Source organism: Embleya sp. NBC_00888 (assembly GCF_045207655.1).
In the GTDB taxonomy this organism is placed as follows: Bacteria; Actinomycetota; Actinomycetes; order Streptomycetales; family Streptomycetaceae; genus Embleya.
On record NZ_CP108784.1, the window covers coordinates 3,567,843 to 3,683,185 of the forward strand.

Genomic DNA, 115,343 nt, shown 5'->3' on the forward strand with positions numbered 1-115,343 from the left:
TCACGTCCCGCAGGTCGAAGAGCTGCTCCAGCTCCGCGTACGGCCGGATCTCCACGTCGTCCTTCGGACCCCAGCCGAGCAGGAAGAGGTAGTTCACCAGCGCCTCGGGCAGGTAGCCCTCGTCCAGGTAGGACTCCAGCGCCACCTTGTCCCGGCGCTTGGACAACTTCTGCCGCTTCTCGTTGACGATCACCGGCAGGTGCGCCCACTGCGGCGGGGTCGCGCCCAGCGCCTCCCACAACAACTGCTGCTTGGCCGCGTTGGACAGGTGCTCCTCGCCGCGGATGACGATGGTGATCCGCTGGTCGACGTCGTCGACCACGTTCGCCAGCAGGAACACCGCCGAGCCGTTGCCCCGGGCCACCACGAAGTCCTCCAGCGAGGCGTTCGGGAACTCGGTGTCGCCGCGGACCAGGTCGGCCACCACCGTGACGCCCTCGTCCGGCGTACGGAAGCGCAGCGCGCGCCCCTCGCCCGCGGGCAGCCCGCGGTCGCGGCAGAAGCCGTCGTAGCCCAGGTGCTTGGAGCCGGTCCGGGCCTCCAGGTCCTCACGCGTGCAGTCGCAGTAGTACGCGCGGCCCGCGTCGAAGAGCTCGACCGCCCTCTCGCGGTGCAGCGCGGTGTTCTGCGACTGGAAGTACGGGCCCTCGAAGGCCGGGTCGGACGCGTTGATGCCGATCGCCGCGAGCGCGCTGATGATGCCCTCGGTCCACTCGGGCCGGTTCCGCGCCTCGTCGGTGTCCTCGACGCGCAGTACGAAGGTGCCGCCGGCCTTGTGTGCGACGGCCCAGTTGTACAGCGCGGAACGAGCGCCACCGACGTGGAACATGCCGGTGGGAGAGGGAGCGAAGCGAACACGAACCGAAGAGGCAGACATGTGCTCCAGGGTATCCGCCGAGCGGGCCGGGTTCGGGCCGGTATCCGGCTCGGCACCGCGCCCCGTGAGCCGGCGTCCGACTCAGCGCATCACCTCGGGGACGGGCATGTCCACCCACACGGTCTTCCCGTCGCCCTGATGCACGACCACCCCCCAGTCCAGCGTCAGCCGCCGGATGATGTGCAGTCCGTGTCCGCCCGGTCGTGTTCCCGAATGCGGAGCACGTGCCTGCGGCGGCTCCTCGCTGCGGTCGTCCACCTCGATCCGCAACAGCTCGCTCGTCCGCACGACGCGCAGTTCCACCGGACCGCCCGCGTGCAGGCACGCGTTGGTGACCAGCTCGACCGCGACGAGCAGTACGTCGTCGGCGGTCAGCATCACCTGCTCGTCCTGGGAACCCGACCATCCGTACGCGTGGAGCGTGTTGCGGATGAACGTCCTCGACCGCGCCACCGCCCCCTTCGCGCCCTCGAACGGCAATCTCCGCACCTGACGAAGCGGTGGTGTGGAGAAGCAGGCGCCCCCGTCGCCGGGCGCCTGCGATCGCATGGCGCACATCTACTGGCTCACCTCGCTCACGCTGCTACGCGGTGATAGTTGCCCGCATCCCGCTGGAGGACACCAGAAGTCACGGGCTACTCTCCGACCGCCTCTGCCAGGGTCTCGTGGAAAGTGAACCCCTGTACCGCACCGGTGATCTCGAATACCCGCGCAACGGCGGGTTGAACGCCCACGAGGTGGACGGCTCCTCCCGCGGCCTGCGCGCGCAGCCGGGCGGCGAGAAACGCGTTCAGCCCGGTCGAATCGCAGAAATCGAGGTCCGAGCAGTCGATCACCAGACGCGTACTGCCCTGCTCGACACACTCGAACAGGCGGTCCCGCACCGCGGCGGCACTGTCCACGTCGATCTCACCGGCGACCGTAACGATCGCAGAGGTGCCATTGGTGCTCACCGACACCGTCAAGCCGCCCTGCATGCCAGCCTCCTGCTGCCCTTTGCCCATCGAGTACTCCGGCCCGGGCACACGATAGACGACCGCCCCCGAATGCGGGGGGTCGGCTTGCCCGCACAAGTTTTTCGAGTGGATGGTGTTTGCTCTCCCCCATCCGGGTTAGGCGCACGGGAGAGACCTCAAAAGCGTCACGAGGGGGAGGCATGGCAGTACAGCTCGAAGCCGAGATGCAGGTCCGGGGGTCACAGCGGCCACCGGCGACGGACACCGGGGCAGAAGAGCTGGACCTGTGCGAACTCGCGCGTGAATTCGACGACGACGAGATCGGATCGATGGGCGCCGCCGACGCGCGCGCGCTCTCGAAGACACTCTTCCGGCGACTGAACCGGCTGGAAGAGGGCACCCACGAGTACCAGTACGTGCGCAACACCCTCATCGAACTCAACCTGCCGCTGGTCCGCTTCGCGGCGGGTCGCTTCCGCACCCGCAGCGAGCCGCTGGAGGACATCGTCCAGGTCGGCACGATCGGGCTGATCAAGGCGATCGACCGCTTCGACACCGAGCGCGAGGTGGAGTTCCCGACCTTCGCGATGCCGACCATCCTCGGCGAGATCAAGCGCTTCTTCCGGGACACTTCGTGGTCCGTCCGGGTGCCGCGCCGACTCCAGGAGCTGCGGCTGCGGCTGGCGAAGGCGAGCGACGAGCTCGGCCGGCGGTTGGAACGGGCGCCCACCGTCGCCGAGTTGGCGGACTTCCTGGACGTCTCCCGCGAGGAGGTCGTCGAGGGCATGATCGCCTCGAACGGCTACAGCGCCTCGTCGCTGGACACCCCCGCGGGCGCCGGCGGCGACGACGCCGCGGTTCCGATGGACCGGCTCGGCGCGGACGACGACGCGATCGAACTGGTGGAGAACCGGGAGTCGCTCAAGCCGCTGATCGCCGCGCTCCCGCCGCGCGAGAAGCACATCCTGATGTTGCGCTTCTTCGGCGGCAAGACCCAGTCCGAGATCGGCGAGCAACTGGGTATCTCCCAGATGCACGTCTCTCGGCTGCTGTCGCGCACGCTCGGCACACTGCGCGCGGGCCTGCTCGCCGAGAGCTGAGCCGGGCCGCGGCGCGCCCTGGGAGCCGCCGCGCCGCGCCGATGCGACACGAAGGGGCGGGACCCGATCACCGATCGGGTCCCGCCCCTTCGTCGCGTCACCGCCCCGGGCGCCGGATCACCGGCCCCGGTCACCGGAGTCGGACTCAGCCCTTGGGGGCCTCGAACTTCTGCGTACGCTGCATGCCCGCCGCGCGACCCTTGGCCGAGATCACCAGGGCCATCTTGCGCGACGCCTCGTCGATCATCTCGTCGCCGAGCATCGCGGCGCCCTTCATCCCGCCCTCGGCCGAGGTGCACCAGTCGTACGCGTCGAGGATCATCTCGGCGTGGTCGTAGTCGGCCTGGGTCGGCGAGTACAGCTCGTTCGCGGCGTCGATCTGGCCGGGGTGCAGCACCCACTTGCCGTCGAAGCCCAGCGCGGCCGAGCGGCCGGCCACCCGGCGGAAGCCGTCGACCTCCTTGATCTGGAGGTAGGGGCCGTCGATCGCCTGGAGGTCGTTGGCCCGCGCGGCCATCAGGATCCGCATCAGGATGTAGTGGTACGCGTCGCCGGTGTCGTAGCCCGGGGGCTGCTCGCCGACCACGAGCGACTTCATGTTGATCGACGCCATGAAGTCGGCCGGACCGAAGATGATGGTCTCCACGCGCGGCGACGCGGCGGCGATCTCGTCGACGTTGACCAGGCCTCGGGCGTTCTCGATCTGCGCCTCGATGCCGATCCGGCCGACCTCCAGGCCGACCGTCTTCTCGATCTGGGTGAGCAGCAGGTCCAGGGCCTTGACCTGGCCGGCGTCCTGGACCTTCGGCAGCATGATGGCGTCGAGGTTGGCCCCCGCGCCCTCCACGACGGTGACCACGTCGCGGTAGGTCCAGTGGGTGGTCCAGTCGTTGACCCGCACGACGCGGATCCGGTTCCCCCAGTCGCCGTTGTTGAGCGCGTCGACGATGGTGTGCCGCGCGCCCTCCTTCGCGAGCGGGGCGCAGGCGTCCTCGAGGTCGAGGAACACCTGGTCGACCGGAAGCCCCTGCGCCTTCTCGATGAAGCGCGGGTTGCTGCCGGGCACAGCCATACAGGAACGGCGGGAACGCAAGCTACGCGATGTGGCGGCCATGTCTCTGGTCCTCCCAGTGCTGCGGATCGTGCGGTCAGGTTACCGACGGGTCACCCGCGGCGGACTATGAGGTGGCGCACGTTCGGTCTCGCGGGTCGCCGGGGCGGGACCGCGTTCCGCGCCCGCGCGTTGTGGGACGCTGTGGCGCATGACGGACACCGACGCACTCCCGGAAGCGGACGCGCTGCGCGAGGAAGGCGCGAAGAAGTCCGGCCTGCTCTGGCTCACGGTCGGCACCGCACCCGCCCGCCCGGTCTGGCACGTGTGGCTGGACGGCGCGTCGTGGCTGGTGACCGCCCGCGCGGACGGCGCGGTCGAGCAGTTCGTGCCCGGCCTGGCCGAGGCCGCCGAGGCGCTCGTGGACCTGCGCAGCAAGGACAAGGGCGGCCGGCTGCCCGGCTGGACCGCCCGGGTCACCGTGGTGGCACCAAACGACCCGGCGTGGGAGCCGGCCGTGCTGGCCCTGCACGCGGCCCGGTTGAACGCGCCCGACGGCGAGGAGCAGCCCGCCCGCTGGAAGCGCGAGTGCGACCTGATCCGGTTGACCCCGACCGGCCCGGCCCGGGATCTGCCCCGGGACGCCGGACGCACCGTTCCGGTGGGGTCGCCGGCCGTGACGCGCGGGGCGTCCCCGTTCAACCTGTCGATCGGCCGCCTGCGCCGGCGCGGCGGCTGACGGTCGGCGCCCGGGCCGGGCCCGGGTGTCGCCCGTGCGCGGGACGTCGGGCGCGGCGACGGAGCCGCCGCGGGTGAGCGGTGGGCCCGCACCGGATGCGACCGCCCCGGGTGGGCCCGCGCCCGATCAGAAGAACAACACCGGGTCGTGCTTGAGGCCGGTGGGGACCGGCGGCTTGCCGGTCCGGCCGATGTCGGGGCGACGCGTGGTGGAACTCGTGGGCGCGCCGGTCGTCGGGGGCCGTGTGCTCGAGCCGCCGGTCGAGGTGCCGTTGCTGCCGCCGGTCGGGCGGCTCTGCGTGGTCAGGTCCTTGTCCACCACGTCCTTGGGTTCCGGCGCGTGCACGTCGACCCGTTCGCCGTAGCCGAGGAAGTCGAACGCACCGGTCTGCTTCGCGTCCTGGGCCGACTCCATCCGCAGCAGGTACGGGGCGCCCTCGGTGGCCACCCAGATGGTGCCGCCCGCGCCCGGCGTCCGGTTCTCCAAGGCGATCGCCTTGTGGCCGTTGACCTGCTTGACCGCGCCCTTCTCCAGCTTGCCCGGCTTGCCCATCAGCTTGTTGGTCAGCCGCTCGACGTAGGTGTTCTCCACGATGCCGCCGTACTTCTTGTCCCCGGAGGGGACCTGTACGTACTTGTCGTGGTTGGCCGTCTCGCTGCCGTTGCCCTCGACCTTGGACCAGAACTTCGCGTCCCCCCGGAACCAGACCTGGTTCTGCACCCGGGTGATGTACGCGGTCGTGTTGTCCTCGACGATCTGGCCCTCGCTGCCGGTGCTGGTGAAGCGCATGTCCACGCTGAACGGCTTGGCCGGCCTGCCGGACGCGCCCGGGACCGCGAGTTCGCCCTTGACGTGCACGGACTTCGCGGCGGCCGTCGCGGCCTGGGCACGCTGCAGGATCGCCGCCGGGTCCAGCCCGTCCACCTGGTTGCCGAGCGGCGCACCCGCCGTCGGCTCGTCCACCGGCGCCTGCCACGAGCGGTGTGCGGGCCGTCCCGCACTGCACCCGGCGGCCAGCACCGTGACCGATACAGCCGTCGCCACCACGAAGCCGCGCCGCACGTGATCCACCGTTGGGTTCCTCGTCGTTCGATGTCTCGTTGGTTCGCTGACCTGATCGACGCACGCCCGCGTCGACGTCCTGCCGGAAACGGTATCCCGGAGCCGGAATCCCCCGCCTCAGTCGGTACCCGGCACCGGCCCGGTGGGCTTGCCCGAGGGCTGACCCGACGGCTTCCCGGACGGCTGACCCGGGGGTTTGACCGGCACCTTGTCCGACGGCGCCTTGTCCGACGGTTCCTTGCCGTCGGTCATCGACCCGTAGTCGAGCACGTCGTCGGGCTTGGGCAACACCAGCGGGAAGTCCTGGTTGTACTCGAACAGTTCGAGCGATCCGCCATTCGGCGAAGGAATGTACTTGAGCGGGAACGGGGTCCCCTTCAGCGCCACCCGCAGTTCGCCGCCGCGCCCCCGGTCGGCCACCAGCTTGAGCGACTCGGCGCCGCGTATCTTCTCCCGGCCGTCCTTCTTGAGCTTGCCGTTGAGCCGGATCAGATCGGTGATCATGTCCTGCATCCGGGTGAACCCGGACAGCCGCGCGTAGCTGGGATCGGTGGGCGGCACCTTGACGAACTTGTCCCGCAGCGTCCGGGCCGACTCCTCGACGTCGGTCCCACCGCGCCCGTCCCGGCCCTGGTACAGCCGGGCGTCGCCGCGCACGAACAGGTCCTCGCCGATCCGCAGCAGTTCGATGGTGCTGTCCGCGGTGACCACGGTGCCCACCCCTCCCTCGCGCTTGAGCCGCAGATCGATCCGGAACTCCTGGGTCTGGATCCGCCACACGCCCTGCACGTGGACCGCGACGGCCGTCGCGGCCGCCGCCTTGGACTTGCCGGCGATGGAATCCGCGGATTCCGAGCCGAGCCCGGTCTCCGCCTTCGAACACGCCGTGCCGGTGAGGACGCAGGCGGCCAGGAGGGCGATCGTGGTCTTCGTCTGAGGCAAGCGCACGGGCGGCACTGTACTGAGCCGGGCGCGAGGTGTCGTGATCATGCCCACGTCGACCGGTAGCCTGACCGTCCGGGGGCATACGAGGAACGACCGCGCGGATCGGCCGCGGATCGGCCCGCGCGGGCGTACACATCGGCGACGGAGGGACCACGGCATGGGTGCGTCATCCGGGCGGGTGTTCATCTCGCACCTGGCGGGCGTGGCCGTGTTCGACCCCAACGGCGACCACGTCGGCCGGCTGCGCGACGTGGTGGTGATGCTGCGCACCGCCCAACTCCCCCCGCGCGTGCTCGGCCTGGTCGTCGAGGTGGCCACCCGTCGGCGGATCTTCGTCCCGATGACCCGGGTGACCAGCGTGGAGACCGGCGAGGTGATCACCACCGGGCTGGTCAACATGCGCCGCTTCGAGCAACGACCGAGCGAGACGCTGGTGCTCGCCGAGATGCTCGATCGCCGGGTGAGCCTGGCCGAGACCGACGAGCCGGTGACCGTGCTGGACGTCGCGATGGCGCTCGGACGCGGTCGCGACTGGCTGATCGCCAAGCTCTTCGTACAAAAGGGCGGCACCTCCGGCCTGCGCCGGCGACGCGGCGAGACGATCACCGTGGACTGGAACGCGGTGGTCGGCTTCGAGCGCCCCGAGGACCAGCAGGGCGCGGCCAACCTGCTCGCCACCTTCGAGCAGTTGCGGCCCGCCGACCTGGCGAACGTGCTGCACAACCTCTCCGCCAAGCGCCGCGCCGAGGTGGCCGCGGCGCTCGACGACGACCGGCTCGCGGACGTGCTGGAGGAACTGCCCGAGGACGACCAGGTGGAGATCCTGGGCCAGCTCCAGGAGGAGCGCGCGGCCGACGTGCTGGAGGCGATGGACCCGGACGACGCGGCCGACCTGATCTCCGAGCTGCCCGAGGACACCGCGGAACGCCTGCTCGGCCTGATGGAGCCGGAGGAGGCCGAGGACGTGCGCCGGCTGCTGACCTACGTCGAGGACACCGCCGGCGGCATGATGACCACCGAGCCGATCGTGCTCGAACCCGGCGCCACCATCGCCGAGGCGCTCGCCCACGTGCGCAACGCCGACCTCTCGCCGGCCCTGGCCAGTCAGGTCTACGTGTGCCGGCCGCCGACCGAGACGCCCACCGGGAAGTACCTGGGCACGGTGCACTTCCAGCGCCTGTTGCGCGATCCGCCGTTCACCCTGGTCGGCGCGGTGCTGGACACCGACCTGATGCCGCTGCGCCCGGACACCCCGCTCGCCGAGGTGACCAGCTTCCTGGCCGCGTACAACATGGTCGCGGCGCCCGTGGTGGACGAGGACGACCACCTGCTCGGCGCGGTCACCGTCGACGACGTGCTCGACCATCTGCTGCCCGAGGACTGGCGCGAGGGCGCCATACACGGAGACGGGGGTACCCGCCGTGGCTCGTGAGGGCACGAGCGCCGACAAGCGCCGCCGCCCGCGACTGGACCAACCGCGCGATCCGGGGCGGCGTCCGCTGCTGCCCGCGTACGACCCGGAGGCGTTCGGCCGGTTCTCCGAGCGGATCGCCCGCTTCCTGGGCACCGGTCGGTTCCTGGTCTACATGACCGCCACGGTGATCGTGTGGATCGGCTGGAACGTCTTCGTGCCACCGGCGCTGCGCTTCGACGAGTACCCGTTCATCTTCCTGACCCTGGTGCTGTCCCTCCAGGCGTCCTACGCGGCGCCGCTGATCCTGCTCGCGCAGAACAGGCAGGACGACCGGGACCGGGTCAACCTGGAGCAGGACCGGGCCCGCAACGAGCGCAACATCGCCGACACCGAATATCTGACCCGCGAGGTCGCGGCACTGCGGATCGCCCTCGGCGAGGTCGCCACCCGGGACTTCTTGCGTTCGGAACTCCAGTCCATGCTCAAGGAGTTGGACGAGCGGCGGGAGACCGACGGGTGGCTGATGGGGCGCGACGTCACCGACGCGCACCTGACCCGGCAACAGCCCCCGCCGGACCCGGAGCACCCCTGAGCCGGCGCCGGATCCGGGTCGCCGGCGGGGTCGGATATTTTCATACGCTTGTGTGAGTCATTCGTGTAAGACATTTGTCTAACCCCGGGTTACCATCGCCCCATGGGACACCGCGAAGACCTGCTGGCCGGAGCCAAACGTTGTCTGTACGAGAAGGGCTACATGCGCACGACCGCGCGCGACATCGTCGCCGCGTCGGGCACCAACCTCGGATCGATCGGCTACCACTACGGCTCCAAGGACGCGCTGATGCAACAGGCGCTGCTGGAGTCGATGGAGGAGTGGGGCAACGAGTTGAGCGCCGCGCTGGTCGACGCGGTCGGCGCCGAGTCCGCGCCGCTGGAGCGCTTCGAGGCGATCTGGACGCGGGTGATCGACCTGATGGAGTCGCACCGGATGATGTGGGCGGCCAACTTCGAGATCCTGGCCCACCTCGACGACCTGCCGGAGATCCACAAGGTGCTCGCCGCGGCGCAGGACGAGGGCCGGTCCGGGTTGGCCTCGGTGTTCCTGGGCCTGCCCGAGAAGGGCAACGAGCATCTGATCGGCACCGTCGGGGCGCTGTGTCAGGCGCTGCTGGTGGGCGTGGTCAGCCAGTGGATGTTCGCCCCGGAGAGCGCCCCGACCGGCCGTGACCTCGCCGAGGGCATGCGCGTGCTCATGGGCGGGAACCGCGCCGCGGGCTGAACCGGCCCGAGGACAGCACCACGTGGGCCAGGACACCCGCGATCAGCCCCCAGAACGCGGATCCGATCCCGCCGATGGTGACCCCGGACGCGGTGGCCAGGAAGGTGATCAGCGCCGCCTCGCGGTGCTCGTCGTCGGCCATCGCGCCGGTGAGGCCGCTCGCCAGCGCGCCGAACAGCGCGACGCCCGCGACCGCGGCCACCAGTTCCTTGGGCAGGCCCGCGAACAGCGCGACCAGGGTCGACCCGAACATGCCCACGATCAGATAGAAGACCCCGCACGAGACCCCCGCGACGTATCGCCTGCGGGGGTCGTGGTGCGCCTCGGGGCCGGTGCAGATCGCCGCGGTGATCGCGGCCAGGTTGATCGCGTGCGACCCGAACGGCGCGAGCAGCGTGGACACCGCCCCGGTCGAGCCGATCAGCACCCGGTCGTTCGGCGTGTAGCCGGACGCGGCCAGCACCCCCATCCCGGGCGCGTTCTGGGACGCGAGGGTGGCCACCAGGAGCGGCACCGCGATGCCGATCAGGGCCGGCACCGACAGGTGCGGCGTGGTCCACTCCGGGCGGGCGATCTCGAACGCCTCGATCCGCACGTGCAGCCGCGACGTCGCCGCCGAGCAGGCCACCCCGACCACGAGCGCGACGAGCACCGCGTAGCGCGGGAGGAAGCGCTTGGCGACCAGGTAGCCGAGCAGCACGCCGCCGGCCGTCCAGGGCGCGGACTTGACCGAGGTGAACACCCCGGTGCCGAACGAGAACAGGATCCCGGCCAGCATCGCGGACACCACGGCGGCCGGCACCCGCCGCATCAGCCGGCCGAACACGCCGGTCACCCCGATCACGGTGATCAGCACACCGGTGACCACGAACGCGCCGATCGCCTCGGGGTAGGAGTACGACCCCAGGCTGGTCACCAGCAGCGCGGCGCCCGGCGTGGACCACGCGGTGACGATCGGCATCCTGGTGTACAGGCTCAGCCCCAGGCAGGTCAGCCCGCTGCCGATGGACAGTGCCCAGACCCACGAACCGGTCTGCTCCCGGGTCAGCCCGCCCGCCGAGGCCGCGGACAGCACGATCACCAGCGGCCCCGAGTAGGACACCAGCACCGCGATCAGGCCGGCGAGCACGGCCGAGAAGGACGCGTCCCGCCACAGGCTCGGCCTGCCCGCCACAGGCGCCGGCTTCGTGTCCGTCGTGGTTCGGGTAGTCACCGGGCGCCTCGCCTCGTGGTTCAGTCGTGGTCGTAGACGGTGACCGGAACACCGCACGCGCTCAACCGTTCCAGGACGAGCGGCTCCACCCTGCCCCAGTTGCCCCCGGCCAGACCACAGCCAATTCGCGGCATGTGGACCGAGGCACCCAGCTCCAGGGCCCGGCGCCCGACTTCGGTCAGCGCCCGGTCGATCGCGTCGTAGCGCACCGGCGGTCCCTTGCTGCCGGTACGGATCCCGTGTTGGCCGATCATGTTGGCCACCCACAGGTAGGTGTCGACCCGGACCAGGCGCACCGCGCCCAGCCCGAAGTCGTTCCCGGCCCGCTCGCGATGCCACCGCCGATAGTCGGCCTCCGGCTCGGACCAGCGCCGGGACAGCGCGAGCACGAAGCCCTTGCCCCAGCCGCCCTGGTCGTTGCACACGTGCGCGATCACCTTGACGCCCTTGCCCAGGGGCGTGGTGGCGTCTCCTCGGACGTACGTGACGGTCGCCATGCGCGGCAACGTAGCCGTCCGCGCCGACGCGCCGGCACTCGTTTTTCTACGACCGGCGTCCGGCTCGACCGGAGAGCTCCGCGGCGAACAGCCGGGCCGCGTTGTCGTGGCAGACCGCCCGCAGCCAGTCGTCGCCCAGGTCGAGCCCGGCCAGCGCGTCGAGCCCGTGCGCGTAGCCATACGGGATGTTCGGGAAGTCGCTGCCCCACAGGATCCGGTCCCCCGCGTCCCGCAACCGGGAACGATCGGCGGGCGGGAAGGGCGTGAACTCCTCGACGAAGTCGGTGAAGGCCATCGTGGTGTCCAGGTGCACCCCCGGGTAGCGGTCCGCGAGGTCGAGGAACGCGCCGTACTCCGGCATCCCCATGTGCGCGACGATCAGCCGCAGCCGGGGGTGGCGGGCCAGCACCCGGGCGATCGGCTCGGGCCCGGTGTGCGCGCCCGGCACCGGCCCGGACCCGCAGTGCGCGACCACCGGCACCCCGGCGTCCGCGAGCGTGCCCCACACGTCCTCCAGCAGCGGATCGGTCGGATCCCACCCGCCGACCTGGACGTGCGCCTTGAACACCACCGCACCCGCGTCGATCGCCTCGCGCACGTACTTCGCCGCGCCCGCCTCCGCGAAGAAGGTCGCGGTGCGCAGGCAGTCCGGCGTACGGTCGGCGAACTCGCGCGCCCACGCGTTCAGCCACGCGGCCATCTCGGGCTTGTGCGGATAGAGCATCGACGTGAACGTCGAGACGCCGAACCGGCGCAGCGTGGCGACCCGTTCGTCCTCGTCCAGCCGGTAGGTGATCGGCCACGGCCGGCCGATCAGCGGACCGGCCGCGTCGAAGTACGCCCACACCTTGTCCAGCACGCGCCCCGGCATGAAGTGCGTGTGCACGTCGATCAGCGACGTCAGGCCCAGTTCCCGGCGGAAGCCGGCCACCCGTGTCTCCTCGGCCACCGTCGTCACACGGCCACCTCCCCATTCGGCTCGCAGGTCGATGCTCTCAAAGAGTTTTCTCGAGGGCGTCGTAAGCTCACGGTATGGCTTCTGCAACCCTGCCCTCGGCGGACGACGTCCAGGATGCGCTGGCGACCGTCCAGGACCCCGAGATCCACCGGCCCATCACCGAACTGGGCATGGTCAAATCCGTCGAGATCCACGCCGACGGGCGGGTCGCGGTCGCGGTGTACCTGACCGTCAGCGGCTGCCCGATGCGCGAGACGATCATCAGCCGGGTCGAGACGGCGGTCGGCGCGCTGCCCGGCGTCACCTCGGTCGGGGTCGAGCTGGACGTGATGAGCGACACGCAGCGCAAGGAGCTCGCGAGCAACCTGCGCGGCGGTCAGGCCGAGCGCGAGGTGCCGTTCGCCCAACCCGGTTCGCTCACCCGCGTATACGCGGTGGCCTCCGGCAAGGGCGGCGTCGGCAAGTCGTCGGTGACCGTGAACCTGGCCGCCTCGATGGTCGCGCAGGGACTCAAGGTCGGCGTCGTGGACGCGGACATCTACGGCCACTCGGTGCCGCGCATGCTCGGCGCGGAGGGCAAGCCCACCCAGGTCGAGAACATGATCATGCCGCCGTCCGCGTCCGGCGTGAAGGTCATCTCGATCGGGATGTTCACCCCGGGCAACACGCCGGTGGTCTGGCGCGGTCCGATGTTGCACCGCGCGCTCCAGCAGTTCCTCGCCGACGTCTACTGGGGCGACCTGGACGTGCTGCTGCTCGACCTGCCGCCGGGCACCGGCGACATCGCCATCTCGGTCGCCCAGTTGGTGCCGAACGCGGAGATCCTGGTGGTGACCACACCGCAGCGGGCCGCCGCCGAGGTCGCCGAGCGCGCGGGCACCATCGCGGTGGAGACCCGCCAGACCATCGCCGGCGTAATCGAGAACATGGCCGGCCTGCCCTGCCCGCACTGCGGCGAGATGGTCGACGTGTTCGGCTCCGGCGGCGGTCAGCGGGTCGCGGACGGCCTGTCCGCGGCCACCGGCACCAAGGTCCCGCTGCTGGGTTCGATCCCGATCGACACCCGGCTGCGCGAGGGCGGCGACACCGGCAAGCCGGTCGTGATCGACGCGCCGCAGTCGCCCGCCGCCGTCGCGCTCGCCGCGATCGCGGCCAAGCTCGGCGGACGCGAGCGCGGCCTCTCCGGCCTTCAACTCGGCCTGACCCCGCTGCGCAACTTCTAGAGGGCGCGTCCCGGGGCCCGCCCCACGACGCCCGGCACGGGTTCGGCCCGGCCGGGCATCGCGCTCCACCGCGATGATCCCGGGGTCACGCGCGGCCGGTCCGACCGGTCCCGCGCGTGCCCCCGGGATCATCGCCGCGGTTCACGAATCCGGCCTCGTGTAGGTGCGCAGGTCCACCGAGCGGGACAGGCCTAGGCCGTACGCGCTCGCGCCGCGGCCGTACACCCCGATGTAGACGCCCGCGCTCTCGCCCGCGAGCACCCAGCCGTAGGCCGACTCCCGGTAGCGGAACCGCGAGGGCACCCCGTCCACCGGGATGGCCAGGTCCGTCCACCCCGGTCCGGTCAGGTTGTCGGACAGGTCCCAGGCGATGTTGGTCTGCTGATCCAGCCACTCCGCGCGGGTCGTGCGGTCCAACTGCCACGGCCAACTCTCCGCGAGCAACGCCACCCCTGCGAGTGACGCCGCGCTCGACTTCGAGGTGGCCTCCATCTGCCCCGTACCGTCCCCGGCCGGCCGCTTGGGCCGCTGCGGGACGGTCACCACGGACACGAACCGTCGGGGTGTCGGGTCACCGGGCCGCCGGCTGGGCAGATCGCCGTGGCCGAGCGTGCCGTACTCGATCGCGCCTCGGCCCCTGCACACCGACGACAACCAACGCCGCCCGTTCCAGCCCTCGTCCAGGCCGTACCAGGGGAAGTCCGCGCCCAGGTATTCCGCCAGCAGGTCGGGCTTGCCGGCCTCGTCGGCGGGCAACGCCTCGCCCGCGTGGCTGATTGTGTCCATACTCCGCCTCAGGTCCTCTCGCGCGGCGCGACGGCGCCGCCGGCTGCCTCGGTGCCATGTCCGGAGCCCACCTCTCCCGGCGACTTCCGGGTGGACCGTCCGTCCGATACATGTATCCGCCGAGTCACCGGCCACACACCGCCCGTGTACTCCGGAGGCCATACTGCCCGAATGCGCGCGTGGCCCCGCACCGTGTCGGGCCGGGAAGGGGCGGGAATCGGCGACGGCGCGCGGCGCCGTTCGAACCCGCGTCGGGGCGACGGCGACCGGGGTGTGTCCCGGGCGTCGCCGGCGATCAGGTCGCGTCGGCGTCGTACGGCGGGCGCTCGCCGGGCTCGACCCGAGGGGCGGTGGTGTTCTTCCGCAGCGAGGGCGGGCTGTACGAGCCGTCCGGCACCTCCGGGTCGTACGGGCTGCCGCTCGCCAGGCCCTTGATGTCCTCGAAGTCCTTGCCGAGCGAGTCGCGCAATTCCTTGATGCCCAGGTCGTCGCCGTCACCCATCAGGTTCTTGCGGACGAAAGTCTTGGGGTTGAGGTCCTCGAGGTGCATGTCCTGGAACTCCGGACCGAGTTCCTTCTTCAGGTCCGCTCGGGCCCCGGAGGAGAACTCGCGGAACTTGCGAATGGTGCGGGCCACGTCGCCGATCATCTTCGGCAACTTCTCGGGGCCGAAGATCACGATCGCGAGGATGACGAGCGCGACCATCTCGGGTGCACCGACGTCGAACACCTGGACTCCACGAGATTGCGCGAGGGGGCTCGGTCGGGCGACCGAACCCCCTCAGAGTAGTCGTCGGCCCCGGAAGCGGAAGGTGGCGGCCGGCATCGAACCCGGTGTTTGCGGCCTATCCCCCGAAGATGTGTTCGTCCGGACATCCGTACGTCATGTCCGGGTCATCCGGCTTCGAGGGTCATGTCGACCGTGCGCTCGGTCCCGTCCCGCTCGATGGTGAGCTTGACGACCGCACCGGGCGCCTTGGATCGGATCGCCACGATCAACTCGTTGGCGTCGTGCACCTTGCGGCCGTCGATCGCCTTGATCACGTCGCCCGGCTTGAGCCCGGCCCGCTCGGCCGGCCCGCCCGCCCGGATCGGCGGCGCGCCCTTGACGTCCTGCGGCGCGATCCGCGCGCCGTCACCCTGGTACGCGACATCCAACGTGACGCCGATCACCGGGTGCGAGGCCTTGCCGGTGTCGATCAACTGCTGCGCGACCCGACGCGCCTGGTTGATCGGGATGGCGAAGCCGAGGCCGATGCTGCCCGCCTCCTGCTGGGCCCCGAACGGATTGCCCTGCCCGCCGCCGGCCGAGCGGATCGCCGAGTTGATCCCGATCACCGCGCCCGCCGCGTCGATCAGCGGACCGCCCGAGTTGCCGGGGTTGATCGGCGCGTCGGTCTGCAACGCGCTGATGTAGGACACGTCGCTGCCCGAGGTGCCGGCGCTGACCGCGCGGTCCTTGGCGCTGATGATCCCGGAGGTGACGGTGCCCTCCAGGTTGAACGGCGCGCCGATGGCGATCACCGGGTCGCCGACCTGGACGCCGTCGGAGTTGCCCAGCGGCAGCGGGTGCAGCCCCTGGACGCCGGACACCCGGATCACCGCGAGGTCGTAGCCGGTGTCCCGGCCGACCAGGGTCGCCGAGGTCTGCTGGCCGTCGTTGAAGGTCACCGTGATCGTGCCGCCGGACGCGCCCGCCTCGACCACGTGGTTGTTGGTCAGGATGTCGCCGGCCGTGTCCAGCACGAAGCCGGTGCCGGTGGCCTCGCCGCGGCCGGTCTTGGTGTGGATGTACACCACCCCCGGCAGCGTGCTGCCCGCGAGTCCGGCGATGGTGTCCTTGCCCCGGGCCGGGCCGGTCGGGGGCGGGTCGCCGAGGCGGACCTTGGTGTCGTGGCGATCCGCGATCCAGGCGCCGATGCCGCCGCCGATCAGCCCGGCCACCAGCGCGAGGACCGCGGCCCACACGATCAGCCGGCGGCCGTAGCGCTTGCCGAGGTCCTCCGTGGGCCCGCCGGCACCGGTCATGTCGCCCGGTACCGAATAGCCGTACGGCACGGCCTGATAGGGCGTGTAGGCCGCCTGCGGGGCGTACGAGGGGTACGGCCCGTAGGGCCCGTAGCCCGGATGTGCCGCACCCGGGTGGGTGCCGTAGCCGCCGGTCTGCCCCGGCCACGGCCGGGTCGGCGCCCCGGCGGGCGGTGGCGGCTGCGGGGGCGGCGCGAAGGGGTCGTAGGCCGGGTCGTCCGCGCTCGGGATCTCGGCGGTGCCGTGTACGACCGGCACCTCGGCGGTGACCGCCTCCCGGACATCCGGGACGGGCGGCCCGAACGCGGCCGGCTCGGTGGTGGGATCGGCGACCGGCTCGGCGACCGGCTCGGCCGGATCCCCCGGCGCGGAAGGCCCGGCCGCGGCCGGGGCGCCACCGGTCGCGGGCGGCTCGGCCTTGGCCAACGACGGGCGGGTCGGGAACGCGGCGGGCTCCGCGTCGGGGCCGCGTTCGACCGAAGGCCCGGGCGGGGTCTCGGCCGGGACCTCGGGGGTCCGGTCGGCCGCGGCGGATCGATCCGGCGCGGGCTCCTCCTCCCGCCGCGAGGGCGGTGTCCCGGTCGGGAAGGCCGCCGGCTCGGCGTCGTGATCGGGTCCCGGTCCGGCCGGCGCGTCGTCACCTCGCGGCGGCTCCGCTCCCCCGCGGCCGTATGCGTCGCTCATCGTGTGCCTTCCTACCGCTCCCGGTGTGCCGAACACCTGCTGCTTCCACGGCACGGCCACAGTCTTGCGCGTGCCGGTCGGTGTCGTCCCGGCGGCAGTGGATACCCGCCCCGCCGCGTCGCACGCGCGACCCGCCGAACGTACCGGCCCCACCCGGCCCGCGTCGCCGGACCGGGCCGGCGGCGAATCGTTCCCGCTCGGCCCGGCCCGGCGCACGAACACGTGACGAACGCGTGTCCGGACAGGTTCCCGGACACGCGTGACGCCCCGCCGGGCCGACGAGCCGGCCCGGCGCGGGCGAATTCAGCGCCGGGCGTCGACCGGCTGGATCGGGACCGTCAACTGCGTCCCGGCCAGCACCGGCGCGGGACGCCGCGACGCCGAGCCCGCGGGCAGCGCGGTCGTGGTGGCGGCCTGCTCCACGAGGTAACGCTCCACGGCCGGGGCCGCGGGGCGTCCCTCGGTACCGCCGCTGGTCCCGCCCGGCACGAACGCGCTGCTGAGCGCGACGGCCATCATCGAGAACGCGCCCGCGGCGGCGAACGTCAACCGACGCCGGCTCACCGGCGGGCGCACCCGCTCGGGCATGTTGCCGGGCCGACCGGCACGTGGACCGGTCGAGCGCGAGCGCGCACGTGCCGAGACCGCCGGTCGCCCGGCGGTCGGGAAGGTGAAGCGATCCCCCGACGCGGGCGGCGGAGGCGACTGTTGGTCGGGCTCGCCCATGGCCATCAGCCGTGCCATCAGATCGTCCGACGGACCGGGCTGTCGCACCCTGCCGAGCAGTTGTTTCACCTGGCGCTGCTCCTCGGCCTCCACGCGACAGTCCGCGCATTCGGCGAGGTGCGCCAGCACCTTCTCCCGGGCCTCATGGCCCAGCTCACCGTCCACATAGGCGGCGAGTTTGTCCTCGAGGTGGCTCATGTCCCCACCTCGCATGCCCCACGTCGGGTCGCGGTGCGTCCCATCCGTGTCGCACTCACTACCCCCCTGCCCAAGCGGTCGCCGGGCTCACTGGTCACGGTCCCTCATCTCCGCACCGTGGTCCGGACCTCCGCAGCCGTCTCCTGGCCTGCCTTGTTCCGGGGAGCACGATGCCGCAGCGCCGCACGGAGCTGGGACCGGCCGCGGTGAATGCGGCTGCGCACGGTCCCGAGTTTCACTCCGAGCGTGGTGGCGATCTCCTCGTACGACAGGCCCTCGATGTCACACAGCACGACCGCGGCGCGGAACTCCGGGGCGAGGGCATCCAGCGCCTGCTGGACGTCCGCGTCCAGGTGGGCGTCGTCGTATGCCTGCGCGGGTGAGAGCTCACGACCGGCGAGGCGTTCGCCCGCGTCGTCGCCCAGACCCTCGAAGCGGATGCGCTGACGGCGCCGAACCATGTCGAGGAAAAGGTTCGTGGTGATGCGGTGCAGCCAACCCTCGAACGTGCCGGGCGTGTAGCTCGACAACGATCGGAACACTCGGACGAACACCTCTTGGGTGATGTCGTCCGCGTCGTGCGGGTTGCCGCTGAGGCGGTAGGCGAGCCGATAGACCCGAGCGGAGTGGGTTCGGACGATGTCCTCCCACGACGGCGGGACCCATTCGGCCTGGGCTGGGCTGCTGGTTGCGTTTGCGGCTTCGGCCACGTGATCCGGCATCGGCGACGCGTCGCGGGTACAGGATTGTTCCCCGCGGTGGTCGACCACTGCCACACCTCCTCTTCCGAGTAGCGCAACCACCATAAACGTCCTGCCTGTTAAGCCCGGATAAGGGCGCCGAGCCCAAATCCGACCCACCTTCGGTGCCGCGAGACCACGAGCCTCGTGTTCACCTGTCTTCCGAGGGAGCCAACGAACCGCGCCCGGGCGCGGTTCCCCGATCCCGCACCGGTCGCTCGGCGGATCTCGTCGCCGCCGCCCGCGCGCACCCGTGCGGCGCTCCCCGACCGGGCGGCCGAGCCCTCGGTAATACGCTTGCGCTCAGGTGGCCGCCTCGTCGGGACGCGTACGGGGGGCCGGGACAGAGGAGGAAGCCATTTCCGGCAATCGCCAGGCGAGCTGGGCGTTCGCGGAAGAGTACGTCGGCGAGGACGCCGTCCTCGCGGGCGCCCGCGCCCGCGCCCGGGAAGTCGGCGTGCTCCCGATAGGTCCCGGCGCCGGCGCCGCGCTGCGTTTCCTCGCGGCCGCGGTCGAGGCCAAGGCGGTCGCCGAGATCGGGACCGGGACCGGGGTCTCCGGGCTCTACCTGCTGCGCGGCATGCGCTCCGACGGCGTGCTCACCACGGTCGACGCCGACCCGGAGAACCAGCGCCTCGCCAAGGAGACCTTCACCGAGGCGGGCTTCCCCAGCGGACGCGCCCGCTTCATCCCCGGCCGCGCCCTGGAGGTGTTGCCCCGACTCGCCGACGGGGGCTACGACCTGGTGTTCTGCGACGGCGACAAGCTGGAGTACCTGGACTACCTGGCCGAGGCGCTGCGGCTGCTGCGACCCGGCGGCGTGGTGTGCTTCGACAACGCGCTCCTGCGCGACCGGGTGGCCGATCCGGCGCACCGGGACGCGGAGACCGCCGCGGTGCGCGACGTGCTGCGGGTGATCCGTGAGCACGAGGCGCTCGTGCCCGCCCTGCTCCCGGTCGGCGACGGCCTGCTGTGCGCGGCCCGTCGGAGTTGATCGACGCCGCCGGCGCATGCCGACGGCCCCGGTCCGGACATGAGTCTCCATGTCCGGACCGGGGCCGTCGCATCACGACTTTCGTCGAGGGCGTCGCCCCTGGGGGTCAGCCCACGGCGTTCTTCAGCGCCTCGCTCAGGGCACCGGCCTCATCGGCCGACAGCTCGACTACGAGCCGTCCACCGCCCTCAAGCGGAACGCGCATGACGATGCCCCGCCCTTCCTTGGTCACCTCGAGCGGGCCGTCGCCCGTCCGCGGCTTCATGGCCGCCATGCTCGTTCCCCTTCCTGCATATCGACGCACCGGTGCTCAAACCGGCCACCGGTCTTCGAGAGCATTGATCAGGGACCATTATCCCGCATCGAACGGTGGGGTGAGCAACATCGGGTCCCGTCGGCCTCTCGAACCACGTCCGTACGGCGCTGAAATGAGATGGTCCGTCCCGGCTCCGCGCCGGCTCGATCCCGCCCCGGGAGTGAGCTGACGGCCCGTCAGGGGCGGGCGTGGGCACGGCACCGCGGTCCGGCATGCTGTGCACATCCCACCTGCGGAGATGGATCCGATGCGGAGGCAGGCCATGGCCGACAAGACCGACAATGTGCTCTACGAACTCGCCGACGGGGTCGCGACCGTCACGCTGAACCGTCCGGACGCGATGAACTCGCTCGACGAGCCGACCAAGATCGCTTTGCGTGACGCGGTGCTCCGCGCGGCCGAGGACCCCGCCGTCCGGGCCGTGCTGCTGACCGGCAGCGGTCGGGCGTTTTGTGCCGGTCAGGACCTCAAGGCGCACATCCGGCAGTTGGAGACCGGGCCCGAGGCCACCTTCGCCACCGTGCGTGAGCACTACAACCCGCTGGTGACCGCGCTGGCGACGATGGCCAAGCCGGTGGTCGCGGCGGTCAACGGCGTCGCCGCGGGGGCCGGCGCGGCGATCGCGTGGGCGTGCGACTTCCGGATCATGGCGGACACGGCCGGGTTCAACACCGCGTTCGCCGGGGTCGCGCTGACCGCCGACTCCGGCGCTTCCTGGACGCTGCCGCGCCTGGTCGGTCAGGCCAGGGCGGTCGAACTGCTGATGTTGCCGCGCACCGTCAAGGCCGCCGAGGCGCTCGAACTGGGCCTGGCCAACCGAGTGGTTCCGGCCGACGAGGTCGCCGGTGTGGCCCGCGAACTGGCCCGCCGGCTGGCCGACGGCCCGACCGTGGCACTGGCCGCGCTCAAGGAGTCGGTGGCCTTCGGCGCGTCCCACTCGCTGGTGGACACCCTCGCCAAGGAGGACGAGCTGCAACTGCGCGCGGGCGGCTCCGAGGACCACCGGATCGCGGTCGCGGCCTTCGTGGCCAAGGAGAAGCCGACCTTCGTCGGCCGCTGACCCCGCTGCCGGCGGCGCGGACCGCCGCGCGGACCCTCGGGTCGCGCACGACGGTCCGCGGTGTCGACGCGCGGACCGCTCCCGACACCGCGGCCGGCGGCACTCAGCGGGACACGCAGCCCCCGAGGTGGTCGTTGACCAGCCCGCAGGCCTGCATCAGCGCGTAGGCGGTGGTCGGGCCGACGAACCGGAAACCCTTGCGCTTGAGCTCCTTGGCCAGCGCGGTGGACTCGTCGGTGACCGCCGGTACGTCCGACAGGGCCGCGGGAGCCTTCCGGCGTCCGGAAGGTGCGAACGACCATACGAGCGCGTCCAGACCGCCCTGGAGGGCCTGCGCGGCGTGTGCGTTGGCGATCGCCGCGTCGATCTTGGCCCGATTGCGGATGATCCCCTCGTCGGCGAGCAGCCGGGCCCGATCCGCGTCGTCGAACCGCGCCACCCTGGCGATCGAGAAGTCCGCGAAAGCGGCCCGAAAGCCCGCCCGCCGACGCAGGATGGTCAACCAGGACAGCCCGGACTGGAACGCCTCCAGGCACAACCGCTCGTACAGCAGGTCCTCGCCGTGCACCGGGACGCCCCACTCGGTGTCGTGGTAGGCCCGGTAGTCCTCGGGACCGGTCGCGCCCCACGGGCAGCGGGGCAGCCCGTCCGGTCCCGCGATCGGACCGCCGACGACGGTCACGGCTTCGGGTCGCCCTTCGGCTCGGCGGCCGACTCGGCGTCGCCGCCCCGGTCGGCCGGAGCGTCCGCCCCGGCGCCCGGCCCGGTCGCCGCCTCGGCACTCGCCTCCCGGGTCTTCCCCGCGTCCGGCGTCTCGTCCCGTCGCGCGTCCGGGGTCTCGTCCCGCTGCTCGTCCCGCGTGTCGTCCGCTTCGTCGACGGCCGCCGGCGCGACCCGGGTCGGCGCCGCGTCGTCGACGACCTCGTCGGCCCGGCCCGGCTTCTCCAGGGACAGCGTGGTGCCCGACGCGCGCGCCGGCGGGGCGAGCCGGCCGGGGCCGACCGCGCTCGCGCCCGCGGTGGTCGCGCCCGGGACCGAGACGGTGAGCCCGGCCGGGGTGGTGCCGGTGATCTTGTACTCGAGTTCCAGGATGCGCGCGTCGCGTGCCGCGAGCTCGCCGGTCAGGCGGTCCAGGACCACGTCGACCTCGCTCATCCGGTAGCCGCGGAAGACCACCGGGAACCGGATGTGGTCGACGTCCGCGCTCGTGAGCGGGCGGTCGCCGGGCATCCGCAGCTCGGGCTGTTCGCGGTAGGCGTCGGGGAGGGAGCCACCCGCCCCGAGCACGACCGCGGCGATCACGAGGATCACCCCGGTCACCACGACAAGCTGGATCCAGAACACGGACGGCTCCCCTTCGACGGTGGTGCAGCTGCTGGGACGGGTGTCCGCTCCGGGCCGCTTCGGGAAGCCCCCGGGTCGTCGCACGGGACGATCGTGCCACGATCAGGGGGTCAGGTGGCACGTGCAGGGTGTGGGTAGCGGAGGTCGACGGGGTGACGACGCTGAGGCTGGGACGACGGGAGTTCGGCGGTGACGAGTTGGTGATCATGGCGATCGTCAACCGGACGCCGGACTCGTTTTTCGACAAGGGCGCGACGTTCGACGATCGACCCGCCCTGGACGCGGTCGAACGCGCGGTCGCCGAGGGCGCGGGGATCGTGGACATCGGGGGTGTCAAGGCGGGTCCGGGGGCGGAGGTGGACGTCGCCGAGGAGATCCGCCGCACGGCGTCCTTCGTGGCCGAGGTTCGCCGCCGCCACTCCGACGTGGTGATCAGCGTCGACACCTGGCGACACGAGGTGGCCGAGGCGGTCTGCGACGCGGGCGCGGACCTGATGAACGACGCGTGGGGCGGGGTGGACCCCAAGCTGGCCGAGGTGGCCGCGAAGTACGACGCGGGCATCGTGTGCACGCACGCCGGGCGCGCGCAGCCGCGCACCCGGCCGCACCGGATCGGCTACGTGGACGTGATGGAGGACATCCTGGACGTCACGGTCGGCCTGGCCGAGCGCGCCGCGCGGCTCGGGGTGCGCCGGGACGCGATCCTGATCGACCCCGGGCACGACTTCGGCAAGAACACCCGGCACTCGCTGGAGGCGACCCGCCGACTCGGCGAGATGGTCGACACCGGCTGGCCGGTGCTGGTCTCGCTGTCCAACAAGGACTTCGTCGGCGAGACGCTGGACAAGCCGGTGAACGAGCGCCTGCTCGGCACGCTGGCCACCACCGCGGTGAGCGCGTGGCTGGGCGCCCGGGTGTACCGCGCGCACCAGGTGGCGGAGACCCGCCAGGTGCTGGACATGGTGTCCTCGATCCACGGCACCCGGCAGCCCGCGGTGGCCCGGCGCGGACTGGCCTGACCCCCGGGGCCGCCCACGCGGCCCCGGGAACGCGTACGGCGCCCGCGCCCACCGGGAAGGTGGGGGCGGGCGCCGACGTGGGCGCGCCGATCGCGGCGGGCGGACCGCCGGGGCGGCGTCGCCGTCGAATCAGCAGCGCTTCCAGGGACCGGTGATCGCGTACATCGTGCCCGGGGTCTGCACGTTCGCGAACAGCGTGCGGCCGTCCTCGGAGAAGGTCGGGCCGGTCAACTCGCTGCCGCCGGGGACGTCGTTGCGCGCGATCGGGTAGGTCTTGCCGTCCTCGGTCGCACCCAGCAGGTGCTGGACGCCCTCGCCGTCCTCGGCGATGATCACGCCGCCGTGCGGCGAGACGCTGATGTTGTCCGGACCGTCGTAGGGACCGTCCACGTCCGGCGTGGTGTTGACGCCGAAGCGCAGCTTCAGGGTCAGCCGGCCCCGACGCGGGTCGTAGAACCAGATCTGGCCGTCGTGCGGCGTGCCGGGGCTCTCCGTGCGGGCGAAGCTGGTGACGACGTAGGCGCCGCCGTCACCCCACCAGATGCCCTCGATCTTGCGACCGCGGGTGATGTCGGTGTTCTGGAACTGCTTGCGGATGGACACCGTGCGCGCGTCGCGCTCGGGCACGGTCACCCAGTCGACCGCGTACGTGGTGCCGATCTCGGTCGCGCGGGAGAGGTCGTCCACGTGCTTGCCGCTCGCGTCCACGCAGCGCATCGCCGCGAGGGTGCCCGCGTCGTCGGCCAGCTTGCGCAGCCGGCCGCGGCCGCCGTCCCAGTGGCGCGGGGGCTCCCAGCGGTAGAACAGTCCGTTCGGGTTGCCCGCGTCCTCGGTCAGGTACAGGTGACCGCGGCGCGGGTCGACCGCGACGGCCTCGTGCGCGAACCGGCCGAGCGCCTTGATCGGCTTCGGGTCGCGGTTGGCACGGCGGTCGTAGGGGTCGACCTCGAACACGTAGCCGTGGTCCTTGGTCGCGCTGCCCTGACCGGCGAGCTGCTCGGTCTCCTCGCAGGTCAGCCAGGTGTCCCAGGGGGTCACCCCGCCCGCGCAGTTGGTCGCGGTGCCGGCCACGCCGACGTACTCGCGTATGCGCCTGCCGTAACGGTTCACCTCGACCACGGTGCAGCCGCCGGCGAGCCCCTCGTCGTAGGTCAGGCCGGACAGGTGCGGAACCGGCAGCGGGGTGTCCTTGAGCGAACCGCCGAGTTCGTGGTTGTTGACCAGGACCGTGCCGCCGCCGCGCAGCTTGAAGGCGCCGGTGCCGTCGTGGTTGCTCGGGGTGACCTCGCCCGACTCCAGCTTGGTGACACCCGCCTCGGTGACGATCTGGTACGAGAAGCCCTTCGGAAGCGCCAGGCGCCCGGCGGGGTCGTTGATCAGCGCACCGTAGCCGGGCTGGGCCGGCGGCCGGCCGTGACCGCCGCGGGACGAGGCCGAGGCGTTGGGGGCGAGCAACATGCCGGTGCTGCCGATGAGGGCGACACCGGCACCGGTGGTGGCGGTGCGACCGAGGAAACCCCTACGGGACAGCGACATCTGGTTTCTCCAGTGACAGGCGGGAAAAATCGGGACGCCCCTACGCTTTCGCCCGTCGGTGTCCCCCAAGTGAACGCGACGGGGCGCCCGAATGCCCGTCAGGTGGCAATTGCTCCGCCACCGGCGCGGCGTTCGGCGGCGGCCTTGTCCGCGCGCGACTCGGCCTCGATCTTCGAGCACTCCAGATCCGCGTCCCGGATGATCCGCACCGCCTCGTCCACGTCGTCGGTGATCCGGATCAGGTCCAGGTCGGCCGGCGACGCCTTGCCCCGCGCGATCACCACGTCGCGCACCCAGTCGATCAGCCCGGTCCAGTAGTCGCGCCCGATCAGCACCACCGGGAAGTGCGTGACCTTGCCGGTCTGGACCAGGGTGAGCGCCTCGAACAACTCGTCCAGCGTGCCGATTCCGCCGGGCAGCACGATGAAGCCCTGCGCGTATTTGACGAACATCGTCTTGCGCGCGAAGAAGTACCGGAACGTGATGCCCCGGTCCACGTACGGGTTGAGCCCGGACTCGAACGGGAGCTTGATGCCCACGCCCACGGATTGGCCGCCGGCGTCCCGGGCGCCCTTGTTCGCGGCCTCCATCGCGCCGGGACCACCGCCGGTGATCACCGCGTAACCGGCCTCGGCCAGTGCCCGGCCGACTCGCTCGCCGATCCGGTACTCGGCCGAGCCCGGCTTGGTCCGGGCCGAGCCGAACACGCTGACCGCCCGGCCGAGATCGGCGAGCATGCCGAAGCCGTCGACGAACTCGGTCTGGATCCGCAGCACGCGCCACGCCTCGGTACCGAGGTGACCCATGCCGGGATGCTGTTCCTCCACCTCACTGGGCGAGGCGAACTCGGGTGGCTCCTCCGACGGAGCGAATCGCGCATCCATCCGGCCACCCTGTCACGCCGGAGCGGCGGTCGATCGGATTTACCCGGTATCCGCCCCGCGCCGGCCGGCGGGGCGCCGCGCGCCGACCGCTACCCGAGCCAGCGCACCAACCGGCTCTCGCTGTCGCCGATCAGCGCGATCTCCACGTGCTCGTCCCGCTTGTGCGCGAGATTGGGATCGCCGGGCCCGTAGTTGACCGCCGGGATGCCGAGCGCGGAGAAGCGCGCCACGTCGGTCCAGCCGAACTTGGCCCGCGGCGCGGTGCCGATCGCCGCCACGAACGCCGCCGCGGCCGGCCGGTCCAGTCCCGGAAGCGCTCCCGCCGCCGAGTCGGTGAGCACCACGTCGAAGCCGGCGAACACCTCGCGCACGTGCTCGAACGCCTCCTCGACGCTGCGATTGGGCGCGAATCGGAAGTTGACCGTGACCGTGCACGCGTCGGGGATGACGTTCCCCGCGACGCCGCCCTCGATCGCGACCGCGCTGAGCCCCTCGCGGTATTCGAGCCCGTCGATCACGACCCTGGCCGCCTCGTAGCCCTGCAACCGGGTCAGGATCGGCGCCGCGGCGTGGATCGCGTTGTCGCCCAGCCACGAGCGGGCCGAGTGCGCCCGGGTACCCACCGTGCCGATCCGCACCCGCAACGTGCCCTGGCAGCCGCCCTCGACCGCGCCGCCGGTCGGCTCCATCAGCACCGCGAAGTCGGCCTCCAGCCACTTCGGGTGGGTGTTCGCCAGCCGCAGCAGGCCGTTGCGGGCGGCGTCGACCTCCTCGCAGTCGTAGAACACGTAGGTGACGTCGCGATTGGGCTCGGGCAGGTGCGCGGCGAGCCGCAGTTGCACCGCGACGCCGCTCTTCATGTCCGAGGTGCCGCAGCCGTACATCAGCGGACCCTCGATCCGCGACGGCAGGTTGTCCGCGATCGGGACCGTGTCCAGGTGGCCCGCGATCAGGATCCGCTCGGCCCGACCGAGGTCGGTGCGCGCGACCACCGAGTCGCCGTCGCGGTAGACGGTCAGATGCGGACAGGCGCGCAGCGCCTCCTCCACCGCGTCGGCGAGCACACGCTCGTCGCCGCTGACGGAGGGGATGTCGACGAGTTGCGCGGTGAGCGACGCCGCGTCCTGGGACAGATCAAGCCTCACGGTCATACCGGCAGCCTATCCCTGCCCCGGGACACGACAACTGACGATGTGTCAAGTGAATCGGGGTTCGTCGCTCAACCGTTCTTGAGCCGGTCCACGCCCGCCGCCACCCGCTCGTCGGTCGCGGTGAACGCGATCCGCACGTGCCGCTCGCCCAGCGGGCCGTAGAAGTCGCCGGGGGCGACCAGGATGCCGCGCTCGGCGAACCACGCCACGGTGTCCCAGCAGTCCTCGTCGCGCGTGGCCCACAGGTACAGGCTCGCCTGCGAGTGCTCGATCCGGAAGCCGGCCGACTCCAGCGCGCCGCGCAGTGCCGTCCGCCGGGCCGCGTAGCGGGCGCGCTGCGTCGCGACGTGCTCGTCGTCGGCGAACGCGACGGTCATCGCCGCCTGCACCGGGCCCGGCACGATGAGCCCGGAGTGCTTGCGCACCGCGAGCAGCTCGCGGACGACCGCGAGGTCGCCGGTGACAAAGCCCGCGCGGTAGCCGGCCAGGTTGCTGCGCTTGGACAGCGAGTGCACGGCGAGCAGCCCCTCGTGCGAGCCGCCGCACACGTCCGGGTGCAGCACCGACACCGCCTGCGCGTCCCAGCACAGCTCGATGTAGCACTCGTCGGAGACCACCAGGATCTCGTGCGCGCGGGCCCACTCGACGATGCGGCGCAGCTCGTCGGCCGAGCGCACCGCGCCGTGCGGGTTGCCCGGCGAGTTGAGCCAGATCATCCGCACGCCCGCCGGGTCCGGCAGCGTGCCGTCCACGACCGCGAGCGGCGTGGCGCCGGCCAGGCGCGCGCCCACGTCGTAGGTGGGGTAGGCCAGCGCCGGGTGCGCGATGGTGTCGCCCGGGCCGAGCCCGAGCTGGGCCGGCAGCGCCGCGACGAGTTCCTTGGTGCCGATCACCGGCAACACCGCGTCCGGGTCGGCGCCGGTGACGCCGAGCCGGCGGCGCAGCCACGCCGCGATCGACTCGCGCAGTTCGGGCTTGCCGAACACGGTCGGATACCCGGGCGAGTCGGCGGCCGCGCGCAGCGCGTCGCGGATCAGCTCCGGGGTGGGGTCCACGGGCGTGCCCACCGAGAGGTCGACCACGCCGTCGGCGTGCGCCCGCGCCCGTCGGCCGAACGGTTCGAGGCGGTCCCAGGGGAAGACGGGGAGCAGATCGGTGACACGACGCGCCTGCCGACCCCGCGCGGCGGCGGGGTCGGCGGGTGCTTCGGCACCGTTGTGCGAAGCGGTCACGTCGGCGCTACTCGCCGGTCGCCTGCGGCGGCAGCGCGGCGATCAGCGGGTGGTCCTTGGCGATCAGACCCATCTTCGACGCGCCACCCGGGGAACCGAGGTCGTCGAAGAACTCCACGTTCGCCTTGTAGTAATCCTTCCACTGCTCCGGGGTGTCGTCCTCGTAGAAGATTGCCTCGACCGGGCAGACGGGCTCGCAGGCTCCACAGTCGACGCACTCGTCGGGGTGGATGTACAGCGCACGCTCACCCTCGTAGATGCAGTCGACGGGGCACTCCTCGATGCATGCCTTGTCCTTCAGGTCGACGCAGGGCTGCGCGATGACGTAGGTCACGTCGGGTTCCTCCTCATGCGGGCGGTACAGGGTGCGCGGGAGCGCGGCAACGTCGGTGCCCGCAACTAGTATCGCGGTGGGCCGGGGCCTACTCCTAGCAGGTGGCCCTTACCTGTGGGCCGGGAACATGTCAGCGGACGTGGGCGGACGAGGTCAGCCCGGATCGGGGAAGCCGGACAGGTGAAGAGGATCACACCACGGGATGTGGGCAGACGCGTGTCGGTGCGCCGCGAGCTGCCGCCGGAGGACTCCGGAGCGACCTACACAGACGTCGTGGGCGACCTCGTGGACTGGCGCGACGGTGTGCTGACAATCACCCGCAGGGACGGCAGTATCGCCCGGGTGGCCGAAGCGAGCATCGTGGCCGCCAAGGTGGTCCCGCCGCCGGTCCGACGCCTGACCCCGGCCCGATTGCAGGACGTGGCCAGCCGGTCCTGGCCCGCGCCGGAGATCGCCACCTACGGCGAGTGGTTGTTGCGCGCGGCCGAGGGATTCACCCGGCGGGCGAACTCGGTGCTGGTCCTGGGCGAGCCGGGCGTGCCGTTCGCGGAGGCACTCGATCGAGTGAATGCCTGGTACGCCGAGCGCAGTCTGCCGACACTGTTCCAGGTCGCGCACGACGACCCGTTCGACCGCTTCCTGGACGCGGCCGGCTGGCCCGCGGAGGGCGACGCGCTGATGCGCACGGGGCGACTGGTGCGCGCGGCGGACGTACTGCGCGACGTGGACGCGAGCGCGGTCCGGGTGGAGAGCACCCTCACCGACGCGTGGCTCTCGCTCTATCACCACGTCGCGGGCCCGGGCGGCGGCGCCGAGCGACACGTGCTGCAGGGACCGCCGGGCACCCTGTTCGCGACCGTCGTGGATCCGGCCTCCGCCGAGCCGATCGCGATCGGACGCGTGTGCGTCCTCGGTCGGTACGCGGGCTTCGCCGCCCTGGAGGTGGACCCGGCCCACCGCCGTCGGGGCCACGCCCGGGCGATCGTGCGGGCGCTGACCGACCGGGCGCTGGCGAGCGGCGCGGTCACCGGCTGGCTCCAGGTGGAATCGGACAACCGGCCCGCGCGCGAGCTCTACGACGCGCTCGGCTTCACCGACCACCACGGCTACCACTACCGCCGGTCGCCGGTCGAGCGCCCGTGAGCGCTCCCGGCAACCCCCGCGACCGGTTCGCCTCGGTGGTCCGGGCTGACGAGGTGGATCTGGCCGAGGCCGCGCTGCTGATGGGCGTCGAGGTCGACCCGACCTTCGACCCGGCGGTGGGGATCGCCGAGCTGGATCGGCTCGCGGCGGCGGTGCGGGCCGAGGCGGGATCCGAGTACGACCCGCCGCGGGCCGCCGCGGCGCTGGCCTCGGTGCTCGGCGGGCGGGCCCGCTTCTTCGGGCAGCAGTCCGACTACGCCGACCTGCGCTCGTCGCTGCTGCACGAGGTGCTGCGCCGCCGGCGCGGACTACCGATCCTGCTGTCGGTGGTGTGGATCGAGGTGGGCCGACGGGCCGGGCTGCCGGTGTACGGCGTCGCGTTGCCGGGACACTTCGTGGTCGGGATCGGGGATCCGGACGGCGGGTTCGAGCTGGCCGACCCGTTCCACGGCGGGGTGCCGCTGTCGGTGTCCCGGGCCCGGCGTCTGGCCGCGGAGGCGGGCGGCCAGACGGGCGATCCGACGCTGCTGCAACCGGCCAGGCCGACCGCGATCCTGCTCCGCGTCCTGAACAACATCCGGGCCTGGGCCGCCCAGCCCGAGCGCGGCATCGAGGGTGCCTGGACCCGGCTGTGGGCGGTCGAGTTGTCCCTGCTGCTGCCGCGTCATCCGGCGGCGCTGCGGCACGAGCGCGGCTCGCTGCTCGCGCGGACCGGCCAGTTCGCGGCCGGCGCCCGACAGTTGCAGGAGTACGCGGAACTGGTCGAACGGATCGACCCGAAGGTCGCGGAGAGCGTGCTGGCCGAGGCCAAGGCCGCCCGAGCCCGACTGAACTGAGGCCTCGAAACCGGCGGCGTGGCGCGGCTCAGCCACCACCGAAGACACGCAGGAACGCGTCGGCGTCCTGGGTGATCCCGCTGCACGTGGGGTCGGCGCCGGTCGCGTCCGCGGCGTCCGCCGGGCACGGCCGGTCGCGCGCGGCGGACCACCACGCGACCCGTCCCAGGTGCACGGACCGGGCGAACTCGGCGAAGGTACGGGCGTCCTCCAGCGTGAACACCTCGCCGGCGACGTCGTTGCGGCCGATCATCACCGTCACGGACACCCGCCGCCAGGCCTGCTCCTCGGACAGATTCGGCCACACCTCGCGGATCTGCCCCTGCACGGCGTGCGCGGCGTCGCTCGCGAACCGGCCCATCCGGCCCTCCGGCCGAGGTGCCACCGCCGCGCCGTAGTTGAGCGCCTTGGCGTTGACGTAGGAGACCTCGACCCGCTGCGCGGCGGCGTCCCGCAACAGCGCCTTGGCCTCCTCGCCCAAACCCTGGAGCGGGTCCACCGGCAGCGAGTACCCGACGTCCACGCTCTGTCCGTTCGCGCGGGCGCCCTCTTGGAGCAGGCGCAGTGCCGCGTTGCGCCGCTGCACCACGTCGGGGCGGACCAGCGAGCGGCCCTCGATGTCCAGGTCCATGCCGGTCGCCCCGGTCGCGGCCAGCACCTGCCGGTAGGCGGCGACCAGTTCCTCGGGCGTGCCGCAGGACGCGGCGAGGTCGGTGCCGCCGGCGCCGCCGAACGCGACCCGGATCGACCCGCCCGCGTCGCGCAGCGCGGCGATCCGACCGATGGTCGCCGGATCGTCGAGTCGGGTCACCCCGCCCCACATCGGCCGGCAGCCGCCGCCGTCCACGACGTAGGCCAGCGTGCGCTCGCGCACCGTGCCGGCCGCTCCCGCGTGAGTGGGGTCGAGCGGGCCCGGGAGCGTCATGTCCAGGTAGGGCGCGAGGTGTTCGACCGTGCCCGAGCGCGGGGTCGCGCCGCCGGCGGGTCCGCTCGCGGGCGGCGCTGTCGCACCGGCGGGCGAGCCCCCGGCGCGTGCGGTGCCGGTCGCGGTGGGGCCGGCCGAGGCGGTGCGCCGGTCGGTGTCGAGCGGGCCGACCGGCGGAATCGACCCGGCCGGCGTCGACCGCTCGCCCGAGGCGATCGGACCGGCCCCGGTGCACGGCTTGTCGTTGATCGTGCAGGCGATCGGCCCGTCGGGGCGGGCCGGTTCGCTCGCGGTCGGCACACCGGCGCCGTCCCGGCGGACCTCGAAGCCGACCACGATGCTCTCGCCCGGGCGCAGTGCCTTGTTCCAATTCTCGTTGCGCACCGTGTACTTGCCGGTGGCCGGCTCCAGTCGGCCGTTCCACACGTTGGCGATCCGGGTGCCCGCAGGCAGGTCGAAGCGCAGCGTCCAGCCCTTGACCGTGTCGGATCCGGAGTTGCGCAGGACGTACTGCCCGCTGTAGCCGGTGGGCCACGAGCCGGTGCGGACGTAATCGGCGCTGAGCGCGTGGTCGGGGGTCGAGGAATCCCCGGACAGGGCCACGATCAACGCGGCGGGCAGTGCGGCGAGCGCGGCGCTCGCGGCGAGCCAGCGGATCCGCTCCCGACGGGGCCGACGGGAGCCCGGCTCGGGCCCGCTTGCCCGGTGCGACCCCATGCCCATTCCTCCGACATCCTCTCCGGCGGCACTCGGGCCGCCGGGCACGAGGACTCTACCGGCCTTCGGGCCCGCGTCCCATCGATCTTGTCCGCGTGATCCACGAGAAAGATCTTTCGTCTCACTGGATGAGATATGAGTATCGAATTCTGGATACGAGTCATACATTGCAAGGCATGGATTGGGATGCCACAACGTACGACAGCAACTTCGGCTTCGTCTCGGCACATGGACGCCCCATGATCGATCTGCTCGCGCCCCGGCCGGACGAGTCGATCCTGGATCTGGGCTGCGGCACCGGCGACCTCGCCGTCGAGATCGCCGGAACGGGTGCGCGGGTGCACGGAATCGACGCCGACGCGCGGATGATCCGGACCGCACGGGCCAAGCACGCCGGGTCCGGGGTGAGCTTCGACGTCGCCGACGGCCACACCTTCACCTCGGCCGAGCCGGTCGACAAGGTCTTCTCCAACGCGGCGCTGCACTGGATGACCCGGCCCGACGAGGTGCTCGCCCGCGTCCACGCCGCGCTGCGCCCGGGCGGCGTCTTCGTCGCCGAGCAGGGCGGCGGCCGCAACGTCGCCACGCTGATCCGGGGCCTGCGCACGGCCGCCGCCGAACAGGGCCTGGGCGAACCGGTGTTGCCGTGGTACTTCCCGAGCCCGGCCGAGCACGCCGGTCGGCTGGAGCGGGCCGGCTTCGAGGTGCGCCTGGTGCAGTACTTCGACCGTCCCACGGCACTGGCCCCCGGCGACACCGCGGCCGACTGGTGGCGGATGTTCGGGCCGAGCACCCTCGCCCACTTCCCCGAAGCCGCGCACGAGGCGCTGTTGGCCCGCGTGGACGAGTTGGTGCGCGACCGGCAGTCGCGCGAGGACACGTGGTACGCGGACTACGTCCGGCTGCGCTTCGTCGCGGTCGCGACCTGACCCGCCGGCCCGACCGGCGGTTCAAGGTCGGCCGCTCACAACCAGCCGTTCTCGTGCGCGATGCGGACCGCGTCCGCCCGGTTGCGGGCGTGCGTCTTGCCGATGCACGAGGACAGGTGATTGCGCACGGTGCCCTCGGACAGGTGCAACCGCGACGCGATCTCGGACACCGTCGAGCCGTCCGCCGCCGCGCGCAACACGTCGCGTTCGCGCTCGGTCAGCGGATCGGCGCCGACCGAGAGCGCGGTGGCCGCGAGCGTGGGGTCGATCACCCGCTCGCCGCGCAGCACCCGCCGGATGGCGTCGGCCAGTTGGGCCGCGGGCGCGTCCTTGACCAGGAACGCGTCCGCGCCCAGCTCCATCGCGCGACGCAGGTAGCCGGGCCGACCGAACGTGGTCAGCATGACGATCCGGCACCCGGGCAGCGCCCGGCGCAGGTCGGCCGCGGCGGCCAGGCCGTCCTGACCGGGCATCTCGATGTCCAGCAGGGCCACGTCCGCCGCGCTCGTCCGGACCGCCTCGACCACCTCGTCACCACGCGCGACCTGGGCGACGACGCGGATGTCCCCCTCCAGGCCCAGCAGCGCGGCGAGTGCCTCGCGCACCATGGCCTGGTCCTCGGCGAGCAGAACGTTGATCACCGGCCGAACGTTAGCGGTTCGCCCCGGGATCGATCTGTCCCTCCCCGTCCTTACCGGGAAGCACCGGGACCGAAGCGGTCAATCGGAACCCCTTGCCGCCCTCGGGGACACCCACGCCGATGCTGCCGTCGGCCGCCGCGAACCGCTCGCGCAGCCCGGTCAGCCCATTGCCCTCGCGACTCGCCGCACCCCGTCCGTCGTCGGTGACGTCCAGGCTCCACACCGGGCCCGTAACCAGCGCCACCGTGCAGCGCCGTGCGCCGCTGTGCCGCATCGTGTTGGTCACCGCCTCGCGCAGCGCCCACGCGAGCACCGCCTCGGCCTCCGGGTCGGGGCACACCGGCCACTGCTCCGGGACCTGGATCAGCTCGATGCCCACCGCCCGGGCGGCGATCCGGGCGCCCGCCAGCTCGACCGCGAAGGTCGGCCGCCGATACCCGCCGACCGCCTCGCGGACGTCCACCAGTGCCTGCCGGCTGACCCGCTCGATGTCCGCGACCTGTTCGGCCGCGCGCTCGACGTGCCCGGGCAGGAACCGGCCGGCCAGCTCGCTCTTGAGCGTGATCAGGGACAACGAGTGGCCCAGCACGTCGTGCAGGTCGCGCGCCATCCGCAGGCGTTCCTCGTTGGCCGAGAGCTGGGCCACGATCTCCCGGGCCTCGCGCAACTCGGCCAGTGTCTCCAGCAGTCGGCGCACGCCGATCATCAGGCCGCCGGTGAGCACCGTGACGAACGCGAGCACGAGCATGTCGTTCCCGGCCGCGTCCAGCAGCACGCCGAGCACGAGCCCGCTCAGCACACAGCCCAGGATCGCCCACATCGACCGCGGGAACCGCAGCCCGGCGCCGACCGACACCGACACGTAGACCATCAGGCCCAGCCACGCGTCGTCGAAGGTCAGGATCAGCGCGACCGCGGTCGCCCACAACACCAGGCAGGTCACCTGCTGGGCGCGATCGCTGTCCAGCGCCTTGCGCAGCGCGCCCTCCACCCGCCCGAACAGCCCGAACCAGCCGACCCCGCCGAACACCAGCGACACGTAACAGACCACCACCACCAGCAGGCCGAACGCGCCCACCGCGAGCCGTACCGGCCCGTAGTCCCCGGTCGCCAGGTCGTGCACGACCGGGGTGAGGAAGAACAACCACAGCAGCGACCACGACATCCGGATCGCCCGCCCTCGCGCGCTGTCCTGCCGCGTCGGGTCCGACCAGTCCATGTCGTGCGCCCTCCGTACGAAGCATCCCGTCGTGCACGAGACCTCATCCCGCGAGTGGTCCCGGATCAGGCCGCGACCTTCTGCTCGTCGCGACGGTAGCGCCACGCCGCCAGCGCGGTGAACGCGACCAGATAGCCGGCCAGCACCAGGACATCCGACACCCGGGGGTGGTGTCCGCCCAGCACCTCCCAGCCGAGTTGGCCCAGTCGGTACGTCGGCATCACGTGTCCGATGTCCTGGAGGAACCGCGGGAACCCGGTCAGCGGGACCCACATCCCGCCGAGCACCGCCATGCCCAGGTAGACCAGCATGAACATCGGCTGCGCCGAGTCGGGCGCGACCAGATAGCCCAGCCCGATCCCCAGCACCGCGAACACGAACGAGCCGAACCACAGCGCGAGCACGATCACGCCCCACTGCCACGGGTCCAGCCGCACGCCGCGCAGGAAGCCGGTGAACAGCACCAGCACGATCGCGGGCAGGCCGACCACCGAGGCGGACACGAGCTTGGAGATCACGTACTGGCGCCCGGTCAGCGTGGTCAGCCGCAACTGCCGGGTCCACCCGCTCTGCCGTTCCGCCGCGATCCGCTGCACGCCCGCGCTGAGCGTCGCGCCGACCGCGCCGAACGAGGCCATCGACACCATGATGTAGGCGGAGACGTCGGTGCCGTCGACGTCACCGGATTGGCTGCCGAAGATCAGGTACATCGCGACCGGGTAGGCGAGCGTGAAGATCAGGTACCGGCGGTTGCGCAACATCCGCAGGATCTCCAGCCTCATCAGGGTCTTCATGACGCGATCTCCATGCCTTCCGCCTCGTCCGCCTGTTGGGTGATCGCCAGGAACGCCTGCTCCAGGCCGAGTCCGGCCACTTCGAGTCCGCGCGGCCGAAGGCCCGCGGCGTAGATCGCGGCGACCGTCTCGTCCGCGTCGGCGCTGCGGATGCGCACCGTGCCGGCGCCCAGTTCGAGGTGCTCGATGCCGGGCAGCGCGCGCAGCGTGGGCTCGTACCGCTCGACCGGGGCGTCCAGGTCGAAGGCGATCCGGCGCAGTCCCGCGCGGGCCTTGATCTGCGCGGCGCTCGCGTCGGCGAGCAACCTGCCCCGGTGCAGCACGAGCACCCGGTCGGCGACGTTGTCCGCCTCTTCCAGGTAGTGCGTCGCGAACAGCACGGTGCGGCCCAGCTCGGCCTGCTCGCGCATGCTCTCCCAGAACCGCTGCCGGCTGTCCACGTCCATTCCGGTGGTCGGCTCGTCCAGCACGATCAGGTCCACCTCGCCCGCGATGGCGACCGCGAACCGTACCCGCTGGGCCTGCCCGCCGGAGAGCTTGCCGACGTCCTTGCCGACCAGGTCCTCGATGCCGGCGCGGCGCAGCACCTCCGCCTGCGGCAACGGGCGCGGGTGCAGGTCTCGGGCCAGCTCGACCATCTCGCCGACGGTCACGTCCGGCATCAGGCCGCCGGTCTGGAGCATCGCGCCGACCCGGCCGCGGCGGATCGCCTCGCGCGGGTCGGCGCCGAACAGCGCGACGGTGCCCTCGGTGGGCCGGCTCAGGCCCAGCAGCAGGTCGAGCGTGGTCGACTTGCCCGCTCCGTTGGGTCCCAGCAGCGCGACGGTCTCGCCCTGGCGCAGTTCCAGGTCGAGCCCGGCCACCGCGTGCAGGTCACCGAAGCGCTTGCGCACGCCGCTCAACGCGACGGCCGGCGCGCTCGTCTGTTCCCCAGCCCTGATCTTCATGGCTTCAGCCTGGCCGAAGGCGTGGACACGACGAAGTGGGAAACCTCCTGATCGCGCCATGACAGATGTCATGGGCGCCTACGGTGGGCGGCATGGTGCGACTGACCGATTCCCAGACCGGCAAGTCCGAGACCGTGGCCACCTCGATCGGCCGACGGGTGCGCGTGGCGTATCCGAGCCGCTCACTGCGCGCGGCGATCCTCGCCGACACCTTCCGTCGGGTCGCGGGCCGACACCGGCTGACCGTGACGATCCATCAACTGCCGTACAGCACCCGGATCGCGGACGCGGCAGGCTACGGGCGGTACAACATGCCGGTGCCCACCGCCGGGCAACCGGACGGCGCGATCGACCTGTACATCGGGGAGAACGGCGATCAGGGTCCGCGGGCCCGGGTGCACGTGCTGCATGCGTCGGCGGTGGTCGAGGCGGCGAATCGGCACCCCGTCCCGCACCCCGGGGACCCGCTCGCGCTGCGCCTGCTCCTGCTCACGCTGGCCGCGGACCAGCCCCTGCGGGCGGACGCGAAGGGCTATCACGGCGTGCTCGAGGCCGAGCGCACGCTCGCCGAGTTGCGGGCCCGGACGGCGGAGTTCGCCGAGTCCCCGTCCCAGGCGATGCCGGCCGAGGCGATCGGGTCGATCCACGCCGCGCTCGACGACGACCTGGACACCCGCACCGCGCTACGGCTCCTGGTCGAGCTGTCCCGCGACCAGGGGTTCGCGCCGGGCGCCCGGTTCGAGGCACTGGCACACGTGGACCGCTTCCTGGCCCTGGACCTGTCCCGAGACGTGGGTCGCCCCAGGGACTGATCCGGCCCGGGAGCAAGGCCCGGGAGCAAGGCCCGGGACCGATCCCGCGCGGCCCGATCCGCCCCGGGAGGGATCCCGCCCGACGACGAGCCCGTCCCGGACGACACGACGCCGGACGAGCTCGTCGAGCCCGTCCGGCGTGTGCCGTACGTGTCCGGTCCCCGGTTCCGGCGATGATCCGCCGGTCGATCGGTCCGTCCTTCCGTTCGTCGGTCGGTCAGTCGTCGGAGGCGCGCACCGGCAGCCCGCCCGCCGGCGGCGCGTCCGCGGTGCGGCCCTGCCCCTCGCCCTCGCCGCCGCCGGTGCGATCACAGGTGATCTTGTCCGCCGGGTCGTACTTGGTGTGGAACTTCTCCCGCGCGGTCTCCTTGCCGCCCTGGAAGAACACCCGGGTCACGTCGATCTTGAACCCGTCGGACGCGGCCTGCTCCACGCAGCCGGCCGACTTGTCGACCACCGACTTGGGCTTGACCACGTCGTACTTGTTGCCGGGTTCGGCCTTGATGTCGTCGTACTTGCGCGTCCCCAGCAGCGTCACGGTCACCGTGGAGTCGGTGTAGGTGGACTCCAGGTAGACGTGTCTGCCGGAGTCGTTCTGGAACTTCAGGTCGAGCGAGGGCCAGGCCACGGTGGCCTCGCGGCCGGCCGGGTAGCGATCGATCCAGAAGCTGTGCGGGCGGTGCATGACGTCCTTGAGCCCGGCGAAGAACACCGCGTTGAAGGTCGTCGTGGCCACCTGCGAGACGCCGCCGCCGAAGTCGGTCTGGAAGCGCCCGTTGTTGATGATCGTGCCCTTGGCGAAGCCGTTCTCCGCGGTGCGCTCGCCGACCGTCTTGTTCAGGCTCCAGGTTTCGCCGGGCTTGATCACCGAACCGGTGATCAGGTCGGCGGCCCGGTGGATGTTGGTCAACCGATACGCGGCGTACGGGTAGTTCGTCGTGTAGGTCGACATCACCTCGGTGATGCCGAGCTTGTTGGCGGCCTCGGTGGTCAGCTCGGGCTCGACCGGGCCGAGGTTGACCTTCGCGGTCCGCGCCGCGCCGGTCTTGGACAGCACCGACAGCAGCGCGTCGGCCGCGGTCGCGCCGGAGACGCCCTTGCCCGCCACCGACGGCACCACGGACACCTTGGCCCCGGCCGCCAACTTGCCCTCGACCTTGAACGTGGCGTTCTTCGGCTTCTCGCCGACCGAGGAGAAGGTCTGCCCCAACTCGTCCTGCAACCCGTTCACGTCGATCTTGGGCTGCAGCCTGCCGCTGCCGTCCGGGACCATCGTGAGGTACTTGGCGAGCACGATCGGGGTCAGCTTCTGGCTCTTGTTGCCGGCCGTCAGGGTGACCGGCCCGGACATCGCGGGCACCGCGAACTCGCGCATCGCACGGTCGACTTCGGCCTGGTTGACCTTCGGGTCGGCGGCCTTGGTGGGCAGTTCGACCGGACCGGTGCCGTGCAGGAAGGCCGCCTCGACCAGCTTGATCGCGGCGGGGGTGTCCAGCACCTTGCCCTTGCTCGGGGCCACCGCCGCGGCCTGGCCGCCCGCGAACGAGATCCCGCCGTCCGTCTGCGCGCCACCGGCCTCGGCGGCGAGCGCCTCCAGCTCGGCGCCCAGCTTGACCGGGTCCACCACCGTACGCGGCGCCGCCTCCCGGGTCTTGCCGAACATCGCGGGCACCGAGGTCAGCGGGTTCATCCCGCCCTTCGACGCCTCGCTGACCGTCGCGCGGGCGTCCAGGAGCAGTCCGGCCACCGCCGGGGCAAGCTCCAGCTGCTTGCCCGCCAGGGTGAGCTTTATCGGCTTGGTGGTGCGGTCGCCGAGCTTTTGTTCGAGCGTACGGACCGCCTCGTCCCGGGACTGGCCGCCGATGTTGACGCCGAGTACGGAGGTGCCGCGCGGCACCCCGCCGCCGGCGTAGGCCAGCGACGCGCCGTACACCCCGCCGAGGACGGCGAGACCGGCCGCGCACGCGATCAGCGCCTTCGGCTTGCGCCGCGCGGGTCGCGCCGGCGCCGGCCGGGCTTCCTCACGGTGTTCCCCGGTGTCGTCGGGGTGTCCCGCGCCGGTCTCCGTCGCGTGTGCGTCGGTGTTGCCGTACTGCGGGAACCCGTGGTCGGCGGCGTCCTGTTCCTGCCGGGTCTGGTACTCGTACGGTCCCTCGCCCTCGCCGTCCCGGGTCCACCGCGGCGCCTCCTGCGAGGGCAGCGGGGCCTGGCCGCGCAGCACCACCGGCGGGATCGGCCGCGACCCGGGGATCTTGATGCTGACCCGGGTGGTCATGGTCTGGTCGCCCGACTCGGCGTCCGATTCGGCGTCCGCCTCCTCGGTCGGCGCGACCGGGACCGGCGCGGCCTCGGGCGTGCCGAAGCCGGCGATCAGGCGGCGGCGGCCCACCCGCGGGGGCAGCGCACCGCTCTCGGTCGCCGCGGCCGGCTCGATCGGGTGCGCGACCGGTTCGCTCCCGGGCGGCGGGCCGTAGCCGGCGTCGTCCAGGCCGGCACCGGGCGCGCCCGGGCCGGGCTCGCCCGCGTGGGCGGCCGGCATGCCGGATCCCGGTTGCCCCGGCGATCGGGGCTGGGCCGGCGGCTGTCCGGGCTGCGCCGGTACGAACGGCGGCGGCCCGTCCGAGAACGGCACGGGACCGGGCGCACCCGTCCCGTCGGCCGTCAGGCTCCTGGCTCCCGAGGCGCCGGGAACGCGCTGGGGCAGGCCGTTGGGTCCCAGCTGCGGGGCCGCGTGCCGAGGCGGCTCCGTGACGGGTGGCACATCGTCGTCCGCGCTGGGCCACGACGAGCCACCGGGCGGCCCCGCGACGGGCGCGGGCCGGGGCGGTTCGTCGTCGAACCACGACGCGAACTCGTCGTCGTCCCCGAACGGATCGGGGGATGGATGGGGCGACGCGGGCGCGACGGATCGCTCACGGGCAGCGGGCGCTGCCTGCGACTGCCGGCCGACCCGCCCGAAGAACGGGTGCGGATCACCGCCGAGGTCGTCGCGGCGCGGCTGCGCGCCCGGGTCGTCGGGCGTGGGGGGCTGGTCGTTACTCACGAAGAACGAGCTCTCCGACAGCTGAGGGTTGCGTGGCGGCGCACGGCCGCCCCCGCCCGGGGTCGGACGGTATCCAGGAAAGTGCGACGGCGGTGCGTTGACACACGCCGCGTGCGGGTCGTGACACCGCCTTCGAGGGTTTTCCTGCTCCCCTTCGAAGGCGAGTGGACGAACTCGGCCACCGAGGTTGCCCGGTACGACGGGCTAGAGGAGTCGGTCGCGACGGCCCTGTGGACAGGGCATGACACGCACCGCACCTCGGCAAACACAATACTGCGCTCCCGCCACACCGGTACCCCGCACCGTCGCGTGCCGCATGACACGCGCCGTCGGCAAGCATGGCCGGGCAAGGGCCTCACCTCGTATGCGTCTTCACCGATTCACCCGAAAGAAGGACGGGTTTGATGCCGCCCCAGGGGTAAGTGGCCGAGGCGACACCGAAGATGGTGCCACCGAGCAGGTAGATGTAGGACAGGAACCCGCTGACGAAGATCCAGTCGCCTTCCGGCTTGGTCCAACTCGCCAGCCACAACACGGTCAACATCCAGCCCGCCACCGGCACCACCGCCCCGGCCTTCGCCTTGAACAGCGAACCGCCCGCGACGAACAGGGCGCCGCTGCCCGCGAGCGCGACGATCAGCCCGGCAGGCGGGTAGGCCGCCTGGGTGAACGCCCCGATGAAGGCGATCACCACGCCGAGCAGGAACAGCACGACGTATGCCGCGACGCGGCCGGCTTTCTGTGGCACGAGGGCTACCTTACGGGCGCAGTCCGGCGAACAGGTCGTCCTCGCGGCCGTCCGGGCCGGTGGGCGCGAGGTCGCCGCGGACCAGTCGATAGTGCTCGACCGACATGATGCTCTGGCCGATGTTGTTGGACAGCGCGAAAAAGCCGTCCTCGACCGAGACCTGGGTGGGGTAGGCCCGCAGCGCGTCGAACTTGGCGCCCACGTACTCGCCCGCGTCCACGGCCGTGGTGACCTGGTCGTCGTCCACCGCGAACGGCAGCTCGTCGACCTCGACGACCGTGAAGGGCACCTCCTGGCCGGCCTCCACCATGCGCTCGATGCCGGCCTTGAGCACCGACCGGGGCATCACGTTGTAGTAGATCTTGGCGATCGTCCAGGACTCGCCCTCGCCCTCGGCGTGGGTCGGGTCGGCGGCCAACTCGGCGGCGCGCAGGGCCACCCGATGCGCCTGGATGTGGTCCGGGTGGCCGTAGCCGCCGCGCTCGTCGTAGGTGGCGAGCACCTGCGGGCGCACCTCGCGGATCACCGGCACCAGGTGCGCGGCGGCCTCGTCGACATCGGCCCGCCAGAAGCAGTCGGGCCGCTCGTTGCTCGGCACGCCCATCATCCCGGAGTCGCGGTAGCGCCCCGGGCCGCCCAGGAAGCGCTGGTCGGCGATGCCGAGCACCTTCATCGAGTCGGCGATCTCGGTCATCCGATGCGGCCCGAGCGCGTCCTCGCGGTCGGCGGCCAGGTGGGCCAGCTCGGGGACCAGGATCTCGCCCTCCTCGCCGAGCGTGCAGGTGACGAGCGTGACGTGCACGCCCTCCGCCGCGTAGCGCGCCATGGAAGCGCCGTTGTTGATCACTTCGTCGTCCGGATGGGCGTGCACGAGCAACAGCCGCAGCGGGGCCTCGGTGCGTTCGGTCATGTTCGACAGCCTACGCAGCCGAACCGACGTGCCCGGGGGGCGACCCCCGCGCTCACGGGTCAGCCGGTCGGCTTCGCGTGCACGGCGACCAGGTAGTCGCCGCCCTCGATCCACGGCTCGCGCGCCCACCCGGCGTACCGGGTGCGGCGGACCAGCCCGGCCGCCGCGCACGCGGCCTCGTACTCGTCGACGCCGAGCGTCGCGCCGACCCCGTCGGGGCCGCCCGCGAGGCTGAAGCCGGCGACCAGCACGCCGCCCGGCCGCAACATCGTGGCCAGCGCGCGCACGACCTCGGCCTCGGTGCCCGGGGTCAGGAAGATCATCACGTTGCCCGCGGCCACCACCAGGTCGAAGCTCCCGCGACCGCCGAGCGGTCGCGGCTCCAGGTCGGCGAGGTCGTCGAGCACCCAGGTCAGCCCGGGAGCGGCGGCCTCCGCCTCGGCCAGCATCGAGGCGTCCAGGTCGACGCCGACCACCTCGTGGCCCTGCCGGGCCAACTCGATCGCGATGCGACCCGTCCCGCAGCCCGCGTCCAGCACGCGCGCGGGCTCGTCCAGCAGCTCGTCGCAGAACCGCGCCTCACCGTGCAGGTCCCGCCCTTCGGCGGCGAGCCTGCGAAACCGCTCGGCGTACTCGGGCCCTCGGGTGCCACCGGTATTGGCCAGCCATCGATTGGTCATGGCAGACGAGCCTACAAAGCCCGCCGAACCCGTCACCGCAACGTGCCGGCCCCGGGAGCGGCCCCCGGGGCCCACGCCGACGAGGCTCGATCAAAAAACGGGCCCGTCGAGGATCGATCCCGCGACTCGGTCAGAAGTGGATCCCGTTCACCACTCCCGCGAAGCTCATGCACGCGTCGCTGATGGAGGGGGCCATGGACGTCGTCGACAAATAGAAGCCGAGCAACGCGCAGACGATCGCGTGGACGGGCCTGAGGGAGGACTTCCGGACGAGGAAGACCACGGTGACACCGAGCAGCAGCACGGCGGAGACGGACACCACCACAGTCACGCACCTCCTGTGCGCAGGGGGTCCGGGGCCGACTTGGGAAACCGGCCTTCGCACCCAAAGGGACATGTCTACACACAGACTGTAAGGCAACGGTCACGAACCGCGTTCACTCGTTCAGCGGGCGTGAGGTGGTGTTCGTACAACCGTCCGCACTCTCCCTCGGTCTCCCCTCCTCCCGCCGTCACCGCCCCGTACGCTGTGGCGCATGAGCTCGGAGATCACATTTCCCCGGCAATACGCCCGCACGCAGCGCTTCACCCAAGGCGCTCCACGCGGCTTCGGCATCGCCGACCGCCGGATCACATTCCTGCGGTCCAAGGCCGCCGACGACTCCACCACGTGCCTGTGGACGCTGGATCCGCTCACCGGCGTCGAGCGCCTGGTGGCCGACCCCGCGGTCCTGCTCGGCGGCGCGGCCGAGGACCTGTCGGCCGAGGAGCGGGCCCGGCGCGAACGCAGTCGCGAGGGGGCGGCCGGCATCGTCGGCTACGCGCTCGACAGCGTGGGCGACCTGGCCGCTTTCACCCTTTCGGGCCGGCTGTTCGCGGTCTCCCTCGCCACCGGCGAGGCCCCGCGCGAGCTGGCCGTGCCCGGCCCGGTGATCGATCCGCGGCCCTCCCCCACCGGCACGCACATCGCCTACGTGGCCGGTGGCGCGCTGCGCGTGGTGACCGCCGACGGCTCGCTCGACGTCGCGCCGGCCGAACCGGACGGCGAGGGCGTCACGTGGGGTCTGGCCGAGTTCATCGCCGCCGAGGAGATGTCCCGGTTCCGGGGCTACTGGTGGGCCCCCGACGGCTCCGCGCTGATCGCCGCGCGCGCCGACGACGCGCCGGTGGACCGCTGGTGGATCGGCGACCCCGCGAACCCGGCCGCCGCGCCGACCCGGGTCGCCTATCCGGCGGCCGGCACCGCCAACGCCGAGGTCACCGCGTGGCTGATCGGTCTGGACGGCACCCGCACCGAGCTGGACTGGGACCACGACGCGTATCCCTACCTCGCGAGCGTGCACTGGTCGGCCGGCGGCGACCCGCTGCTGAGCGTGCAGCCGCGCGACCAGAAGCGCCTGCTCACCCTGGCCGTGGACGTCGCCGCGGGAACCACCCGCGAGCTGCACACCGAGACCGACGACGTGTGGGTCGACCTGGTCCCCGGCGTACCCGCGTGGACGCCGGACGGCCGGCTGGTCCGGCTGGTCGACGCCGACGGCGCGCGTCGCCTGGTGGTCGCGGACAAGGAGTTGACCGACCGGCGCCTGTTCGTCCACACGATCGTGGACGTCGCCGACGAGGACGTGCTGATCACCGCGTCGGCCGGCACCGACGCGAGCGCCGCCGAGATCGGCGAGGTGCACGTGTACCGCGTCGCCTCCGACGGGGTCACCCGGGTGAGCACCGAGCCCGGCCGGCACAGCGCGGTGCGCTCCGGCGACACCACGGTGTTGTCGTCCGCCTCGCTCGACCGCTTCGGCACCCGGGTCACCGTGCACCGGGACGGCGCCGAACTCGCCGGGATCATCTCGCACGCGGCCACCCCGGTGCTCACCCCACGAGTCGAGCTGCTCCGCGCCGGGGCCCGCGAGATCCCGTGCGCGCTGCTCCTGCCGACCGGGTTCGACCCCGCCTCCGGCGAGCGGCTGCCGGTCCTGATGGACCCGTACGGCGGCCCGCACGGCCCGCGCGTGCTCGCCGCCCGCAACCCGCACCTGACCTCGCAGTGGTTCGCCGACCAGGGCTTCGCGGTGCTCGTCGCGGACGGCCGGGGCACCCCCGGGCACTCCCCCGAGTGGGAGAAGTCGGTCCACCTCGACCTCGGCCCGATCACCCTCCAGGACCAGGTGGACGCGCTTCAAGCGCTCGCCGCCGAGCGGCCCTGGCTGGACACCACGCGGGTGGGCATCCGCGGCTGGTCCTACGGCGGCTACCTGGCGGCGCTGGCCGTCCTGCGTCGCCCGGACGTCTTCCACGCGGCGGTCGCCGGCGCGCCGGTCACCGACTGGGCGCTGTACGACACGCACTACACCGAGCGCTATCTCGGCCTGCCGAGCGAACGGCCCGAGGTGTACCGCGAGAACTCGCTGGTCTCGGGGACCGAGCCGGGCGAAGTGGCGGCGACCCGCCGCCCGCTGATGCTGGTGCACGGCCTCGCCGACGACAACGTGGTCGCGGCGCACACCCTGCGGCTGAGCGGCGCGCTCCTCGCGGCGGGCTACCCGCACGAGGTGCTGCCGCTGTCCGGAGTCACCCACATGACACCGCAGGAGCAGGTCGCCGAGAACCTCCTGCTCCTCCAGGTCGACTTCCTGCACCGCGCCCTGGCGCGGCCGTCGACCGACGGCGACGGCTGAGCCGAAGTCGCCCGGGACACCCGACGGTGCCCGCCGTTCCGATCGGAACGGCGGGCACTGTCGGGTCGGTGCGCGGTTCAGGACGCGCCGACGATGTCCTTCTCCTCGGCGAAGTGACACGCGCTGTCGTGCGCGCCCAGGCCGGAGAGGCCCTTGCGGATCTCCAGCAACGGCTCCTGCTCGGCGCAGATGTCCTGCGCCTTCCAGCAGCGGGTGCGGAACCGGCAGCCCGACGGCGGGTTCGCCGGCGAGGGCACGTCACCGGTGAGGATGATCCGCTCGCGGTGCTCGCGCCCGTCCGGGTCAGGCACCGGCACCGCGGACAGCAGCGCCTGGGTGTACGGGTGCGTCGGGTGGTCGTAGATCTGCGCGTCGGTGCCGATCTCGGCGATCCGCCCGAGGTACATCACCGCGACGCGGTCCGAGATGTGCCGCACCACGGAGAGGTCGTGCGCGATGAACAGGTACGACAGACCCAGTTCGTTCTGCAGCTTCTCCAGCAGGTTGACCACCTGCGCCTGCACCGACACGTCCAGCGCGGAGACCGGCTCGTCCGCGATGATGATCTCCGGGTTGAGCGCGAGGCCGCGGGCGATCCCGATGCGCTGGCGCTGACCGCCGGAGAACTGGTGCGGATACCGGTTGATGTGCTCCGGGTTCAGGCCCACCAGGTCCAGCAGTTCCTGGACCCGCCGCTTGCGGTCGCCCCTGGGCGCGACCTCCGGGTGGATGTCGTACGGCTCGCCGACGATGTCGGCGACCGTCATCCGCGGGTTCAGCGAGGTGTACGGGTCCTGGAAGACCATCTGGATGTTGCGGCGCACCGCCTTGAGCGCGCGACCGGACAACTTCGCCAGGTCGTCGCCCTTGTACAGGACGCTGCCGGCGGTGATCGTCTCCAGGTTCATCAGGAGTCGGGCCACCGTCGACTTGCCACAACCCGACTCGCCGACCAGACCGAGGGTCTCGCCCTTCATCAGGTCGAAGGTGACACCGTCGACGGCCTTGACGGCGCCGATCTTCTTCTGGAAGAGGATGCCCTGGGTGATCGGGAAGTGCTTGACCAGCCCCCGCACCTGAAGGATCGGCTCGCCCTGCGCCACCGGCTTGACGAGCTTGCGCACATCGGCGGCGGTCGCGCCGCTCGCGGACTCAGCCACGGACTTCTCCCTCCATCACGGTCTCCCAGAAGTGGCAAGCGCTGCCACGCCCGACCGAGATCTCGTGCAGCGGCGGAACCTCGCTGCGACACACGTCCTGCGCGTACGGGCAGCGCGGGTTGAACGCGCAGCCGGACGGGATCCGCATCAGGTTCGGCGGCAGGCCCTTGATCGCGTACAGCTCGCGGCCCTTGTGGTCCAGGCGCGGGATCGACTCGAGCAGACCCTTGGTGTACGGGTGGGTCGGCTGCCGGTACAACTCGCGCACCGGCGCCTGCTCGACGATCCGGCCCGCGTACATGACCGCGATCTTGTCCGCGACGTCGGCGACCACGCCGAGGTCGTGGGTGATCAGGATCAGGCCCATGTTGCGCTCGCGCTGGAGCTCCGCGAGCAGGTCCATCACCTGCGCCTGCACGGTCACGTCCAGCGCCGTGGTCGGCTCGTCCGCGATGATCAGCTCGGGGTCCAGCGCGAGCGCCATCGCGATCATGATGCGCTGGCGCATACCGCCGGAGAACTGGTGCGGGTAGTCGTTCACCCGGTCCTTGGCGGCCGGGATGCGCACCTGGTCCATCAACTCGATGGACTTGAGCTTGGCGTCCTTCTTGGACATCCCGCGGTGCACGGTGAACATCTCGGCGAGCTGGAAGCCGACCGAATACACCGGGTTGAGCGCGGAGAGCGCGTCCTGGAAGATCATCGAGATCTTCTGGCCGCGGATCTTCCGGCGCTCCTCCTTGGACATCTTGAGCATGTCCTTGCCGTGGAAGCGGATCTCACCACCGGTGATATGCCCCGGCGGCATGTCCAGGATGCCCATGATCGTCTGCGCGGTCACCGACTTGCCGGAGCCGGACTCGCCGAGCACCGCGAGCGTCTCGCCGGCGCTGACGTCGTACGAGACACCGTTGATCGCCTTGGCCACGCCGTCGCGGGTGCGGAACTCGACGTGGAGGTTGTCCACTTCGAGCAGCGGCGCGGCGGCGGCCGAGCCCGAGCCCTCGGGCTTGTTCTTCGTGTCGATCGTCGTCACTTGTCTGTCCCCTCCCTCAGCGGAGCTTCGGGTCGAGGGCGTCGCGCACCGCGTCGCCGAGCAGGATGAAGCTGAACACCGTGACCGAGAGGAAGATCGACGGGAAGATCAGCTGGTACGGCGAGTCGCGCAGCGCGGTGGTCGCGGAGCTGATGTCCGCGCCCCACGAGATCTCGGTGGGCGGCAGCCCGATGCCCAGGAAGGACAGCGTCGCCTCGGTGGCGATGAAGGTGCCGAGCGAGATGGTCGCGACCACGATCACCGGGGCGATCGCGTTCGGCAGCACGTGCCGACCCAGGATCCGCGGGGTTCCGGCGCCGAGTGCCCTGGCGGCCACCACGTAGTCGGACTTCTTCACGGTGATCACCGAACCGCGCATGATGCGCGCGATCTGCATCCAACCGAAGACACCGAGCGCGGTCACCACGGTCCACACGGTGCGGTCCTTGACCGAGCTCATGAACACGAGCGCGGCCAGCAGCAGCGGGATGCCGAAGAAGATGTCGGTGACGCGGGCCAGGATGGTGTCCAGCCAGCCGCCGAAGTAGCCGGAGAGCGCACCGACGAGACCGCCGATGACCACGATCAGCGCGGTCGTGGCCACGCCGACGATGATCGAGGCGCGGGCGCCGTAGACGGTGCGCGCGTACACGTCGCAGCCCTGGACGTTGGTGCCGAACCAGTGGTCGCCGGACGGGTCCTTGTTGGTGTCCAGGATCGGGCAGTGCCGCGGGTCGATGTTCGTGAACACACCCGGGAAGCAGGCCATGAACACCAGGAAGAGCAGCAGCACGCCCGACACGTAGAAGCTCGGGCTGCTGCGCAGCTCGCGCCACGCCTCGGCCCAGGCCCCGCGCGGCTTGTCCTGCGGTCCCCGCGCGTCGGGCGCCGCGTAGGCGCCGCGCTTCTCCAGGGTCGTGCCCTCTTCGTCCGCGAGCAGCATTCCGGGCAGCTCGATGGCGGACTGGGGCTGCTCGTCGCTGCTGGTTCCCAGTTGTTCGCGCTGCTGCTTGTTCATGTCAGGCATACCGGATCCTCGGGTCCAGGACGGCGTACAGCAGGTCGACGATCAGGTTCATGACCAGGTAGATCATCACCAGCGCCGCCACCGCGCCGACCACTGTCGCGCTCTCGTGCTTGGTGACCGCGAGATAGATCAGGCGGCCGACACCGTCGACGTTGAAGATGCCCTCGGTCACGATCGCGCCGGCCATCAGGGCACCGAGATCCGCACCGAGGAACGTCACCACGGGAATGAGCGAGTTGCGCAGGAGGTGGCGGGTGACCACCCGCCGACGCGGAAGACCCTTGGCGGTCGCGGTCCGGACGTAGTCGGCGCGCATGTTCTCCGCGACGCTGGTCCGGGTGAGTCGGGCGACGAAGGCCAAGGAAAGTGAGCCGAGCACGATGCCCGGCAACAGGAGCTGACTCCAGGTCGCGTCGCCCACGCTGGCGGTGGCCTCGAAAATGCCCCACTCCGAACCCAGCCAGAACTGGGCGACGGTGCCGAGCACGAAGACCGGGATCGAGATGACCACCAGCGTGCCGGCGAGAACGAGCGTGTCGACGAACTTGCCGCGGCGCAGGCCGGACAGCAGGCCCAGGCCGACACCGACGACGACCTCGATCGCGAACGCGATCATCGCGAGCCGGATCGACACCGGGAAGGCTCGCTTGAGCTCGTCGGCGACGGGACGGCCGTTGAAGCTCGTCCCGAAATTACCCTGGAGCAGGTCGGTGATGTAGTACCAGTACTGCACGATCAGCGGGTCGTTCAGGTGGAACTCTTCCCGCATCTGGCGCACGAAGACAGGGTCGGCACCCTTGTCGCCGAACATGGCTGCGATGGGATCGCCACCGAGCTGGTACACCATGAAATAAATCAAGAACGTGGTCCCGATGAACACCGGGATCATCTGGAGCAGTCGCCGTACGACATATCGCCCCATGCCAGCCTCCTGCTGTCGTCGTCGGCCCGAAGCGAGGGATCGGACCCGCAACCGGCGCCGCGGATCGCACGTCGCCGGCCCGGCCCGCCACCGGCAAGGTCCGGCCGCACCCGGGGGTGCGGCCGGACCGATGTCAGCGCCGGGTCATATCCGGATCACTACTTGACGGTGACCCCGGTGAATTCCGGGTTGCCGTACGGGTCGAACTGGACGTTGGAGACCCTGGTCGAGGAGCCGGCCTTGGTCACGTAGTACCACAGCGGGATGGACGGAACGTCCTTCGTCATCTGCTGCTCGGCCTGCTGCCAGAGCTTGACGCCGTCGTTCTGGTCCGGGGCGGCCATCGCGCGCTTGGCCAGGTCGTCGAACACCGGGCTGGAGTAGCCCGAGTCGTTGGAGCCGGCACCGGTCATGTAGATGTCGGACAGGAAGTTGTCCGGGAACGGGTAGTCCGCACGCCAGCCGGTGCGGTACGCACCGGTCATCTTCTTGTCGGTGATGTCCTGACGCGCCACACTGAACTCGGGGTACAGCTTCGGCTCGCAGGCGCCCGGCTGCTTCAGCGCCTCGTTGATGCTGTTGCAGACCGCGGTGACCCATTCCTTGTGCGGGCCGTCCGCGTTGGTGGCGATGGTGAACTTGCCACCGGGGATGCCGCCGCCGGCCGTGACCAGCTCACGGGCCTTGGCCGGGTCGTACTTGGTCAGCTCGCCGGTGATGTCCTTGCTGTAACCCGGGATGTTCGGGGCCAGCCAGTCGGTCGCCGGCTGCTCGGCGCCCTTGTAGATCGCCTTGACGATGCTCGCCCGGTCGATCGCCATGGACAGGCCCTGACGGACCTTCTCCTTGCCCGGGGCGCCCCAACCGGCGTCGTACAGCGGGAAGCCGATCTTCTGGATCGAGAACTGCGGGGCCTCGATCGCGCGCTCGCCCAGGTCCTTCTTGAAGCTGCCGACCGCCGACGCCGGGATCTGGTCGATCACGTCGAGCTTGTTGTCGCGCAGCGCCGTGTAGCCGGCGTCGTACGTGGTGTACATGTCCAGCCGCACACCGTTCGACTTCGGCTTGTCGTCACCGGCGTACTTGTCGTACTTCTTCACGGTGATCGACTTCTTGTGGTTCCAGCCGCCGTTCGCGGTGTCGAGCTGGAACGGACCGTTGCCGATCGGCGCCTCGCCGTACTTCTTCGGGTCCTTGAAGAACTCCTGCGGCAGCGGCGAGTAGACCACGTAACCCAGGCGCGACTTGAACGACGAGACGGGTTGGATCAGCTTGATCGTGAACGTGTTGTCGTCCACGACCTTGAGGCCGGTCATCTCCTTGGCCGTCGGCGCCCCGGTCTTCGGGTGCAGCGCGTCGAAGCCCTCGATCAAGTTGAACCAACTCGAGTTGATCTGCTTGTTCTCGGAGTTGGCGCCCCAGTTCCACGCGTCGACGTAGGACTTCGCCGTGACCGGTTCGCCGTTGTGGAAGGTCCACCCCGGCTTGATCTTCACGGTGTAGTTCGTCGAGTCCGGGCTCTCCACCGACTGCGCCATGGCCGGCACGGGCTGGCCGGTCTTGACGTCGTAGGTGTACAGACCGCGGAACATCAACTGAAGCGCGTAGAAGCCACCAGTCTCGTTCGAGTTCGCGGGCTGAATGGCGCTCTGCGGCTCGGTGGCGTACGAGGAGTAGTAGCCGGCGGGGAGCCCGCTGCCGCCCTTGCTGCCCTTGTCGTCATCGCTGCTGCCACACGCAGTCGCGGCCAGGCCGAGAACGGCCATACCCACGACCCACTTCACGCGCGTTGTTCCGCGCATGGGTTGCCTCCTCATGGAATCACTACCGAAGTGAAGTGCAACGGGGCTCCCAAGCGGGAAGCTTCCGTCACAGCTGCTCGTAGAGTCGGCGCCCCCGAGCGCGTGACCAGGTTCCGAGCACAAGCGGATCTACTATCCGTCACCGATTGGCTGCGACCAATCCCCTGCAGGTTTCAGTTTGATCACGTAAATCTGTGATCAATCTCGAAACCCAGACATATGAGACCAGTAATGAAGCTGCATCAAACGGACACCATGTACCGCTGCCCGGAGCATACAGTCCGATGAACGAACACCCACAGCACGGTCCCTACCTCGTCTCATAAGGCGAGAATAGCTACCGAGCGTGACGACGCTCACCCGGCCGAGACGGCCTCCGCCGGCGCGTCGGATCCGGTTCAACGCGCGTAGCTGACCTGCAGGAAAGCACGAAAAACGGGATGCCACCAAATCGGTGGCATCCCGTTCCGGAGTGCGATAGAGGGGCCGGGTCGTTACTCCGGGTCCGAGACGATGCCCGCTTCCAGGGCCGCCTCGATCCGTTCCTCGGGCATCTCCTCCTCCGCCTTCGCGGTCGCCTCCAACGGTCCGGGGAAGTGGCACGCGACGCGATGGCCCTGGAGCAGGCTCTCGATCCCGATCAGCGGGGGCTCCTCGCTCGCGCACACGTCCTGCGCCTTGGGGCAGCGGGTCCGGAACCGGCAACCCGACGGCGGGTTGATCGGCGAGGGCATGTCCCCGAAGGCGTGCACCCGTGTCCGGTTCGAGCCCTTGTCCGGGTCCGCCTCGGGCACCGCGGCCAGCAGGGTGTGCGTGTACGGGTGGTGCGGGTTCGAGTACAGCGAGGTGCGGTCGGCGATCTCCACGATCTTGCCGAGGTACATCACCGCCACCCGCTGGGAGAAGTGCCGGACCACCGCGAGGTCGTGCGCGATGAACACGAACGCGATGCCCAGGTCCCGTTGCAGGCCCTGGAGCAGGTTGATCACCTGCGCCTGGATCGACACGTCGAGCGCGGAGACCGGCTCGTCGGCCACGATCAGCCGAGGTTGCAGCGCGAGCGCGCGGGCGATGCCGATGCGCTGGCGCTGCCCGCCGGAGAACTCGTGCGGGAAGCGGTTGTAGTGCTCGGGGTTCAGGCCCACCCGCTCGAGGAGCTCCTGGACCCGCTTCTTTCGGCCACCTTCGGGATCGATCCCGTTGACCTCCATCGGCGACGCGATGATCGCGCCCACCGTCTGTCGCGGGTTCAGCGACGAGTACGGGTCCTGGAAGATCATCTGGATCTCGGTACGGATCGGCGCGATCTGCCTCCGGGTGGCGTGCGTGATGTCCTTGCCGTCGTAGCGGATCGTGCCGCCGGTGGGTTCGAGCAGCCGGCTGATCAGCCGGCCGGTCGTGGACTTGCCACAGCCGGACTCGCCGACCAGGCCCACGCTCTCCCCCGCCGCGACCGACAGGTCGATCCCGTCGACCGCGCGTACGTGCAGCGTCTTGCGGCGGACCAGACCGCCCCCCTTGACGGGGAAGTACTTGACCAGGCCGCGCACGTCGAGCAGCGCCTCGCCGGGCGACGCGGGCGCGGGGTCCGGGGTCGGCGCCGGGGACTCGCTGATCGTCTCGGTCATCGTCGTTCTCCTGCTTTCTACCGTCGTCGGCCGGGCTTGGGCGGTCAGCCGAGCAGCGGGCGGACGTCGTCGATGAAGATCCGTTGCTTGTCCTCGGCGCTCAGGTGGCACGCGGCGCCGCGACCGTCCACCAGGGCGAGCGGCGGGCGCTCGGTCGAGCACCGGTCGCCGCCGACCACGTCGACATAGTCGCAGCGCGGGTGGAACGGGCATCCCGAGGGCGGGGACAACAGGCTCGGCGGAGTGCCGCGGACCGGCCGCAGCGGGATGTCGACGTCGCCCGAGAGGTTGGGCATCGACGACAGCAGGCCCCACGTGTACGGGTGGCGGGGGTTCTTGAGCACCTCGCGCACGGTGCCCTTCTCGACGCTGCGGCCCGCGTACATCACGAGCACGTCGTGCGCCATCGACGCGATCACGCCCAGGTCGTGCGTGATGAACAGGATCGCGGTTCCGAACTCGTCCTGCAGGTCCCGCAACAGATCCAGGATCTGCGCCTGCACCGTCACGTCGAGCGCGGTCGTCGGCTCGTCGGCGATCAGCAGGTCGGGGTCGCAGACCAGGGACATCGCGATCATCGCGCGCTGGCGCATGCCGCCGGAGAAGTGGTGCGGGTAGTCGTTCACCCGGGTCTTGGGATTGGGGATGCCGACCCGGTCCAGCATCTCGATGGCCCGCGCGTGCGCGTCGTGCCGATTGGCACCGGTGTGCCGGCGGTAGGACTCGGCGATCTGCTCGCCGACCGTGTAGAACGGCGACAGCGCGGTCAGCGGGTCCTGGAAGATCATCGAGATCCGGCGCCCGCGCAGGTCGCGCAGTTTGCGCTCGGGCATCCGGACCAACTCGTGGCCGTCGAATCGGATCTCGCCGTGGATCTTCGTCCGCTCCCGGTTGTGCAGTCCCAGGATGGTCAGCGAGGAGACCGACTTGCCCGATCCGGACTCGCCGACGATGCCGAGCGTGCGGCCCTTCTCGACGTCGAAGGACAACCCGTCGACGGCCTTGACCACACCGTCCTCGGTGCTGAAGTGCACCTGCAGGTCCCGGACCGACAGGAACGCGTCGGGCCGGTCGCCGGAGGAGCTCGCATCCCGCTGCTTGATCAGGCTCGGGGTGCCGTCGGTGGTGTCGGTGCCGGCGGCCATGTCCTGCTCCCGGGCCTGTTCGTCGGAGACCGTGACATCCGTGGATGCCGCGGGCGTGGTGGGCTTTGACGCTTCGGATTCGGCGGGGCTCGTGGCCGCGCCGCGGCGGAGTCTCATCGCGGGCCGCCCGTCATGACAGCCGCACCCGGGGGTCGATGGCCGCGTAGGCCATGTCCACCGCGAGGTTGGCGAGCATCGTGAAGGTGGCCGCGACCATCACCACGCCCATCATCATCGGCAGGTCCGAGTCGACCACCGAGGTCACCGCGAGCATGCCGATGCCGTGCAGGCTGAAGGTGGACTCGGTGATGATCGTGCCGCTCATCAGGACGCCGATGTCCACGCCCAGGACGGTGACGATCGGGCTGAGCGCGCCGCGGAAGGCGTGTTTGATGTAGACGCTGCGTCCGGACAGGCCCTTGGCCTTGAGTGTTCGGACGTAGTCCTCGGACAACACGTCGACCATGGTGGATCTGGTGAGGCGGCAGTACATCGCCATATGGATCGTCATCAGACAGATCCACGGCAGCAGCAGAGCGGATGCCCATCCTCCGGGGTCACCGAAGAACGATGGGGGGTCCGTCGGTCGGTCGAGCCATCCGAGTTGCTGCACGAAGACGTAGATGAAGAGCGGGCCCAGAACGTAGATCGGGGCGGAACCACTGAGCAGTGCGACGCCGGTGGTCACCTTGTCCGTGGTCTTGCCGCGCTTGAGCGCGGCCAGCACGCCCATCCCGATGCCGATCGTGGTGCACAGCAGGATCGCGCCGATCGCGAGCGACAGGGTCACCGGGAAACGGTCGGACAACTTGTCGAAGACGTTCTCGTTGTTGGCGAACGAGTAGCCCAGGCAAGGCGCGTCGCAGGCCTTGTCGCCGATGGTCCGGCCCGTGAAGATCCCCGAGATGAAGATCCAGAACTGTTCGATGAGGGGTTTGTCCAGGCCGAGGTTCTGCCGGACGACTTCGCGCATCTCCGGGGTGCAGTTGCGACCGCACGAAAGTCGTACGACGTCGTCGGCGCCGGAGGCCGCGAAGAAGAGATAGAAGGTGATGCCGCTGACGACGAGCAGGATCGCCACTACGCCGATCAGCCGACGGACCAGGAATCGAAGCATGAGGCCGGGCTTCCTCCGCGATGTGCCCAGGGGGTGGATCCGTCCCGCCGCGTCGGTCCGGGACCCCCGTCTCGGGGTCCCGGACCGAACGCTTCACCGTCGGATCAACCGGAAGAGGGGCTGACGGCTACTACTTGACGAAGACGTTGTGCAGGTCGATCGCACCGTGGATGTTCAGCCCGGCCCCGCCGATCTGCGGGCCGTAGACGAGACGGTGCCGCTGGTACAGGTACGGGATCGTCGGCACGTCTTCCATGATCTTCTGGTCCAGCTTCATCCACTCGACCGCCTGCTGGTTCACGTCCGTGATCTTGAGGATCCGGTCGATCTCCGTGTTCACGCTCGGGTTGTTGTACTGCGAGTAGTTCTCACCGTCGTCGACGACCTTGCGACCGTCGAAGACCGGGGTGTAGACGGTGGCGCCGGTCGGCCAGTCCGCGCCCCAGCCGGCCCAGTACAGGTCGCAGGGGGTGTCCAGCTTGCCGATGACGTCGTAGTACTCCTTGTCGGAGATCTCCTTGCGCTCCATCTGGAAGCCCGCCTTGTTCAGCGAGTCGATGATGGGCAGCGCGCGCTCCTGCTGGGTCTTGGACGTGGTGAAGCAGAAGACGACCTTCTGACCGACCTTGCCCGCCGCTTCCAGCATCTGCTTGGCCTTGGCCTGGTCACCGTCCGGCGGCAGACCGTCGAACAGGCTCTTGTACGGCGCGAAGCCGAGCTGGGTCACCGAGGCGAGCGAGTTCGCGAAGTCGCCCGCGGTCGGGCCGCCTTCGGCCAGTCGGGCCGAGTTGCGCGGGAACGCGGTCAACATCGCCTTGCGCACGTTGACGTCGGTGATCCGCTTGTTGTTGATGTCCCAGCGGTTCGTGTACGGGCCCACGGCGTCGGTGACCCGGTTCTTGAGCGCCGGGTCGGTCGCGATCTGCTGCGCGAAGTTGGCGTCGGGGCGCTCGTTGAGGGTGAACGCGGCGGCGTCACTGCCGGCCGCGGCGGTCAGCCGCTGGAACTGCTGCGGAGCCGCGACCCCGAGTTCGAACTTGAACTGGTCCACGTACTGGTGCCGGATCGCGTCGGTCGCCGGGTCCCAGTTCGTGTTCTTGTCCAGGATCAGGGCCTTGTCCGGCTCGTGCGTGATGATCTTGTACGGACCGCTCGCGAACGGCTTGCGGTCGTTGTCGTCCTTGGTCTCCTTCGCCTTCGGCATCGGCGCGGAGGTACCCATGGCGACCGCGAACGGGAAGTCGGGGTGCGCCTCGGTCAGCTTGAAGATGATCGTCTTGGCGTCCGGAACCTCGATCTTGTCCGGACCCAACTCCTTGCCGTTGAACGGGCCTTCGTACACCTCGAAGTAGTTCTCGGTGCCCGTGAGCCACTGCTGCACCCACTTGGGGCCCTGGTTGTAGGCCTTGTGGAAGGAGCGCTCCACCCCGTACTTGACGTCCGCCGCGACGATCGGCGTGCCGTCCTCGTACTTGAGGTTGTCCTTCAGGGTGAACTTCCAGGTCTTGCCACCGTCGGTGGTGGTGCCCGGGTCCGTGGCCAGGTCGCCGACCAGCGTGGTCTTGTCGCCCTCCTTCTTGTAGAAGGTCAGGCGCCGGGAGACCAGTTCGGAGATGGTCATCAGGTTGCTGACGTACGCGCGCTGGGGGTCCAGGTGCGCGAAGCCGCTGCGGTTGAGGACGCCGGCCACGCCACCCTTCTTGGCACCGGGGATCTCGGCGGCGGGCCCCTTCGAATCGGCGGCCGTGCCCACCGAGACGGCCGCGGTCTTGGCCTGCGGCTTGCCCTGCTCTTCCTTCTCGTCCCCGCCGCCGCTGCTGCACGCGGACGCCGAGACCGCGAGGGCCCCCACTGCGAGCAACGCGGCGAACCGGTGCTTCCCGGTCGTTGTCATGTAATCCCCTCATCAAGTGATCCGGGTTGACCCGGCTGGTGCCTTACGGCATGCAAGGAAGTGCCAGAAGCGGACGCGAAGGCCGTGACGGAACGCGGTTTATGCGCGTCGACCAGGGACGTGACCACGCCCCCTCATCGGTTGGCCTTGGGGTCCAGCGCGTCGCGGACCGAGTCGCCGAAGAGGTTGAAGGCGAGTACGAAGATCACCATCGCGGCGGCCGGGAAGGCCATGTACGTGACGTCGCTCTGCATGTTCTCGAAGCCCTTGTGGATCATCCGGCCCCAGTCGGGGGTCGGCTCCGTCATGCCGACGCCGAGGAAGGAGAGCGCCGCCTCGGTGGTGACGTAGGTCGGCACCTCGATCGTCGCGACGATCAGAATCGGGGTCCACAGGTTGGGCAGCAGCTCGCGGAAGATGATCCGCCTGGAGCTCGCGCCGCTGATCTTGGCGGCTTCGATGAACTCGCGCTCGCGCATCGACAGCACCTGCCCGCGCAGGATGCGGGCGATCCGGCACCAGCCGAAGAGCGACAGCACGATGATCAGCGCCGTGGCCCGCAGCCAGGTCGGCGTGGTCTCGCGGTCGCTCACGAACAGCGCGAGGGCGATCGGCGTGAAGGCGATGAAGAACAGCTGCGACGGCATCGCCAGGAGGGTGTCGATCACCCGACTGATCACGTAGTCGGTCCGACCACCGAGGTAGCCGGCCGTGATCCCCAGGATGGTGCCCATGATCGTGACGATCAGCACCACGATGACCGCGAGCAGCAGGGACGTCCGGATGCCGTAGACGAGTTGGGTCAGCACGTCCCGGCCCAGCGTCGGCTCGATGCCGAACCAGTACTCCCCGGACATGCCACCGTTGGGCGCGATCGGGAACCCGCGGGAGTTGAGCAGCCCCGGCTCGGTCTGGCCGTAACGCGTGTAAGGGTTCTTGCCGTACAGCTTCGAGATCAAGGGCGCGGCAAAAGCGATCACGAAAAAGAAAACCACTATGGCCGTCGAGACCATACCGATACGATCCTTGCGAAAGCGCCGCCATGCCAGTTGGCTCGGCGAACGCCCGACGATCTCTTTCGGTACGGCGCCGACGCCCGTTTTGTCGAGCATCGCGCCGGGTTCCCCTGAAGCCGGGGGTCCGCCCGCTTCCGGGACCAGCTGGGGTTGCATGGTCATTGCCGCAAATACCCCCGAGGTGAGGTCGGGTTCGACCGAGTGCCGTTTGGTTTGGTGGCCGCACGGACTCTCGCAACCCAATTACCCGGACGTCAAGAGGCAGTCAGAGTAAACCTTGAAACGAAAAGTAATTAACATTTACGTTTCTTTGGAAGTTCGAAGTTGATCGATTATTGATCGAATATTTCGCACACATAGCCAACATAACGAATATAACCGGGCAAAGATATCGACTTGGTCTCAGCATGCGAAAAGCCGGTGACCTGCGGATTCGACCGCAGGTCACCGGCTCGTTTCGGGTCGCCGAGGGCGACCGTCAAATGATCAGCGCTTGGCACGCGAGGCCGAGCGGCCACGCTCCTTCTGATCGAGAACGACCTTGCGGATGCGCACGGTCTCCGGGGTCACCTCGATGCACTCGTCCTCGCGGCAGAACTCGAGCGCCTGCTCCAGCGACAGCTTGCGCGGCGGGATCAGCTTCTCGGTCTCGTCGGAGGTCGAGGAGCGCATATTCGTGAGCTTCTTCTCCTTGGTGATGTTGACGTCCATGTCGTCGGCGCGCGAGTTCTCGCCGACGATCATGCCCTCGTACACCTCGGTGGTCGGCTCGACGAACATCTGGCCGCGCTCCTGCAGGTTCATCATCGCGAACGGCGTCGCGACACCCGCGCGGTCGGCGACCAGGGAGCCGTTGTTGCGGGTCCGGATCTCGCCGAACCACGGCTCGTAGCCCTCGTGCACGCTGTGCGCGATACCGGTGCCCCGGGTGTCCGTGAGGAACTCGGTGCGGAAGCCGATCAGGCCACGCGCGGGCACCACGAACTCCATCCGGATCCAGCCGGTGCCGTGGTTGGTCATGGTCTCCATGCGGCCCTTGCGGGACGCCAGGAGCTGGGTGATCGCGCCGAGGTACTCCTCGGGCGAGTCGATGGTCAACCGCTCCACCGGCTCGTGGATCTTGCCGTTGACCTCGCGGGTGACCACCTGCGGCTTGCCGACGGTGAGCTCGAAGCCCTCCCGGCGCATGGTCTCCACCAGGATCGCCAGGGCGAGCTCGCCGCGGCCCTGGACCTCCCACGTGTCGGGACGCTCGGTGGGCAGCACGCGCAGCGACACGTTGCCGACCAGCTCGCGCTCCAGGCGGTCCTTCACCAGGCGCGCGGTGACCTTGTGGCCCTTGCCGCCCTTGCCGACCAGCGGCGAGGAGTTGGTACCGATGGTCATCGAGATCGCGGGCTCGTCCACCGTGATCAGCGGCAGCGGACGCGGGTCCTCGGGGTCGGCGATGGTGTCGCCGATCATGATCTCCGGGATACCGGCGATCGCGATGATGTCGCCGGGACCGGCTTCCTCGGCGGGCTTGCGCTCGAGCTGGTCGGTCATCAGCAGCTCGGTGATCTTGACCCGCTCGATGGTGCCGTCGTGCCGGCACCACGCGGCCTGCTGGCCCTTGCGGATCGTGCCCTGGTGCACGCGGCACAGCGCGATCCGGCCGAGGAAGTTGGACGCGTCCAGGTTGGTCACGTGCGCCTGGAGCGGCGCGCCCTCGTCGTACTCGGGGGCCGGGATGGAGTCCAGGATGGCCTGGAAGAACGGCTCCAGGCTGTCGCTGTCGGTGGGCACGGTGCCGTCGGCGGGACGCACCAGGGTGGCCACACCGTCCCGCGCGCACGCGTAGACGATGGGGAACTCGATCTGCTCCTCGGTCGCGTCCAGGTCCATGAACAGCTCGTAGGTCTCGTCGACGACCTCGGAGATGCGCGAGTCGGGACGGTCGACCTTGTTGATGCACAGGATGACCGGCATCTTCGCCGCGAGCGCCTTGCGGAGCACGAAGCGGGTCTGCGGAAGCGGGCCTTCCGAAGCGTCGACGAGCAGCACGACACCGTCCACCATCGACAGTCCGCGCTCCACCTCTCCGCCGAAGTCGGCGTGGCCGGGCGTGTCGATGATGTTGATGGTGACCGTGGGGCCACCGTCCTTGGGGTGATAGGCGACGGCGGTGTTCTTCGCGAGAATGGTGATGCCCTTCTCGCGCTCCAAATCGTTGGAGTCCATCACCCGATCGTCCATCTGGTGGTGGGCACTGAACGTGCCCGCCTGCTTCAGCATGGCGTCGACGAGGGTGGTCTTGCCGTGGTCGACGTGGGCGACGATGGCGACGTTGCGGATGTCATGGCGCGTGGGCACGGCTGCGTGTCTCTCGGCTTCAGTCGGGGATGCTACGGACGGGCCGGCGACCGCGAGCCTCCTCAGCCGCGCGATAAGCGTCGCGCGAACCGGCCTGCCTCCTCGGCGCCAAGGTCAATCGTACGGGGAGGAGCGTCCCGCGCTCGGTCCCGGCGCCCGTCGACCGCCGTTCGAAGGCCCCACAGGGCAGAATCCGTAGGTGTGAGCGAGTCTGGCGAGTCCTTCAACGAGCGCATCCGCAAGCGGTGGTCCCGACGGGCCGCCGACCGGCAGGACGGGACCTTTGGACCCGTTCCATCCGATATGGGGGCCGGCGGGACGCCCCCGTCGTCCGATCAGGGCACCCCGGCGGGGCGGGCCCGGCTGCTGTACGAGCGGGCCACCGAGGCGTATCGCGACGGGGATGTCGCAATGGTCGAACAATTGGCCGATCTGATTCCCGAGGGGCCCGAAAGTGAGCCCTATCGCACTTTCGCACGGGTCCAGGCGCTCGAGGCGCACGCCGACGACGCCGCCGCGGCGGCCGTCGCCCGGGCCTACCTGGACCGGATCGGACCGAGCCACCCGGCCTGGGACACCGCCCGCGCGCTGTTCGGCGAGGTGATGGTGCAGGCGCTGATCATGGGCACGGTGCCGCTCGCGGACAACCTGGCCGCCGCCGAGGAGGCACTGCGCAAACCCGGTGATTCCTACCTGCATCCCTCCGGCGCGACCATCCGGCTCGAATCCGAGGACGACGAACCGCTGCTGATGGTGTTGCACGGAAACGCGCCGAAGGCGGTACGGGCCGCCAAACGCCTGGTGGCCACCGAAAAGCGTTCGTCGCGCGCCGGGCACGCCGACGCGTTGTGCACGTTCGCGCTGTGCGTGTGCGCCGAGGGCGACATCGTCGCCGCGCGCGAGGCGCTCGCCGAAGCGGAGCGCATTCTTCCCGGCCGGCCGCGAATCGGCGCGACCCGCACCCGGGTGGAATCCAGTCCGGCGGCCACGATGCGCATCGAGGATCGTTAAGCCTCGCGAAGATCGTTAAACCTCGACTTTCCCGCGCGTCGCGGAGATCCTCGAACCCCGTTCGTCCTGATCACCGGAATTCGATCTTGTTCCTCGAAGATCGAATTCCGGTGATCTTTTCGTCGTTGATCATGTTTTCCCGATCTGTGACCCATCAGATGCTCGAAACACTTTCCATCGATTGATCGTTCGCGCCAGACTGCCGACGATCCCACCTCGGGAATCAATGGCAAGTCCGCAACACCATCCCCATCCCCCGGCCCCCGACGACGTGGCGCCGGAAAAGCAGGAGGTGAGCGCGATCTTGACGAATCGGGCGCAAGAGGACCTGGCTCTGGCCAGGCGCAGGCTCGACGATCTGGCACGCGCGGTGCGCGCTCTGCGCCGCACGCTCGGCGACACGTACGGCGTCCGCAGGCTCTGCGACGACGTGGAGCGGGCGCGGAGCAGTCTCGGCTTCCTGGCCGAGACCGTCGCCGAGAGCGAACCGGCGGTCGTTCCCGTCCCGACGCCGACCGAAGTGATGTCCGACCTGCCTTACGACCCGGTCCTCTTCGCGGACGCGGACGACGAAGGCGTGGGTGGCATGCGACCGCCCCGCCGCACAGGAAGGTGACGTCTTGGCTACAGGGACGACGGGACCCGCCGGCGGTACCGGCACCAACGCGCCCGGCCGGGCACAGATCCAAGCCCGGCATCTGCGCACGGACCGCTGGTGGCTCTCGCCTGCGGTGACGGTGTCCATCCTGTCCGCGTTCATCGTCTATTCGACCTGGCGCGCGTTCGCGAACGACGACTACTTCGCCGAGCCGTACGTGTCGCCGTTCTACTCGCCGTGTCTGGCGTCCAAGTGCGACAGCATGCCGATGAGCGCGAACGCGCCACTGTTCGGCGACTGGTGGGGCCTGTCCCCCGCGCTGCTGATCCTGATCTTCCCGCTGGGCTTCCGGCTGACCTGCTACTACTACCGCAAGGCCTACTACCGGGGCTTCTGGGCGTCGCCGTCGGCGTGCGCGGTCCCCGAACCGCGCGGCTCGTACTCGGGTGAGACCCGGTTCCCGCTGATCGTGCAGAACATCCACCGCTACTTCTTCTGGTTCGCCACGATCGTGGCGGTGATCCTGTCGTGGGACGTGCTGATCGCGTTCCGCGACGAGCACGGCGCCTGGGGGCACATGGGGCTCGGCACGCTGGTGCTGCTCGCCAACGTGTTGCTGATCTGGGCGTACACGCTGTCCTGCCACTCGTGCCGGCACATCGTCGGCGGCAAGCTCAAGCACTTCTCCAAGCACCCGGTGCGCTACCGCTTGTGGGGCTTCGTCAGCAGGCTCAACGGCCGGCACATGGAACTCGCCTGGGCCTCGCTGTTCAGCGTCGCGCTGGCCGATCTGTACGTGTACCTGGTCGCGAGCGGCGCCTTCGACGACCCCCGCTTCTTCTGAGCGCGCCTGCTCCGAGCGCGCGCTCGCGCAAGCTTCGCCGGTTCGAGCGCGCCTGTTCCCGGTCGCCCGCCTCGAGCGGCGACTCACCCCCGTGTAAACGCTCCCAACCCCAAGCACCACCGGAAACACCCCGGCCCAGCCCAGTACAGGAGTGGCACTCGTGTCCGAAGTGGAACGTCATTCGTACGACGTGGTCGTGATCGGCGCGGGCGGCGCCGGGTTGCGGGCCGCGATCGAGGCCCGGATGCGCGGCCTGCGCACCGCCGTCGTCTGCAAGTCGCTGTTCGGCAAGGCCCATACCGTGATGGCCGAGGGCGGGATCGCCGCCTCGATGGGCAACGTCAACTCGCAGGACAGTTGGAAGGTGCACTTCCGCGACACGATGCGCGGCGGCAAGTTCCTCAACCACTGGCGGATGGCCGAACTGCACGCCAAGGAAGCCCCGGACCGGGTCTGGGAGTTGGAGTCCTGGGGCGCGCTGTTCGACCGCACCGCGGACGGTCGGATCAGTCAGCGCAACTTCGGCGGCCACGAGTATCCGCGGCTGGCACACGTCGGCGACCGCACCGGTCTGGAGCTGATCCGGACCCTCCAGCAGCAGATCGTCGCCCTGCAACAGCAGGACGAGCGCGAGTTCGGCGACCCCGAGGCGCGACTGAAGGTCTTTCAGGAGTGCACGATCACCCGCCTGTTGACCGTCCCGGACGCGGGTTCCGAGGCCGGCACCCGGATCACCGGAGCGTTCGGCTACTGGCGCGAGTCGGGCCGCTTCACGGTGTTCGACGCGCCGGCCGTCGTGCTGGCCACCGGCGGGATCGGCAAGGGCTTCAAGGTGACCTCGAACTCGTGGGAGTACACGGGGGACGGGCAGGCCCTCGCGTTGCTCGCGGGCGCGCCGCTGATCAACATGGAGTTCGTCCAGTTCCACCCGACCGGCATGGTCTGGCCGCCGTCGGTGAAGGGGATCCTGGTCACCGAGTCGGTGCGCGGGGACGGCGGAGTGCTGCTCAACTCCGAGGGCAGGCGCTTCATGTTCGACTACATCCCGGACGTGTTCAAGGAGAAGTACGCCAAGTCCGAGGCCGAGGGCGACCGTTGGTACAACGACCAGGAGAACAACAAGCGCCCGCCCGAGCTGCTGCCCCGGGACGAGGTCGCCCGTGCGATCAACTCCGAGGTCAAGGCGGGCCGGGGGTCGCCGCACGGCGGGGTGTTCCTGACCGTGGTCGGCCGAATGGCGGGCGGGACCGAGGAGATCCGCCGCAAACTCCCGTCGATGTACCACCAGTTCAAGGAGCTGGCCGACGTCGACATCACCACCGAGGCGATGGAGGTCGGGCCCACCTGCCACTACGTGATGGGCGGGATCGCGGTGGATCCGGACACCGCCGCGACGCCGGGCGTGCTCGGCCTGTACGCGGCCGGTGAGGTCGCCGGCGGCATGCACGGCAGCAATCGGCTCGGCGGGAACTCGCTGTCCGACCTGCTGGTGTTCGGCCGGCGGGCGGGCGAGCACGCGGCGCGCTATGCCGAGGAGATCGGCGAGGCGCGACGCGAGGCCGCCCAGGAGCAGATCGACGCGGCCGCCGCCGAGGCACTCGCGCCGTTCGCGGTGGAGAGCGCGGAAAACCCGTACACGGTCCACCAGGAACTCCAGCAGACCATGAACGACCTGGTCGGCATCATCCGCAAAGAGGGCGAGATGACCGAGGCGCTGACCCGCCTGGAGGAGCTCAAGGCGCGCGCGGCCAAGGCGGGCGTGGAGGGCCACCGGCAGTACAACCCGGGCTGGCACCTGGCCCTGGACCTGCGGAACATGCTGCTGGTCTGCGAGTGCGTGGCGCGCTCGGCGCTGGAGCGCCAGGAGAGCCGGGGCGGGCACACCCGCGACGACTTCCCCGGGATGTCCGCGCAGTGGCGTCGGGTGGTGCTCGCGTGCTCGATCGTCGACCCGGACGCGGAGCACCTGTCCGTGGCCCTGACCCGGAGCGAGGCCGTACCGATGCGTGCCGACCTGCTCGAACTCTTCGAGCGCGACGAGCTGAAGAAGTACCTGACCGACGCGGAACTTCCCGGGGAGGACGGCTGATGTCCTACAAGGCGGACTTTCGGATCTGGCGCGGCGACGAGGCCGGCGGCGAGCTGTGCGACTTCAAGGTCGAGGTGAACGAGGGCGAGGTGGTCCTCGACATCATCCATCGCCTGCAGGCCACCCAGGCGCCGGACCTCGCGGTGCGGTGGAACTGCAAGGCGGGCAAGTGCGGTTCGTGCAGCGCCGAGATCAACGGCCAGCCCCGGTTGTTGTGCATGACGCGGATGAGCACGTTCACGCCGGAGGAGGTGGTCACGGTCACCCCGATGCGCACGTTCCCGGTGATCCGCGACCTGGTCACCGACGTGTCGTTCAACTACGCCAAGGCCCGACGGGTGCCCTCGTTCACGCCGCCGCCGGGCCTGGAGCCGGGCGAGTACCGCATGCAGCAGGTCGACGTCGAACGCTCGCAGGAGTTCCGCAAGTGCATCGAGTGCTTCCTGTGTCAGAACACCTGCCACGTCATCCGTGACTTCGAGGACAACAAGGCGGCCTTCTCCGGCCCGCGCTTCCTGATGCGGATCGCCGAGCTGGACATGCACCCCCTGGACGTCGCGGACCGGCAGAAGGCCGCCCAGGAGGAGCACGGCCTGGGCCTGTGCAACATCACCAAGTGTTGTACGGACGTGTGTCCGGAGAACATCCACATCACCGACAACGCGCTGATTCCGATGAAGGAGCGGGTCGCGGACCGCAAGTACGACCCGCTGGTGTGGCTGGGCAACAAGATCCGGCGGCGGGGGTCCGGGGACTGACGGAGGGCGGCTCTCGGCTCGAATCGGGTCGGGAGCCGCTCGCCGGCCGGAGGGCCGGGGGTCGGGGCCGCCGGTCAGGCGGGCCGGCCGGAAATCGTCGGTCGGCTCGGGGCCGGGGTGCTCGAAGCGGTACTCAAGGCCGTGCGCAGGGCGTCGGCCAACACGTCCATCCGCTCGGCCGCGACCCGCTCGCCCTCCGGACGCCCGAGCATCGCGAACGCGCGCGGCCCGCGCAGCTCCGCCGCCGGGTCGGGCGGTCGCGGCACGATGTGGAAGTGCACGTGCGCGAACCCCTCGCGCTCGGCGAACTGCGCCACATAGGTCTTCGTACAGCCCGTCACCTCGCGCAACGCCCGCGCGAGGGCGACCTGCCAGGTCCCGAGCGTGAGTGCCTCGGCCTCGGTCAGCTCCGCGATCGACTCGACATGCCGCCGAGGGACCAGCACCAACCACCCTTCGAGCGCGCTGTCGAACGCGTGCGCCACCCGCCAGTGCGCGTCGAACGCGACTCGCTCCCGCGCCGGCAACTCCGCGAACAGCGCCTCCTGTTCACAGGAGTGGCACCCGATCGCACTCGATCCCATCCGGCGGTCCTCCTCGATTTCGCCCCGGACAACGTGCCGTCGTACGGCACATCGACGAACCGGACAACGGTTCCGCCGATGACGGGGCCACTGTCTGTTGTCGACCGGCGCGGCCGGCGGTGTCGATTGTCCACGTCGTCGATCGGCAACGGCTACTCCGGCAAAGGCAGTTCGAACCAGACCGTTTTGCCGTGGCCGGATTTTCGGCTGCCCCAGCGTTCGGCGAGTTGGTTGACGAGTTGGAGGCCGCGGCCGCCCTCGTCGGTGTCCTCGGCCTCGCGCATGCGGGGGAGGGTGGTGCCGGCGTCCGCGACCTCGCACAGCAGGGCCCGGCCGCGCAGCAGGCGCAGTCGGATCGGGCCCGCGCCGTAGCGCAGCGCGTTCGTGACGAGTTCGCTGACCAGCAGTTCGGTGATGTCGACCAGCGCGTCCAGGCCCCACTCGGTGAGGGTCTTGCGGCTGAGTTCGCGGGCGCGGGAGACCACCGCGGGTTCGGCCGGCAGCCACCAGGAGGCGACCGAGTCCTCGGCGAGCGCGTCCAGGCGGGCCACGAGCAGGGCGACGTCGTCGAATCCCGGCTCCTCGTGCACGTCCGCGACCACCTTGTCCGCGGTCTGCTCGAGGGTGCCCAGAGGGCCCGATACGGCGGTGCAGAGCAGGTCGATGCCGACGTCGAGCGAGCGATCGCGGGTCTCCACCAGGCCGTCCGTGTACAGCACCAGGGTGCTGCCCGACTCGACCGCGAAATCGCCCTGTTCGAAGCCGAGGCCGCCCACGCCCAGCACCGTTCCGGGCGGGTTGTCGACCACACGCGGCCGGCCGCCCGGCGGTACCAGGACCGGCGGCATGTGCCCCGCGCTGGCGAACTCGCAGGTGCGTGCCACCGGGTCGTAGACCACGTAGACACACGTCGCGTAGTGCAGCTCGCCCAGGCCCACCACGATGTCGTCCAGGTGCCCGAGCACCTCGGCCGGCGGCAACTCCAGGCCCGCGAGCGTGCGTACCGCGGTGCGCAGTTGGCCCATCACCGCCGCCGCGTGCACGCCGTGGCCCATCACGTCGCCGACCACGAGGCCGATCCGGCCGCCGGACAGCGGGATCACGTCGTACCAGTCGCCGCCGACCTCGGTCACCGAACTGCCCGGCAGATAGCGGTGCGCGACCGCGATGCCCGGCAGCGTGGGCAGGTTCTGCGGCAACAGGCTGCGCTGGAGCATCACCGCGGTCTCGCGCTGGTGGTGGTACAGCCGCGCGTTGTCCACCGAAACGGCCGCGCGCGAGCCCAGTTCGGTGGCGAGCGTGAGGTCGTCCGGGTCGAACGCGGGTCGGCCCTCGCCGCGTCCGAGCAGCAGCGTGCCGAGCACCACGCCCCGAGCGCTGAGCGGCACCACGATCATCGTGTGCAGGCCCAGCGCGCGGGCGGCCTCGGCCCGGCCGGGATCGTGGATCAGCTCGTCGTACATGTCGTCCTGCACGTTGCGCATCAGGTACGAGCCGCCCGTGCGCAGACATCGGCCGAACGTCGAGTCGGCCGCGTAGACCAAAGTGCTGCCCTGGCGGAGCAGTTCGTCGGTGTATCGCCCCGGGCGCGCGCCGCGTGAGGCCACGCGTTGCAGGCGGGCCTTCTCGGCGTGCGCGCCGGGCGGGATCTCCTCGCCCTGCACGATCGCGTCGAGCAGGTCCACCGCGGCCAGATCGGCGAAGCCGGGCACCACCGACGCGGTCAGCTCCTCGGCGATCCGGGGGATGTCCAGGGTGGCGCCGAGTCGGGTGCCCGCCTCGTTCAGCAGCGCGAGCCGCTTGCGCGCGGCGTCCACCTTGACCATCGCGTAGTGCCGCTCGGTCACGTCGATCAGCGAACAGCTGATGCCCAGGATCCGGCCGCCGGGCGCCTCCAGCCGGTTGTACGACATCGACCACACGGTGCGCGGGCTGCCGTCGGTGGGGATCGGGCCGAAGATCCGCGAGTCGACCACGGGCTCGCCGGTCTCCAACACCCGCTGCTGGATCGTGCGCACCCGCTCGGTGTCCATCCCGGGACGGACCTCCTCGAGCCGGCGCCCGATGTGTTCCTCGACGGACAGCCGGTTGATCGCGGCGAGCGCGTCGTTGACCGCGACGTAGCGCAGGTCGGCGTCGAAGATGCCCACGCCGATCGGCGACTGGTCGAACAGCGCTTCGCGGATCGCCAGGTCGGCCTCGACCTTGCGCACCACCGTCGAGTCCATCGAGGTGATCAGGACGAACCGGTTCCCGGCCAGGTCCTCGGCGAAGGCCGCGCGCGACTCCACCGTGCACAGCGTGCCGTCGCCCCTGCGCATCGTGTACGACCCGGCGAAGACGTCTTCGCCCGCGACGGCCTGCCCGGTGGCGGCCTGCTGTGCGGCGGTGAACGGCGGATGCACCAGGTCGACCGCGCGGGCGCCGAGGATGTCCTCGCGTCGATAGCCGAACAACTGCTCGGCGGCGGCGCTCCACATCACGATCCGACCCTCGGCGTCGAGCACCCACGTGGCCGACGGGACGAGATCGAACAGGGAACCGGGCGCCGTGGATCGCCGGGTCGCGTCCCCCGGATTCCGATCGGCTTCTCGGCGCTGCTCCATGGACGGCGGATCCCTTTGTCGCTGCTACTCCGGACCGTTTTCCCGGTTGGTCACGTTCTCAAGCCCGGCCCCCGGGTGCGGCCGAGTCGACCCGGCAGGTGTTTTCGGCGGCTTTTCGGCGCCTGTGGACCGCTTCTCCGACTCGGCCGCGACCGGTTTCGCGAGCACCTTCGCGACCAGTTCCGCGGCCGGGCGATCGGGAGCCAGCCAGTCGAGCCCGGACACCTCGTCGGCGCCGAGCCAGCGCAGCGCCGAGTGGTCCTGGAGTGCCCGGGGCTCGCCCGTGACCAGGTCGGCGAGCCACACGTGCAGCACATACCCACGCGCGAGCGGCCAGGCGCCGGGCAGCCGGCGCACCGGTCGCACGGTCGCGCCGAGCTCCTCGTGGCACTCGCGGACCAGGGCCGCGGCCTCGCTCTCGCCCGGCTCGACCTTGCCGCCGGGGAACTCCCAACCACCCGCCAACTCGGCCGGCGCGCTGCGGCACGCGGCGAGTACGCGCCCTCGGTGGAGGATCGCGGCGCCGACGACGATGCGGGTCCCGGTCATGGCGGACAACTCTACGTGCCGAGCGGTCGCCGTATGAGGCAACCTTGGACGGTTCGCGAACGTCTGTCTTCGGGGACATGTTTGCGAAACGGACCGGATCCGGACCCGGATCACCGAACGAGGTGGGGTGGCTGTGGCGGGATTCCGGTGTACCGGCCTGCGGGTGTGCCGGGTGCTCGCGGTGTTCGCCGCGGTCGCGGCGGTGCTCGCGGTGTTCGCGCTGGCCCGGTTGACGGCCCGCCAGGACGGCCCGGCCGCGGCGACCGGATCCGCCGCCGCGGACACCGGGTGCGACGGGCGGGACCGGCAGGGGTGGGTGGCCGTGCCGGTGTCCTTCTCCGGCGAGACCTATCGGGTCCAGGCGTACGTCCCGCGCAGCTACGACGGCGCCCGGCCGCGACCACTGGTGCTGAACCTGCACGGCAGCAACAGCACCGGCGCGGCGCAGATGGCGATCACCGGTCTGGGTGCGTCCGCCGAGCGCTACGGCTTCGTCGTGGCGATCCCGGAGGGCGGGCTGAGCTACCCCGGGACGACCGGCGGGCGGGCCTGGAACATCCCCGGCGTGCCGCTGTACGGCGGCCACCCGGCCGCGGTCGGCGGCCGGGACGAGGTCGGCTTCGTCGGCGCCACGCTGGACGCGCTCGACCGCTCGTTGTGCCTGGACGACCGGCGGGTGTACGCGACCGGGTTCTCCGGCGGCGCGCGGATGACCTCGTTGTTGGCCTGCACGCTGAGTCGGCGGATAGCGGCCGTGGCACCGGTCGCGGGCCTGCGTGCGGACGGCACCGACGGCGCGCGGCCGGCGCCGTGCCGACCGATGCGGCCGGTCCCGGTGCTGACCTTCCACGGCCTGGCCGACCAGGCCAATCCCTACGACGGTGGGCGGGCGTCGCGCTGGACCTATTCGGTGACCGAGGCGGCGCGGCGCTGGGCGGCCGTCGACGACTGCCCGAGCACGGCGGTACGCACCCGCGTGTCCCGGCACGTCGAGCGCACGGCGTATACCGGCTGCGCGGGCGGCGCGGCGGTGATCCTGTACACGCAGTCCGACGCGGGGCACACCTGGCCGGGCGCGGCGGGCACCGAGGTGCGCGGCTTCGGCCGGATCAACCAGGAGATCTCGGCCAATGAACTGATGTGGGCGTTCTTCTCCGAGCACACGCTGTGAGGGTGCGAGGAATGCCCGGGGATCCCCCGCGGCGGCACTCGGCCGGACCGCCGCTCAGGGCTTCGGCCGCAACCGATCGAAGCCGCGCATGATCGCGCGATGCGCGGGACGTTCCACCAGCACCGTGAGCAGCCAGCCGAGCAGCACCGCCGGCACACCCAACGCGAGCAGCTGACCCGGCGCACCGACGCCGTGGTCCTGGAGTCGGCGCATCACCACGTAGCCGATCGACTGGTGCACCAGGTACATCGCGTAGGTGATCCCGGCCGTCCACTGGAGCGCGCGACCCGCCCACGCGGGCACGAATCGGTCCCAGTCCGGCCCCAGCGCCGCGACGCAGATCGCGGCGATGCCCAGCGCGAGCCCGACCGTCCAGGACGCGTGCCGGGTCTGGCACAGGTGCACGAACGAGCACACGCCGAGCAGGGATACCGCGTGCGGGCCGCGGATGCGATGCCGTGACCACAGGTGCACCCCGATACCGGCGATGAACAGGTGCACGCGGTAGAGCCCGAACCCGTCGTAGAGCGTGCGGAACGCCTCCGATTGCAGGTGCAGCCGGACCGGCAGCAGGAACAGTTCGAGGCACAACACCAGCCACAACGTGCGCACCGTCGCGTCCCCGTGCACCCGGCGCGAGCGCCACAGCGCGAAGATCGCGGTGAACCACAGCAGTTGCAGCGGAATCGTCCAATAGGCCGCGTCCACATAGGTGTACGACTGCGGTTTCCAGTTCCAGAGCATGGCCAGATTGGCGAGCACGTCGCGCAGGTTCGGCGCGTACCATCCCGGCGGCGCGCACAGCCGCAGGAACAGCGACGTGCCGAGCACGCCGACGAAGAACGCCGGCAACATCCGCGCCATCCGGCCGACCCACCAGCGCACCACGTCGCCCTTGCGCAGCGAGACCGCCGCGAAGTAGCCGGACATGACCAGGAGCAGGCTCGCGCCCAACTGGTACGGAAAGACGAACGGACGTGCGGCCAATTCGGGATGCCACTGCCGGGCCAGATAGGTGCCGTGGAACAGCAGCACCAGCCCCACGAACGTCACCCGCAGCAGATCCCAGCTCACCCGGCGCCGCTTCGCGGACTCCGATCGACGCGACGTGTCGTTTCCGGGCCGTTCCGCTGAGCTGAAGGGCATCCGACGTCTTCCCGTGGACGGCGTGGGTGGACCTGGTCCTGTCCGGGGCGCGGCGCACCGAAGGCCGGCCTCGACAAAGGACCCTATTACGCGCGCTTTGCCGCGCGGGCCCCGGTGGAGCACGCGTGGCCGCCCGTACGATGGACACATGTCGTCAACCAGCCGCGTCCTGCTCGCCGCCCCCCGGGGGTACTGCGCGGGCGTCGACCGAGCCGTCGAGACCGTCGAGAAGGCCCTCGATCTGTACGGTGCGCCGGTGTACGTGCGCAAGCAGATCGTGCACAACAAATACGTCGTCGAGACGCTGGAGAAGCGCGGGGCGATCTTCGTGGACGAGACGGCGGAGGTGCCCGAGGGCGCCACGGTCGTCTTCTCCGCCCACGGTGTGGCTCCCGTGGTGCACGAGGAGGCGGCGGCCCGTTCGCTGCGCACGATCGACGCCACGTGCCCGCTCGTGACCAAGGTGCACAAGGAGGCCGTGCGCTTCGCCGAGGAGGGCTACGACATCCTCCTGATCGGCCACGAGGGCCACGAGGAGGTGATCGGCACCGCCGGTGAGGCGCCCGATCACATCCACCTGGTGGACGGCCCCGAGGGCGTCGCGAACGTCGAGGTGCGCGACCCGTCGAAGGTGGCCTGGCTGTCCCAGACCACGCTGTCCGTGGACGAGACCATCGCCACGGTCGAGGAGCTGCGCAAGCGGCTCCCGCTGCTGATCGACCCGCCGAGTGACGACATCTGCTACGCGACGCAGAACCGCCAGGTCGCGGTCAAGCAGATCGCCGCCGAGTCGGAGCTGGTGATCGTGGTCGGCTCGACCAACTCGTCCAACTCGGTGCGGTTGGTCGAGGTCGCGCTGGAGGCGGGCGCCCGGGCGTCGTACCTGGTCGACTACGCGGAAGAGCTGAAGGACGAGTGGCTGGAGGGGGTCGGCACGGTCGGCGTCACCTCCGGCGCGTCGGTGCCCGAGGTGCTCGTGGACGGCGTGCTCGCGTGGCTGGCCGAGCGCGGCTTCGGTGACGTGCACATTCACCGATCGGTGGAGGAGCGTCTGCAGTTCGCGCTGCCGCAGGAGCTGCGCCGGGACCTGCGCAACGCCTGAGGCCGCGCGGGCCGGGGGCGGGCGCGGGGTGCGTGACTTGTCGGTGACGGGCCGGTCCGAGGGATCGGACGGGCCCGTCTGCTTTTCGGCGCGCGCTCGGTCCTCTCGGCGCACCCGGTGCCTTTTCGGCGTACGCGGACCCGCCCCGCCTGTCGCGGGCTCGCGGGTTTCGCGCTACGGGTGGTCGGCGGCGCGGCGTTTGACCAGGACGACGACGGCGGCCAGGGCCGTACCGCCCCACAGCAGGCCGGCCTTGAAGGACAGCGCGGTGATCAGGTCCAGGCCCACCCGGGAGAGATAGCTCTCCCGCGTGTCGTCGCCCAGCAGGGTGCTCACGAGCACGACGGTCGTGGCGAACGCGATCGGCGGCGTGATGATCGCGGCGACCCAGTCCTGGGCGCGCACCTTCCAGGCCACGAACACCGAGGCGACCAGGAACGCGAACCCGAACACGAAACCCAGTCGATCGGTGGCCAGGTGGTCGACGAGGCCGCCGAGCAGGGTGCCGCCGAAGCCGAACACGGCCGCGCCGGCGGCGGTCAGGCCGCTGCCGGACGGGCGGTATCCGCCGGGCGCGCCGTTCGCCCGCCGCGCGGGGGCGCCGGGGCGACGAGGGCGGGGCCGAGGGCCGGTGCGCTCCCGGGGCGGTTCGCGATCGGCGGGTGTCGAGGCGGGTGGAATCTGCGCGGACGAGCCGGGTCGACGGCGCACCGCGTCACCTCGTCCCGGCGCCGGCACGGGAGGCCTTTTCCGGGGGTTCCGGGTCGATACGGGACGCGCTCCCGCTCGGCTGCGCTGTTCCATCCACCCAAGGTATTGCCGCATCACGGTCAAAACCGTCCAAGAACACGAAAAACCTCACTCCGCCCGTGTCGAAACGTCCGCCCGGTCGCCGCTCACCTCGTCCTCGACCGATCTGTTTCCTGCCCCCGATTTCTCGGGTTCACCAGGGAGGACGCTTTCTCGGCCGGGATTGGTGGCAGTTCGGGCCGAGCAATTCACCCGGGTCGTCGGATGGGCGTGGCGTCGGTTACGCCCGGGCGCCGCTCTCCACCATGTCCACGGCGTGAACCACCTCGGCCGTGCCGAGGACCTGGACCGGGATGGCGCGCGAGGCGGCGTACCAGCGCAGGTCCACGGCCAGGTACGGCAACATCTCCTTGCCCAGGAAGTTGATCGTGTGCTGCTTGCGGCCGCCGGCCCGCATCGCGCAGCGCACGACCGCGTAGCACGGGGCGTCACCCGCGTTGGCCTTGAGCTTGACCTCGACCGAGGAGATCTCCTCCCAGCGCAGGCCGCGCGTGCGGAACAGGCCGTGGAAGACCAGACCGTTGGGGCCGATCGAGAGCTTGCGGTACTGGTAGAGCGCGAAGCCGAGGAGCACGAAGAGGCTGAGGCCGCCGTAGAGGGCCACGGCCACGACGGTCGGCAGTCCGAGGTCGGCCAGGTCGAGGAAACCGAGCGCGATCGGGATGAACGCGGTGAACAGCAGGACGCGCATGGGCTTGGACTCCCACAGCACGCCGTCCATGAGCTGCCTGCGGTTGTGCTGGGTGTTCGAGGTGCGGCTCATCGATGTCCCCGTCGTTGAGTGGCCGGCGTACGAAACCAGGGATGCTACTGGCCACAGGCCACCACCTACACTTTCCGAAGGCGCTTGTATGTCCGCAGCGCGCCACATCGATCGCCGAGAAGCCAGGGAATCCAGTTGTCGCTCACCATCGGAATCGTCGGCCTGCCCAACGTCGGCAAGTCGACGCTCTTCAACGCCCTGACCAAGAACGACGTGCTCGCGGCGAACTACCCGTTCGCGACCATCGAGCCGAACGTGGGCGTGGTGGGCGTGCCGGACCCGCGTCTGGACAAGCTGGCGGAGATCTTCGGATCGGCCAAGAAGGTCCCGGCCACGGTCGACTTCGTGGACATCGCGGGCATCGTGCGCGGCGCCTCCGAGGGTGAGGGCCTGGGCAACAAGTTCCTCGCCAACATCCGCGAGTCGGACGCGATCTGCCAGGTCATCCGGGTCTTCACCGACCCGGACGTGGTGCACGTCGACGGCAAGATCTCGCCGGTCGACGACAAGGAGATCATCGAGACCGAGCTGATCCTGGCCGACCTGCAGACGATCGAGAAGGTCCTGCCGCGCCTACAGAAGGACTCGCGCCTGCAGAAGGACAAGGTCGCGGTCGCCGCCGCGGTGGAGAAGGCCAAGCAGGTGCTGGAGGCGGGCACCACGGTCTTCGCCGCCGGCCTCGACCCGGAGCCGCTGCGCGAGCTGCACCTGCTCACCGCCAAGCCCTTCCTGTACGTCTTCAACGTCGACGAGGACGAACTGGTCAACGAGGAGCTCAAGGACGAACTGCGCGAGCTGGTCGCGCCGGCCGAGGCGATCTTCCTGGACGCCAAGATCGAGTCCGAGCTGATCGAACTGGACGAGGCCGAGGCGCTGGAACTGCTGCAGAGCCTGGGCCAGGAGGAATCCGGCCTGTCCATCCTGGCCCGGGTCGGCTTCGACACCCTGGGCCTGCAGACCTACCTCACGGCCGGCCCCAAGGAGGCCCGCGCCTGGACCGTCGCCAAGGGCGCCACCGCCCCCGAGGCGGCCGGTGTGATCCACACCGACTTCCAGCGCGGCTTCATCAAGGCCGAGGTGATCGGCTTCGACGACCTGATCGAAACCGGTAGCCGCGCCGAGGCCCGTACCAAGGGCAAGGCCCGCATGGAGGGCAAGGACTACATCATGCAGGACGGCGACGTGGTGGAGTTCCGCTTCAACGTGTGACCACCCCGGGCGCACCCGCACCGCGCTGTTGCCGACCGGACGCTGTCGACTCGCCCGTATCCAACTCTTCGTCGCGGTCACCCGGGCCCACGATCTCCTGTGATCGGGGCCCGGGTAGGGGCGAAGACGGTGTCGATCCGACGGCGGGTCGTGGCCGGGGTCGGTGTCCGGGTCAAGGTGGGCCCTGGCGGTGGGCCGGGTCGCGGAGCCGGGTCAGGCCCCTGGCCAGGGACGTGTTCAGGGTTTTCGCCAGCGGGCGTTCGACGGCGTGGTGGAGGAGCCACGCGGCCGCGGTCATGGTGAGGGTGACCGCGACCAGGACGGCGAGGGCGGAGCGGTCGGGGCGGTACAGGGCGTGGATCAGGGTCCAGCCGATGTTCTCGTGCAGGAGGTAGAGCGGATAGGTCACGGCGCCCAGCGTGGTCAGGCCCCGCCAGGAGACGCGGTCCAGTCCGCCCAGCGCGAGCACGATCATCACCGCGTAGAAGCCCGTGACGATCCCGACGCACAACGTCGCGGACAGGTGCGGGTGGTTGGCGTCCACCTGGCGAGGCACCTCCGCGACGATCGCGTTCTGGGCCAGTAGCCAGGACATCCCCACGATCCCCCACAGCAGCGGGTCGGGCCCGAAGCGGCGCACGAGGTGGAGCGCGACGCCGCCGATGAAGAACGGTGCGTACCTCGGCTGCACGACGGTTTCGAGCAGTTCGTCGTGGGTGCCGGCCACGGTCACCGCGGCCGCCGTCCACACCACGCAGAACAGCACCGTGCGCCGGTAGGTGATGCCCGGACCGACCACGAGGGCGAACAGCAGGTAGAACCGGAGCTCGGCCCACAGGGTCCAGTAGACGCCGTCCACGTGCCGGACACCCAGCGCCTCGTGCAGCATCGTCAGGTTGGTCAGCAGGTCGCTCGAGGTCGGTGGATTCCGCACCGTCGGCCACAGGTACAGGATCGCCGCGGTCAGCAGGATCGCCGCCCAATAGGCCGGGTAGAGCCGCACGACGCGGGACCGGAAGAAGTCGCCGAGCGTGCGCCCCCAACTGCTCATGCAGATCACGAAACCGCTGATCAGGAAGAACAGTTCGACCCCGAGCCAGCCGTAGGCGGCCCACCCGGAGAAGGTCGGGAACAGCACCGCGGTGGACTTGCCGTCCCACGCGCCGGTCTCCACACCGCCCGCGTAGCCCGCGTAGCCCGCGTAGTGGTACAGCACGACCATCCCGGCGGCGACGAAGCGCAGCCCGTCCAGCGCGGCCAGGCGTGGCTCGGTCGACGGGCGGGCGCGGGCGGCGGGTACGGCCGGCTGCCCGCCCTGGCTCCGGGCGGCTGCCCGCGGCGGCCCGGCCACCGCCCGGAGCCGCGGCGGCATCGCGATTCTCATATCCCTGAAAACGCACGCGGGTGTCGATCCGTTGTGCGAGTCGCCGGCCTCGGCGCGCGTCGCTCCGGGCGGGCGGTGGGTTGGTTAGCCTCTGGGGATGGCTCTCACGACTTCCGCCGACGCGCCCCTGCCCGTGGCCGAGATCTCTCGGCTGATCGGAGGGTGGATCGATCGGCTGGGGGATGTGTGGGTCGAGGGGCAGATCACGCAGCTCAGTCGCCGGCCGGGGGCGGGCGTGGTGTTCATGACGCTGCGCGACGCCGAGCAGGATGTGTCCATCTCGGTGACCTGCTATCGGAAGGTCTTCGACGCGGTCGGGGACATCGTGGCCGAGGGCTCGCGGGTGGTCGTGCACGCGAAGGCGGACTGGTATCGGGCGCGTGGGACGTTGTCGTTGCGGGCCGCGGAGATCCGGCCGGTGGGGATCGGCGAGCTGTTGGCCCGGTTGGAGCAGCTCAAGCGGGCGCTGACCGCCGAGGGGCTGTTCGATCCCCGGCACAAGCAGGCGCTGCCGTTCCTGCCGCATCGCATCGGGCTGGTCTGCGGGCGCGCCTCGGCGGCCGAGCGGGACGTGTTGGAGAACGCCAAGCGGCGTTGGCCGGCCGTGCGGTTCGCGGTGCGCAACGTCGCGGTGCAGGGGGTGAGCGCGGTGTCGCAGGTGGTCGAGGCGATCCGCGCTTTGGACGCGGACCCCGACGTCGACCTGATCGTGGTGGCCCGGGGCGGCGGCAGTGTGGAGGACCTGTTGCCGTTCTCCAGCGAGGAGTTGGTACGGGTCGTCTTCGCCTGTACGACGCCGGTGGTGAGCGCGATCGGGCACGAGCCGGACTCGCCGCTGCTGGACCTGGTGGCCGACTATCGGGCGTCTACGCCCACCGACGCCGCGAAGCGGATCGTGCCGGACATCCGCGAGGAGATGCATCGGGTGCACCAGGTGCGCGATCGGGGGCGGCTCGCGCTGCGGGCCCGGCTCGATCGGGAGTACCAGGGGTTGCGGGCCGCCCGTTCGCGTCCGGTGCTGGCCGATCCGCAGCGCATGGTGGACCTGCGCGCGGAGGAGGTGGCCGCCCTCGTGGACCGCTCCCGGCGCACCCTGCGTCACCTCCTGGACCGCGCCGAGAGCGACCTGGCGCACACCCGCGCGCGGGTCGTCGCGCTCTCCCCCGCGGCCACCCTGGAGCGCGGCTACGCGGTGTTGCAGCGGGCGGACGGGCACGCCGTGCGCGATCCCGCGGAGGTGGCGGCCGGCGAGCGGTTGACCGCCCGGGTGGCGGCCGGACGCTTCGACGTGGTCGTCCCGAAGGACTGATCGCCTCCGGAGGCGAGCCTCTCGGCAAGCCCGTCACCGGCCCCGTCCCGACCCCACCGGCAACCCCGCCGCCGAACCCACCGGCGACCCGCCCCACCCCGATCGCCACGCCGCACACGCCGCACACGCCACACGCCCCGCCCGCCGCCCACAAATCCCCATCATTGACCCGTTCGTATGACAAGCAGTCATGTCTCACCCGATCGGCGGCGAAAACGGCTTAGTTTGCGCGTGTGTTGCGTCATCTGCTCGCCGCGTCCGCGCTGTTGCTCACCGGCGTCGCCACGTCCTCCGTGGCCGCCGCCGACGACTCGCCCGCGCGGTGGAATCCGTCAGCCGCCGACTCCTACGTCAACTACGTCGCGCCCAGGGACCCGCTGCCGCCCGACGGCCCGCCGGGCGTGTCCCCCGAGGTCCGTGAGCGCGCGCTCGCGGCCGACCGGCGGGCCCGGCAGTACGACCGCAAGTTCGCCGCCGGCAACCCCGCCCCCGCTCGCCGGCTCGCCCGGGCCGAGGCGACCGCGGCCCGGACCGGGGTCAGCCCACGTGCCCAGGCCGGGACCGGCACCCGGGACGCCCGGCTGTTGACCATCCTGGTCGAGTTCAACGACCACGCCGACGACGACTTCTCCGGTTTCGGCCGACCGACGAGCGTCGCGGACCCGACCTGCGTGACCGAGCCGCCGGGCACGGTCAAGAACGGCCCCCGGCACAACCTGCTCCCCGACCCGGCCGTCGCCGGCCGGGACAACAACACGCTGTGGGTCCGGGACTTCGACAAGGCCCACTACGACCGCATGCTCTACTCCGAGGAGGGCGTCACCGAGCGGGTCCGTCCCGACCTCACCGGCCCGGACGGCCGGCCCGGCGTCAGTCTCGCGGGACTGACCATGCGCAACATGTACCGGGAGATGTCGCACGGCGCGTACTCGATCGGCGGTGAGGCCGCGGGCTGGGTGAGCGTGCCGCACTCCGAGGCCTGGTACGCGGCCGGCCACTGCGGCGCGATCCGCCAGGACAACAGCGGCAGCCCGCAGAACCCGCGCGGCGTGCGGCAGTTCGTCACCGACGCGGTCGACGAGTTGGCGAAACGGCAGCCGAACCTCCCGTGGGCCGACTACGACCGGGAGGACCCGGGCGACGCCGACGACGACGGCGACACCCAGGAGCCCGACGGCGTGATCGACCACCTCGTGCTCGTGCACGCGGGCAAGGACAAGTCGGCGGGCGGCGGTGCCGAGGGCACCTACGCGATCTGGGCGCACGCGAGCACCGTGCTGCGCGGACACCCCATCCCGGGCACCGACCTCAAGGTGGCGAACTACATCGTGCAGCCCGAGGACTCCGGAGTGGGCGTGTTCGCCCACGAGTTCGGCCACGACCTGGGCCTGCCCGACCTGTACGACAACTTCAGCGGCGGCGAGACCGACGTCGACTTCTGGGACCTGATGTCCTCCGGTTCGCACGCCGGGCCCCTGTTCCAGACCATGCCCGCGCACATGGGCGCGTGGTCGAAGTACGTGCTGGGCTGGATCGATCCGCCGGTGGTCCCGGTCGGCGGCGGCCCGCGTACCGTCTCGCTCGGCGCCGCCGCCGACCCCGCGCCCGGCACCCTCGCCGCGGTTCGGGTCGACCTGCCCGCCGAACGGGTCCGGATCGGCACCCCGCACAGCGGCGCGAACATGTGGTACTCGGAGCGGGACCAGGAATGGTCCGACGCCCGACTCGTCCGCGACCTCGCGGTGCCCGCCGGCGGGTCCGCGACCTTCTCGATGTGGAACGACTACACCATCGAACAGGACTGGGACTTCGGCTTCGTCGAGGTGTCCACCGACGACGGCGCGAGTTGGACCCAACTCGCCGTGCACGACGACGCGGGCAACCTGGTCAGCACCCCGCCCGACTATCCCGACCCGAACCGCAACCTCGCCGAGTTGCGCAAGGTCAACGGCCTCACCGGCGACAGCGGCGGCTGGCGGCACGACAACGTCGACCTGACCCCGTACGCGGGGCAGAGCGTCAAACTGCGGCTGGACCTGAACACCGACGCCGCGTTCATGGAGAAGGGTTGGTTCGCCGACGACTTCTCGCTCACCAACGGCGGCGCCACGGTGTGGTCGGACGACGTGGAGAGCGGCGACAACGGCTGGACCGCGATCAAGGGCACCAACACGGTGACCCGCGGGGCCGGCTGGGGCCGGACCTCCGGCGAGGTCGACCGCGAGCAGTACTACCTGATGGAGTGGCGCGCGCCGGTCGGCTTCGACCAGGGCCTGCGGTACGCGTACACCGCCGAGCACAGCGACCCTCGCGGCGTGCGGGTGCGCCGACTGGCCTACGACGTGCCCGGCATGCTGGTGTGGCTGCGCGACGCCGAGTACCAGAACAACGGCGTGAACTTCAATCTGAGCGCGCCGCCCAGCTACGGCGCCAAGGGCCAGACGCTGCTCGTGGACGCGCATCCGGATCCGCGCCGGTGGACCGGCGAGGCGGGCGAACACTACCTGGTCAAGAGCAACCCCCGGAAGAACCTGGAGAGTCGAGCGCAGTCCGCGGACGCCGCGTTCGGCTTCCTGCCCACCCCGGCGTTCGGGGCGTGTCACGGCAACGGCGCGTGGTGTCAGGACTTCGCGCCCCGCGAACCGGTCCGCGCGTTCGGCGACGACCGCGGCTGGGCGCCGGGGGTCGAGTACGTCGACGGCGCGCCGGTGGACCGCTTCACCGACGGGTCGACCGTGGTGCCCGCGCGCGGCCCGTACAGCACCCGCGTGGTCGACGCGGACGGCGCGCCCGATCCGGCGCACTACGGCGTGCCGTACAAGGGCTCCGTGCTCGGCACCGGCGATCCCGGTCCCGACCTCGCCTACGGCGCCTCGGCCACGCTGGTCGCGCCGCTGTCGAGGGAGCGTCCGGACCGCGGCGCCACCGTGCGGGTCACGTCGGCCCGCCCGTGATCCGGCCTTAGGCTGGCGGCATGAGCGAGCAGACCGCACCCGCGCCGGACGAGGCACCGGCCTACGAGCAGGCCCGTGACGAGCTGATCGAGGTCGTGCGCCGCCTGGAGACCGGCGGCATCACCCTGGAGGAGTCGTTGGCCCTGTGGGAGCGCGGCGAGCGACTCGCCGTGGTGTGCGAGCAGTGGCTCGACGGCGCCCGGGCCCGGCTGGACGCGGCGGTCCGGGCGGAGCGCGCGGGCACCGAGTCGGACGAGGCGGTCGAGGAGGACTGACCCGCCGGCGCCGCGCGCCGCGCACGGCAGAAGGGGCGCTCCCGAATTCGGGAGCGCCCCTTCCGTCGGAACCGGTACGCGGCTACCCGCACGCGACGAACACGTGCGCGGCGGCGGCTACTTCTGCGCCGGCAGGATCCAGACCACCGCGCCGGAGTTGCCCGGCAGCGGGAGGACCGGCAGCGCGGTCACGCCGTAGCCCTTGTCGAAGCCCGGGTTGCCCGTGCCCAGCTCGGAACCGTGGAACACCTTGCCGAAGTTGTCCCGGTCCAGCGAACCGTCCGCCTTGGTGACCTTGGTCGAGTACGGCGCCTTCGCCGGCACCACGGTCGAACCGTAGCGGTCCTTCGGAAGCACCCGACCCTTGTAGAGCTCGGTGCCCGGCGCCCAGCCCACCGTGTCGGTGAACAGCGTCACCGGCGCCTGCGCCGGGAACGACGTGCAGTACGCGGTACCGGGGATGCAGTCCGTGAACGGCGACGTCTTGACGAAGCCGAACGCCGCGTTCGCGGCCTGCGGCCGGGTCGGCAGGTTGGCGAAGACGTTCCGCCGCTCGATGTTCGGCGTGTTCGGGTCGACCTGCGGGAACTGCGCCGCGGCTTCGCCGGTGTAGCGCAGCGGGTCCGGGTGCGAGTCGACGATCAACAGCTCGCCCTTGGGGCCCCACGAGGGCCCGTTGTCGATGTTGAAGTTGACACCGTTGTTCTGGTACTGGTTGTCGCGCAGCCAGACCAGCATGCCCGGCGCGTTGTACGGCACCCGGTTGGTCTTGCCGTTGACGCCTCCGGTGTACGCGTACTTCAGGCCCTCGTCGAAGCCGGACAGGTTGCGCCACTCGAGCAGGTAGTACTGCTCCCGCTCGAAGGTGCCGCCGGTGCGGCCCCAACCCTCGCCCTTGGTGATCGCGTTGGTGCCCTTGATCGCGGTCCAGCCGTTGTCGCCGCTCTCCACGTCGTCCGACCACACCGTGGCGCCGCCGTTGGTGAGCGAGAAGTCGTCGGCGAACCAACCCTTCTCCATGAACGCGGCGTCGGTGTTCAGGTCCAGCCGCAGTTTGACGCTCTGCCCCGCGTACGGGGTCAGGTCGACGTTGTCGTGCCGCCAGCCGCCGCTGTCGCCGGTCAGACCGCTGGTCTTGCGGAACGTGGCCAGGTTCTTGGTCGGGTCCGGGTAGTCCGGCGGCGTGCTGACCAGCTTGCCCGACTCGTCCTTGACCGCGAGCTGCTTCCAGGTGGCACCGTTGTCGGTGGACACCTCGACGAAGCCGAAGTCCCAGTCCTGCTCGATGACGTAGTCGTTCCACATCCAGAACTTCACGTCCGTGCCCGCGGGCACCGCGATGTTCCGCTCGATCCGGATGTCGGACCAAGCCTGGTCCTGACCGGAGTACCACATGTTCTGGCCACCGTGCGGCGTACCGACCTTGACCTGCTTGTTCGGCAGGTTCACCCGGATGCCCCGCGAGGTGCCCTTGGGCGTCTTGGCGGCCTGGCCCAGGGTGGCGACCTTGGGTCGGTCACCGACCTTGACCAGGTCGGGGGTCAGCCAGCCGAGCGCGTACTTGTCCCAGATGCCCATGTGCGCGGGCTGCGACTGGAACAGCGCACCGGTGTGCGAACCGGCCGACATCAGGTCCCAGAAGTTCAGGTCCGTCTGGCCGGCGCTGAAGTTGTCGTACAGGTCGGGCAGGCCCAGGTCGTGGCCGAACTCGTGGGCGAACACGCCCACTCCGGAGTCCTCGGGCTGCACGATGTAGTTCGCGATCTTGATGTTGCTGCCGGGCACCTGGTGGCCGAACAGCACGGTGCTCGCGTGCGCCCAGATGGAGTAGGTGCCCTCGGCACCGCCACCGGCCGACTTGTCCTTGCCCGCGTGCACCAGGACCAGGTGGTCCACCACACCGTCGGACTCCTGGGTGTTGCCGTCGTGGTCGGCGTCGCCCGGGTCTTCCTTGTCGTAGTCGGCCCACGGGAACTTCGGCTGCTGCTTGGCCAACTCGTCGACCGCGTCGATGGCGAGCTGCTGCGCGCCGAGCGGGTTGGCCGGGCTGCCGCTGTTGTCCTGCTGCGCGTTGCCGCAGGCGCCCGCGCCGTACCAGGCCTCGGAGTGCGGCGCCTTGACCCACGGCGTCGCCTCACCGGAAACCGAGTACTTTCCGGCCGACATCTCCTCGTACATGTTGCGCATGGTCTGGCCCGCGAGGCTGATGCCCGGCTTGCCGTCCGGCCCCGTGAGGTCGGTGCGCATGCGCTCGGTGATGCCCTCCTTGGAGTAGAGCATCTTGTTGTAGTGGGCCTGGTCGAAGTTCGGCACCCACTGCGAGTTGTTGTCGTTCGGGTTCAGCGCCGGGTTCGGGATCCGGTTGTGCAGCGGCCCGTTCTTGATCGTGCCGGGAGGCTCGGTCACACAGGTCGGATCCGAAACGCTGGTCGGTCGCTTGAAGCCGGAGAAGTCGTCGTTGGCCTGGTCGTTGAACTCGACCAGGACGGTGAGCAGCTTCGCGGTCTGCTTGGCGTCGACGGGCTTGCCGCTGCGCTCGGCCTTGATCTCGGCCGGGCTCTTGCCGGTACGCCCGGCCTCGGCCTCGAGTTCCTTGATCTGGGCGGCGGCACGGGGGTTGCCGTCGGAGTTCTTGCGGTCGGCCGCGGCGTTCTGTGCCTTCAGCGACGCGGCCTTGGCCGGGTCGCCGGGCAGCGCGCTGGTGTCGATGGCCGCGTCGACGGAGTTGACGTAGTGGTCCTCGGGGCCCGGATTCCACACCGCCTTCGTCGTGTCGACGCGCGTAGGCGCGGCCGACGTCGAGGGCGCGGTCGTGGCCGCCAGCCCCGTGATCGCCAGCGCGGAAACGGACAACAGCGCCACACGGCGTTTGACCCGCCGGGCGCCGCTCGGGGGCGTCGGGCCCCTCCCGGGTATCGCTGGACTCAACGTGCTCCCCTTTCCGACCGGGGGCGACCCCCCGGACGCAAAGCGACGTCGCGCGGGATCTGATCAAGCGCACACGACATCGGGACGGCTCGGAAAGCTCGGCGGACACGCGAGGGCGACCATCGGGTCACGACGATGCCGACTCGTGTTCGACCGGGCTTCCGGACCCTAGGGGCGGGAGTAACGCGCGGGGCAGAGGAGGGCGTGGGGTCTTTACAATCTCTTTACAAGCCGCTGCACATCCTGTTCACCCGGGCGCCCGAGTCGCCCCGATATGGCCGACGGATCCGTCGGCCGTCGGCTCACGGGGCGGCAGTTCGCAGGGATGCGGCGAGAACGGTCAAATCCTCGAAATTCGCATTGCCGGTGACCATCGTGGTCACGCCGTCGCGAACGCGGACCAGCGAGCGGTACTTGGGGCCGTCGTAGGCCTTCCACTGCTCGCCGACCACGTCCCGGTTGCCGATCGGCTGCCCGCGCTTGCCCTTGTCCCGGACGAGTTCGTCGGTGAAGCCGTTGGTCTGCTCGACGGCGGCGTACTTGTCGTTCGGGTTGATGAAGCCGATGTGCCACGTGGTCTGGTTGCGGTCGTACCCCGAGTAGTTCACCGACGTCGCGCGCCACTGCTCGCTCAGCCCCTGCGGCGCGAGCAGCGGATACGGCGAGACCCGGGCCGCCTGGCGGAAGGACTGCTCGTACTGCACCCGCTTCACCGGATCCCCACCGTTGTGCGGTGCCACCAGGAACAACGCGCCGACCACGAGGCCGCATGCTCCGAGGGAAAGAACCATGTCCCGGACGGTCTCTCGACCCGACTTTGTCGCCACCGGAACATGGTCGCATTGCGGGCCGGCTCGTTTTACACGGCCTACCTGCACCGATAACACCGCTCACCGATAACATCGGGGCAATCCCGTTGGAACCAGTCCGGACTCGGGGCCGCGCAATCGCCGTGCCACCCGCACCGATGACGCACGGCTCCCGGGGATCAGGGCACCCCTCGTGGTTACGGACCGGTTCCCCTACAGGAAGGCCCGCCAGATGACGGACCAATCTGTACCTCCGCAGCTCGAGGTCGCGCCGGAAGCCCCGGATCGCAACCTCGCCCTCGAACTCGTCCGGGTCACCGAGGCCGCCGCGATGGCCGCCGGTCGCTGGGTCGGTCGAGGTGACAAGAACGGCGCGGACGGCGCCGCCGTGAAGGCGATGCGCAGCCTGATCCACACCGTGTCGATGAACGGTGTCGTGGTGATCGGCGAGGGCGAGAAGGACGACGCCCCGATGTTGTTCAACGGCGAACGGGTCGGCGACGGCTCCGGGCCCGAGTGCGACGTCGCGGTCGACCCGGTCGACGGCACCACGCTGACCGCCAAGGGCATGAACAACGCGGTCGCGGTGATGGCCGTGTCCGAGCGGGGCAGCATGTACGACCCCTCGGCCGTGTTCTACATGGAGAAGCTGGTCACCGGCCCGGAGGCGGCCGACGTGGTGGACCTGACCGCGCCGATCGCGGAGAACATCCGCCGGGTGGCCAAGGCCAAGCACAGCGCCGTCGAGGACGTCACGGTCTGCATCCTGGACCGGCCCCGCCACGACTCGATGGTCAAGGAGATCCGCGAGGCCGGCGCCCGGATCAAGTTCATCACCGACGGCGACGTGGCCGGCGCGATCATGGCGGCCAAGGACGGCACCGGCGTCGACCTGCTGCTCGGCATCGGCGGTACGCCGGAGGGCATCATCGCCGCCGCCGCGATCAAGTGCATGGGCGGCGTGATCCAGGGTCGCCTGTGGCCCAAGGACGAGGCCGAGCGGGCGAAGGCGATCGACGCGGGCCACGACCTGTCGCGCGTGCTGCTGACCGACGACCTGGTCCGCGGCGACAACGTCTTCTTCGTGGCGACCGGCATCACCGACGGCGAACTCCTGCGTGGCGTGCGGTATCGCTCGAGCACGGCGCTCACGTCGTCGCTGGTGATGCGTTCCAAGAGCGGCACGATCCGCCAGATCGACAGCCAGCACCGGCTCGCGAAGCTGCGGGCGTACAGCGCGATCGACTTCGACCACGCGCGTTAGGGCCGTGCGGCCGGGGGTTTGACCCGGCCTGCGGCCGAGGGTGGCCTCAAACGCCGGCCGGGCTGGATGCGGCCCGGTCGGCGTTTGCTGCGCGACGCGGTCGGCGTTCGATCCGACCGGGCTGTCCGTCCCACGAATAGGTGCGGATTTTATACCTGTGTGTGGGGATTCTCCTTGAGCATCGATCGAGGAGGCCCCCGGATGAGCGCGCCGCGCGGTAGGCATGCCGAAACCGCCGAAGGAAACGGCAGCAGCCCGGCGAAGACCGAGGCGACGCCCCGACTCGGGCTGATCCTGACCGGGTTGATGCTCGGGCTGCTGGTGGCCGCGCTCGACCAGACCATCGTGTCGACCGCGCTGCCGACCATCGTCGGCGACCTCGGCGGGCTCAACCACCTGTCGTGGGTGGTCACCGCGTACCTGCTCGCGTCGACGGTGAGTACGCCGCTGTGGGGCAAGCTCGGCGACCTGTTCGGGCGCAAGAAGCTCTACCAGGCGTCGATCGTGATCTTCCTGATCGGCTCGGTGCTGTGCGGCATCGCCCAGGGCATGTTCGAGTTGATCGCCTTCCGCGCGATCCAGGGGCTCGGCGGCGGCGGCCTGATGGTGTTGTCCCAGGCGATCATCGGCGACGTGGTGCCGCCCCGCGAGCGCGGGCGCTACCAGGGCCTGTTCGGCGCGGTCTTCGGGGTCACCTCGGTGGCCGGGCCGCTGCTCGGCGGGTTCTTCGTGGACAACCTCAGTTGGCGCTGGGTGTTCTACATCAATGTGCCGATCGGCCTGATCGCGCTGGCCGTGATCGCCGCCGCGCTGCACACCAAGGAGATGCACACCCGGCCGAGCATCGACTACCTCGGCATCACACTGCTGGCCGGCGGTACCACCTGCCTGGTCCTGCTCAGCACCTTCGGCGGCACCACCTACCCGTGGGCCTCCGTGCAGATCATCGGACTGGGCGTCGCGGCAGTGCTGTTGCTCGCCGGGTTCGTCGCGGTCGAGCGGCGCGCGCAGGAGCCGGTGCTGCCGCTGAAGCTGTTCCGCAACCGGATCTTCTCGGTGACCGCCGGCATCGGCTTCATCGTCGGCTTCGCGATGATGGGCGGGCTGAGCTTCCTGCCGCTGTTCATGCAGGTCGTCAACGGCGCCACGCCGACCGAGTCGGGCCTGCGGCTGCTGCCGATGATGGGCGGCCTGCTGGTCACCTCGATCGTCAGCGGGCAACTGATCAGCCGGACCGGCAGATACAAGATCTACCCGATCCTGGGCACCGCCGTGATGGCGGTCGGCATGTTCCTGATGTCGCGGATGGACGAGTTCACCACCACCGCCGCGTCCTCGCTCTACATGCTGGTCTTCGGCATCGGACTGGGCCTGGTCATGCAGGTCATCGTGCTCGCGGTACAGAACTCGGTGCCCTACTCGGACCTGGGTGTGGCCACCGCCGGCGCGACTTTCTTCCGCTCCATCGGCGGCTCGTTCGGCGCGGCGATCTTCGGCACGATCTTCAACAACCGACTCACGGTGCACCTGCGCGAGGCCGCCGCGCGCGGCGAGGGCATGCCGCCGGGAACCGGCACCGGGTCTGCGTCCGCGATCAACCCGGAAGACCTGAACAAGTTGCCGCCGGCGTCCAAGACCGGCTTCATCCACGCCTACGCCGAGTCGCTCCAGACCGTGTTCCTGGTCGCCTCGGGCATCGTGCTGATCGCGTTCGTGTTGTCCTTCCTGCTCAAGGAGGTCCCGCTGCGCGAGGCCACCCGCGAGGCCGAGCCCAGGCCGCCGATGTCGCCCACCGCGCGCAGTTCGGTGGAGGAGATCGAGCGCGCGATGGCACAGATGGTGCACCGGGAGAACGGCTGGTCGCGCTACGAACGCATGATCCAGCGCTCGGGCGTCGAGTTGTCGGTGCCGTGCGCGTACGGGCTCGTGCAGCTCGACCTCCTGGGGCCGATCTCGATCCCCGACCTCGCCCACCGGCTGCACGAGGCCCGGGACCGGGTCCGTCGGTACGCCGACGAGCTGACCTTCGCCGGCTACATCGAGCGGCTGGGCGAGGGCACGATGGCGCTGACCGCCAAGGGCCACGAGGCGCTGGAGGCGCTGGTCGAGGCCCGTCGGCAGATACTCACCGAGGTGATGGCGGACTGGTCACCGGAACAGTCCGAGGAACTGACCGCGCTGTTGCGCAAACTGGCGCGGCTGACCACCGACACCCCGCACGATCACATCGTCGGCGAAGCCGACCGACACACGGGCCGAGCCCGACCGACGCCCGGGCCGACGGCAGGTCAGTGATAGGCGCGGCGTCGACGCACGGCGCCGCGCTCGTTGGGGGTCAGGCCGCCTCGGACACCGACCGGGTTGGTCTCGGCCAGCGCGCTCGCGCGGCATTCGAGCAGGACGGAGCAGCGCGCGCAGACGCGCTTGGCGTCCTCCTCGCGGGCGAGACGGGCGACGACGGGTTCACCGGGATATCCGAGAAACAACTGCCGATCCGCGGTCGCGCACGCGCCGGCCACCGGGGGCGTCCAGGTCGCGCCGCGGGCTCCGCGAATTATGTCGATCCGTTCCGTCACGCTGCTCTCCTCGGGTCGGGTGTATCAGTCGCCTACCCGGGGCGAACCGCCCCATGCGCGCCGGCGCGACAACGCGACGACAAGTAACCACATGGAAACGTCAAGGACATCCGCGGAACGACGCGCTCCGCGGCAGGTGTTCCCGGGCCGCGCACCGACCTCGCCGACGGCCCGCCCGCCGTGATCCCGGACAGCGATAATCGCCGCATGATCTTCGGCATCCTGGGACCCGTTGAGGTTCGACTCCCCGACGGGAGCCCGATCGCCGCCGGCGGACCGGGAGCGCGGGCGCTGCTCGCGCTGTTGCTCCTGGACGCGGGGCACATCGTGCCCACCGAACGACTGATCGACGGGCTCTACGGCGAGGACCCGCCGGCGGGTGCCGCGAACGCGTTGCAGTCGCACGTCTCCCGCCTGCGGCGCGGGCTGCGGGCCCATGGCGGCAACGGCGAACTCGTCGAGTTCCACGCGATGGGCTATCGCGTCGCGGTGGACCCGGAAGCGGTGGACGCGCATCGCTTCGAACGACTGGCGCGCGGCGGGCGGGCGGCGCTGGCGGCGGGTGAGCACGCGTCCGCCACCGCGCTGCTGGGCGAGGCGATCGGGCTGTGGCGGGGGCCGGCGCTGGCGGACGTGCCGTTCGCCGGGGCGCGGGCCACCCGCCTGGAGGAGCTGCGGGTGGCCGCGACCGAGGATCACATCGAGGCCGAGATCGCGATCGGCGCACCGCGCGGGGTGGTCCCGGAGTTGCGTGTGCTGGTCGAGGCGCATCCGTTGCGGGAGCGTCCGCGCGGGCTGCTGATGCGCGCGCTGCACGGCACCGGCCGCCAAGCCGAGGCACTGGAGGTGTACGAGGACCTGCGTCGGGTGCTCGCGGACGAACTCGGCGCCGACCCCTCCCCCGAGCTGGCCGCCGTACACGTCGCCGTGCTGCGCGGCGAGATCCCGGCCCCGCGCAGCCCCGACACGCCGAGCACGCCCCCGCCGACCCCGGAACCGGCCCTGCCCGGACCGATGTTCACCCCGCCGCCGGGCCGGCTGACCGGCTTCGTCGGCCGCGAGGCGGAACTCGCCCGGCTGACCGCGTCGGGACCCGCGGCGCGGCTGCTCACCCTGACCGGGCCCGGCGGCGCGGGCAAGACCCGACTGGCGATCGAGGCCGCCGCCCGCACGGCGGACGAGGTGTGCTTCGTGGATCTGACCCGGGCCGCCGACGACGCGGCGCTGGCGCATGTGGTGGCGAGCGCGCTGGGCATCCGCGAGGCCGGCGGCGTGACCGCGTCGGCCGCCGAGGTCGATCCCGGCGCGCGGATCGTCTCGGTACTCGCCGGCCACCGGCTGCTGCTGATCCTGGACAACTGCGAGCACGTGGTGGGCGCCGCGGCCGAACTCGCCCATCGGGTGCTCGACGAGTGTCCCGGTGTACGGATCCTGGCCACCGGGCGGGAACCGCTGGGCATCACCGGCGAGGTGTTGTGCCCGGTACCGGAATTGGCGCTGCCCGACCCGGACGCCGATCTGGACGCGCTGCGCGCCGCCCCGGCGATCGAACTGTTCGCCGCCCGGGCCGCCGCCGTACGGCCCGGCTTCGCGGTCACCGCGGAGACCGCGCCCGAGGTCGCGCGGATCTGCGCCGCGCTGGACGGCCTGCCGCTCGCCATCGAACTCGCCGCGGCCCGCCTGCGCACCCTCCCGCTGACCGAGGTCGCCGCGCGCCTGGACGACCGGTTCCGGCTGCTCTCGCGCGGCAGCCGTACGGCCGCGCCCAGGCATCGCACGCTGCACGCGGTGGTCGAGTGGAGCTGGGACCTGCTCGACCCGGACGAGCGCGCGTTGGCCCGCCGGTTCACCGTGTTCACCGGCGGCGCCACCCTGGCCGCCGTCGCCGCGGTCTGCGGCGGGTCCGAGGACGAGGCCGACGACCTGCTGGCCGGACTCACCGAGAAGTCGTTGATCACCCTCGCGGACGGGGACGGCGGCCGATTCCGGATGTTGGAGACGATCCGCGCGTTCGGCGCCGCGCGGCTGGCCGAGGCGGGTGAGGAGGAGCGGGTCCGGCGTGCGCACGCGGACTACTTCCTGGCACTGGCCGGCGAGGCGGACGCGGGTCTGCGCGGACCCGGTCAGCTCGCGCTGCTGCGCCGGCTGACCGCCGAACACGCCAACACCGACGCGGCGTTGCGCTGGGCGATCCGCACCGACCTGCGGCTCGCGCTGCGGCTGCACGCGGTGCTCACGTGGTCGTGGTGGCTGGGCGGCCGGCGCGGTGCGAGCTCGGCGCGGTCCACCGAACTGTTCGAGGCGTTGACGGCGCGCCTGGCGGGCGAGGCGGCGGCGGACCTGCCGGTCGCGGTGGGCCTGCGGTCGCCCGACGGGTCCGGGATCGAGCGGGCGACGACCTCGGGCAACGGCTCGGGCCTCGCCGGGGAACCGGCCGTCACGGCCGACCTCGACGAGGAGTACCTCCTGTGTGTGCTCAACGCGGCGGCGGCCCCCACGGCCGGCAGCGGCGCGGTCGTCGAGGCGGCGCTGGACCGGGCCGCCTCGATCATGTCCGCGATCCGCCGGCCGCTGCGCCATCCCGCGCTGATGGTGCAGTGGGCCCTGGTCGGCGGTCCGGATCGGGCCGATCCGGACGCACACGCGGCGCAGGCCGCCGACAGCCCGTGGGCGAAGGCCGTCGGGCTGCTGGGCACCGGCTATTCCGCGCTGTTCGTCGGGAACACCGAGGCGGCGGGCGAACCGCTGACCGAGGCGGCCGGGTTGTTTCGCGCGCTGGGCGACCGCTGGGGACTGGCCAACGTGCTCGAACCGCTGGCCCAACTCGCCGACTGGCACGGTGATCCGGCCGGCGCCGCGGCACTGATCGACGAGGCCGTCGAACTGGCCGCCGACCTGGGTTCGACCGAGGACCTGGTGGACTTCCTCAATTGCCGGGCCGACCTGGATCTGCGCGCCGGTCGCCTCGAGCCGGCCCGCCGGGAGTACGCCCGGGCCGAGGAACTCGCACGCCGCGCCGGGGCACCCGTGAAGGTCCGGGTCGCGCTGCGCGGCCTGGGCGACGTGGCCCGGCTGACCGGGGACCCGGCGGCGGCGACCCGGCTGTACCGGCAGGCCCTGTACGGCGATGCCGAGGCACCCGCGTGGTACCTGGAGACGCGGTCCCGCGCGTTGGGCGGCCTGGGTCGGATCGCCGCGGCGGAGGGCGACACGGCGACCGCGCGCGAGCGTCAGGTCGCGGCTCTGGAGGCCGCGCTCACCCCGTCGTTCACCGCCGCGGCGGCTGCGGCGGCGGTGCTCGGGCTGGCCGAGACGGCTGCACTGCTCGGGGACGGCGCGCGGGCCGGCCTGCTACTGGGCGCGGCGACGGCGCTGCGCGGCGGGAGCCGGGTGGATGTCGACGCGTCCGCCACCGAGGCGGCGATCCGGGCGGCGGTGGACGATCCGGGGTTCGCCGACGCCTGCGCCCGTGGCGCCGCGCTCGACCGGGACGAGGCGGTGGCGGCGGTGCGCGCGTACGGCTGACGCCGCCGAACGGCGAAGCGGGGACGGCCGCCCGAGCGACCGTCCCCGCCGTACGTCCCCGTGCTCCGGCCGGGCCCGGGACCCCACCGTGTCCGTCCCGACCACCGCGCGTCCGCTCAGCCGGTGATCGCCTCCATCGCCCGGCCGCGCATCGTGCGGCGCGCCGTACCGACCGCGGCCGACAGCGTGACCACCCCCGCGACCAGTGCGAACACGGGCCAGATCCACGGTGCGACGGTCGGCGACAGGGTGTCGGTGCGGGCGTAGTCGAACGGCACGATCGTGGCCAGACCGGCCAGGATGCCGAGGCCGACGCCGGCCACGGTCAACACCGCGCCCTCGACGGCGACGACGGCCAGCAGTTGACGCCGCTCCGCACCGGCGAGCCGGGCCTGGCCGAACTCGACGCGGCGGTGCTTCACGGTCGCGACCAGCGCGTTGATCAGCAGGATGCAGGCGAAGAGCACGATCATGCCGACCACGACGAAGTTGAGCGTCTCGATGTTGCGCTGTTCGTTGGTCTTGGCCAGTCCCTCGGTCGCCAGCGCGGCGTTGTCGATGTCGACCAGGGCGAACGTCCCCGTACCGATCCCGACGAACAGGATGATCGGCGCGAGCGCGCCGGCGAACTGCGTACCGCGTCGCCGCAGGTTGGCGACCACCAGGTGGCCCACCACACCGCGGCGCTCCAGCGGTCCGGCGATCAGCGCGGTGATTCGCCGGATCAGCCAGGGCGCGAACAGCGCGAGGGCGATCGAGGCGAAGATCGAGGCCGAACCGGCGCTCTGCATCGCGTCGCTGCCCTTGCCGTGCATCACCGTCACGGTGGTCAGCGCGAGCGACACGGACACCACGAGTGCCAGCGTCCCGGCGACGATCCGGCCCCGGCCCATCCGCCCGTCGTCGACCTGCGCGTCGGTGGTCGCCGCGGCGACCCGCACCCGGGTGGCCCGTCGGGTGGTCAGCAGCGCGGCGAACACCGAGGCCGGCACGGTGATGCCGTATCCCATGCCGAGCGCCGTGCCGCCGAAGGCGTAGTCCACGCCGCCCGCGACCTGGTCGGTGTCGCGCAGCAGGGACAACAGCGTGCTGCCGCCGAGCGCGCCGACCGGCGCCGCGAGCGTCGCGGCCAGGACCGCGAGCACGAGCGTCTCGCCGACGATCATCCGGCCGATCTGCGCGGGGGTGGCGCCGACGCTCTTGAGCAGCGCGGTCTCCGCGGCCCGTTGCCGGACCGCCATGGTCAGCGTCGAGGTGACCGCGAACACCACGAGCAGCAGCCCCCAGCCGCCGACGATGGTGCCCATGTTGGACAACGTCTCCTCGCTCGCGGCGTCGACGCCCGGTCCGCGTGCGGTATCCAGCATCGAGGCGAAGCTCATCAGGATGGCCGCGCCGAGGAACATCGCGAGGAAGCTCGCGGCGAAGGCGCCGGAGCGTTGGCGCAGCGAGCGCCAGGCAAGCCGAAACATGATCGAGGACCCTTCGGGACGGTCGACGCGCGACGCGGCCGGGACAAGCAGGACGGCGGAACAGGACGGGGCGGGAATCTCAGCCCGAGGCCCGGTCCGCGAGCCGGGTCATCCGAGCGGCCACCGCGTCGGCGGTGGGCTGCGGCAGCCGGCCGACGATCCGCCCGTCGGCCAGGAACAGCACCGAGTCCGCGTAGGCGGCGGCCACCGGGTCGTGGGTGACCATCACGAGCGTTTGTCCGTGCCCGGTCACCGCCTCCTGGAGCAGCCCGAGCACGTCCCGCGCGCTGCGGGTGTCCAGCGCTCCGGTCGGCTCGTCCGCGAACACCACCTTGGGCCGGGTCACCAGGGCCCGGGCGATCGCCACCCGCTGCTGCTGGCCGCCGGAGAGTTGCGCGGGCAGGTGGTCCAGTCGCTCGCCCAGGCCGATCCGGGTCAGTACCGCGACCGCCGCGGCCCGGTCCACGCGCCGCCCGGCCAGCCGCAGCGGCAGCACCGTGTTCTCCAACACGGTCAGCGTGGGGAGCAGGTTGAACTGCTGGAAGACGAAGCCGATCCGCTCACGCCGGAACCTCGTCAGCGCGGCCTCGCCGCCGTGGGCGAGCGGCTCGCCGTCCACGTGCACCGTGCCGGTGTCCGGCAGGTCCAGGCCCGCGGCGCACTGGAGCAGCGTGCTCTTGCCGGAGCCGGACGGGCCCATCACCGCGGTGAAGGTGCCGGCCGGCAGCGCGAGACAGACCCCGTCGAGCGCGGTCACCAGGTTGTCCCCGGTGCCATAGGTCTTGCGAACGTCGGTCAGGCGCAGGGCCGTTCGGGATGGGTCGGCGGCGCTGTCGAGCCGGCCCGCGGTGCCGTCGGGTGCGTGTGTCGTCGTCATGTCCACGACTGTGGCCGAGCCCGCCGGCAGCCCGAGCACCGTGCGCTGACCGAGCGGAACCGGCCGCCGGCAGCCCCGCCGGGTCGTGCCCGGCGGTCCGGCTCGTCGCCATGGTCGGCAACGCGTCCGTCACCTGGTGAGCGCGCTCACGCATCCGTCACCGGGTGAGCGCCGCCACGCGCCACGGATCGGCCCGGGGACGCTCGTCCCCGGGCCGATCGGCTCACGCGCGCTTGTTGATCTGGAAGGTCGGCGTGGTGACGTCGGCGAAGAAGTCCTGTCTATTGTTCCTCTGACTGGAACATCGGTATGTTGCCGTGCATGATCGAACATCCGAGGGTCTTAGGCGCTCTGCGTGTCAGCGTCACCAGCGACGACAGCACGTCGGCGGAGAAGCAGAAGGATGGCGTGAGCCACTGGGCCAACGGCCCGGCAATCAACGGCGTCATCGTGGGCTGGGCCGTGGATCTGGACGTGTCCGGCGGCCTACATCCCTTCCGACGGCCGGAGTTGGGGCCGTGGTTCAACGAACGCGCCGACGAGTGGGACGTCATCGCCGTGTGGAAGCTCGATCGCCTGACCCGGCGATCTGCCCACTTCTCCGAGCTACACGAGTGGTGTATCGCGAATAGCAAGGTCATCGTGTCGGTGACCGAGGGCATCGACATGTCCACCCCCATGGGCAAAATGTTCGCCCAGATCATCGCAGCTTTCGCCGAAGGCGAATTGGATACCATTCGCGCCCGCGCCCTTTCCGGCTCTCTGGCACGCCTCCAAAAGGGCGTGTGGGTCGGCGGCGTCCTTCCGTTTGGCTATCAGTTCCAAAGGCTCGAAGGCGGGGGGAAAGTCCTCGTTCAGGAAAGTGAATATGCCAAGCTCGCAGTCGAGATGATCGATCGCCTGAAAGGCGATTGGTCGAGTTACAAAATTGCTCTGGATTACAACAAGCGTGGCGTTCTTACCTGGCGCGACCGCCTTAGAGTCCTCCAGGATCAAGAGCCACGTGGAATCCAGTGGACATCCAATACCGTTCTTGCGTGCGTCAAGAATCCAACCATCGGAGGGTACTACACCTACAAGGGAACGCTTGTAGAAGACGATGAGGGGAACCCTATCCCGATCACTTCCGAGCCAATCATGCCATACACCGAATGGGCTGATTTCGTGGCGGGACTTGAAACCAATAAACGCGCAATGCGCGCCATTCCCTCCCGCTCAATGCTAGGCGGCGTTTCAGTGTGCGGCGGGTGCCAAAGTCGAATGTCTTCCTCAAGGAAGTATCGCGCAGGCGCAGCACGCGATTATCACTACTACGCCTGCAATGCCATCCAGACCGGCATGTGCGATAAGCCCGCCCGGGTACGGCGCGACGATCTCGACAACGTGATCAATCAGGTTCTGGTGGACGCCATCGGCGAGTTCCCAGTCGTGGAGAAAGCTGTCAATAGAATCTCTGAAATCAAGGTCGAGCACGCCACCGCAAAGGCAAGGCTCGCACGCCTCGAAGCAGACTTCTTGGCAGGCCGTTACGACGGAGACGGACAAGAAGAATCCTACTGGCGCATGCATGCTCCGCTGAGCTCCAAGGTTTCCAGCCTCACCAACTCGATCGCCAGCGCCGAAGCTGCGCCTGCCTATATCGACACGGGGCGCATCTACCGTGACGTCTGGTCCGAAATGGACGATGAACAGAAGCGCGTTTTCCTTCAGCGACACGAGATCGAAATTTCGATCCTCCCGGCCGATGCAGACTCGCCGGGCAAGGTACAAGTTCGCGTTCCGAATATGCCCCTCTTGGCCGAGCGTGCCGGACTGAAACTCCCCAAACAGATTAGTTGGCCAGTCTGGGAAATGACGGAGAACCTCCCTGGCAGAAGGCGGCGTGGTCAAGGATAGAAGACAGGAACGGTGTCACTCGACTTTCTAATGGTGCCTCCGAACCACCTCCCAGAGTAGGCTAGAGCGAGTCGTATACAACTGAATATAGCTGGGGGCTCCCGTGCGTTCTACTTGGCATGTCATGGATCTCGCTGACCATCTGGGCGTCAGTGTCACCTGGGTGGAAAAGAATGCGAAACGCATGGGCATCCCGTACGAACGTACGCGGGATCTGATGGAGTTCGACCCCAACATGGTTGCGCAATGGATAGACGGAAGGCACGCTCTCACTAATGATTGACGCGGTGTATCGGCGTACGTCAGATGGCGCCGCGCTGACAACTTCATAGCTGGAATGTGAGGACCCCGTCGCGGTAGGCAGTGGCGGGGTTCTCTCACGTTTGGGGAGGGAATCCAGGTGGTTACCGATCAGGCGACCGAGCGACGTGCGGGCTCGTCAGGGGCGACGGAACATGAATGGCGCAGGGCTCTTCTCACATCCGACGCGCCAGATCATCTCAAGCTCACAGGGGTGACCCTGTCGCTCTACGGCGACTTTGCAACGGGGACGGACGTGCGTCCGTCGACGTCCACGATTGCAGAGCATCGGAACTGTGATCGGGCAACGATCAGTAAGCACATCGGCGGACTGGTGGCCGCCGGGTGGTTGATGGACACCGGCAGGAAGGTCAAGCGCGTCAAGGTTTATGACCTTGCCGTGCCCTTCGGGCTTGGCAACGCGAGCGGAAGTGTGCTCCCGGAGGCACACAATATAAGTACTACTACTAGTACTGGCTCCCTTCGATGGAGCCCCACTACTCCTGACACAGACACTGCCCCGGACTCCCTTCGGAGTCCGTCGGAAACAGCTACCACTACAGGTAGGAAGCTGGGACGCCGTAAGCGTCCCGGCAATAGTAGAAGGCTCTTCAGGGTGTACAGCGAAGCTCGGGAAGCTTCGCAGGCAAGCAGGGAAGTGTTTGAGATGTACGGCGGCCACATGCCGCCGGACTACTGGGACAGGAGTGCTCCTGAACAGTCCAGTGGCCCGGCACCTTTCTAGGTGCCGTACTGGCAGTGACACTCCTTCGTCGCGTCGGCAGTCGCAACGCGACAGGCTGTACGCCTGTCCGAGAGGCCGACAGTTCAGGGCGTAGCAAGAGACCAGTACGCGCGCCCGCAAGGGCGGGAGGAGACTGCTCAGAGATTCAAGGATGCCCCATCCGGGGCGTCCCTTTCCTATGTGCTTGTCAGGCAGTGACTTCCTGAGTGTCGGCTCCCGCCGGCGCGCCCTTACCCAGGTGCCGGTAGATGGTTGCCCTGCCGACGCCGAACACGTCGGCAATCTCTTGCACAGTGTGGCCTTTCGCGTCGTACATCCGACGTGCCAACTGAATCTGTGTCTGTGTCATTTTCGGTTTCCGACCGCCGACGCGTCCCCGGGCACGGGCCGACTCAAGTCCGTCCCTGGTGTTCTCGACAATCAGCTCTCTTTGGAACTCTGCCACCGCAGCAATCATGTGGAAGACGAGTCGCCCACCCGGCGACGTCGTGTCAATGCTCTGCTCCGTGACCTTCAGATCAATCCCCGCTGCACCCAACTCCGCAACCAGCTCGATGAGGTGTGAGAGAGATCGGCCCAACCGGTCAAGGCGTGTGATCACGAGGGTGTCGCCGGGGCGCAGGAAGGCCCGGCACTTGTCCAGCTCCGGCCGTGAGGCCAACTTCCCCGATGCGGTGTCGATGAACATGCGCTCACAGCCGGCCGCCTTCAAGGCGTCCTCCTGGTGGGCGGGGTTCTGGCTCTTGCCGCTGACGCGTCCGTATCCGATGAGTGCCACGACACCAGACCGTATCAGAAACGGTGTCTAGCGTCAGTAGTGAGACGTAGAAATCGGTCACGAGATTTGAGACGTCACCAGGTGTACATGTGTTCGCATCGCACTCGACCCTGATGTGTGTCTCGCAGACCTTCGTTTGTGGGACACCGACGCGTGTGACTGTGCGTAGACCGTGACCCTGTCCACTTCGCTCCGGCCTGTCGGACCAGATGCTCCCTGCCTCGCGTCCTGGTGGCTCTGTGTGGCCGTCTGACAGTCCGCCTCGGCCTGCCCCTGGTCTGTTCCGTCCTGCCTCTCATGAGCCCGTCAGGGCCTTGCTGCATCTGTCATGGACACCGCCCGCTACGGTCGGCCTGTCTCGACATCTGTCCAGGTCACGCCTTGACGGCTCGACCAACGGGTCGAGCGCGCTGCCTGCCGACACTCCGAATCAATCATCGAAAAGCTTCGACTTGATTCCGAATTTGAATCCTCGCGCACCCTGGGGGTAATACCCACTGGCGCAAAAATGGGAACCCGCAGGAGGGCTGTCGCCTAACAACGTACGGGTCTGGGACTTTTCCATCCTGGGCAGTATTGGGCTGCTTAACCTTTGCGGCACAGGGCATCTGCCCTTAGCGTCAGGGTGGAGAAACTGCTGATTCTTGGTATATTCTGCTTCTGAATGCAGCGATACCCCCGCCCTGCTTGGGCGGAGGCAATAGCACGTCGCTGCAATATGACGCTATCCGTTACCGTCGCCGCCAGACACCGGCGTCCGTCTTCTCGATGTACCACATCACGGAGACCGTAGTGTGGTCCACTTTGATTCCGTGGTCGGGACACCTCGGCGGGCCCATGGTTCGTTTCCGCAGGCTACAGAACGACACCTCCCAATGTGAGGAAAGGAAGTCGACGACCGCCAATCCCCGCCGAGAGTTCGTCTTCCTCGGAAGAAACTCCGACGCTTCTCCTCGCACATAGTTGACGTACTCGTGGCGCTCCCCGGCATTTCCCCGATCGGTTACCATGAGCAAGACGATTCCCCCAGGGCTTTCCCAACCGGTCTGGGGAATGTCTTCCAGGGCGTACGCAAGGACGGCGAAGTCCGGTGAGCCGGAATGCCTGAGAACGTTTCCGACCAGCTCTGTCGTCACAAGCTCGACGTCGCTGGAGAGATCGCCCATCATCCCGCTTCGGGTCATCATTTCTGCTACGTCGTGGCGCGCCTTCGACGCGCTTTCCGGAGTTGTCGGAAAGACTCCGTGAGTCTTTCCAATCGTAATCCTGTCGGACTTCTGAATGGCTTGTAGGCGTGCTGTTTGCTGCTTCTCTTGATCGGTCACGAGTCCCCCAAGACTCTTCTTGGTTGGTATTCCTCGTGACCCTAGGAACAGGTCATACGCGCAACCAGAGCGTCGGCGCAACGATCCTGGTCATGATCGTTTCTAACCATCGCGCAGCGCACTGGTTAGCCGGTAACGTGCAGGTAGGAAGCCATCTCCCGCATGTCACTCGTAAGAGTGCGCTTGCGCCCGTGCAGGATGTCTCCCATGACATCACGGGCCATCCCCTGGTGCTTGACCCACTCGGGAGACTCGCGGCGAATGCCGATGAGTTCGTCCATTGCCTCTCGATGATCACCCAAGGCTGCGTGCGCGTGCGCCACATCCAAACGGTGTCGGTTCCAATTATTAGGAGTGGGTTTCCCTAGGCGCCTGATTGCTTTGATGCTGCCAAGTGGTGAATCTTCCACTCGTCTGAGAACCGACCGATGATCACCAATAATAGAGAGATCCTCCACGGTCTTCATTGCAGCCGTGAGAGGTCCGAATGAAGCCCAATGGGTCCGATAGTCGGTGTGTTCTGCGTCGATGGCACTCGCTGCCGTAACAGCCAACCGTCGGGCGTCTCGTGCGACATCTGGCTTATTGTTGCGGACGGCCGCCGACGCGATCCGCTGCAATAGCTCGCCCCATACTGCAAGATGTTCCGGGGTTGCTTTGGAAATTTGAGGCTCTATGGCATCGGCCGTGACCGATGCGAGGCGCTCACACTCGTCGAAGCGTCCCTGTCGTAGCAGCAACCAACACATGCCCACCACGCCTGTAGCTGCAAGAAGCCTCTGATCCAGTGCGCGAGCTTCTCGAATTCCTTCTGAAAGCACATGATAGGCAAGGTCATATTGCCTGACTTGGGTCAGATACTTGCCTGCCAAATACAGACCGCTGATACGAACTGGAATGAACTCTGCTTGTAGATCATCAGAGACTTCTAATGGATGCTGCACCGACCGCAAGATACTGGGCAACTCCAGGGCAATCGAATGGTATCGATCTCCATGATACGACGCGTGTGCTTCCTCAATCCGCCTCCGCGTGCCAGTCAATATCTCTGTCGTGATTTCCGTCGTGGGAGTTGAATTGAACAGGCCGATCGGGGGCGTGATTGCCTGCCTCAGTTCGATCAGGTGGACTCGTGTCCCCTCTTCGTTCCGCACAGGCTTGGGAACGGACGCAGCAAACAGGGCCGAAGTCGTCACGTCCAGGGCGCGAGCAAGTAGATGAAGGGTCGCAATCTTGACGTCCCCGCCTCGTTCGACCTTGGCCACGGTCGATGTCGCAAGCCCGGCGGCTTCCGCCAACTGTTCCTGACTCCATCCGGCCACGCGCCGGTACTTCCTGACGTTGTCCCCGAGGTTCCCCGCCATCGCCCTCACCTGTCGAAGTGTGGTGCCGTAGCACAACGCTACGCCGCTGGCGCAACCAGGTGGGGACGGGCAGCGACCGAGGCCAACCCACTGACGCGGTCCGGGACCGGCGGCGATGACGACGCATCGCCTGCGAGACATCCTGGTTCACCGCACGGGCCACTGACCCAAGCACAACGCCCCCGACGCATGGCCGGGGGCGAGAGGTCCAAGCGTGGTCTGAGCGACGCCTGGCGTGCGGTGGGAGCGCTACGGCTTGCGCACCGGGATGCGGTTGATCAAGGTTTGCGATGGTTCCAGCTGGCCGAAGAAGTCCTGGCCCTTGTCGTCGACCACGATGAAGGCCGGGAAGTCCTCGACCTCGATCTTCCAGACCGCCTCCATGCCCAACTCCGGGTACTCCAGCACCTCGACCTTCTTGATGCAGTCCTGCGCCAGCCGCGCCGCCGGGCCGCCGATCGAGCCGAGGTAGAAGCCGCCGTGCGTCTTGCACGCGTCGGTGACCTGCTTGCTGCGGTTGCCCTTGGCCAGCATCACGAACGAGCCGCCCGCCGCCTGGAACTGCTCGACGTAGGAGTCCATCCGGCCTGCCGTGGTCGGGCCGAACGAGCCCGACGCGTAGCCCTCGGGGGTCTTGGCCGGGCCCGCGTAGTACACCGCGTGGTCGCGCAGGTACTGCGGCATCGGCCGGCCCGCGTCGAGCAGTTCCTTGATCTTCGCGTGCGCGATGTCGCGCGCGACGACGACCGGGCCGGTCAGCGACAGCCGGGTCTTGACCGGGTACTTGGACAGCTCGGCGCGGATCTCGCTCATCGGCCGGTTGAGGTCGATCTGCACGACGGTGTCGTCCAGGTCCTCGTGCGTGGTGTCCGGGAGGTACTTGGCCGGGTCGGTCTCCAGCTCCTCCAGGAACACGCCCTCGGCGGTGATCTTGGCCAGCGCCTGGCGGTCGGCCGAGCAGGACACCGCGATCGCCACCGGGCAGGACGCGCCGTGCCGGGGCAGCCGGATCACCCGCACGTCGTGGCAGAAGTACTTGCCGCCGAACTGCGCGCCGATGCCCATCTGCTGGGTCAGCTTCAACACCTCGGCCTCGAACTCGACGTCGCGGAAGCCGTGGCCCAGCGCCGATCCCTGGCCGGGCAGCGTGTCCAGGTAGCGGGTGGAGGCGTACTTCGCGGTCTTGAGCGCGTGCTCGGCGCTGGTGCCGCCGACCACGATCGCCAGGTGGTACGGCGGGCAGGCCGCGGTGCCCAGCGAGCGGATCTTCTCGTCCAGGAAGCGCAGCATGCTCTGCGGGTTCAGGACGGCCTTGGTCTCCTGGTACAGGTACGACTTGTTGGCGCTGCCGCCGCCCTTGGCCATGAACAGGAACTTGTACGCCTCGCCCGGCGTCGCGTACAGCTCGATCTGGGCGGGCAGGTTGTTGCCGGTGTTCTTCTCGTCCCACATGGTCAGCGGGGCCATCTGCGAGTAGCGCAGGTTCAGCTCGGTGTACGCGTTGGAGATGCCGCGGGACAGGTGCTCCTCGTCCCGCCCGTCGGTGAGCACGTGCTGGCCGCGCTTGCCCATCACGATCGCGGTGCCGGTGTCCTGACACATCGGCAGCACGCCGCCGGCCGCGATGTTGGCGTTCTTGAGCAGGTCGAGCGCGACGAAGCGGTCGTTGGCCGACGCCTCGGGGTCCTCCAGGATCCGCGCGACCTGGGCCAGGTGCCCGGGGCGCAGCAGGTGCGAGATGTCCCGCATCGCGGTCCGGGCGAGCAGCGTCATCGCCTCGGGGTCGACATTGAGGAACCGACGCCCACCCGCCTCGAACGTGGACACGCCATCGGCGGTCAGCAGCCGGTACGGCGTGGTGTCCTCCCCCAGCGGCAGCAGATCCGTGTAGGCGCTGAAGGTGTTCTCAGGGGCGGGCATCGTGATCCTCACTCATGCGGTGCTCATCCGGTACGGGGCCTCGTCCAGGGTAGAGCGGCCCCGAACCGATCACGGCTTCGAGGTCGCCGGCAGCGGGATTTGCCCGGCCGGCTCCCGGACCGGGCCGGTTTCGGGTTCGGGTTCGATGCTGCCGCCGCGTTCGGCGCGCATGCCCAGGACCACGCCCACGCCGACCAGCAGCGCACCGCCGAACTGTGCCCAGGTGGGCGCGCCGGTGCCCAGGGCCAGGCCCGACAGCGCCGCCGTCACCGGCACCAGGCCCATGAACAGCCCGGCCCGCTCCGGTTCGATCCGGGCCAGTGCCGAGTACCACAGCAGGAACGCGCCGGCGGTGAGCGGCAGCGCGAGGTAGAGCAGCGCGGCGAGCTCGGTCCCCGACGGCATCCGGATCAGCTCGGTCCCGTCGGTGAACATCCCGACCACGAGCATCTGCGGAATCGCCATCGCGGTGGCGTAGGCGGCGATCCGCCAGGCCCCCAGTCGGGGCAGCAGCGGCACCGCGATCAGCGTGAAGCCCATCTCGCACAGCGCCACCCCGCACGCGAAGACCAGGCCCGCCGCCGTCCCGCCGCCGAACCCCTGCACCACCGCCGCCCCCGCGACCACCACGATCGAGGCGACCAGTACCGACCGACTCGGCCGCCGCCCACCCGACAGCGGCGCGGCCAGTACCAGCAGCAGCGGTGTGGCGCCCAGGATGCTGCCCACCGTGGCCGGATCCGCCCGGTCCAGCGCGGCGAACAGGAACAGGTTGAACAGGGTCTGCCCGCACAACGAGAGCAGTCCCAGCCGGACCAGTTCACGCCGGGTCGGGCGCAACAACGGGATCCGGCGCAGCCGCAGCACCGCGAACAGCACGAGCGCGGCCACCGCGTAGCGGAGCATCTGACCGCCGGTCACGGGATAGTCCGACAACACGGCGGAGACCCCGGCGGCGGCGCCGATCAACCCCTGCGCGGACGCCGCGCAGACCAGGCCGATCGAGCGGGGTGACATCGCGGATGACTTCATGTGACGTAACGTTAGGCAGCGGGTGGCTTCCCCGGCAGAGCCACTTCCGGGTCGGGAAACCGGACCAATTCCGGATCGCCGACGGACCACCCGGTGCCGGCCCCCGACGTTCGCCCCTCCCCGGGCATGCCGCGAGACCACCGACCGACTCGATCCGATCCGGCGAACCCCGAGGGGCAGGTATCCCCAGTGCGCGAACTCCTCGTCCACCTCGACCGATCGGCCGGCCGGCTCGGCGCCCAGGTGCAGTCGGGCCTGCGCACGGCGATCCGCTCGGGTCGACTTCCGGCCGGCTTCCGGATGCCGTCCACCCGCGCGCTGGCGGAGAGCCTGGGCGTCTCCCGGGGCATGGTGGTCGACGCGTACGAGCAACTGGTCGCCGAGGGCTATCTGAGCTCGCGGCACGGATCGGGCACCCGGGTCACCTCGGCGTGCACGGCGCCGCAACCGGCGGACGCGGGCGACGCGGGGCCGGCGGTCCCGATCACCCACGATCTCAAGCCCGGCGTCCCGGACCTGTCCGCGTTCCCGCGCGCGGCGTGGTCGGCCGCGACGCGGCATGTGCTGCACACCGCGCCGCACACCGCGTTCGACTACCCCGGCCCGTCCGGCGCGAGCGAGTTGCGCGCCGCGTTGGCCGACTACCTGGGTCGGGTACGCGCCGCGCAGGCCCGGCCCGAGCACATCGTGGTGGTCAACGGCGTGGCTCAGGGCCTGTCCCTGGTCTCCCAGGCGCTGCGCCGGCTCGGCCGGGACGTGCTCGCGGTGGAGGACCCCTCCAGCGACCGCCAGCGGGGCATCTTCACCACCCACGGCCTGACCGTCGCGTACGCGCGCACCGACGCCGAGGGCATCGACGTCGAGGCGCTGGCCCGCACCGGTGCCCGCGCGGTGCTGGTCACCCCGGCCCACCAGTACCCCACCGGCGTGGTGTTGTCGCCGCGCCGCCGCGCGGCCCTGGTCGCGTGGGCACGAGAGCACGACGGGCTGATCGTGGAGGACGACTACGACGCCGAGTTCCGCTACGACCGCGACCCGGTCGGTTGCCTCCAGGGGCTGGCCCCGGACCGGGTGGTGCACTTGGGCTCGACCAGCAAGGCGCTCGCGCCGGGCATGCGGCTGGGCTGGGCGGTGCTGCCGGCCCCGCTGATCGAGTGGATCCACGACCTCAAGACCAACGCCGACCTCGGCTCGGCCACGCTGCCCCAGTTGACCCTGGTCCGGATGCTGGCCACCGGTGCCTACGAGCGCCACCTGCGGGCGATGCGCGCGCACTACCGGATCCGGCGCGACGCGGTGGCCGAGGCCGTCGCCGAGCACCTGCCGGCCGCGCGCGTGCACGGCATCTCCGCCGGCATCCACCTGTGCGTGGAACTCCCGCCCGGATCGGACGAGTCGGCCACCGTGCGCCGGGCCCGCGAGCACGGTGTGCGGGTGGAACCGATGGCCGATCTGCGCGCGTTCGCGCCCGGCCCGCCCGCCGTGATCATCGGTTACGCAGGGCTCTCCCCCGACCGACTGCGCGAAGCGGTCCGGCTGCTCGCCCGCTCCGTACTCCCGGCCGATGCACCCCCGGGCTAGATTTACCTCGTGGACAACAGCCCAGAGCGTCGAGCCCAGCCGCCCACCCCCGAGCTGCGGGCCTCCGACGCCGACCGCGACCGCTACGTGAACGTATTGCGGGACGCGCTCGCGGAAGGCCGCTTGACCGCCGACGAACACGCAGAGCGGGTGGACGCCGCGCTGGCCGCGAAGACGCTGCGCCAACTCGAACCGCTCATCGCCGATCTCCCGGCACCGGCCCCGGTCGGCTACGAGCCCGCGGCGGCCAACTCGGTGGCGCCGCGCCCGGCCCGGTCGAACATGTTCGCGTTCTGGAGCAGTTCGACCCGCAAGGGCCGCTGGCGCGCGGGGGCGAAGCTGAACGCGGTCGCGGTGATGGGCGGTGTGGACATCGACCTCACCGACGCGGTGTTCGACGAACCCGAGTTGGTGATCAACGTCTTCACGCTCTGGGGTGGCATCGACATCCGGATCCCGGAGGGCGTCACCGTCCGCGACCACGGATTCGGCTTCATGGGCGGCTTCGAGGTGCACGAGCAGTACACCGACGACCCGCGCGCACCGGTCGTGGTGATCAAGGGCCTGGCGATCATGGGCGGCGTGGTGGTCAAGGCGAAGCGCCGCAAGGAGCAGCGCGGGCGCGAGATCGACGGCGGGCCCCGGCGCGAGATCGACCGCTTCCGCAAGGACGTCGACTGACCCCGGCCGACCCCGGATCCGGGCCGCGACCGGCCGCTGCGCCGTACGAGTCGAGTTCGGCACCCCACCGGCCCAAGCGGACGGTCCGCGCTGGACCGACCCCCGACGTGCCGCGGCCCCCGCCCGTGTTCCGGGCGGAGGCCGCGTGCTCGATCCGGCGATCCCGCGAGGCCGCGAGGCCGCGATCAGTAGGCGTCGTACGGAATCACCGAGTACGGCAGCGGCACCGAGGCGCCCGCCGTCCAGCGCTGCGCGGCAGAGGTGCCGACCATCTGCTGGGTGATCGCGCCGTTGCCCGCCGGTGCGGTCGCGACCAGACCGGAGACCCGGCTGACCAGTCGGCCGTCCGCGTCCACGTCGAAGCGCAGGTTGTTCAGATACGCACCCTGCGCCTCGTCGCAGCGCCAGATGCCCATCCCCGCGCCCGCCGCCGTGGCCCCTCGGTTGTCCAGGCAGAACGCCGGGTCCTTGAGGCTGTGCACCTGACCGGTGGCGGGGTTGCGCCACCACTTCTGGTTGTTGTTGCCGGTGCAGTCCCAGGCCAGCACGGCGCGCCCGGCGGTCATCGTGCCGCCGTCCACGTCCAGGCACTTGGCGGTGCCGCCGGCCTTGAGTTCCGCGAAGCGCACCGACTGCGCGGGCTCCTTCACCCAGCGCTGCCCCGCCGATCCGTCGCATCCGGCCAACACGAGCCGGGCGCCCAACGTCGCCTCCGCCGCCGATGCCGCCGCGACGCACAACGACTGGGTGTCCGCCGGCCGCAGCGTGCCCGCGACCTCGACGAAGCGCTGGTTGCCGCTGCCGGTGCAGTTCCACAACCCGAGCGCGGTGCCCGGGGTGCGCCCGCCGCCAAGCGGATCCACACACCGGTCCTGGCTGAGTTCGGAGTGCAGCGACTGGTTCGCGGCGTCGTACCAGAAGCCCTGGTTGCGCCCGCCGTGACAGGGCCACAGATCCACCGGGGTGTTGTTGCGCGACGAGAAGCCGTACGTGTCGGCGCACAATCCGGTGCCCTCGTTGCGCAATTGCCGGAAGTCGGCACTGAGCACGCCCTGGTACAGGGTGGTCGCTCCGGTGCTTGCCGAGTCCGCGCAACTCGCCTGGTTCCACCCCGAGTCGTAGAGCTGGGTGAGGCAGGACGCGAAGGCCAGGTGGCCCCGGTTGTTGGGGTGGAAGCTCTGCCGGGTGGTGTTCTCGTCGAAGATGTCCGGCCCGGCGATCCACAGCCCGCGCGCCCAGGTGTTGTCGGTACAGACCTCGTGGCCGTGGAACAGCCGCGAGTTGTCCAGGTAGGTCACGCCGGTGTTCGCCGCGGCCTGCCGCTCGGCCCGCTCGAAGATCGGCACCGCCTCGTTGCGTCCCCACGCCGCGTCGCGCAGGTAGCCGACACAACCGCCGCGGTACCACCCGGGGAAGTCGGGGTTGTCCTCGACGTCCCCGGCGATCGGCGACGGGTATCCCATCAGCACCAGCTTGTAGTCGCCGCTCTGGTAGCCGGCGTCCGCCATCGTGGTCTTCAGGTCGCGGACCGTCTGCTCGACCTTGGGCCGCATCGCGTCCGCCCGCGCCTGCCACCCGGCCTGGTAGGTGCCGTAGCACTCGCCCTGGAAGAACACCCGCCTGGTCACACAGTCGGTCATGGTCGGGCCGAACTGGATGTCGTCGTTGGCGCCCGCCACCAGCAGGATCAGCCGTACGCGGGTATTGCGCGCCTTGATCGCCAGGTTGTCGGACTGCACGAGTTCGTCTGCGTACTGCTTGTTGCCGCCGATCCGGATGTTGACCGTGGACGCCCCCGAGCACGCGACGTTGTACGTCACGTCGGTCGGGATCCCGGTCCGGTGGATGGCCGCGTCCGGCGACCGATGGCACCAGTTGTCCGGACCGTCGGTGCCGGGTTCGTACACGCCGACGCCCTCGCCGGCGATCTCGCTGTCGCCGAGCGAGATCAGCGAGGTCTTGCGCTCGGCCAACGGCTTGATCCCGGGGTTCCCGTACAGCGCCCGGGCCTCGGCCTGCCGGATCGCCTCCAGTTGGGGGGACAACGCGGCGGCCACCGGGGCCGCCGGCGCCGCGCCGGCCGATCCGCCCGCCGTCAGGCCGCCGGTGAGACCCATCAGGGTCGCCATCAGCGCCACCGGTAGGACCTTGTCGCGCACACGCTCGAATGTGGACATGCACCCTCGCCTTCGTGGCCTGGAAGGAACACGCACGAGCCACCCAAAGGGGACTTGGGCTCTGTGGAGCGAGAGCAAGCTACCGGTGGGTAGAGGGGAAATGAAGGCATGTAGGTGACAAACCCCGCCCGCGCCGGTGGGCCGCCGGCGCGGGTCCGAGCCGGTCGAACCGGTTGCCCTATCGTGGAGGAACGGCGGGACCGGTCGTTCGCACGCACTTCACAGGTGGTTCCCATCAGCACTCGTACGCCGACGTTGTCGCAGCTCAGGGCCTTCTCCGCGGTCGCCGACTACCTGCACTTCCGCGACGCCGCCGCCGCGGTGGGCACCAGTCAGCCCGCGCTCTCGGGCGCGATCGCCGCGCTGGAGGAGGCGCTGGGCACCCAACTGGTGGAGCGCACCACGCGCCGCGTCCTGCTCACGCCGGCCGGCGAGCGGGTCGCGCGGCACACCCGGCGGGTGCTGGACGCGCTCGCCGACCTGGTCGACGAGGCGGAGTCGGCCCGACGCCCGTTCACCGGGCCGCTGCACCTGGGCGTGATCCCCACGGTCGCGCCGTACGTGCTGCCGGCGCTGCTGCGGCTGGTTCGCGAGGAGTATCCGGACCTGCGGTTGTACGTGCACGAGGAGCAGACCGGTTCGCTCCTGGACGGCCTCACCAGCGGCCGGCTCGACCTGCTGCTGCTCGCGCTGCCCTCCGGCATCTCGGGCGTCGAGGAGATCCCGCTCTACGAGGAGGACTTCACCCTGATCGTGCCCGAGGGGCACGAGTTGGCGAACCGCGCGGACGTGCCGCGGGCCGCGCTGCGCGGGCTGGACGTGCTGCTGTTGGACGAGGGCCACTGCCTGCGCGACCAGGCGCTGGACGTGTGCCGCGAGGTGGGCGCGGGCGAGGCGGGCGCGACCCGCGCGGCGAGCCTGCCGACCCTGGTGCAGTTGGTCGCCGGCGGCCTGGGCGTCACCCTGCTGCCGCAGACCGCGATCGACGTGGAGACCCGGCCGGGCTCGCAGCTGGCCGTCTCCCGGTTCGCCGCGCCCGCCCCGTACCGCACCATCGGCCTGGTGATGCGCTCCAGTACGGGACGAGGCGAGGAGTTCGCCGATCTGGCGATCGCCCTGCGGCGCGCGGTCGGCGGGTTGCCGGTGCGCGTGGTGGCGGGGTAGACGTCAGCGCGCATCTGCTCGCGCCTTCGACCGGTGACCGTCCGATGCCGCCGTGGGCCGGCCGGGCAGGAGGAGGCACAGGGGGACGGCGATGGCGGTGAAGGCCACCGACCACCCGAAGGCGACGCCGAAGCCGTCGGCCACGGCGCCCGGGGTGTGCGCGTCGGCGGTGGTGTGCTGGAGGATGACGGCGACGGCGGCGGTGCCCACCGAGCCGCCGATCTGTTGGGAGACGCGGGTGATGATGCCGGCGTCCGGGATCTCCCGGTGCGCGAGGCCGATGTAGGCGGCGCCGGTGAGTGCGATCGTGGCGGCGCCCAGGCCGACGCCGCGGACGAACAGGGCGGCCATCAGCAGGACTTCGCCGGTGTCGGCGGTCGCGCAGGCGAACGGCACGGTGGCCGCGGCGGCGATGGCGAATCCGGCGAGGGCGACCCGGCGGGGGCCGAGGCGGTCGGTGTACTTGCCGGCCAGGGTGCGTGAGCACAGCACGCCGACGCCCTGCGGGATGAGCAACAGTCCGGCGCCGAGGGCGTCCCGGCCGCGGACCTGCTGGAAGTACAGCGGCAGCAGCAGCATCGCCCCGTACAGGGTGATGCCGGCCAGGAAGCCGAGGCCGGCGGCGGAGCCGAGCGCGCGATGGCGGAAGAGCCGCAGGTCGACCAGGGCCCCGGTGGTGGTGCGGGTCAGTGCCCAGGCGGTGAAGCCGCCGACCAGGGCGAGTCCGCCGACCAGCGGGACGAGGACCTCGGCGGCGGCGAAGCCCGCGCTGCCCTCGACCCGGGAGAGGCCGTAGATGACCGCGGCGACGCCGGGCGAGAGCAGGAACAGGCCGATCACGTCGAGCCGGGCCCGGGGGCTGTCGGGGGCGGGTCGGTCCTCGGGCAGGTTGCGCCGGGCGAGCCAGGCGCCGACGGCGCAGAAGGGGACGTTGACCAGGAACAGCCAGTGCCAGTCGGCCAGATGCAGGATGAGGCCGCCCAGGACCGGGCCGAGGATCGGGCCGAGCGAGGCGGGCAGGGTGACGGCGGCCATCACCCTGCCGATGTTGCGGCCCTTGGCGGCCTGCATGGTCAGCGTGATCATGAGCGGCATCATGATGCCACCGCCGACGCCCTGGACGACGCGGAAGGCGATCAGGGCGGCCGCGTTCCAGGCGAGCGCGCACAGGATCGAGCCGAGCAGGAATATGCCCAGCGCCGCGATCCACAGACGTTTGCCGCCCAGGCGGGACTGGGCCCATCCGGCGATCGGCATGGTGACGAACATGGCCAGCAGGTAGCCGGTGCTCACCCACTGGATCGTGGACAGCGGGGCGTCGAGTTCGCGCGCCAGGCCGTTGAGGGCGACGCTGACGACGGTGGTGTCGAAGACCACGGCGAGGGCGCCCACGATGAGGGTGAACGCCATGCGCCACACGGCGGGGTCCACCCGGTCGGGGTCCGTCGCCGCAGTCGCGGGTGCGGCTCCGGCGTCGGCGTCGGTTCCTTGGGGGATGTGCACGGACAACCGCCTAAGATATAGAGTCCTATCTTACGGTTCCGACGATAGGGCGCCGAGATAAGATAGGCAAGTCTATCTAAGGGAGATGTCGATGGCCGAGCGACGCCGCGGGGCGGCATTGGAGAAGGCGCTTCTCGATGCGGCCTGGGCGGAACTCGCCGACAACGGCTATGCCGGCTTCACCATGGACGCCGTCGTCCGGCGCGCGGGCACCAGCCCTCCCGTGCTCTATCGCCGCTGGTCCGACCGTGAGCAACTGGTCCGGGCGGCCATCGTGCACGCCTTGGAGGAGAGCCGCCTCGACGTCCCCGACACGGGAAGCCTGCGGGAGGACGTCCTGACCCTCATGCGGGAGATCAACGCCACCCGCGTCGAATTCGCCACCGTCATGAGCGTGCACCTGGCCGGCTACTACCGGGAGACCGGCACCAGCCCGAGCGACCTCCTCGGGACGGGGCGTCAGGACGCCGTCGACGTGCTCTTCGACCGCGCCGTCGAGCGCGGCGAGATCGAACCGGAACGCCTCACCGAGCGCGTCAAGTCCCTCCCCTTCGACCTGCTGCGCCACGAGATCCTGACCACCTTCGTCCCGGTGCCCGACCACGTCCTCGAAGAGATCGTCGACACGATCTTCCTGCCCCTGGTGCGCTGACCGACATCGCGGCGTCGGGGGTCGCGCGCCAGGGCGTGGCCGGTTCGGAGGGAACGGCTTCGCCCGCCGGGGCTACGGGGTGAGGACGATCCTGCCGAAGACCTCACCGGCGTCCATCTTCCGGTGGGCGAGCGCGGCTTGTTCCAACGGCAGCACCTCGTGCACCACCGAGTGCAGCGCGCCTCGGCTCGCGGCGGCGAACTGGTCGATCCGTACGGCGCGTCGATCCGGTGCGGTCACCGTGTCGGCGCTGAAGGTGGCGAACGACAGCGACTTTCGGAAGGCCGCCGTCATCCTCGTGCCGAAGTCCGCCGGCGGTGGGCCGCCCACTATGCCCAGGGCGACCAGGCGACCGTTCGGGTTGAGCCGGTCGAGGAAGGCAGGCATGTCCGGGCCGGCCACGATGTCGATGACGACGTCGTAGCCCGCGGGAGCGTGCTCGTCCCCCTCGCCGGCGCGGTCCAGCACGTGGGTCGCGCCGAGCTTGCGCAGACGCTCGCCGCGGTCGGCCGAGGAGGTCGTGACCGCCACCGCGCCCGCACCACCACCGGCCGCGAGCTGAACCGTCATGATCCCGAGGCTGCCAGCCGCGCCGCGTACCAACACCGACTCGCCGGGGGCGAAGTGGGCGTGTGCGAGGCCGAAGTGGGCCACTACTCCGGAGCCGCCCAGCGTCACCGCGTCGACGGCGGACAGGTTCGCCGGGAGGGGGACGACCTCCTCGACCGCGGCGACCGCCTGCTCGACGTAGCCGCCGCCCGTGCCGGTGAAACCCCACACCCGCCGACCGACCCATGACGGGTCGACACCGTCGCCGACCGCGGTCACGGTGCCCGCCACCTCGCTACCGGGGACATGGCCCTCCTCGAAGCCGTGGGCGGCGAGCACACCGCGACGGATCACGGCGTCGACGCCGCCGACGCCGATCGCCTCCGTGGCGATCAGCACCTGTCCGTCGTCCGGAGTCGGGGCGGGAAGGTCGATGACCGTCAGACCCTCGGGGCTTCCGAACGCCTGGATCGCGATTGCCTTCAATGTCGTCTCCTCGCAGGGTCGTACCGTGCGTGTCGTACATGCCGTACGCGCCGTGCATGCCGGGCCCGGGATCGATCGGGACCCGCCTCGACACCGCGCGGGCCGTCGTGGCCGGGTCCTTCGGACGCTAACGGACGCCCCCGTCCGTTTGGCTAAAGTGAGAGCGTGCCCGACCGTTTGCCTCACACCCTGCGCTCCGACGCGTCGGACAACCGCGCCCGCATCCTCGACGCGGCCCGCGCGCTGTTCGCCGGTGAAGGCCTCAACGTGCCGATGCGGGAGATCGCCCGCCGGGCCGAGGTCGGCCCGGCCACCCTGTACCGCCACTTCCCGACCAAGGAGACGCTGGCCGCCGAGGCGTTCGGGGACCAGTTGCGGGTGTGCCGCGCCTTCGCGGACGAGGGCCTCGCCGACCCCGATCCGTGGCGCGGCTTCTGCACCGTGATCGAGAAGACCTGTGAGCTGCACGCCCGCGACCGAGGCTTCACCGAAGCCTTCATGGCGACCTTCCCGAACGCGATCGATTGCACCGCAGACCGTGAGTACACGCTGACCGCGGTCGCCGAACTGGCCCACCGTGCCAAGGCCGCCGGCCGACTACGCGCCGACTTCGTCCTGGACGACCTGATCCTGATGCTCATGGCCAACAGGGGCATCCACGCCGGCTCGACGGCCGCCCGGGTCGCCGCCTCCCGACGCTTCGCCGCATTCGTGATCCGCGCCTTCCAAGCCACACCGGATCACGCGGGCCGGGACGCGGAGTCGGTGCGGCGGTAGGTACCGGGGGCGGTGCCGTATTCGCGTTCGAGGGCCTTGGCGAAGGCGAACTCGGAGGTCGCCGCGCTGGTCACCGCGGCCGGGCGGAGCGTCCGCCACGTCGACCCCACGCCGGCGGAGATGACCGGGATCCTCGCCGGCACGGGCCTACCCGCTGCCCTGGTTCCGGTGATCGGATCGCTCTTCCGGCAGATCCGCGACGGCGTGAACAGCCCGGTCACGGTCACCGTGCAGAAGATCACCGGCCGCCCGGCCCGCTCCTTCGCCGACTTCCCGGCCGCCACGACCCAGGACCGGACGGGACTCGGCCGGGCAGCCCTACATCGGGTGGGTGCGCCAGAAGTCGACGGCCTCCAGGAAGGTCGGGTCGGTGACCACCCGGAGCACCTGCTCGTTGCCCACCGGGGGCGCCGAGTCGGTGCGCTCGTCCCGGAACAGCGTGAACATCACCTGGACACCGTGATACTCGAAGTGCGCGATCGGGGTGGACGGGGCCGCGACCGCTCCCTTGTCACCGGATTCGCCGCCCTTCGCGGTCGCGATGTGACCGACCGAGATCACGCGCCCGTCGGGCAGTTTCCCGTCGACGCACGGAAGCGGCGGGTTCTGCGGCGCCCGCTCGGCGCACGGCTTGTTTCCGGCCAACCAGGCGCCGTCGCCCGGCCCGGCCTGCGCCGTGGCCCCGGCCGGGCCGATCGGCGAGTCCACCCGGACGGTGATGTTGTACGTCTTGTCGCCCGAGACCAGCCGGTAGGAGTTCATGCCGTCGTCCGGGATCACCATCCGGCCCGCGTCCGCGGGCAACAACCCGGTGAGCACGTCCGCCAGCTTCTGCTTGAAGGCGTAGCGCAGTTCGGCCTCGGCCCGGGTGGGTTCCTTGACCTTGCCCTTCTCCGTCGGCGGGACGTGCACCGTCGGATACGCCGTCGTCGGCGCGGCCAGCGGCTGGTCCGTGGGCCAGTTCGCCGGGATCAACGGCAACTCGCCGGACCGCGAACCGCCCGCCCGGGTCGTGTCGGTGCCGGCCCACGGCGCGAGCAGCAGGGTCGGCACGGCGAGCGCGGCGACCGAACCCAGGCCCACCGCGCCCATCACCGCGCGCGAGCGCAGCCGGAGCCGGCGGCCCCGGCGCACCGCGCCCGGGACCAGGTCGGGCAGCGCAGGCAGCTCCGCCGTGGCTCGATCCAGCACCATCCGAAACTCGCGATCCGTACCGTCCGTACCGTCTTCACGTGGCATGGCGATCCCTCAGCTTTCCGTCGCGTACTGGTGGAGGTCTCCGAGCTCGGCCCGGAGCTTGGCCATCGAACGGGCGCACTGGCTCTTGACGTTG

The 115,343-nt window shown here is 70.4% G+C and carries 100 protein-coding genes (2 of these 100 cut by a window edge); 34 read left to right on the forward strand and 66 right to left on the reverse strand.

The window, feature by feature from the left end:
* The 3 genes from gltX to OG948_RS14620 form a co-directional block, all read right to left on the reverse strand.
* A protein-coding gene (gene gltX, locus OG948_RS14610; protein WP_406300259.1) for a glutamate--tRNA ligase crosses the window boundary here: on the reverse strand, window positions 1-829 show its 5' portion. The gene continues 542 nt to the left of window position 1, outside the view; the window shows 829 of its 1,371 coding nt (coding positions 1-829); it begins with the start codon at window positions 827-829; its stop codon lies off the left edge, out of view.
* 129 nt (window positions 830-958) lie between these two features.
* Window positions 959-1,426, reverse strand: coding sequence for an ATP-binding protein (locus OG948_RS14615; protein WP_395870550.1), 468 nt, complete (start codon window positions 1,424-1,426; stop codon window positions 959-961).
* Between the two features lie 86 nt (window positions 1,427-1,512).
* Entirely contained in the window at window positions 1,513-1,881 is a 369-nt protein-coding gene (locus tag OG948_RS14620) for an STAS domain-containing protein (protein ID WP_395870548.1), read from the reverse strand.
* Between the two features lie 152 nt (window positions 1,882-2,033).
* Between OG948_RS14620 and OG948_RS14625 the strand changes: the two genes are divergently transcribed.
* Window positions 2,034-2,933 carry an RNA polymerase sigma factor SigF gene (locus OG948_RS14625; RefSeq protein WP_406296841.1) on the forward strand — a complete coding sequence of 300 codons (900 nt, stop codon included), beginning with the start codon at window positions 2,034-2,036 and terminating at the stop codon, window positions 2,931-2,933.
* A gap of 145 nt (window positions 2,934-3,078) precedes the next feature.
* Here OG948_RS14625 and OG948_RS14630 read toward each other — a convergent pair whose 3' ends face one another.
* Complete coding sequence (locus OG948_RS14630; protein WP_391586794.1) at window positions 3,079-4,047, reverse strand: HpcH/HpaI aldolase/citrate lyase family protein; 969 nt, start codon at window positions 4,045-4,047, stop codon at window positions 3,079-3,081.
* 148 nt (window positions 4,048-4,195) lie between these two features.
* Here OG948_RS14630 and OG948_RS14635 point away from each other — a divergent pair, with 148 nt between their 5' ends.
* A complete protein-coding gene (locus tag OG948_RS14635) occupies window positions 4,196-4,723 on the forward strand; it encodes a hypothetical protein (protein WP_406296842.1) in 528 nt (175 codons plus the stop codon).
* A gap of 126 nt (window positions 4,724-4,849) precedes the next feature.
* Here the strand turns inward: OG948_RS14635 and OG948_RS14640 are convergent, their stop codons facing one another.
* Together OG948_RS14640 and OG948_RS14645 are read right to left on the reverse strand one after the other, a co-directional pair.
* The gene (locus tag OG948_RS14640) at window positions 4,850-5,794 is read right to left on the reverse strand and encodes a hypothetical protein (RefSeq protein ID WP_406296843.1); all 945 of its coding nucleotides are present in this window, start codon (window positions 5,792-5,794) and stop codon (window positions 4,850-4,852) included.
* Window positions 5,795-5,902: 108 nt separating this feature from the next.
* Window positions 5,903-6,733, reverse strand: a complete 831-nt coding sequence (locus OG948_RS14645) for a hypothetical protein (RefSeq protein WP_406296844.1) — start codon at window positions 6,731-6,733, stop codon at window positions 5,903-5,905.
* A gap of 154 nt (window positions 6,734-6,887) precedes the next feature.
* Here OG948_RS14645 and OG948_RS14650 point away from each other — a divergent pair, with 154 nt between their 5' ends.
* The 3 genes from OG948_RS14650 to OG948_RS14660 all read left to right on the forward strand — a co-directional run bounded on the left by OG948_RS14650 (window position 6,888) and on the right by OG948_RS14660 (window position 9,423).
* Complete coding sequence (locus tag OG948_RS14650; protein ID WP_406296846.1) at window positions 6,888-8,162, forward strand: magnesium transporter MgtE N-terminal domain-containing protein; 1,275 nt, start codon at window positions 6,888-6,890, stop codon at window positions 8,160-8,162.
* Window positions 8,152-8,736 (forward strand): DUF1003 domain-containing protein, encoded by a 585-nt coding sequence (locus tag OG948_RS14655; protein WP_406296848.1) that lies wholly within the window; start codon window positions 8,152-8,154, stop codon window positions 8,734-8,736. Before OG948_RS14650 ends, OG948_RS14655 begins: the two co-directional genes overlap by 11 nt.
* Before the next feature lie 102 nt (window positions 8,737-8,838).
* Complete coding sequence (locus OG948_RS14660) at window positions 8,839-9,423, forward strand: TetR/AcrR family transcriptional regulator (protein WP_406296850.1); 585 nt, start codon at window positions 8,839-8,841, stop codon at window positions 9,421-9,423.
* Here OG948_RS14660 and OG948_RS14665 read toward each other — a convergent pair.
* Genes OG948_RS14665 through OG948_RS14675 form a run of 3 tightly spaced genes read right to left on the reverse strand, consistent with a single transcriptional unit; the run spans window position 9,395 to window position 12,091 of the window.
* Window positions 9,395-10,636 (reverse strand): benzoate/H(+) symporter BenE family transporter, encoded by a 1,242-nt coding sequence (locus OG948_RS14665; RefSeq protein WP_406296852.1) that lies wholly within the window; start codon window positions 10,634-10,636, stop codon window positions 9,395-9,397. The genes OG948_RS14660 and OG948_RS14665 overlap by 29 nt on opposite strands.
* Before the next feature lie 20 nt (window positions 10,637-10,656).
* A complete protein-coding gene (locus OG948_RS14670) occupies window positions 10,657-11,133 on the reverse strand; it encodes a macro domain-containing protein (RefSeq protein ID WP_406296853.1) in 477 nt (158 codons plus the stop codon).
* 46 nt (window positions 11,134-11,179) lie between these two features.
* On the reverse strand, window positions 11,180-12,091 hold the full coding sequence (locus tag OG948_RS14675; protein ID WP_406296855.1) for an amidohydrolase family protein: 912 nt from the start codon (window positions 12,089-12,091) through the stop codon (window positions 11,180-11,182).
* Window positions 12,092-12,165: 74 nt separating this feature from the next.
* Between OG948_RS14675 and OG948_RS14680 the strand changes: the two genes are divergently transcribed.
* Window positions 12,166-13,314 carry an Mrp/NBP35 family ATP-binding protein gene (locus OG948_RS14680; protein ID WP_406296856.1) on the forward strand — a complete coding sequence of 383 codons (1,149 nt, stop codon included), beginning with the start codon at window positions 12,166-12,168 and terminating at the stop codon, window positions 13,312-13,314.
* 141 nt (window positions 13,315-13,455) lie between these two features.
* Here the strand turns inward: OG948_RS14680 and OG948_RS14685 are convergent, their stop codons facing one another.
* The 5 genes from OG948_RS14685 to sigE form a co-directional block, all read right to left on the reverse strand.
* Window positions 13,456-14,100, reverse strand: a complete 645-nt coding sequence (locus tag OG948_RS14685) for a hypothetical protein (protein WP_406296858.1) — start codon at window positions 14,098-14,100, stop codon at window positions 13,456-13,458.
* 295 nt (window positions 14,101-14,395) lie between these two features.
* Window positions 14,396-14,830, reverse strand: a complete 435-nt coding sequence (locus OG948_RS14690) for a sec-independent translocase (protein ID WP_406296860.1) — start codon at window positions 14,828-14,830, stop codon at window positions 14,396-14,398.
* A gap of 164 nt (window positions 14,831-14,994) precedes the next feature.
* Window positions 14,995-16,812 carry a trypsin-like peptidase domain-containing protein gene (locus OG948_RS14695; RefSeq protein ID WP_406296862.1) on the reverse strand — a complete coding sequence of 606 codons (1,818 nt, stop codon included), beginning with the start codon at window positions 16,810-16,812 and terminating at the stop codon, window positions 14,995-14,997.
* Window positions 16,813-17,115: 303 nt separating this feature from the next.
* Window positions 17,116-17,736, reverse strand: coding sequence for an anti-sigma factor family protein (locus OG948_RS14700; protein ID WP_406296863.1), 621 nt, complete (start codon window positions 17,734-17,736; stop codon window positions 17,116-17,118).
* A 104-nt stretch (window positions 17,737-17,840) separates the two neighbouring features.
* A complete protein-coding gene (gene sigE / locus OG948_RS14705) occupies window positions 17,841-18,458 on the reverse strand; it encodes an RNA polymerase sigma factor SigE (RefSeq protein WP_355535070.1) in 618 nt (205 codons plus the stop codon).
* Between the two features lie 325 nt (window positions 18,459-18,783).
* Between sigE and OG948_RS14710 the strand changes: the two genes are divergently transcribed.
* Window positions 18,784-19,470, forward strand: a complete 687-nt coding sequence (locus OG948_RS14710) for an O-methyltransferase (RefSeq protein ID WP_406296864.1) — start codon at window positions 18,784-18,786, stop codon at window positions 19,468-19,470.
* Window positions 19,471-19,576: 106 nt separating this feature from the next.
* Here the strand turns inward: OG948_RS14710 and OG948_RS14715 are convergent, their stop codons facing one another.
* Window positions 19,577-19,744: a DUF3117 domain-containing protein gene (locus OG948_RS14715; RefSeq protein ID WP_078976897.1), complete on the reverse strand. Its 168-nt coding sequence runs from the start codon at window positions 19,742-19,744 to the stop codon at window positions 19,577-19,579.
* A 304-nt stretch (window positions 19,745-20,048) separates the two neighbouring features.
* Here OG948_RS14715 and OG948_RS14720 point away from each other — a divergent pair, with 304 nt between their 5' ends.
* A complete protein-coding gene (locus OG948_RS14720) occupies window positions 20,049-20,846 on the forward strand; it encodes an enoyl-CoA hydratase/isomerase family protein (RefSeq protein WP_406296866.1) in 798 nt (265 codons plus the stop codon).
* Between the two features lie 103 nt (window positions 20,847-20,949).
* On the opposite strand, the gene OG948_RS14725 is transcribed toward OG948_RS14720, so the two are convergent.
* Both OG948_RS14725 and OG948_RS14730 read right to left on the reverse strand, forming a co-directional pair.
* Entirely contained in the window at window positions 20,950-21,528 is a 579-nt protein-coding gene (locus OG948_RS14725; protein ID WP_406296867.1) for a DNA-3-methyladenine glycosylase I, read from the reverse strand.
* Complete coding sequence (locus tag OG948_RS14730) at window positions 21,525-22,190, reverse strand: DivIVA domain-containing protein (protein ID WP_406296869.1); 666 nt, start codon at window positions 22,188-22,190, stop codon at window positions 21,525-21,527. The genes OG948_RS14725 and OG948_RS14730 overlap by 4 nt, the downstream gene beginning before the upstream one ends.
* Window positions 22,191-22,396: 206 nt before the next feature.
* On the opposite strand from OG948_RS14730, the gene folP reads away from it, so the two are divergent.
* A complete protein-coding gene (gene folP / locus OG948_RS14735; RefSeq protein WP_406300260.1) occupies window positions 22,397-23,209 on the forward strand; it encodes a dihydropteroate synthase in 813 nt (270 codons plus the stop codon).
* 129 nt (window positions 23,210-23,338) lie between these two features.
* Here folP and OG948_RS14740 read toward each other — a convergent pair whose 3' ends face one another.
* From OG948_RS14740 to fdxA, 5 genes are all read right to left on the reverse strand, one after another.
* Window positions 23,339-24,745, reverse strand: a complete 1,407-nt coding sequence (locus OG948_RS14740; RefSeq protein ID WP_406296871.1) for an alkaline phosphatase PhoX — start codon at window positions 24,743-24,745, stop codon at window positions 23,339-23,341.
* A 98-nt stretch (window positions 24,746-24,843) separates the two neighbouring features.
* Window positions 24,844-25,629: a TIGR00730 family Rossman fold protein gene (locus tag OG948_RS14745; RefSeq protein WP_406296873.1), complete on the reverse strand. Its 786-nt coding sequence runs from the start codon at window positions 25,627-25,629 to the stop codon at window positions 24,844-24,846.
* A gap of 89 nt (window positions 25,630-25,718) precedes the next feature.
* The gene (gene dapE / locus OG948_RS14750) at window positions 25,719-26,780 is read right to left on the reverse strand and encodes a succinyl-diaminopimelate desuccinylase (RefSeq protein ID WP_406296875.1); all 1,062 of its coding nucleotides are present in this window, start codon (window positions 26,778-26,780) and stop codon (window positions 25,719-25,721) included.
* A gap of 68 nt (window positions 26,781-26,848) precedes the next feature.
* Window positions 26,849-27,931, reverse strand: coding sequence for a succinyldiaminopimelate transaminase (gene dapC / locus OG948_RS14755; protein WP_406300261.1), 1,083 nt, complete (start codon window positions 27,929-27,931; stop codon window positions 26,849-26,851).
* Between the two features lie 88 nt (window positions 27,932-28,019).
* Window positions 28,020-28,346 carry a ferredoxin gene (gene fdxA / locus OG948_RS14760; protein WP_020556628.1) on the reverse strand — a complete coding sequence of 109 codons (327 nt, stop codon included), beginning with the start codon at window positions 28,344-28,346 and terminating at the stop codon, window positions 28,020-28,022.
* 204 nt (window positions 28,347-28,550) lie between these two features.
* Between fdxA and OG948_RS14765 the strand changes: the two genes are divergently transcribed.
* A complete protein-coding gene (locus OG948_RS14765; protein ID WP_406296877.1) occupies window positions 28,551-29,489 on the forward strand; it encodes a GNAT family N-acetyltransferase in 939 nt (312 codons plus the stop codon).
* Window positions 29,486-30,325, forward strand: a complete 840-nt coding sequence (locus OG948_RS14770) for a SirB1 family protein (RefSeq protein ID WP_406296878.1) — start codon at window positions 29,486-29,488, stop codon at window positions 30,323-30,325. The genes OG948_RS14765 and OG948_RS14770 overlap by 4 nt, the downstream gene beginning before the upstream one ends.
* Before the next feature lie 28 nt (window positions 30,326-30,353).
* Here OG948_RS14770 and OG948_RS14775 read toward each other — a convergent pair whose 3' ends face one another.
* Window positions 30,354-31,967: a cellulose binding domain-containing protein gene (locus OG948_RS14775; RefSeq protein ID WP_406296880.1), complete on the reverse strand. Its 1,614-nt coding sequence runs from the start codon at window positions 31,965-31,967 to the stop codon at window positions 30,354-30,356.
* Window positions 31,968-32,143: 176 nt separating this feature from the next.
* Here OG948_RS14775 and OG948_RS14780 point away from each other — a divergent pair, with 176 nt between their 5' ends.
* Window positions 32,144-32,896, forward strand: a complete 753-nt coding sequence (locus tag OG948_RS14780) for a class I SAM-dependent methyltransferase (protein WP_406296882.1) — start codon at window positions 32,144-32,146, stop codon at window positions 32,894-32,896.
* Window positions 32,897-32,931: 35 nt separating this feature from the next.
* Here the strand turns inward: OG948_RS14780 and OG948_RS14785 are convergent, their stop codons facing one another.
* The 4 genes from OG948_RS14785 to OG948_RS14800 form a co-directional block, all read right to left on the reverse strand.
* On the reverse strand, window positions 32,932-33,537 hold the full coding sequence (locus OG948_RS14785; protein WP_406296884.1) for a response regulator: 606 nt from the start codon (window positions 33,535-33,537) through the stop codon (window positions 32,932-32,934).
* 10 nt (window positions 33,538-33,547) lie between these two features.
* Complete coding sequence (locus OG948_RS14790) at window positions 33,548-34,756, reverse strand: sensor histidine kinase (protein WP_406296885.1); 1,209 nt, start codon at window positions 34,754-34,756, stop codon at window positions 33,548-33,550.
* A 65-nt stretch (window positions 34,757-34,821) separates the two neighbouring features.
* Window positions 34,822-35,550: an ABC transporter permease gene (locus tag OG948_RS14795; RefSeq protein WP_406296887.1), complete on the reverse strand. Its 729-nt coding sequence runs from the start codon at window positions 35,548-35,550 to the stop codon at window positions 34,822-34,824.
* Window positions 35,547-36,497, reverse strand: coding sequence for an ABC transporter ATP-binding protein (locus OG948_RS14800; protein ID WP_406296889.1), 951 nt, complete (start codon window positions 36,495-36,497; stop codon window positions 35,547-35,549). Before OG948_RS14800 ends, OG948_RS14795 begins: the two co-directional genes overlap by 4 nt.
* Window positions 36,498-36,589: 92 nt before the next feature.
* On the opposite strand from OG948_RS14800, the gene OG948_RS14805 reads away from it, so the two are divergent.
* Entirely contained in the window at window positions 36,590-37,309 is a 720-nt protein-coding gene (locus OG948_RS14805) for a hypothetical protein (protein ID WP_406296891.1), read from the forward strand.
* Window positions 37,310-37,526: 217 nt separating this feature from the next.
* Here OG948_RS14805 and OG948_RS14810 read toward each other — a convergent pair whose 3' ends face one another.
* From OG948_RS14810 to OG948_RS14830, 5 genes are all read right to left on the reverse strand, one after another.
* Complete coding sequence (locus tag OG948_RS14810; RefSeq protein WP_406296892.1) at window positions 37,527-40,352, reverse strand: VanW family protein; 2,826 nt, start codon at window positions 40,350-40,352, stop codon at window positions 37,527-37,529.
* Between the two features lie 355 nt (window positions 40,353-40,707).
* On the reverse strand, window positions 40,708-41,100 hold the full coding sequence (locus OG948_RS14815) for a DUF6113 family protein (protein WP_395870483.1): 393 nt from the start codon (window positions 41,098-41,100) through the stop codon (window positions 40,708-40,710).
* Window positions 41,101-41,110: 10 nt separating this feature from the next.
* Window positions 41,111-42,010, reverse strand: a complete 900-nt coding sequence (gene mshB / locus OG948_RS14820; protein WP_406296893.1) for an N-acetyl-1-D-myo-inositol-2-amino-2-deoxy-alpha-D-glucopyranoside deacetylase — start codon at window positions 42,008-42,010, stop codon at window positions 41,111-41,113.
* Window positions 42,011-42,069: 59 nt separating this feature from the next.
* Complete coding sequence (locus OG948_RS14825) at window positions 42,070-42,690, reverse strand: class I SAM-dependent methyltransferase (protein ID WP_406296895.1); 621 nt, start codon at window positions 42,688-42,690, stop codon at window positions 42,070-42,072.
* 130 nt (window positions 42,691-42,820) lie between these two features.
* Window positions 42,821-43,021 (reverse strand): DUF2304 domain-containing protein, encoded by a 201-nt coding sequence (locus OG948_RS14830; RefSeq protein WP_406296897.1) that lies wholly within the window; start codon window positions 43,019-43,021, stop codon window positions 42,821-42,823.
* A gap of 205 nt (window positions 43,022-43,226) precedes the next feature.
* On the opposite strand from OG948_RS14830, the gene OG948_RS14835 reads away from it, so the two are divergent.
* Window positions 43,227-45,368, forward strand: coding sequence for a prolyl oligopeptidase family serine peptidase (locus OG948_RS14835; RefSeq protein WP_406296899.1), 2,142 nt, complete (start codon window positions 43,227-43,229; stop codon window positions 45,366-45,368).
* 77 nt (window positions 45,369-45,445) lie between these two features.
* Here the strand turns inward: OG948_RS14835 and OG948_RS14840 are convergent, their stop codons facing one another.
* The 11 genes from OG948_RS14840 to typA all read right to left on the reverse strand — a co-directional run bounded on the left by OG948_RS14840 (window position 45,446) and on the right by typA (window position 60,467).
* Window positions 45,446-46,528, reverse strand: coding sequence for an ABC transporter ATP-binding protein (locus tag OG948_RS14840; protein WP_406296901.1), 1,083 nt, complete (start codon window positions 46,526-46,528; stop codon window positions 45,446-45,448).
* Window positions 46,521-47,564, reverse strand: a complete 1,044-nt coding sequence (locus OG948_RS14845) for an ABC transporter ATP-binding protein (RefSeq protein ID WP_395870471.1) — start codon at window positions 47,562-47,564, stop codon at window positions 46,521-46,523. The genes OG948_RS14840 and OG948_RS14845 overlap by 8 nt, the downstream gene beginning before the upstream one ends.
* A 16-nt stretch (window positions 47,565-47,580) precedes the next feature.
* Entirely contained in the window at window positions 47,581-48,591 is a 1,011-nt protein-coding gene (locus tag OG948_RS14850) for an ABC transporter permease (protein ID WP_406296902.1), read from the reverse strand.
* Window positions 48,584-49,513, reverse strand: a complete 930-nt coding sequence (locus tag OG948_RS14855; RefSeq protein ID WP_406296904.1) for an ABC transporter permease — start codon at window positions 49,511-49,513, stop codon at window positions 48,584-48,586. The genes OG948_RS14850 and OG948_RS14855 overlap by 8 nt, the downstream gene beginning before the upstream one ends.
* Before the next feature lie 158 nt (window positions 49,514-49,671).
* Window positions 49,672-51,315: an ABC transporter substrate-binding protein gene (locus OG948_RS14860; RefSeq protein ID WP_406296906.1), complete on the reverse strand. Its 1,644-nt coding sequence runs from the start codon at window positions 51,313-51,315 to the stop codon at window positions 49,672-49,674.
* A gap of 494 nt (window positions 51,316-51,809) precedes the next feature.
* Window positions 51,810-52,943 carry an ABC transporter ATP-binding protein gene (locus OG948_RS14865; protein WP_406296908.1) on the reverse strand — a complete coding sequence of 378 codons (1,134 nt, stop codon included), beginning with the start codon at window positions 52,941-52,943 and terminating at the stop codon, window positions 51,810-51,812.
* A gap of 44 nt (window positions 52,944-52,987) precedes the next feature.
* A complete protein-coding gene (locus tag OG948_RS14870) occupies window positions 52,988-54,205 on the reverse strand; it encodes an ABC transporter ATP-binding protein (RefSeq protein ID WP_406296909.1) in 1,218 nt (405 codons plus the stop codon).
* Between the two features lie 13 nt (window positions 54,206-54,218).
* Window positions 54,219-55,205: an ABC transporter permease gene (locus OG948_RS14875; protein WP_406296911.1), complete on the reverse strand. Its 987-nt coding sequence runs from the start codon at window positions 55,203-55,205 to the stop codon at window positions 54,219-54,221.
* Window positions 55,206-55,335: 130 nt separating this feature from the next.
* A complete protein-coding gene (locus OG948_RS14880; RefSeq protein WP_406296912.1) occupies window positions 55,336-57,099 on the reverse strand; it encodes an ABC transporter substrate-binding protein in 1,764 nt (587 codons plus the stop codon).
* Window positions 57,100-57,233: 134 nt separating this feature from the next.
* Window positions 57,234-58,277 carry an ABC transporter permease gene (locus OG948_RS14885; RefSeq protein WP_395870455.1) on the reverse strand — a complete coding sequence of 348 codons (1,044 nt, stop codon included), beginning with the start codon at window positions 58,275-58,277 and terminating at the stop codon, window positions 57,234-57,236.
* Window positions 58,278-58,601: 324 nt separating this feature from the next.
* Window positions 58,602-60,467 (reverse strand): translational GTPase TypA, encoded by a 1,866-nt coding sequence (gene typA / locus OG948_RS14890; RefSeq protein WP_020556603.1) that lies wholly within the window; start codon window positions 60,465-60,467, stop codon window positions 58,602-58,604.
* A gap of 201 nt (window positions 60,468-60,668) precedes the next feature.
* Here typA and OG948_RS14895 point away from each other — a divergent pair, with 201 nt between their 5' ends.
* From OG948_RS14895 to OG948_RS14915, 5 genes are all read left to right on the forward strand, one after another.
* Complete coding sequence (locus OG948_RS14895) at window positions 60,669-61,478, forward strand: hypothetical protein (RefSeq protein WP_406296914.1); 810 nt, start codon at window positions 60,669-60,671, stop codon at window positions 61,476-61,478.
* Window positions 61,479-61,770: 292 nt separating this feature from the next.
* On the forward strand, window positions 61,771-62,094 hold the full coding sequence (locus tag OG948_RS14900) for a hypothetical protein (protein WP_406296916.1): 324 nt from the start codon (window positions 61,771-61,773) through the stop codon (window positions 62,092-62,094).
* Window positions 62,095-62,098: 4 nt separating this feature from the next.
* Window positions 62,099-62,920 (forward strand): hypothetical protein, encoded by an 822-nt coding sequence (locus OG948_RS14905; RefSeq protein ID WP_395870448.1) that lies wholly within the window; start codon window positions 62,099-62,101, stop codon window positions 62,918-62,920.
* A gap of 160 nt (window positions 62,921-63,080) precedes the next feature.
* On the forward strand, window positions 63,081-65,009 hold the full coding sequence (locus OG948_RS14910) for a fumarate reductase/succinate dehydrogenase flavoprotein subunit (protein ID WP_406296918.1): 1,929 nt from the start codon (window positions 63,081-63,083) through the stop codon (window positions 65,007-65,009).
* Window positions 65,009-65,767: a succinate dehydrogenase/fumarate reductase iron-sulfur subunit gene (locus OG948_RS14915; RefSeq protein WP_406296920.1), complete on the forward strand. Its 759-nt coding sequence runs from the start codon at window positions 65,009-65,011 to the stop codon at window positions 65,765-65,767. Before OG948_RS14910 ends, OG948_RS14915 begins: the two co-directional genes overlap by 1 nt.
* A 74-nt stretch (window positions 65,768-65,841) precedes the next feature.
* Here OG948_RS14915 and OG948_RS14920 read toward each other — a convergent pair whose 3' ends face one another.
* From OG948_RS14920 to OG948_RS14930, 3 genes are all read right to left on the reverse strand, one after another.
* Window positions 65,842-66,351, reverse strand: coding sequence for an HIT family protein (locus tag OG948_RS14920; protein WP_406296921.1), 510 nt, complete (start codon window positions 66,349-66,351; stop codon window positions 65,842-65,844).
* Window positions 66,352-66,503: 152 nt separating this feature from the next.
* Complete coding sequence (locus OG948_RS14925) at window positions 66,504-68,957, reverse strand: SpoIIE family protein phosphatase (RefSeq protein WP_406296923.1); 2,454 nt, start codon at window positions 68,955-68,957, stop codon at window positions 66,504-66,506.
* 24 nt (window positions 68,958-68,981) lie between these two features.
* Window positions 68,982-69,506, reverse strand: coding sequence for a (deoxy)nucleoside triphosphate pyrophosphohydrolase (locus tag OG948_RS14930; protein ID WP_406296924.1), 525 nt, complete (start codon window positions 69,504-69,506; stop codon window positions 68,982-68,984).
* 127 nt (window positions 69,507-69,633) lie between these two features.
* Between OG948_RS14930 and OG948_RS14935 the strand changes: the two genes are divergently transcribed.
* A complete protein-coding gene (locus OG948_RS14935) occupies window positions 69,634-70,677 on the forward strand; it encodes an alpha/beta hydrolase family esterase (RefSeq protein ID WP_406296926.1) in 1,044 nt (347 codons plus the stop codon).
* A 54-nt stretch (window positions 70,678-70,731) separates the two neighbouring features.
* Here the strand turns inward: OG948_RS14935 and OG948_RS14940 are convergent, their stop codons facing one another.
* Window positions 70,732-71,751: an acyltransferase gene (locus OG948_RS14940; protein WP_406296928.1), complete on the reverse strand. Its 1,020-nt coding sequence runs from the start codon at window positions 71,749-71,751 to the stop codon at window positions 70,732-70,734.
* A 220-nt stretch (window positions 71,752-71,971) separates the two neighbouring features.
* Here OG948_RS14940 and OG948_RS14945 point away from each other — a divergent pair, with 220 nt between their 5' ends.
* The gene (locus tag OG948_RS14945) at window positions 71,972-72,925 is read left to right on the forward strand and encodes a 4-hydroxy-3-methylbut-2-enyl diphosphate reductase (RefSeq protein ID WP_406296929.1); all 954 of its coding nucleotides are present in this window, start codon (window positions 71,972-71,974) and stop codon (window positions 72,923-72,925) included.
* A 174-nt stretch (window positions 72,926-73,099) separates the two neighbouring features.
* Here OG948_RS14945 and OG948_RS14950 read toward each other — a convergent pair whose 3' ends face one another.
* Window positions 73,100-73,636: a DUF6542 domain-containing protein gene (locus tag OG948_RS14950; RefSeq protein WP_406296931.1), complete on the reverse strand. Its 537-nt coding sequence runs from the start codon at window positions 73,634-73,636 to the stop codon at window positions 73,100-73,102.
* 319 nt (window positions 73,637-73,955) lie between these two features.
* Window positions 73,956-74,498: a hypothetical protein gene (locus OG948_RS14955; protein ID WP_406296932.1), complete on the reverse strand. Its 543-nt coding sequence runs from the start codon at window positions 74,496-74,498 to the stop codon at window positions 73,956-73,958.
* Between the two features lie 135 nt (window positions 74,499-74,633).
* Between OG948_RS14955 and ychF the strand changes: the two genes are divergently transcribed.
* Window positions 74,634-75,707: a redox-regulated ATPase YchF gene (ychF, locus tag OG948_RS14960; RefSeq protein ID WP_406296933.1), complete on the forward strand. Its 1,074-nt coding sequence runs from the start codon at window positions 74,634-74,636 to the stop codon at window positions 75,705-75,707.
* 172 nt (window positions 75,708-75,879) lie between these two features.
* On the opposite strand, the gene OG948_RS14965 is transcribed toward ychF, so the two are convergent.
* The gene (locus OG948_RS14965) at window positions 75,880-77,091 is read right to left on the reverse strand and encodes an acyltransferase family protein (RefSeq protein WP_406296935.1); all 1,212 of its coding nucleotides are present in this window, start codon (window positions 77,089-77,091) and stop codon (window positions 75,880-75,882) included.
* A gap of 97 nt (window positions 77,092-77,188) precedes the next feature.
* Between OG948_RS14965 and xseA the strand changes: the two genes are divergently transcribed.
* The 3 genes from xseA (at window position 77,189) to OG948_RS14980 (ending at window position 81,629) form a co-directional block, all read left to right on the forward strand.
* Entirely contained in the window at window positions 77,189-78,400 is a 1,212-nt protein-coding gene (gene xseA / locus OG948_RS14970) for an exodeoxyribonuclease VII large subunit (RefSeq protein WP_406296936.1), read from the forward strand.
* A gap of 233 nt (window positions 78,401-78,633) precedes the next feature.
* Window positions 78,634-81,354 carry an immune inhibitor A domain-containing protein gene (locus OG948_RS14975; protein ID WP_406296938.1) on the forward strand — a complete coding sequence of 907 codons (2,721 nt, stop codon included), beginning with the start codon at window positions 78,634-78,636 and terminating at the stop codon, window positions 81,352-81,354.
* A gap of 20 nt (window positions 81,355-81,374) precedes the next feature.
* On the forward strand, window positions 81,375-81,629 hold the full coding sequence (locus OG948_RS14980) for an exodeoxyribonuclease VII small subunit (RefSeq protein WP_406296940.1): 255 nt from the start codon (window positions 81,375-81,377) through the stop codon (window positions 81,627-81,629).
* A gap of 117 nt (window positions 81,630-81,746) precedes the next feature.
* Here the strand turns inward: OG948_RS14980 and OG948_RS14985 are convergent, their stop codons facing one another.
* Both OG948_RS14985 and OG948_RS14990 read right to left on the reverse strand, forming a co-directional pair.
* The gene (locus OG948_RS14985) at window positions 81,747-84,491 is read right to left on the reverse strand and encodes an immune inhibitor A domain-containing protein (RefSeq protein ID WP_406296941.1); all 2,745 of its coding nucleotides are present in this window, start codon (window positions 84,489-84,491) and stop codon (window positions 81,747-81,749) included.
* Between the two features lie 368 nt (window positions 84,492-84,859).
* A complete protein-coding gene (locus OG948_RS14990) occupies window positions 84,860-85,444 on the reverse strand; it encodes a DUF4245 domain-containing protein (protein WP_406296943.1) in 585 nt (194 codons plus the stop codon).
* Window positions 85,445-85,598: 154 nt separating this feature from the next.
* On the opposite strand from OG948_RS14990, the gene glpX reads away from it, so the two are divergent.
* Window positions 85,599-86,630, forward strand: coding sequence for a class II fructose-bisphosphatase (gene glpX / locus OG948_RS14995; RefSeq protein WP_020556582.1), 1,032 nt, complete (start codon window positions 85,599-85,601; stop codon window positions 86,628-86,630).
* Window positions 86,631-86,831: 201 nt separating this feature from the next.
* Window positions 86,832-88,925: an MFS transporter gene (locus OG948_RS15000; RefSeq protein WP_406296944.1), complete on the forward strand. Its 2,094-nt coding sequence runs from the start codon at window positions 86,832-86,834 to the stop codon at window positions 88,923-88,925.
* Here OG948_RS15000 and OG948_RS15005 read toward each other — a convergent pair.
* A complete protein-coding gene (locus OG948_RS15005; protein WP_406296946.1) occupies window positions 88,919-89,206 on the reverse strand; it encodes a WhiB family transcriptional regulator in 288 nt (95 codons plus the stop codon). The genes OG948_RS15000 and OG948_RS15005 overlap by 7 nt on opposite strands.
* A 207-nt stretch (window positions 89,207-89,413) precedes the next feature.
* Here OG948_RS15005 and OG948_RS15010 point away from each other — a divergent pair, with 207 nt between their 5' ends.
* Window positions 89,414-92,731 (forward strand): BTAD domain-containing putative transcriptional regulator, encoded by a 3,318-nt coding sequence (locus tag OG948_RS15010; protein ID WP_406296947.1) that lies wholly within the window; start codon window positions 89,414-89,416, stop codon window positions 92,729-92,731.
* Between the two features lie 116 nt (window positions 92,732-92,847).
* On the opposite strand, the gene OG948_RS15015 is transcribed toward OG948_RS15010, so the two are convergent.
* Both OG948_RS15015 and OG948_RS15020 read right to left on the reverse strand, forming a co-directional pair.
* Window positions 92,848-94,203 (reverse strand): FtsX-like permease family protein, encoded by a 1,356-nt coding sequence (locus OG948_RS15015; RefSeq protein ID WP_406296948.1) that lies wholly within the window; start codon window positions 94,201-94,203, stop codon window positions 92,848-92,850.
* Between the two features lie 79 nt (window positions 94,204-94,282).
* Entirely contained in the window at window positions 94,283-95,080 is a 798-nt protein-coding gene (locus OG948_RS15020; RefSeq protein WP_406296949.1) for an ABC transporter ATP-binding protein, read from the reverse strand.
* 321 nt (window positions 95,081-95,401) lie between these two features.
* Between OG948_RS15020 and OG948_RS15025 the strand changes: the two genes are divergently transcribed.
* Window positions 95,402-96,976 carry a recombinase family protein gene (locus OG948_RS15025; RefSeq protein ID WP_406296951.1) on the forward strand — a complete coding sequence of 525 codons (1,575 nt, stop codon included), beginning with the start codon at window positions 95,402-95,404 and terminating at the stop codon, window positions 96,974-96,976.
* A gap of 1,232 nt (window positions 96,977-98,208) precedes the next feature.
* On the opposite strand, the gene OG948_RS15030 is transcribed toward OG948_RS15025, so the two are convergent.
* The 5 genes from OG948_RS15030 to OG948_RS15050 all read right to left on the reverse strand — a co-directional run bounded on the left by OG948_RS15030 (window position 98,209) and on the right by OG948_RS15050 (window position 104,440).
* Complete coding sequence (locus OG948_RS15030; RefSeq protein WP_406296953.1) at window positions 98,209-98,799, reverse strand: recombinase family protein; 591 nt, start codon at window positions 98,797-98,799, stop codon at window positions 98,209-98,211.
* A 731-nt stretch (window positions 98,800-99,530) separates the two neighbouring features.
* Window positions 99,531-100,124 (reverse strand): ATP-binding protein, encoded by a 594-nt coding sequence (locus OG948_RS15035; protein ID WP_406296954.1) that lies wholly within the window; start codon window positions 100,122-100,124, stop codon window positions 99,531-99,533.
* Window positions 100,125-100,249: 125 nt separating this feature from the next.
* Complete coding sequence (locus OG948_RS15040) at window positions 100,250-101,488, reverse strand: helix-turn-helix domain-containing protein (protein ID WP_406296955.1); 1,239 nt, start codon at window positions 101,486-101,488, stop codon at window positions 100,250-100,252.
* Window positions 101,489-101,737: 249 nt separating this feature from the next.
* Window positions 101,738-103,408: a fumarate hydratase gene (locus OG948_RS15045; protein ID WP_406296957.1), complete on the reverse strand. Its 1,671-nt coding sequence runs from the start codon at window positions 103,406-103,408 to the stop codon at window positions 101,738-101,740.
* Between the two features lie 69 nt (window positions 103,409-103,477).
* Window positions 103,478-104,440, reverse strand: coding sequence for a DMT family transporter (locus OG948_RS15050; protein ID WP_406296959.1), 963 nt, complete (start codon window positions 104,438-104,440; stop codon window positions 103,478-103,480).
* A 189-nt stretch (window positions 104,441-104,629) separates the two neighbouring features.
* On the opposite strand from OG948_RS15050, the gene OG948_RS15055 reads away from it, so the two are divergent.
* Window positions 104,630-106,021, forward strand: coding sequence for a PLP-dependent aminotransferase family protein (locus OG948_RS15055; RefSeq protein WP_406296961.1), 1,392 nt, complete (start codon window positions 104,630-104,632; stop codon window positions 106,019-106,021).
* 9 nt (window positions 106,022-106,030) lie between these two features.
* Window positions 106,031-106,702 carry a DUF1707 domain-containing protein gene (locus tag OG948_RS15060; protein ID WP_406296962.1) on the forward strand — a complete coding sequence of 224 codons (672 nt, stop codon included), beginning with the start codon at window positions 106,031-106,033 and terminating at the stop codon, window positions 106,700-106,702.
* A gap of 185 nt (window positions 106,703-106,887) precedes the next feature.
* On the opposite strand, the gene OG948_RS15065 is transcribed toward OG948_RS15060, so the two are convergent.
* On the reverse strand, window positions 106,888-108,879 hold the full coding sequence (locus OG948_RS15065; RefSeq protein WP_406296964.1) for a ricin-type beta-trefoil lectin domain protein: 1,992 nt from the start codon (window positions 108,877-108,879) through the stop codon (window positions 106,888-106,890).
* A 225-nt stretch (window positions 108,880-109,104) separates the two neighbouring features.
* Between OG948_RS15065 and OG948_RS15070 the strand changes: the two genes are divergently transcribed.
* Complete coding sequence (locus tag OG948_RS15070; protein ID WP_395870393.1) at window positions 109,105-110,043, forward strand: hydrogen peroxide-inducible genes activator; 939 nt, start codon at window positions 109,105-109,107, stop codon at window positions 110,041-110,043.
* 3 nt (window positions 110,044-110,046) lie between these two features.
* Here the strand turns inward: OG948_RS15070 and OG948_RS15075 are convergent, their stop codons facing one another.
* Window positions 110,047-111,453: an MDR family MFS transporter gene (locus tag OG948_RS15075; protein ID WP_406300262.1), complete on the reverse strand. Its 1,407-nt coding sequence runs from the start codon at window positions 111,451-111,453 to the stop codon at window positions 110,047-110,049.
* A gap of 184 nt (window positions 111,454-111,637) precedes the next feature.
* Between OG948_RS15075 and OG948_RS15080 the strand changes: the two genes are divergently transcribed.
* On the forward strand, window positions 111,638-112,198 hold the full coding sequence (locus OG948_RS15080) for a TetR/AcrR family transcriptional regulator (protein ID WP_406296966.1): 561 nt from the start codon (window positions 111,638-111,640) through the stop codon (window positions 112,196-112,198).
* Between the two features lie 72 nt (window positions 112,199-112,270).
* Here OG948_RS15080 and OG948_RS15085 read toward each other — a convergent pair whose 3' ends face one another.
* Entirely contained in the window at window positions 112,271-113,233 is a 963-nt protein-coding gene (locus OG948_RS15085; protein ID WP_406296968.1) for a zinc-dependent alcohol dehydrogenase family protein, read from the reverse strand.
* 165 nt (window positions 113,234-113,398) lie between these two features.
* Here OG948_RS15085 and OG948_RS15090 point away from each other — a divergent pair, with 165 nt between their 5' ends.
* Entirely contained in the window at window positions 113,399-114,010 is a 612-nt protein-coding gene (locus OG948_RS15090) for a TetR/AcrR family transcriptional regulator (RefSeq protein WP_406296970.1), read from the forward strand.
* On the opposite strand, the gene OG948_RS15095 is transcribed toward OG948_RS15090, so the two are convergent.
* The 3 genes in view from OG948_RS15095 to OG948_RS15105 are tightly spaced (at most 34 nt apart) and all read right to left on the reverse strand, a layout consistent with a single transcriptional unit that may run on beyond the window.
* Window positions 113,974-114,294, reverse strand: coding sequence for a hypothetical protein (locus tag OG948_RS15095; RefSeq protein WP_406296971.1), 321 nt, complete (start codon window positions 114,292-114,294; stop codon window positions 113,974-113,976). The two genes, OG948_RS15090 and OG948_RS15095, sit on opposite strands and share 37 nt — an antisense overlap.
* A gap of 34 nt (window positions 114,295-114,328) precedes the next feature.
* On the reverse strand, window positions 114,329-115,249 hold the full coding sequence (locus OG948_RS15100; protein WP_406296973.1) for a hypothetical protein: 921 nt from the start codon (window positions 115,247-115,249) through the stop codon (window positions 114,329-114,331).
* A 9-nt stretch (window positions 115,250-115,258) separates the two neighbouring features.
* Window positions 115,259-115,343 carry the 3' portion of a SigE family RNA polymerase sigma factor gene (locus OG948_RS15105; protein ID WP_406296975.1) on the reverse strand. The gene runs 419 nt beyond the window's last position, so only the last 85 of its 504 coding nucleotides appear in the window; the start codon falls outside the window, past its right edge; its stop codon occupies window positions 115,259-115,261.

Coding starts and splice junctions, on each gene's coding strand:
- OG948_RS14615 (WP_395870550.1), bottom strand. CDS start 1,426: ATGCGATCGCAGGCGCCCGGCGACGGGGGCGCCTGCTTCTCCACACCA.
- OG948_RS14620 (WP_395870548.1), bottom strand. CDS start 1,881: ATGGGCAAAGGGCAGCAGGAGGCTGGCATGCAGGGCGGCTTGACGGTG.
- OG948_RS14625 (WP_406296841.1), top strand. CDS start 2,034: ATGGCAGTACAGCTCGAAGCCGAGATGCAGGTCCGGGGGTCACAGCGG.
- OG948_RS14630 (WP_391586794.1), bottom strand. CDS start 4,047: ATGGCCGCCACATCGCGTAGCTTGCGTTCCCGCCGTTCCTGTATGGCT.
- OG948_RS14635 (WP_406296842.1), top strand. CDS start 4,196: ATGACGGACACCGACGCACTCCCGGAAGCGGACGCGCTGCGCGAGGAA.
- OG948_RS14650 (WP_406296846.1), top strand. CDS start 6,888: ATGGGTGCGTCATCCGGGCGGGTGTTCATCTCGCACCTGGCGGGCGTG.
- OG948_RS14660 (WP_406296850.1), top strand. CDS start 8,839: ATGGGACACCGCGAAGACCTGCTGGCCGGAGCCAAACGTTGTCTGTAC.
- OG948_RS14670 (WP_406296853.1), bottom strand. CDS start 11,133: ATGGCGACCGTCACGTACGTCCGAGGAGACGCCACCACGCCCCTGGGC.
- OG948_RS14680 (WP_406296856.1), top strand. CDS start 12,166: ATGGCTTCTGCAACCCTGCCCTCGGCGGACGACGTCCAGGATGCGCTG.
- OG948_RS14685 (WP_406296858.1), bottom strand. CDS start 14,100: ATGGACACAATCAGCCACGCGGGCGAGGCGTTGCCCGCCGACGAGGCC.
- OG948_RS14695 (WP_406296862.1), bottom strand. CDS start 16,812: ATGAGCGACGCATACGGCCGCGGGGGAGCGGAGCCGCCGCGAGGTGAC.
- OG948_RS14700 (WP_406296863.1), bottom strand. CDS start 17,736: ATGAGCCACCTCGAGGACAAACTCGCCGCCTATGTGGACGGTGAGCTG.
- sigE (WP_355535070.1), bottom strand. CDS start 18,458: ATGCCGGATCACGTGGCCGAAGCCGCAAACGCAACCAGCAGCCCAGCC.
- OG948_RS14715 (WP_078976897.1), bottom strand. CDS start 19,744: ATGGCGGCCATGAAGCCGCGGACGGGCGACGGCCCGCTCGAGGTGACC.
- OG948_RS14720 (WP_406296866.1), top strand. CDS start 20,049: ATGGCCGACAAGACCGACAATGTGCTCTACGAACTCGCCGACGGGGTC.
- folP (WP_406300260.1), top strand. CDS start 22,397: ATGGCGATCGTCAACCGGACGCCGGACTCGTTTTTCGACAAGGGCGCG.
- OG948_RS14740 (WP_406296871.1), bottom strand. CDS start 24,745: ATGTCGCTGTCCCGTAGGGGTTTCCTCGGTCGCACCGCCACCACCGGT.
- OG948_RS14745 (WP_406296873.1), bottom strand. CDS start 25,629: ATGGATGCGCGATTCGCTCCGTCGGAGGAGCCACCCGAGTTCGCCTCG.
- dapE (WP_406296875.1), bottom strand. CDS start 26,780: ATGACCGTGAGGCTTGATCTGTCCCAGGACGCGGCGTCGCTCACCGCG.
- OG948_RS14775 (WP_406296880.1), bottom strand. CDS start 31,967: ATGGGGTCGCACCGGGCAAGCGGGCCCGAGCCGGGCTCCCGTCGGCCC.
- OG948_RS14780 (WP_406296882.1), top strand. CDS start 32,144: ATGGATTGGGATGCCACAACGTACGACAGCAACTTCGGCTTCGTCTCG.
- OG948_RS14790 (WP_406296885.1), bottom strand. CDS start 34,756: ATGGACTGGTCGGACCCGACGCGGCAGGACAGCGCGCGAGGGCGGGCG.
- OG948_RS14795 (WP_406296887.1), bottom strand. CDS start 35,550: ATGAAGACCCTGATGAGGCTGGAGATCCTGCGGATGTTGCGCAACCGC.
- OG948_RS14800 (WP_406296889.1), bottom strand. CDS start 36,497: ATGAAGATCAGGGCTGGGGAACAGACGAGCGCGCCGGCCGTCGCGTTG.
- OG948_RS14805 (WP_406296891.1), top strand. CDS start 36,590: ATGGTGCGACTGACCGATTCCCAGACCGGCAAGTCCGAGACCGTGGCC.
- mshB (WP_406296893.1), bottom strand. CDS start 42,010: ATGACCGAACGCACCGAGGCCCCGCTGCGGCTGTTGCTCGTGCACGCC.
- OG948_RS14825 (WP_406296895.1), bottom strand. CDS start 42,690: ATGACCAATCGATGGCTGGCCAATACCGGTGGCACCCGAGGGCCCGAG.
- OG948_RS14835 (WP_406296899.1), top strand. CDS start 43,227: ATGAGCTCGGAGATCACATTTCCCCGGCAATACGCCCGCACGCAGCGC.
- OG948_RS14850 (WP_406296902.1), bottom strand. CDS start 48,591: ATGCCTGACATGAACAAGCAGCAGCGCGAACAACTGGGAACCAGCAGC.
- OG948_RS14855 (WP_406296904.1), bottom strand. CDS start 49,513: ATGGGGCGATATGTCGTACGGCGACTGCTCCAGATGATCCCGGTGTTC.
- OG948_RS14860 (WP_406296906.1), bottom strand. CDS start 51,315: ATGCGCGGAACAACGCGCGTGAAGTGGGTCGTGGGTATGGCCGTTCTC.
- OG948_RS14865 (WP_406296908.1), bottom strand. CDS start 52,943: ATGACCGAGACGATCAGCGAGTCCCCGGCGCCGACCCCGGACCCCGCG.
- OG948_RS14870 (WP_406296909.1), bottom strand. CDS start 54,205: ATGAGACTCCGCCGCGGCGCGGCCACGAGCCCCGCCGAATCCGAAGCG.
- OG948_RS14875 (WP_406296911.1), bottom strand. CDS start 55,205: ATGCTTCGATTCCTGGTCCGTCGGCTGATCGGCGTAGTGGCGATCCTG.
- OG948_RS14880 (WP_406296912.1), bottom strand. CDS start 57,099: ATGACAACGACCGGGAAGCACCGGTTCGCCGCGTTGCTCGCAGTGGGG.
- OG948_RS14885 (WP_395870455.1), bottom strand. CDS start 58,277: ATGACCATGCAACCCCAGCTGGTCCCGGAAGCGGGCGGACCCCCGGCT.
- OG948_RS14915 (WP_406296920.1), top strand. CDS start 65,009: ATGTCCTACAAGGCGGACTTTCGGATCTGGCGCGGCGACGAGGCCGGC.
- OG948_RS14920 (WP_406296921.1), bottom strand. CDS start 66,351: ATGGGATCGAGTGCGATCGGGTGCCACTCCTGTGAACAGGAGGCGCTG.
- OG948_RS14925 (WP_406296923.1), bottom strand. CDS start 68,957: ATGGAGCAGCGCCGAGAAGCCGATCGGAATCCGGGGGACGCGACCCGG.
- OG948_RS14930 (WP_406296924.1), bottom strand. CDS start 69,506: ATGACCGGGACCCGCATCGTCGTCGGCGCCGCGATCCTCCACCGAGGG.
- OG948_RS14945 (WP_406296929.1), top strand. CDS start 71,972: ATGTCGTCAACCAGCCGCGTCCTGCTCGCCGCCCCCCGGGGGTACTGC.
- OG948_RS14955 (WP_406296932.1), bottom strand. CDS start 74,498: ATGAGCCGCACCTCGAACACCCAGCACAACCGCAGGCAGCTCATGGAC.
- OG948_RS14965 (WP_406296935.1), bottom strand. CDS start 77,091: ATGAGAATCGCGATGCCGCCGCGGCTCCGGGCGGTGGCCGGGCCGCCG.
- xseA (WP_406296936.1), top strand. CDS start 77,189: ATGGCTCTCACGACTTCCGCCGACGCGCCCCTGCCCGTGGCCGAGATC.
- OG948_RS14980 (WP_406296940.1), top strand. CDS start 81,375: ATGAGCGAGCAGACCGCACCCGCGCCGGACGAGGCACCGGCCTACGAG.
- glpX (WP_020556582.1), top strand. CDS start 85,599: ATGACGGACCAATCTGTACCTCCGCAGCTCGAGGTCGCGCCGGAAGCC.
- OG948_RS15000 (WP_406296944.1), top strand. CDS start 86,832: ATGAGCGCGCCGCGCGGTAGGCATGCCGAAACCGCCGAAGGAAACGGC.
- OG948_RS15010 (WP_406296947.1), top strand. CDS start 89,414: ATGATCTTCGGCATCCTGGGACCCGTTGAGGTTCGACTCCCCGACGGG.
- OG948_RS15015 (WP_406296948.1), bottom strand. CDS start 94,203: ATGTTTCGGCTTGCCTGGCGCTCGCTGCGCCAACGCTCCGGCGCCTTC.
- OG948_RS15020 (WP_406296949.1), bottom strand. CDS start 95,080: ATGACGACGACACACGCACCCGACGGCACCGCGGGCCGGCTCGACAGC.
- OG948_RS15025 (WP_406296951.1), top strand. CDS start 95,402: ATGATCGAACATCCGAGGGTCTTAGGCGCTCTGCGTGTCAGCGTCACC.
- OG948_RS15040 (WP_406296955.1), bottom strand. CDS start 101,488: ATGGCGGGGAACCTCGGGGACAACGTCAGGAAGTACCGGCGCGTGGCC.
- OG948_RS15045 (WP_406296957.1), bottom strand. CDS start 103,408: ATGCCCGCCCCTGAGAACACCTTCAGCGCCTACACGGATCTGCTGCCG.
- OG948_RS15050 (WP_406296959.1), bottom strand. CDS start 104,440: ATGAAGTCATCCGCGATGTCACCCCGCTCGATCGGCCTGGTCTGCGCG.
- OG948_RS15065 (WP_406296964.1), bottom strand. CDS start 108,879: ATGTCCACATTCGAGCGTGTGCGCGACAAGGTCCTACCGGTGGCGCTG.
- OG948_RS15075 (WP_406300262.1), bottom strand. CDS start 111,453: ATGGCGTTCACCCTCATCGTGGGCGCCCTCGCCGTGGTCTTCGACACC.
- OG948_RS15080 (WP_406296966.1), top strand. CDS start 111,638: ATGGCCGAGCGACGCCGCGGGGCGGCATTGGAGAAGGCGCTTCTCGAT.
- OG948_RS15100 (WP_406296973.1), bottom strand. CDS start 115,249: ATGCCACGTGAAGACGGTACGGACGGTACGGATCGCGAGTTTCGGATG.